The sequence below is a fragment of the Olivibacter sp. XZL3 genome, assembly GCF_004368405.1.
Lineage (GTDB): Bacteria > Bacteroidota > Bacteroidia > Sphingobacteriales > Sphingobacteriaceae > Olivibacter.
Window position 1 is genome coordinate 1 of the sequence record NZ_SBJH01000109.1, and the last position, 111,191, is coordinate 111,191.

At 43.2% G+C, this 111,191-nt stretch carries 82 protein-coding genes and 1 pseudogene; 47 read left to right on the forward strand and 36 right to left on the reverse strand.

Translation table 11 applies throughout. The features are described from left to right. Positions 1-229 precede the first annotated feature (229 nt). The 9 genes from argG (at position 230) to argH (ending at position 9,204) form a co-directional block, all read left to right on the forward strand. Complete coding sequence (argG, locus tag EPX21_RS19975) at positions 230-1,417, forward strand: argininosuccinate synthase (RefSeq protein WP_134091427.1); 1,188 nt, start codon at positions 230-232, stop codon at positions 1,415-1,417. 84 nt (positions 1,418-1,501) lie between these two features. Further along, positions 1,502-2,473, forward strand: coding sequence for an N-acetyl-gamma-glutamyl-phosphate reductase (gene argC / locus EPX21_RS19980; RefSeq protein ID WP_134091428.1), 972 nt, complete (start codon positions 1,502-1,504; stop codon positions 2,471-2,473). Between the two features lie 34 nt (positions 2,474-2,507). Next, on the forward strand, positions 2,508-2,873 hold the full coding sequence (locus EPX21_RS19985; RefSeq protein ID WP_134091429.1) for a four helix bundle protein: 366 nt from the start codon (positions 2,508-2,510) through the stop codon (positions 2,871-2,873). A gap of 28 nt (positions 2,874-2,901) precedes the next feature. Further along, positions 2,902-4,050 (forward strand): aspartate aminotransferase family protein, encoded by a 1,149-nt coding sequence (locus EPX21_RS19990; protein ID WP_134091430.1) that lies wholly within the window; start codon positions 2,902-2,904, stop codon positions 4,048-4,050. A gap of 81 nt (positions 4,051-4,131) precedes the next feature. Next, positions 4,132-5,094 carry an acetylornithine carbamoyltransferase gene (locus EPX21_RS19995; protein WP_134091431.1) on the forward strand — a complete coding sequence of 321 codons (963 nt, stop codon included), beginning with the start codon at positions 4,132-4,134 and terminating at the stop codon, positions 5,092-5,094. A gap of 16 nt (positions 5,095-5,110) precedes the next feature. Beyond that, a complete protein-coding gene (gene argB / locus EPX21_RS20000) occupies positions 5,111-5,893 on the forward strand; it encodes an acetylglutamate kinase (RefSeq protein WP_134091432.1) in 783 nt (260 codons plus the stop codon). 18 nt (positions 5,894-5,911) lie between these two features. Next, positions 5,912-6,715, forward strand: a complete 804-nt coding sequence (proC, locus tag EPX21_RS20005) for a pyrroline-5-carboxylate reductase (protein WP_134091433.1) — start codon at positions 5,912-5,914, stop codon at positions 6,713-6,715. 11 nt (positions 6,716-6,726) lie between these two features. Further along, entirely contained in the window at positions 6,727-7,794 is a 1,068-nt protein-coding gene (locus EPX21_RS20010; RefSeq protein ID WP_134091434.1) for a M20 family metallo-hydrolase, read from the forward strand. Positions 7,795-7,872: 78 nt separating this feature from the next. Next, positions 7,873-9,204 carry an argininosuccinate lyase gene (gene argH / locus EPX21_RS20015; RefSeq protein ID WP_134091435.1) on the forward strand — a complete coding sequence of 444 codons (1,332 nt, stop codon included), beginning with the start codon at positions 7,873-7,875 and terminating at the stop codon, positions 9,202-9,204. Positions 9,205-9,303: 99 nt separating this feature from the next. Here argH and pyrH read toward each other — a convergent pair whose 3' ends face one another. Then, positions 9,304-10,011: a UMP kinase gene (gene pyrH, locus EPX21_RS20020; protein WP_134091436.1), complete on the reverse strand. Its 708-nt coding sequence runs from the start codon at positions 10,009-10,011 to the stop codon at positions 9,304-9,306. A gap of 726 nt (positions 10,012-10,737) precedes the next feature. Between pyrH and EPX21_RS20025 the strand changes: the two genes are divergently transcribed. From EPX21_RS20025 to EPX21_RS20035, 3 genes are read left to right on the forward strand one after another with little or no spacing between them, the layout of a single operon-like run. After that, positions 10,738-11,325 (forward strand): cyclopropane-fatty-acyl-phospholipid synthase family protein, encoded by a 588-nt coding sequence (locus EPX21_RS20025; RefSeq protein ID WP_134091437.1) that lies wholly within the window; start codon positions 10,738-10,740, stop codon positions 11,323-11,325. A gap of 53 nt (positions 11,326-11,378) precedes the next feature. Next, entirely contained in the window at positions 11,379-12,530 is a 1,152-nt protein-coding gene (gene hemW, locus EPX21_RS20030; protein WP_134091438.1) for a radical SAM family heme chaperone HemW, read from the forward strand. Beyond that, positions 12,511-13,338: an SDR family oxidoreductase gene (locus tag EPX21_RS20035; RefSeq protein WP_134091439.1), complete on the forward strand. Its 828-nt coding sequence runs from the start codon at positions 12,511-12,513 to the stop codon at positions 13,336-13,338. The genes hemW and EPX21_RS20035 overlap by 20 nt, the downstream gene beginning before the upstream one ends. 66 nt (positions 13,339-13,404) lie before the next feature. Here the strand turns inward: EPX21_RS20035 and EPX21_RS20040 are convergent, their stop codons facing one another. After that, entirely contained in the window at positions 13,405-14,652 is a 1,248-nt protein-coding gene (locus tag EPX21_RS20040; protein ID WP_134091440.1) for a 3-deoxy-D-manno-octulosonic acid transferase, read from the reverse strand. 123 nt (positions 14,653-14,775) lie between these two features. Here EPX21_RS20040 and EPX21_RS20045 point away from each other — a divergent pair, with 123 nt between their 5' ends. The 5 genes and pseudogenes from EPX21_RS20045 to EPX21_RS20065 all read left to right on the forward strand — a co-directional run bounded on the left by EPX21_RS20045 (position 14,776) and on the right by EPX21_RS20065 (position 19,381). Continuing rightward, positions 14,776-15,759, forward strand: a complete 984-nt coding sequence (locus EPX21_RS20045; RefSeq protein ID WP_134091441.1) for a UDP-glucuronic acid decarboxylase family protein — start codon at positions 14,776-14,778, stop codon at positions 15,757-15,759. Positions 15,760-15,776: 17 nt separating this feature from the next. Next, a complete protein-coding gene (gene galE, locus EPX21_RS20050; RefSeq protein ID WP_134091442.1) occupies positions 15,777-16,820 on the forward strand; it encodes a UDP-glucose 4-epimerase GalE in 1,044 nt (347 codons plus the stop codon). A 27-nt stretch (positions 16,821-16,847) separates the two neighbouring features. Beyond that, the gene (gene rfbB, locus EPX21_RS20055; protein WP_134091443.1) at positions 16,848-17,894 is read left to right on the forward strand and encodes a dTDP-glucose 4,6-dehydratase; all 1,047 of its coding nucleotides are present in this window, start codon (positions 16,848-16,850) and stop codon (positions 17,892-17,894) included. A gap of 73 nt (positions 17,895-17,967) precedes the next feature. Next, positions 17,968-18,327, forward strand: a pseudogene (locus EPX21_RS20060) (four helix bundle protein). A 64-nt stretch (positions 18,328-18,391) separates the two neighbouring features. After that, positions 18,392-19,381, forward strand: coding sequence for a hypothetical protein (locus tag EPX21_RS20065; RefSeq protein ID WP_134091444.1), 990 nt, complete (start codon positions 18,392-18,394; stop codon positions 19,379-19,381). Here the strand turns inward: EPX21_RS20065 and EPX21_RS20070 are convergent. The 5 genes from EPX21_RS20070 to rsfS all read right to left on the reverse strand — a co-directional run bounded on the left by EPX21_RS20070 (position 19,378) and on the right by rsfS (position 24,570). Continuing rightward, a complete protein-coding gene (locus EPX21_RS20070) occupies positions 19,378-20,010 on the reverse strand; it encodes a rhomboid family intramembrane serine protease (protein ID WP_134091445.1) in 633 nt (210 codons plus the stop codon). The two genes, EPX21_RS20065 and EPX21_RS20070, sit on opposite strands and share 4 nt — an antisense overlap. Positions 20,011-20,055: 45 nt before the next feature. Further along, positions 20,056-21,126, reverse strand: a complete 1,071-nt coding sequence (locus EPX21_RS20075; protein ID WP_134091446.1) for a PA0069 family radical SAM protein — start codon at positions 21,124-21,126, stop codon at positions 20,056-20,058. Between the two features lie 111 nt (positions 21,127-21,237). Further along, a complete protein-coding gene (locus EPX21_RS20080) occupies positions 21,238-21,885 on the reverse strand; it encodes an LUD domain-containing protein (RefSeq protein ID WP_134091447.1) in 648 nt (215 codons plus the stop codon). 148 nt (positions 21,886-22,033) lie between these two features. Beyond that, positions 22,034-24,157 (reverse strand): ATP-dependent zinc metalloprotease FtsH, encoded by a 2,124-nt coding sequence (ftsH, locus tag EPX21_RS20085; RefSeq protein ID WP_134091448.1) that lies wholly within the window; start codon positions 24,155-24,157, stop codon positions 22,034-22,036. 38 nt (positions 24,158-24,195) lie between these two features. Continuing rightward, positions 24,196-24,570, reverse strand: coding sequence for a ribosome silencing factor (gene rsfS, locus EPX21_RS20090; protein WP_134091449.1), 375 nt, complete (start codon positions 24,568-24,570; stop codon positions 24,196-24,198). Positions 24,571-24,636: 66 nt separating this feature from the next. Here rsfS and EPX21_RS20095 point away from each other — a divergent pair, with 66 nt between their 5' ends. The 4 genes from EPX21_RS20095 (at position 24,637) to pfkA (ending at position 28,805) form a co-directional block, all read left to right on the forward strand. Next, positions 24,637-25,380: a biotin--[acetyl-CoA-carboxylase] ligase gene (locus tag EPX21_RS20095; protein ID WP_240768747.1), complete on the forward strand. Its 744-nt coding sequence runs from the start codon at positions 24,637-24,639 to the stop codon at positions 25,378-25,380. A gap of 194 nt (positions 25,381-25,574) precedes the next feature. Further along, entirely contained in the window at positions 25,575-26,024 is a 450-nt protein-coding gene (locus EPX21_RS20100; protein WP_134091451.1) for a protein-disulfide reductase DsbD N-terminal domain-containing protein, read from the forward strand. Positions 26,025-26,122: 98 nt separating this feature from the next. Beyond that, positions 26,123-27,796: a protein-disulfide reductase DsbD gene (locus EPX21_RS20105; RefSeq protein WP_134091452.1), complete on the forward strand. Its 1,674-nt coding sequence runs from the start codon at positions 26,123-26,125 to the stop codon at positions 27,794-27,796. Positions 27,797-27,830: 34 nt separating this feature from the next. Continuing rightward, the gene (gene pfkA, locus EPX21_RS20110) at positions 27,831-28,805 is read left to right on the forward strand and encodes a 6-phosphofructokinase (RefSeq protein WP_134091453.1); all 975 of its coding nucleotides are present in this window, start codon (positions 27,831-27,833) and stop codon (positions 28,803-28,805) included. 144 nt (positions 28,806-28,949) lie between these two features. On the opposite strand, the gene msrA is transcribed toward pfkA, so the two are convergent. From msrA to EPX21_RS20165, 11 genes are all read right to left on the reverse strand, one after another. Then, positions 28,950-29,609 (reverse strand): peptide-methionine (S)-S-oxide reductase MsrA, encoded by a 660-nt coding sequence (gene msrA / locus EPX21_RS20115; protein ID WP_134091454.1) that lies wholly within the window; start codon positions 29,607-29,609, stop codon positions 28,950-28,952. 13 nt (positions 29,610-29,622) lie between these two features. After that, positions 29,623-30,621, reverse strand: coding sequence for a zinc-binding dehydrogenase (locus EPX21_RS20120; RefSeq protein WP_134091455.1), 999 nt, complete (start codon positions 30,619-30,621; stop codon positions 29,623-29,625). 177 nt (positions 30,622-30,798) lie between these two features. Then, positions 30,799-31,410: a superoxide dismutase gene (locus tag EPX21_RS20125; RefSeq protein WP_134091505.1), complete on the reverse strand. Its 612-nt coding sequence runs from the start codon at positions 31,408-31,410 to the stop codon at positions 30,799-30,801. Between the two features lie 228 nt (positions 31,411-31,638). After that, a complete protein-coding gene (locus EPX21_RS20130) occupies positions 31,639-32,109 on the reverse strand; it encodes a nucleoside deaminase (RefSeq protein WP_134091456.1) in 471 nt (156 codons plus the stop codon). Between the two features lie 87 nt (positions 32,110-32,196). Beyond that, the gene (locus EPX21_RS20135) at positions 32,197-32,535 is read right to left on the reverse strand and encodes a tRNA-binding protein (protein ID WP_134091506.1); all 339 of its coding nucleotides are present in this window, start codon (positions 32,533-32,535) and stop codon (positions 32,197-32,199) included. Between the two features lie 160 nt (positions 32,536-32,695). Further along, complete coding sequence (locus tag EPX21_RS20140) at positions 32,696-33,943, reverse strand: ABC transporter permease (protein WP_134091457.1); 1,248 nt, start codon at positions 33,941-33,943, stop codon at positions 32,696-32,698. 63 nt (positions 33,944-34,006) lie between these two features. Next, complete coding sequence (locus EPX21_RS20145; protein WP_206106119.1) at positions 34,007-35,287, reverse strand: metallophosphoesterase; 1,281 nt, start codon at positions 35,285-35,287, stop codon at positions 34,007-34,009. A gap of 46 nt (positions 35,288-35,333) precedes the next feature. Continuing rightward, positions 35,334-36,404: a ferrochelatase gene (hemH, locus tag EPX21_RS20150; RefSeq protein ID WP_134091458.1), complete on the reverse strand. Its 1,071-nt coding sequence runs from the start codon at positions 36,402-36,404 to the stop codon at positions 35,334-35,336. 189 nt (positions 36,405-36,593) lie between these two features. After that, positions 36,594-37,442 carry a 4-hydroxy-3-methylbut-2-enyl diphosphate reductase gene (locus tag EPX21_RS20155; RefSeq protein WP_134091459.1) on the reverse strand — a complete coding sequence of 283 codons (849 nt, stop codon included), beginning with the start codon at positions 37,440-37,442 and terminating at the stop codon, positions 36,594-36,596. A 101-nt stretch (positions 37,443-37,543) separates the two neighbouring features. Continuing rightward, entirely contained in the window at positions 37,544-38,974 is a 1,431-nt protein-coding gene (gene dacB, locus EPX21_RS20160) for a D-alanyl-D-alanine carboxypeptidase/D-alanyl-D-alanine-endopeptidase (protein ID WP_134091460.1), read from the reverse strand. 200 nt (positions 38,975-39,174) lie between these two features. Continuing rightward, on the reverse strand, positions 39,175-40,164 hold the full coding sequence (locus EPX21_RS20165) for an aspartate-semialdehyde dehydrogenase (protein WP_134091461.1): 990 nt from the start codon (positions 40,162-40,164) through the stop codon (positions 39,175-39,177). Positions 40,165-40,462: 298 nt separating this feature from the next. Between EPX21_RS20165 and EPX21_RS20170 the strand changes: the two genes are divergently transcribed. From EPX21_RS20170 to EPX21_RS20180, 3 genes are all read left to right on the forward strand, one after another. Continuing rightward, positions 40,463-41,416 (forward strand): NAD-dependent epimerase/dehydratase family protein, encoded by a 954-nt coding sequence (locus tag EPX21_RS20170; RefSeq protein WP_134091462.1) that lies wholly within the window; start codon positions 40,463-40,465, stop codon positions 41,414-41,416. A gap of 13 nt (positions 41,417-41,429) precedes the next feature. Then, positions 41,430-42,155, forward strand: a complete 726-nt coding sequence (locus EPX21_RS20175; protein WP_134091463.1) for a YebC/PmpR family DNA-binding transcriptional regulator — start codon at positions 41,430-41,432, stop codon at positions 42,153-42,155. Positions 42,156-42,226: 71 nt separating this feature from the next. Next, positions 42,227-43,303 (forward strand): hypothetical protein, encoded by a 1,077-nt coding sequence (locus tag EPX21_RS20180; protein ID WP_134091464.1) that lies wholly within the window; start codon positions 42,227-42,229, stop codon positions 43,301-43,303. A gap of 1 nt (position 43,304) precedes the next feature. On the opposite strand, the gene EPX21_RS20185 is transcribed toward EPX21_RS20180, so the two are convergent. Then, positions 43,305-44,450, reverse strand: a complete 1,146-nt coding sequence (locus EPX21_RS20185; protein ID WP_134091465.1) for a dipeptidase — start codon at positions 44,448-44,450, stop codon at positions 43,305-43,307. Positions 44,451-44,520: 70 nt separating this feature from the next. Here EPX21_RS20185 and EPX21_RS20190 point away from each other — a divergent pair, with 70 nt between their 5' ends. Beyond that, positions 44,521-47,433: a DEAD/DEAH box helicase gene (locus EPX21_RS20190; protein ID WP_134091466.1), complete on the forward strand. Its 2,913-nt coding sequence runs from the start codon at positions 44,521-44,523 to the stop codon at positions 47,431-47,433. A 53-nt stretch (positions 47,434-47,486) separates the two neighbouring features. Here EPX21_RS20190 and EPX21_RS20195 read toward each other — a convergent pair whose 3' ends face one another. The 4 genes from EPX21_RS20195 to EPX21_RS20210 all read right to left on the reverse strand — a co-directional run bounded on the left by EPX21_RS20195 (position 47,487) and on the right by EPX21_RS20210 (position 53,388). Further along, entirely contained in the window at positions 47,487-49,751 is a 2,265-nt protein-coding gene (locus tag EPX21_RS20195; RefSeq protein WP_134091467.1) for a family 20 glycosylhydrolase, read from the reverse strand. A 130-nt stretch (positions 49,752-49,881) separates the two neighbouring features. Beyond that, positions 49,882-50,532, reverse strand: a complete 651-nt coding sequence (gene trmB / locus EPX21_RS20200; RefSeq protein ID WP_134091468.1) for a tRNA (guanosine(46)-N7)-methyltransferase TrmB — start codon at positions 50,530-50,532, stop codon at positions 49,882-49,884. Positions 50,533-50,615: 83 nt separating this feature from the next. Further along, positions 50,616-52,067, reverse strand: a complete 1,452-nt coding sequence (locus EPX21_RS20205) for a M20/M25/M40 family metallo-hydrolase (RefSeq protein WP_134091469.1) — start codon at positions 52,065-52,067, stop codon at positions 50,616-50,618. A gap of 136 nt (positions 52,068-52,203) precedes the next feature. Next, the gene (locus EPX21_RS20210) at positions 52,204-53,388 is read right to left on the reverse strand and encodes a class I SAM-dependent rRNA methyltransferase (RefSeq protein ID WP_134091470.1); all 1,185 of its coding nucleotides are present in this window, start codon (positions 53,386-53,388) and stop codon (positions 52,204-52,206) included. A gap of 345 nt (positions 53,389-53,733) precedes the next feature. Between EPX21_RS20210 and EPX21_RS20215 the strand changes: the two genes are divergently transcribed. From EPX21_RS20215 to EPX21_RS20230, 4 genes are all read left to right on the forward strand, one after another. Continuing rightward, positions 53,734-54,270, forward strand: a complete 537-nt coding sequence (locus EPX21_RS20215; RefSeq protein WP_134091471.1) for an RNA polymerase sigma factor — start codon at positions 53,734-53,736, stop codon at positions 54,268-54,270. Positions 54,271-54,354: 84 nt separating this feature from the next. Beyond that, entirely contained in the window at positions 54,355-54,900 is a 546-nt protein-coding gene (locus tag EPX21_RS20220; protein WP_134091472.1) for a hypothetical protein, read from the forward strand. Continuing rightward, entirely contained in the window at positions 54,887-56,101 is a 1,215-nt protein-coding gene (locus tag EPX21_RS20225; protein ID WP_134091473.1) for a hypothetical protein, read from the forward strand. The genes EPX21_RS20220 and EPX21_RS20225 overlap by 14 nt, the downstream gene beginning before the upstream one ends. Positions 56,102-56,215: 114 nt before the next feature. Continuing rightward, positions 56,216-59,026: a lantibiotic dehydratase gene (locus EPX21_RS20230; RefSeq protein ID WP_134091474.1), complete on the forward strand. Its 2,811-nt coding sequence runs from the start codon at positions 56,216-56,218 to the stop codon at positions 59,024-59,026. On the opposite strand, the gene EPX21_RS20235 is transcribed toward EPX21_RS20230, so the two are convergent. From EPX21_RS20235 to EPX21_RS20250, 4 genes are all read right to left on the reverse strand, one after another. Then, on the reverse strand, positions 58,962-60,089 hold the full coding sequence (locus EPX21_RS20235; protein WP_134091475.1) for a sensor histidine kinase: 1,128 nt from the start codon (positions 60,087-60,089) through the stop codon (positions 58,962-58,964). The two genes, EPX21_RS20230 and EPX21_RS20235, sit on opposite strands and share 65 nt — an antisense overlap. A 248-nt stretch (positions 60,090-60,337) precedes the next feature. After that, the gene (locus EPX21_RS20240; RefSeq protein WP_134091476.1) at positions 60,338-61,072 is read right to left on the reverse strand and encodes a LytTR family DNA-binding domain-containing protein; all 735 of its coding nucleotides are present in this window, start codon (positions 61,070-61,072) and stop codon (positions 60,338-60,340) included. A gap of 218 nt (positions 61,073-61,290) precedes the next feature. Next, positions 61,291-62,793, reverse strand: a complete 1,503-nt coding sequence (locus EPX21_RS20245) for a RagB/SusD family nutrient uptake outer membrane protein (protein ID WP_134091477.1) — start codon at positions 62,791-62,793, stop codon at positions 61,291-61,293. A gap of 18 nt (positions 62,794-62,811) precedes the next feature. After that, a complete protein-coding gene (locus tag EPX21_RS20250) occupies positions 62,812-66,030 on the reverse strand; it encodes a TonB-dependent receptor (protein WP_134091478.1) in 3,219 nt (1,072 codons plus the stop codon). Positions 66,031-66,910: 880 nt separating this feature from the next. Between EPX21_RS20250 and EPX21_RS20255 the strand changes: the two genes are divergently transcribed. After that, on the forward strand, positions 66,911-68,425 hold the full coding sequence (locus EPX21_RS20255; RefSeq protein ID WP_134091479.1) for a hypothetical protein: 1,515 nt from the start codon (positions 66,911-66,913) through the stop codon (positions 68,423-68,425). A 338-nt stretch (positions 68,426-68,763) separates the two neighbouring features. Here the strand turns inward: EPX21_RS20255 and EPX21_RS20260 are convergent, their stop codons facing one another. From EPX21_RS20260 to dapF, 5 genes are all read right to left on the reverse strand, one after another. Next, positions 68,764-70,221, reverse strand: coding sequence for a SusD/RagB family nutrient-binding outer membrane lipoprotein (locus tag EPX21_RS20260; RefSeq protein ID WP_134091480.1), 1,458 nt, complete (start codon positions 70,219-70,221; stop codon positions 68,764-68,766). A 12-nt stretch (positions 70,222-70,233) separates the two neighbouring features. Continuing rightward, positions 70,234-73,485, reverse strand: a complete 3,252-nt coding sequence (locus tag EPX21_RS20265) for a SusC/RagA family TonB-linked outer membrane protein (RefSeq protein WP_134091481.1) — start codon at positions 73,483-73,485, stop codon at positions 70,234-70,236. A 475-nt stretch (positions 73,486-73,960) separates the two neighbouring features. After that, the gene (locus EPX21_RS20270; RefSeq protein ID WP_134091482.1) at positions 73,961-75,388 is read right to left on the reverse strand and encodes a SusD/RagB family nutrient-binding outer membrane lipoprotein; all 1,428 of its coding nucleotides are present in this window, start codon (positions 75,386-75,388) and stop codon (positions 73,961-73,963) included. 23 nt (positions 75,389-75,411) lie between these two features. Next, positions 75,412-78,675 (reverse strand): SusC/RagA family TonB-linked outer membrane protein, encoded by a 3,264-nt coding sequence (locus EPX21_RS20275; RefSeq protein ID WP_134091483.1) that lies wholly within the window; start codon positions 78,673-78,675, stop codon positions 75,412-75,414. A 747-nt stretch (positions 78,676-79,422) separates the two neighbouring features. After that, entirely contained in the window at positions 79,423-80,208 is a 786-nt protein-coding gene (gene dapF / locus EPX21_RS20280) for a diaminopimelate epimerase (protein ID WP_166670836.1), read from the reverse strand. A gap of 154 nt (positions 80,209-80,362) precedes the next feature. On the opposite strand from dapF, the gene EPX21_RS20285 reads away from it, so the two are divergent. The 15 genes from EPX21_RS20285 (at position 80,363) to EPX21_RS20355 (ending at position 103,298) form a co-directional block, all read left to right on the forward strand. Then, the gene (locus EPX21_RS20285) at positions 80,363-81,376 is read left to right on the forward strand and encodes a ligase-associated DNA damage response exonuclease (RefSeq protein ID WP_134091485.1); all 1,014 of its coding nucleotides are present in this window, start codon (positions 80,363-80,365) and stop codon (positions 81,374-81,376) included. Further along, complete coding sequence (locus tag EPX21_RS20290) at positions 81,363-82,952, forward strand: ATP-dependent DNA ligase (RefSeq protein ID WP_134091486.1); 1,590 nt, start codon at positions 81,363-81,365, stop codon at positions 82,950-82,952. The genes EPX21_RS20285 and EPX21_RS20290 overlap by 14 nt, the downstream gene beginning before the upstream one ends. 64 nt (positions 82,953-83,016) lie before the next feature. Further along, complete coding sequence (locus tag EPX21_RS20295) at positions 83,017-85,431, forward strand: ligase-associated DNA damage response DEXH box helicase (protein ID WP_134091487.1); 2,415 nt, start codon at positions 83,017-83,019, stop codon at positions 85,429-85,431. Beyond that, positions 85,428-86,078, forward strand: a complete 651-nt coding sequence (gene pdeM / locus EPX21_RS20300; RefSeq protein WP_134091488.1) for a ligase-associated DNA damage response endonuclease PdeM — start codon at positions 85,428-85,430, stop codon at positions 86,076-86,078. The genes EPX21_RS20295 and pdeM overlap by 4 nt, the downstream gene beginning before the upstream one ends. Positions 86,079-86,223: 145 nt before the next feature. After that, the gene (locus tag EPX21_RS20305) at positions 86,224-86,550 is read left to right on the forward strand and encodes a hypothetical protein (RefSeq protein WP_134091489.1); all 327 of its coding nucleotides are present in this window, start codon (positions 86,224-86,226) and stop codon (positions 86,548-86,550) included. Positions 86,551-86,844: 294 nt separating this feature from the next. Beyond that, positions 86,845-87,954, forward strand: coding sequence for a hybrid sensor histidine kinase/response regulator (locus EPX21_RS20310; protein ID WP_134091490.1), 1,110 nt, complete (start codon positions 86,845-86,847; stop codon positions 87,952-87,954). Between the two features lie 77 nt (positions 87,955-88,031). Continuing rightward, positions 88,032-92,081, forward strand: a complete 4,050-nt coding sequence (locus EPX21_RS20315; protein WP_134091491.1) for a response regulator — start codon at positions 88,032-88,034, stop codon at positions 92,079-92,081. After that, positions 92,066-92,446, forward strand: a complete 381-nt coding sequence (locus tag EPX21_RS20320) for a response regulator (RefSeq protein ID WP_134091492.1) — start codon at positions 92,066-92,068, stop codon at positions 92,444-92,446. The genes EPX21_RS20315 and EPX21_RS20320 overlap by 16 nt, the downstream gene beginning before the upstream one ends. Before the next feature lie 5 nt (positions 92,447-92,451). Next, entirely contained in the window at positions 92,452-93,297 is an 846-nt protein-coding gene (locus EPX21_RS20325; protein ID WP_134091493.1) for a protein-glutamate O-methyltransferase CheR, read from the forward strand. Positions 93,298-93,474: 177 nt separating this feature from the next. Continuing rightward, positions 93,475-94,446, forward strand: coding sequence for a polyprenyl synthetase family protein (locus tag EPX21_RS20330; protein ID WP_134091494.1), 972 nt, complete (start codon positions 93,475-93,477; stop codon positions 94,444-94,446). 2 nt (positions 94,447-94,448) lie between these two features. Continuing rightward, complete coding sequence (locus EPX21_RS20335; protein ID WP_134091495.1) at positions 94,449-95,498, forward strand: TerC family protein; 1,050 nt, start codon at positions 94,449-94,451, stop codon at positions 95,496-95,498. 54 nt (positions 95,499-95,552) lie between these two features. Continuing rightward, complete coding sequence (gene radA / locus EPX21_RS20340) at positions 95,553-96,938, forward strand: DNA repair protein RadA (RefSeq protein ID WP_134091496.1); 1,386 nt, start codon at positions 95,553-95,555, stop codon at positions 96,936-96,938. Positions 96,939-97,034: 96 nt separating this feature from the next. Further along, the gene (locus EPX21_RS20345; RefSeq protein ID WP_134091497.1) at positions 97,035-97,409 is read left to right on the forward strand and encodes a hypothetical protein; all 375 of its coding nucleotides are present in this window, start codon (positions 97,035-97,037) and stop codon (positions 97,407-97,409) included. Between the two features lie 140 nt (positions 97,410-97,549). Beyond that, the gene (locus EPX21_RS20350; protein WP_134091498.1) at positions 97,550-98,692 is read left to right on the forward strand and encodes an efflux RND transporter periplasmic adaptor subunit; all 1,143 of its coding nucleotides are present in this window, start codon (positions 97,550-97,552) and stop codon (positions 98,690-98,692) included. Between the two features lie 31 nt (positions 98,693-98,723). Continuing rightward, a complete protein-coding gene (locus EPX21_RS20355) occupies positions 98,724-103,298 on the forward strand; it encodes an efflux RND transporter permease subunit (RefSeq protein WP_134091499.1) in 4,575 nt (1,524 codons plus the stop codon). 127 nt (positions 103,299-103,425) lie between these two features. On the opposite strand, the gene carB is transcribed toward EPX21_RS20355, so the two are convergent. Beyond that, positions 103,426-106,242 (reverse strand): carbamoyl-phosphate synthase large subunit, encoded by a 2,817-nt coding sequence (gene carB / locus EPX21_RS20360; protein WP_134091500.1) that lies wholly within the window; start codon positions 106,240-106,242, stop codon positions 103,426-103,428. A gap of 358 nt (positions 106,243-106,600) precedes the next feature. Here carB and pnuC point away from each other — a divergent pair, with 358 nt between their 5' ends. Both pnuC and EPX21_RS20370 read left to right on the forward strand, forming a co-directional pair. Then, positions 106,601-107,200 carry a nicotinamide riboside transporter PnuC gene (pnuC, locus tag EPX21_RS20365; protein WP_134091501.1) on the forward strand — a complete coding sequence of 200 codons (600 nt, stop codon included), beginning with the start codon at positions 106,601-106,603 and terminating at the stop codon, positions 107,198-107,200. Continuing rightward, positions 107,182-107,730, forward strand: coding sequence for an AAA family ATPase (locus EPX21_RS20370; RefSeq protein WP_134091502.1), 549 nt, complete (start codon positions 107,182-107,184; stop codon positions 107,728-107,730). Before pnuC ends, EPX21_RS20370 begins: the two co-directional genes overlap by 19 nt. Before the next feature lie 99 nt (positions 107,731-107,829). On the opposite strand, the gene EPX21_RS20375 is transcribed toward EPX21_RS20370, so the two are convergent. From EPX21_RS20375 to EPX21_RS20385, 3 genes are all read right to left on the reverse strand, one after another. Beyond that, complete coding sequence (locus EPX21_RS20375) at positions 107,830-109,383, reverse strand: Rne/Rng family ribonuclease (RefSeq protein WP_134091503.1); 1,554 nt, start codon at positions 109,381-109,383, stop codon at positions 107,830-107,832. 357 nt (positions 109,384-109,740) lie between these two features. Beyond that, positions 109,741-110,583 carry a tetratricopeptide repeat protein gene (locus EPX21_RS20380; protein WP_134091504.1) on the reverse strand — a complete coding sequence of 281 codons (843 nt, stop codon included), beginning with the start codon at positions 110,581-110,583 and terminating at the stop codon, positions 109,741-109,743. Positions 110,584-110,608: 25 nt separating this feature from the next. Further along, complete coding sequence (locus tag EPX21_RS20385) at positions 110,609-110,893, reverse strand: HU family DNA-binding protein (protein WP_013664426.1); 285 nt, start codon at positions 110,891-110,893, stop codon at positions 110,609-110,611. Between the last annotated feature and the right edge of the window lie 298 nt (positions 110,894-111,191).

The following is a 111,191-nucleotide window of genomic DNA, read 5'->3' on the forward strand; positions in this document are numbered from 1 at the left end:
GTCTTGATCCAAGAGAAAGAAATTTAACCGGCTCCGAAAAAAAGTAGCCCAAAAACTTGTAATTAATTAGAGTATATGAAACCATCATGATTGGTCATCAAACAATGGAAGTAATAAAACGAGCCCGCGAGTTCTTGAACAACTACTCAGTAAACAATCGTAAAAAATCATGATACCAACCTGTGTAGGCAGGCGTCATTATCTTTAAAAAGAACGAAAATATACACCAATGAAAAAGAAAGTAGTATTAGCATTTAGCGGAGGATTAGACACCTCATTCTGTGCCATTTACCTGTCGCAAGACATGGGCTTGGAAGTTCATTCAGTTATCGTAAATACGGGAGGATTTTCGGAAGAAGAACTAAAACAGATCGAAGCACGCGCATACGAGCTTGGTGTTGCTTCACATGCTACTATAGATGAAACGCAAAATTACTATAACGACAGTATTAAATACCTTATTTATGGTAACGTACTGAAAAATGCGACCTATCCCTTATCGGTAAGTGCGGAGCGTGTATGCCAAGCCACAGCTATTGCCAATTATGTAAAAAAAATCGATGCAAACTTTGTGGCACACGGAAGCACCGGGGCAGGTAACGATCAAGTGCGATTCGATATGATTTTCAATATCCTGATCCCAGAGGTCGAAATCATCACCCCCATTAGAGATTTGAAATTAAGTCGACAATCGGAAATAGACTACCTTCACAATCACGGGGTAACTTATAGCGCAGAAAAGGCAAAATACTCGATCAATAAAGGTATTTGGGGCACCTCGGTAGGAGGTCAGGAAACCCTCACCTCCCACGAGACTTTACCGGAGGAAGCTTGGCCCACGCAAGTGACGGCCAGTGGAAGCAGAAGAATTACGATTGAATTTGAAAAGGGCGAGCCCGTTGCACTTGATGGCGAGCGATTAGGACCGGTTAAAGTGATACAACGCCTGCAAGCCATTGCCCAGCCCTACGGAATAGGAAGAGATATCCACGTAGGTGATACGATTATCGGCATTAAAGGAAGAGTAGGCTTCGAGGCGGCTGCACCGGTTATTGTTATCAAAGCGCACCACACGCTCGAGAAACATACACTCACGAAATGGCAATTAAGCTGGAAAGACCAGTTAGCCTCTTTCTACGGGAACTGGATGCATGAAGGTCAGTTTCACGATCCGGTGATGCGTGATATCGAGGCGTTCCTGCAGCGTTCGCAAGAGACCGTTAGCGGCAAAGTTTTTGTCGAATTGAACCCCTATCGATTCAATGTAATTGGTGTAGAATCTGCGCACGACTTAATGTCTAGCAAATTTGGAAGCTACGGCGAAATGAATAATGCATGGACAGGTGAAGATGTGAAGGGTTTCTCGAAGATCTTCGGCAATCAGGTAATGATCTGGCATAAAGTTAATCAGAAATAGTGATCAAGTTATGAGTTGTGCGTTACGAGTTGCCAGCTTGGTTCCACTCGCAACCCGCAACTGACAACTGGTAACTCATAAAAAATGAACAAAATAAAAGTAGGAATTGTAGGTGGGGCTGGTTACACAGGCGGTGAGCTTTTGCGGATTCTCATCAATCATCCCCATGCCGACATTGTTTTTGTAAACAGCAATAGTAACGCCGGAAATCCCGTCTATTCTGTACATACCGATTTATTTGGAGAGACGGAACTGCAATTTACCGATAAACTATCCCGGCATATAGACGTATTATTCCTTTGTGTTGGCCACGGAGCGGCGCGTAAATTTTTAGAGGCGAACGATATTGATGAATCTATTCATATCATTGATTTAAGCCAGGATTATCGACTGAAGGCCAAAGCGGGGGATTTTGTATATGGTTTACCGGAACTTCAACGGGATAGGATAAAGAAAGCAAAACACATTGCAAACCCGGGTTGTTTTGCTACAGCAATTCAATTGGCGTTATTGCCCCTTGCCGCTCAAGGCTTACTTCATTCAGAAATACACATAAACGCCACCACCGGTTCAACGGGCGCCGGCCAGAGCTTGTCGCCGACATCCCATTTTAGCTGGAGAAATAACAATCTCTCGATTTATAAGGCCTTTGAACATCAACACTTACACGAAATCGGAGAAAGCCTTTTACAGTTGCAGCCCACATTCGATCAACCCATCAATTTTGTGCCGCAACGCGGTGCATTTACGCGGGGTATTTTGGCTTCGGCCTATATCGAATCGGCCTTATCTTTAGAGGAGGCGTATGATTTATACAATACTTATTATAAAGGCCATCCTTTTACACATGTAAGTCCACCGAATATTGATTTAAAACAGGTGGTGAATACCAATAAAGCACTGATTCATTTGGAAAAGCATGGCAATAAGCTGATGATCATCTCGATGATCGATAACCTGCTGAAAGGCGCCAGTGGACAGGCGGTACAAAACATGAATCTTTTGTTTGGGCTGGATGAAACCGCAGGCCTGCGGCTGAAGGCAACCGGATTTTGAGTTTTAAGTTAGAAGTAATACGTTATACGTTTAAATGCAGAATTATAAAGAATTGAATGTCTGGGCAAAGTCGCATCAAACCACCTTGAATATCTATAAAATAAGTGCGTCTTTTCCTAAAGAAGAACAATACGGCTTGACCAGTCAATTGCGTAGATCTACAGCGTCCATACCAGCAAATATTGCAGAAGGCTGTGGACGACCGTCTCAAAAAGATTTCGTTCACTTTCTGAGCATTTCTTTAGGATCGGCAAATGAAACAGAATATTTTTTATTGTTAGCAAATGACTTAGGCTATGTATCACAAAAGACTTATGAATTGCTGAAAGATGAAATTAATCAGATTAAAGCCATGCTGATTTCGCTTATAACAAAAATACGGAGTACGATAACTCCTTAAAACGTAAAACTTAACACTCATAACTTAAATGAAACTCTTCGACGTATATCCCATAAACCCAATTGAGATCGTAAAAGGAAAAGGTTCGTATGTTTATGACGCCAATGGACAGGAATATCTGGACTTGTATGGTGGTCATGCTGTGATTTCCATAGGTCATAGCCACCCGCATTATATCCATCGGATTACTGACCAGTTGAATAAATTGGGCTTTTACTCCAACTCCATCGAGATTCCTTTGCAATCGCAATTAGCTGAATTATTAGGGAAGATTTCTGATAAAAAGGATTATCAGCTCTTTTTATGCAACTCAGGAGCGGAGGCCAATGAGAACGCACTTAAACTGGCGTCCTTTTATAACGGACGCAAGAAAGTAATTGCATTCAAGGGTGCTTTTCACGGGCGGACTTCGCTGGCTGTCTCGGCAACGGACAACCCTAAGATCATTGCGCCGGTAAATGAAACGGACAACGTCATTTTCCTCCCTTTTAACGATGAAGAAGCGCTCGAAAAGACCTTTGCCGAACAAGGCGAATTGATTTCATCTGTTATTATTGAGGGCGTTCAAGGCGTTGGCGGCATTCGCGTAGCCACCCAAAGCTTTCTGCAAAAAATAAGGGAGCTAAGTACGCAGTACAATGCCATTTTTATTGCCGATTCGGTGCAGTGTGGCTACGGACGATCCGGAAAATTCTACTCACACGATTATGCCGAGGTAGATGCTGATATATATAGTATGGCCAAAGGTATGGGCAATGGCTTCCCGATCGGTGCCATTTCTATCTCCCCGAAAATAAAGCCTTGGTTTGGTGAATTGGGCACCACCTTCGGCGGCAATCACCTCGCTTGTGTGGCTGCTTTAGCTGTTTTAGAGACCATGGAAAAAGAACAGTTGATACAAAATGCCGCTGAGATTGGCGATTATTTAAAAACAGAACTTCAACGCTTTGATGAGATCAAAGAAGTGAGAGGAAATGGGCTCATGATCGGCATCGAACTTCCTGAGGAATTCAATCAGGTGAAAAAAGACCTGCTGTTTAAAAATCATATCTTTACAGGCGAAGCCAAACCGAATGTCATCCGGTTGCTCCCTGCTCTGAACATCGGACGAAAGGAAGCAGATAGGTTCTTGGAAGCATTATCGGAGAGGATAAGAAGTTATAAAGTTAAGTTGTAAGTGATGAGTGACGAGTTATACGTCGTAAGCTTAAAACGTATAACGTACAACTTAAAAACGTACAACTAAAAAACATATTCAATGAAGAAATTTTTTTCAGTAGCAGACGTAAACGATTTATCAAGTGTTGTCAAAGAGGCCTTGGCCCTTAAAGCCTCGCCGAACACCTACCGTAGCTTGGGACAAAACAAAATGCTGGGCCTTGTTTTTCTTAACCCGAGTTTGCGCACCAGGTTGAGTACGCAAAAAGCGGCTATAAACTTAGGAATGGATGTGATGGTGATGAATATGGATAAAGACGGCTGGGCATTGGAAACCCGCGATGGCGTTGTAATGGACGGTACGACCGTTGAACATATTAGAGAAGCAGCGGCCGTTATGGGCGAATATTGCGATATATTAGGCTTGCGGTCGTTCCCCGGACTAAAAGACCGCGAAGAAGATTACAGCGAAAATCTGTTTAACAAGTTTGCGGCCTATTGCAAGAAACCCGTGGTGAGCTTAGAGAGTGCTACACGCCACCCGCTTCAGAGCTTAACCGATTTGATCACCATCATAGAAAACTCCGAAGTTACTGCCAAACCGAAAGTGGTACTTACTTGGGCGCCCCACGTCAAAGCACTCCCTCAAGCAGTGCCGAACTCTTTCGCCGAATGGATGTGCAAAGCCCAAGAACAAGGCTTACTCGATTTTACGATTACGCATCCTGAGGGATACGAACTGGATGAAAGCTTTACAAGAGGCGCTACTATCATAACGAAGCAGGAGGAAGCGCTAAATGGAGCCGATTTCGTATATGTAAAGAACTGGTCGAGTTACCAAGAATATGGCAAAATACTGGTCACGGGAAGAGAGTGGATGCCTACGCCAGAGAAACTGAAAGTAACGAACCGAGCAAAAGTGATGCATTGCTTACCTGTCAGAAGGGATTTAGAGCTGGCTTCAGCGCTGCTGGACGGACCGGAATCCTTGGTTATCCAAGAAGCAGGTAATCGCGTATGGGCTGCGCAGGTAGTTTTGAAACGGATACTTGAAAATCTATAAAAGTAGATCGGCGGTAATGAGCACGGAAAAACTGAGTATCGTAAAAATAGGCGGCAATATCGTAGAGAATGAGACGGCCCTATCTGAATTCACAAAGGCCTTTGCTGAATTGGAAGGACGAAAAATTTTAGTACATGGGGGCGGTAAAATTGCCAGCAAACTGGCGGGTGACCTGGGTATTGAAGCGAAAATGATTAACGGAAGGCGGATCACCGACCTCGAAACGCTGAAGATCGTGACGATGGTTTACGCGGGATTAGCAAATAAGAGCATTGTCGCACTACTGCAAGCGAACGGCTGTGACGCTATCGGACTAAGTGGCGCCGATGCTAATACCATTCGTACGGTGAAGCGGCCGGTTAAGGAAATCGATTATGGCTTTGCAGGTGATATAACCGCCGGTTCGGTTCACGCCGACCGCATCCAAAGTTTACTTGAAATAGGCTTGTGTCCGGTTTTCTCGGCAATAACCCACAATGGCGAAGGCCAGTTATTAAACACGAATGCCGATACCATCGCCTCCGCATTGGCTGTCGGACTCGCCTCCAACTACGACATCTCACTTATTTATTGCTTTGAAAAGAAGGGTGTGCTAAGCGATATTAAGGATGAGCACTCCGTTATCGCAAAAATCGACTACCCTAAGTACGCCACGTTGAAGGTGCAGGGAATTATTGCGGATGGTATGATTCCGAAACTTGACAATGCCTTCGACGCAATTTCAAAGGGCGTAAAAAAAGTAATCATCAAACAGGCGGACGACTTGATTGATGAGCAAGCGGGAACAACAATTTTTTAACTCTCATAGCATACCGATATGCCAAAAATTACGATTATAGGAAGCGGGAACATTGGTCTCTCATTAGCAAAAGGCTTACTTGCCAAAACATACTGTGCAGCCGACGACATAACGCTCACTAGACGCAATATCAAAAATATGGCCCACGAGGCCAACCTTGGTTTTAAACTTTCCGATAAAAACGAGGAAGCGGTTGTCGACGCTAACATCATCGTTTTGGCGGTATTGCCGCAACAGTTAAATCAGGTGTTAGAACAGATCAATGGGATTATTGTACCGAATAAACAGCTTGTTGTTTCGGTAGTTTCAGGCGTCAGCTGTAAGGATATTCGCAATAAACTGGGCGACGATGTGCAAGTGATCCGTGCTATGCCGAACACGGCTATCGCTATCGGGCAATCCATGACCTGCATCGCCTCCGATCATGCACAGGAGCAGCACATGGACGAGGTAACGCGTTTATTTGAGACAGTAGGTGCCGTCGTTACTATCAATGAAGATTTGATGACCTCTGCAACGGCGCTTTGCGCCTGTGGGATAGCCTTCTTTTTAAGAAGCATCCGCGCTGCATCGCAGGGAGGGGTCGAAATAGGATTTCATGCACACGATGCCCTTAAAATGGCCGTTCAGACGGCGAAGGGCGCCGCAGATCTGTTACTGCAAATGCAAAGCCATCCGGAAAGTGAAATAGATAAAGTCACTTCCCCAAAAGGTTGCACCATTGCGGGCCTGAACGAGATGGAACATAACGGCTTCAGCTCGGCTTTTATTAAAGGAATCAAACTGTCTGCCTTGCGAGCCGGCGGTCTATATGAGGAATAACGACGCCTATCATGAAAGATTTAGTAACGGAGAGTATTGACTTGTTAAAAGAACTGATTCAGATTCCGTCTTTTAGTAAAGAGGAAGCAGGAACGGCGGATCTGATTGAAGGCTTTCTACAAAAGCGAAATATACACTGTTATAGAAAGGCGAACAATGTATGGGCTTTCAATAAACATTTCGACCAGAGGAAACCGACTATCTTATTAAATTCTCATCACGATACGGTAAAGCCTAATACGGGCTACACGCGAGACCCCTTTAAAGCAGATGTTGTCGACGGTAAGTTATACGGATTGGGAAGTAACGATGCGGGAGGGCCGCTGGTATCACTGTTAGCCACCTTTCTGCATTTTTATCAGGCAGAAGACCTAAGTTATAATTTATGTTTAGCGGCCACTGCCGAAGAGGAAATATCGGGCAAAAACGGCATTGAACTAATACTGCCCCTGTTGGGTCCTTTGGATTTTGCGATCGTAGGCGAGCCAACCGAAATGCACCTCGCCATCGCGGAGAAAGGCTTGATGGTACTCGATTGCACCGCCTACGGTTTATCGGGCCATGCTGCAAGGGAAGAAGGCGACAATGCTATTTATAAAGCCCTGCAAGATATTGAATGGTTCCGGACATTTAAATTTCCGAAAGAGTCCGCTGTTTTCGGACCTATTAAAATGAGCGTTACCGTCATTAATGCAGGTTCGCAACACAACGTTGTACCCGCTACCTGCATGTATGTAGTGGACGTAAGGACAACCGACGCCTACTCCAATGAAGAAGTATTGAGCATCATTCGTCAACACGTAACGAGCGATGTAGTCCCTCGATCTACCCGACTAAACCCATCTTCTATAGCAAAAGACCATCCTTTCGTGAAAGCGGGAATAGCCCGAGGCAGAAAGACCTATGGCTCGCCTACCATGAGCGATCAAGCGCTGATTCCGGTGCCGTCATTAAAAATGGGTCCCGGTGATTCCGCTCGTTCACACAGTGCGGATGAATTTATTTATCTTCGCGAAATCGAAGAGGGAATAGAACTTTATGTAGCTTTGCTAAGCAAGGTCTTAGTTATTAGCGATTAGCTTTCGGTTAACAGCAATCGGCGATGGGCTCTCGGCTAATGGCTTTTTTACTTTTTAATTTTGAATTTTTAATTTCTTATGAAACTTTGGCAAAAAGAAACAGTAGTAGAGCAATCTGTTGAGAAATTTACCGTAGGCAACGACAGAGATCTCGATATCTTTCTAGCTCCCTTCGATGTATTGGGATCACTGGCGCATACGCAAATGCTCGAAAGCATCGGTCTTTTAACAAAGAAAGAGCTGAGCATTATTCAAACGGAGCTAAAACAAATATACCGGGAAATTGAGGAAGGCAGTTTTGCCATTGAAGAACATGTAGAAGATATACATTCCCAGATCGAGCTGTTACTCACGCAGCGCATCGGTGAAGCTGGAAAAAAGATACACAGCGGCCGTTCGAGAAATGACCAGGTATTGGTTGACCTCAAGCTTTATTTTAGAAATGAAATAAAGCAAATAGTACACAATACGCAGCGATTGTTTGATCTGCTTATTCATTTAAGCAATGAATACAAAGATGTGTTAATGCCCGGCTATACCCACTTGCAAATAGCGATGCCTTCCTCATTTGGCTTATGGTTCGGTGCCTATGCGGAAAGTTTAGTGGACGACCTGGAGCTGATGCTTGCTGCCTGGAAAATCTGCAATAAAAACCCCTTGGGATCTGCCGCGGGCTATGGCTCGTCCTTTCCCTTAAACAGAACATTGACTACCGAGCTACTTGGTTTCGAAACGCTGAACTACAATGTGGTTTATGCGCAAATGGGACGAGGGAAAACGGAACGTATACTGGCACAGGGAATGAGTGCCATTGCTGCGTCCCTGGCTAAAATGTCGATGGATGCCTGTCTGTATATGAACCAGAATTTTGGGTTCATCAGCTTTCCCGATGAGCTTACAACAGGCTCGAGCATTATGCCTCATAAAAAAAACCCGGATGTTTTTGAGCTTATCCGATCGCGGTGTAATAAAATTCAGGCGCTGCCTAATGAAATTGCATTGATGACCACCAATTTACCGGTAGGGTATCATCGTGACTTACAGCTGCTCAAAGAAAATCTATTCCCAGCATTTCAGTCTATGAATGAGTGTTTGCAGATGATGCATTTAATGCTAAAAAACATCAAAATAAATACCCATATCCTGGACGATCCGAAGTATAACTATCTATTCAGTGTGGAAGTGGTGAACCAAGAAGTATTACAAGGCGTACCCTTTAGAGAAGCCTATAAGAATATCGGTTTATCAATAGAACAGGGCACTTTTAAACCCATTAAGGAGGTTAAGCATACACACGAAGGAAGTATAGGAAACCTTCAGAATAACGAAATCAAAAATATGTTCGAAAAGGTGATTGCTGAGTTCGGCTTCAACAAAGTAGACAAGGCGCTGAAAGAACTACTGCGGTAGAAGGTAGGGAGGTATAAGGTGTAGGGTATAGGTTGGCCCTTTAAAACCTTATACCTTACACCCATACACCTTTAAACCTTAGGCCTTATACCTTTAAATCTAGTCCTTTACCAAGGTGCCAATGGCCTCTCCTTTCGCCAGACGAACCAAATTACCGTTCTTATTCATGTCGAACACGATAATTGGCAGCTTATTCTCTTGGCATAAAGTGAAGGCTGTCATATCCATCACGTTCAATCCTTGATTATATACGTCTTGGAAGGTTATTTGGTCGAATTTAGTGGCATTCGGGTCTTTTTCGGGATCTGCCGTATAAATGCCATCCACGCGCGTACCTTTAAGAACTACATCGGCATTGATTTCTATCGCTCTTAATGAGGCCGCCGTGTCGGTAGTAAAATAAGGATTTCCAGTTCCTGCACCAAAGATAACGATGCGTCCTTTTTCAAGGTGCCTTACCGCTCTTCTACGGATAAAAGGTTCACAAATCTGTTCCATTTTTATCGCGGTCAAAAGACGTGTTTTCATACCGGCCTTTTCCAATGCATCTTGCAAAGCCATGCTATTGATAACCGTAGCCAACATGCCCATGTAGTCGGCCTGCACACGATCCATACCTGCCTTTTCTGCACTTAATCCCCTATAAATGTTTCCTCCTCCTATAACAATTGCAATTTCTACGCCCTCATCATAAACCGTTTTGATGTCCTGCGCGTATTGGGCTACGCGGTCTATATCGATACCATATTGCTTATTACCCATTAAAGCTTCACCGCTAAGTTTAAGTAGGATACGTTTGTATTTCATATGTAAATAATTATTGTTGAGTATTCGCGTTATTTTGCCTTAGCAAGCATCCGTTTTGCCATCGTGTATATTGAAGCCATAAAACTTTAAGGGGTATATCTGTCAGGGATAATTTACACGGGTTAAATAGGATATCTATCAAATTTATATTTGCTATGAATTGATGGACATTCATCCGAATCTTATTTAATTTTTAAAAAGATGTATAACATCTCCCTTCCACTAGCAACTTCACGCACGCTTTTTAGGGTATCAATGTTCATTTTTTGGATCTTACGTCACTTCAGAATGCACGCCTGACCGTAGTTTCAGACAGTTATCTGTAAATAATTCAATATACATTCATAGAGATGCCCTTATTAGTATCCATCAGGATCGTTGGGTTATCATTGACGATTGAAAAATAAGAACTGCCCGCCAAAGATATTAAAAAATCGCAATAATCCATTTACCTAAACAGGCCTTCTCAATAACAATTTCCAACACAAAAAACCACAGTCCCTTTTGGCCTTTGCATAAAGGCACATTCGTTCAAAGAGGTATAATGAGGGGTTAAGCAACGTCAGAGAGCATATCCCGGCCGGGAACAAGAAGCCCACACCGAACGTAGCACCTGTAGGACTCGATTTAGGGGCGCAGCAGCCGGCAGGCCGATCAACGCAAAGTAAGTTAGGTACGATTGTTGTGTATATAGAAAAAACTTTATCACTAACCTTACAACACGATATGGTTACCTATTTAAATCAGATTTTACGATATACGAAATTAGCATCGTCTGTTACTTTTATATTTTTGGGTGTGTCCCTCACCTTGGCATCTTGTACCTCAAAGAAAGCGATTACGGAACGACTGGATGTGCCTTATGTGGCGACAAAACCGGCAGTTGTCGAGGCGATGTTGCAAGTTGCACAAGTGAATAAAAACGATACGATATACGACCTAGGCTGCGGCGATGGACGGATTGTTATTACAGCCGCTAAAGAATATGGAGCTACCGGTGTCGGAGTCGACATCGACCCGAACAGAATCAAGGAGGCGAACAAAAACGCGCAGAAAGAAGGCGTCAGCGATAAAGTCCAATTTATCCAGCAAGATCTTTTTGAAGTGGATTTTAGTAAGGCAACCGTTGTTACCTTGTATCTATTGCCTTATGTGAACCTAAAGTTAAAACCGAAATTGCTCGCACAGTTAAAACCAGGCACACGTATCGTATCTAACGAATTCGATATGGGCGATTGGAAACCCGAAAAGGAGGTTAAAGTAGGCGGATCTACGATTTATTTTTGGACCATACCCGAACAGTCTAATCCATAAAGATGAGTTAGCCATGAGAAATAAATTGACACAATAGCCTTAACTTTGCCAGCATGGCTGGCATTTATTTTCATATTCCCTTTTGTAAACAGGCATGTCATTACTGTGACTTCCATTTCAGCACTTCGATTAAATATAAGGGAGAGCTATTGGAGGCCATGGCGAAAGAACTGCGATTACAATCGGCCTTTCTTAGCACGCGGGAGATCAACACCATCTATTTCGGAGGCGGCACGCCGTCGGTCTTAGAAGCCCACGAAATAAGCTACTTATTAGACGAAGCGAGTCGTTATTTCGATATCGAACAGGCAACAGAAATCACCTTGGAAGCGAATCCGGACGATTTGGACCAGAAAAAGGTGGAGGCTCTCCGGGAAACTCCTGTAAACAGGTTTAGCATTGGCATTCAGTCTTTTTTTGATGAAGACCTAAAGTGGATGAACCGGGCTCATACGGCACAGGAAGCCGACAGCGCAATAAAGCGCGTTCAGGATGCGGGATTCGAAGACGTGACAGCCGATTTAATTTACGGCTACCCTTTATTGAGCGACGAGAAATGGCTAAGCAACATACTGAAACTTACCGGTCTGCGCGTTCCACATATTTCGGCCTACAGTATGACGGTTGAGTCGAAGACGGCCTTAGCTCATTTTATTAAAGTAGGCGCACAGAAAAATATGGATGAAGAACAGGCGGCCGCACAGTTTCTTCAACTCATCGAAACCTTAAGTAGCTTTTCTTACGAGCATTATGAAATTTCGAATTTTGCTTTCCCAAACCGATATGCCAAACACAATACCAATTACTGGAAATCTGAGCCCTATTTAGGGATCGGGCCTTCGGCCCACTCTTATAATGGTTCCCAACGGCAATGGAATATCAGTAATAATATGCGCTATATGGACGAAATCGGCAAAAACAATGTTCCGGCAGAAATTGAATTGCTATCGCCTGTCGATCAGATCAACGAATACATCATGACCTCCTTGCGGACAATGTGGGGCTTGGATCTGAATCGCATTCAACAACTTTACGGAGCTGCTTGGTATGACCTTATTGTAAACAGCGCAAAACGCTTTGAAGAAGAAAATAAGTTGTTTCGAGAACACGAGCATCTAAAGCTCACAACCGCGGGCAAATTAATGGCAGATTTTATAGCTTCCGAGCTTTTTATTGAAGACGAAGATGAGTACAAAAAAGACTAATAAAAACATATTCCCCATTCATCATCAAGTCATATGGATTATCGGAGCTTCTTCCGGTATTGGAGAGGCCTTGGTAAAGTACTATGCGACGATGGGAGCAAAATTGATCATTTCGGCTCGTTCGAAAGACAAATTATATCAAGTCAAGTCGTCCTGCAAAGGAAATCCCATGAATGTGCATGTATTACCCTTAGACTTAGAGAACCCCCATACGCTTGCCGGGAAAGTACAGGAAGCGCTCCGCATCTTTGGACGTGTTGATACCTTGATTCATTCGGCCGGTGTAACCCAAAGAGCTTTGGCATTGGAAACGAATTTAGCGGTAGCACAAAAAATAATGAACATCAACTATTGGGGGCCAGTGGCCATTACACAAGAAGTAATACCAGCCATGCAACGCATGGGAAGGGGACACATCGTGGTGATGAGCAGCTTAATGGGAAAGATCGGAACCCGTTTCAGATCCTCCTATGCTGCTTCCAAGCACGCTTTGCATGGTTATTTTGAATCACTACGTCCTGAGATATATGACGACAACATACGCATCAGTATGGTCTGTCCAGGCTTTGTCGACACTTCGCTGGGAGAAAAAGCATTAAAAGGTGATGGAGAAAAGTACCTGAAGAAGGATGAAGTACACGCCAAAGCGATGACAGTAGACCAGTTTGTAAAGCGCTTGGTTCCCTATTTGGCTAAACAAAAAGAAGAAATCTTTATCGCAGGAAGTGAAATCAAAGTGATTTGGGCAAGCAAGTATTTGCCCGGCAAGCTTTTCAGGAAAAAAATCCGCGAAGCAAAGGTGCTTTAAATGATACGTTCTACGTTATAAGCTTTAGGTCATTGGCGGAGTGGCTTTTGGCTCATTCACCGATGCTCAAGGCTTTAATGACTGATGCGACAGGTAATCCAATATTTTATCTGTCGCGCCGGCCTGCTGCTGGACGTAGGCAAAAGCCCTCTTCCCTGCTTCTTGTCGTACTTCAACTTCTTGCAAGCGTTCAAACACTGCTACGAAGTCCTGTAAATTGTGCACACTGAAAGCCGCTTTGGTTGCAACTAGATCTTTTGCTTCCTGAAACTTATGATAGTGCGGACCAAAAATTACCGGCACGCCATAAGTTGCAGCTTCCAATATATTATGTATACCCACGCCGAACCCTCCTCCCACATAAGCGATGTCTGCATAGCTATATAAATAGGAAAGCATCCCTATATTGTCGATAATCAACACAAAAGCATCTGTGTCATTCGGTGGCCTCACACTGCTGTTTAATGTAGAATAACGGACACTATTTTTAAATCGGCTATCGATTTCGTCAAGGTGTGGCGCATCAATCATGTGGGGGGCAATAATGATTTTCCATTCCGGATAGATCTGCCGTAATGACATAATTAATTCTTCATCCGGCAACCAAGTGCTACCTGCTACCAGTACCTTGTGGCCGCCAACAAAACGTGAAACAACGTCGATCGTTCGTTTATGCCTTGATAGATGCGCTACGCGGTCGAAGCGAGTGTCACCCGTTAAGGAAACGTTTTCTAAGCCAATACGGTGCAGCAGGGAGACGGTTTCCTGATTTTGCGCAAAATAAAAAGTCACATAACGCAGGGTTGATCTAAAAAAGCGGCCATACCAGGTGAAATAGAATTGGTTCTTTCTAAATATGACAGACACTAAGTAAAGAGGAATCCCACGGCGGTGAAGCTGTTGAAAATAGTTATGCCAGAATTCATATTTTACAAAAAATGCCTCTTCGGGATTAATAAGGTCGATAAACTTACGGGCATTCCCTGGTGTATCGGCAGGAAGATAGAACACATAGTCGGCTTTGGCATAGTTGGCCCTTACTTCATAACCTGAAGGAGAGAAGAAAGTCACCACTACCGACTTCATCGGAAAGCGTTCCCTATAGGCCTCTAATACCGTACGTCCCTGCTCAAATTCGCCTAAAGAAGCGAAGTGAAACCAGGTATGTTTTTTGGATGGGTCGACTTTTGTGGCTATTAACTGGAATAATCCCTCCCTTCCCTTTTTCCATTTTCGTATTCTAGCATTAAATGGCGCGGCGATCAACACAAAGAGCTGCCCCAAAAAGATACCCAAATTATACAGAATCGACATGCTACCGGAAGATTATGATGCTACTGATATAGGACAAACGCCCCAGATAGTTCTCTTAAGAAACGGCAATTATATTCAATTTGTTTATCTTCGCCAAAGAATATTCTAAACATTTATAAAAGGATGGCAAGAAGACGTATACTCATCACAGGAGCGGCCGGTTTTCTCGGCTCACATCTCTGTGATAGATTTATTAGGGAAGACTTTCATGTGATTGGCATGGACAATCTCATCACAGGAGACCTACGAAATATACAGCATTTATTTAAGCTAGAAAATTTTGAGTTTTATAACCACGATGTTTCCAAATTTGTATACGTCCCTGGCCACTTAGATTATATCTTACATTTTGCATCGCCTGCCAGTCCTATTGATTACCTTAAGATACCGATACAGACTTTAAAAGTCGGCTCGCTGGGCACACACAATTTATTGGGCCTGGCGCGCGCTAAGCGTTCGCGTATTCTGGTTGCGTCTACATCTGAGATCTATGGCGACCCGACGGTAAGTCCGCAGTCGGAGGAATATTGGGGCAATGTGAACCCGGTGGGGCCACGCGGCGTTTACGACGAAGCAAAGCGCTTTCAGGAAGCGATTACCATGGCCTATCACACCTTTCATGGTTTAGACACCCGTATTGTTCGGATATTCAATACTTATGGCCCCCGCATGCGGCTGAACGATGGTCGGGTTTTACCTGCTTTTATCGGGCAAGCACTAAGGGGCGATGATTTAACCGTATTTGGCGACGGTTCGCAAACCCGCTCTTTCTGTTATGTAGACGATCAGGTGGAAGGTATTTATCGTCTGTTGATGAGCGATTACACCCAACCGCTAAACATTGGAAATCCGGATGAAATAACCATTAAGCAGTTTGGTGAGGAAATAATAAAATTGACCGGGACCAAGCAGAAGCTAGTATATCATGATCTACCTGTTGATGACCCTAAGCAACGCCGCCCTGATATAACAAAGGCAAAAGAAATCTTGGGATGGGAGCCAAGCGTTTCCAGAGCAGAGGGACTGCAAAGGACCTACGAATATTTTAAATCGCTTCCCGAAAAGGAAATAAAACATAAAGATTTTACGTATTATAACAAGCATTAATTAAAAGACCCTAATATATGAGCAAAATTTTGGTTACCGGCGGTACCGGATATATAGGATCCCATACCGTTGTAGAATTACAGGATGCTGGTTACACTCCTATTATTGTTGATAATTTATCAAATTCCAATAAAGGAGTCCTGAAACAGATCGCCGCTATTACAGGCAAGGTCCCAGCTTTCCATGAGTTTGATCTCTGCGACGAACCGAAGGTAATTGAATTTGTAAATAACAATCCGGATATTACCGGTGTCATTCATTTCGCTGCCAGCAAGGCAGTAGGAGAATCGGTACAGGAGCCTATTAAATACTATCGAAACAATTTCTTTTCCTTAGTTAACTTACTCAGTGCTTTCAAAGACCGGGACATTAACTTTGTATTTTCGTCAAGTTGCACCGTTTACGGCCAGCCGAAAGAACTACCGGTTACAGAAAATGCTCCGGTGCAGCAAGCCGAGTCGCCTTATGGTAACACCAAACAGGTGGCAGAAGAAATTTTAAGCGATACGGCTAAAGCATTCGCAAACTATCATATTATTGCGCTACGTTATTTCAACCCCGTGGGGGCACATGCCAGCGCTTTAATCGGCGAACTGCCCTTAGGCGTTCCTCAGAATCTGGTTCCTTTTATTACACAGACCGCGATTGGAAAAAGAGAGAAGATCACCGTTTTCGGAGACGACTATAACACACCCGATGGATCGGCTATCAGGGATTATATACACGTGGTGGACTTAGCAAAGGCGCATGTAGCGGCTATAAAACGATTGGAAGAGAAAAAAGCCACGGCCGACTATGAGGTATTCAATATCGGTACCGGCAAAGGTTTATCAGTTCTCGAGATTATCAAGGCTTTTGAATCCTCAACAGGTGTCAAGCTGAATTATGAAATCGGAGCCCGAAGAGCCGGAGATATCGAAAAAGTTTGGGGAGACGTGTCTAAATCTTCGGCCGAATTGGGATGGAAAGCCGAATTGGGCGTAGAAGAGATGATGCGCTCTGCTTGGGCCTGGGAAGTTTATTTAAAAGAAAAGAACCCCTTTGGAAGCGAATTAAAATAGCGTTATCAACATATTTAACAGAAAACAATGAATATCATCATAACGGGAGGTGCCGGGTTTATTGGATCACACGTGGTCAGACGATTTGTCAACAATTACCCACAATATAACATCATCAATCTTGATAAATTGACTTATGCCGGTAATTTAGCCAATCTAAAAGACATAGAGCACCATGCCAATTACCAGTTTGTTAAAGGAGACATCACCGACGCTGCTTTTATCGACAGCTTATTCGAGCGAACGAAACCCGACGCAGTGATCCACCTCGCTGCCGAATCACATGTGGATCGCTCCATTAGCAATCCGCTGGACTTCGTACTGACCAATGTCGTTGGCACCGTCAACCTCCTGAATGCAGCACGAAAATATTGGAAAGACGATGTAAGTAAGCGCTTTTATCATGTCAGCACCGACGAGGTATACGGGGCGTTGGGAGAAAGCGGTATGTTTACCGAAGAAACGAAATACGACCCACATTCACCTTATTCTGCCTCTAAAGCCGGTTCCGATCACTTTGTTAGGGCCTATCATGACACCTATGGGTTGAACACCGTTATTTCAAACTGTTCAAACAATTACGGCTCCCACCATTTTCCGGAAAAGTTGATTCCACTGGCCATCCACAACATAAAAAACAATAAACCAGTGCCTGTATACGGAAAAGGGGAAAATGTTCGCGATTGGCTCTGGGTTGAAGATCATGCCCGTGCTATTGACGTAATTTTCCATCAGGCCAAAGCTGGAGACACTTATAACATTGGTGGACACAATGAGTGGAAGAACATTGATCTCATTAAGCTGCTATGTGCCATTATGGACAAGAAACTAGGCCGTCCAGCAGGCGAATCCGAGAAATTGATCACTTTCGTAAAAGACCGGGCGGGACATGACCTAAGGTATGCCATCGATTCCACCAAGCTCCAGAAAGAACTAGGCTGGGTGCCCAGTCTCCAGTTTGAAGAGGGCCTTGAAAAAACCGTTGATTGGTATCTATCGAATGAAGAATGGCTAGCGAACGTAACATCCGGCGCGTATCAGGAGTATTATAGTAAACAGTATGAAAGGGAATAAGGCAGTAGGGTGTAAGGGTATAGTTAATAGAACCTGAGGGCTTCGAAACAGCTCTCTTGTAAATTAAAGAACATTGACGCATATTTCTTCACATAAAGACTTAAAAGTTTACCAGAAATCACTTGACTTTGTAGAGAAGATTTACCGGATCACCTATAATTTTCCTGAAAGCGAAAAATTCGGTTTGATTGCTCAATTACGAAGCGCGGCCATATCTGTTCCTTCCAATATAGCGGAAGGAGCAGCCCGATAATTCATAAAGGAATATATACATTTTTTGCATATAAGTCTCGGCCCAATGGCAGAAATCGAAACACAATTGGAAATTGCCAAACGATTAACTTTTTATACAGAAGACGTAGAGATAGATGAAGATATAATACATATAAAGCGTATGCTGATAAAGCTTATACAGGTATTGAAAACAAAATGATTAATAGTATCAATAATTAAAACACCTATTAACTATTTACAAACTCCCTATTCACTCTTTAACAATGTTATACAATCCCTTTCAGAAATTTACCTTCGATAATAAAACTTGCTTTTTAAGCGGGCAATCATTGACCTCTCCCGAGGAGCAAATACAAGTGTTCCCCTCTTGGTTGATGCAGCACTATCATCTAGAGGACAAGCCCTTTAAGCTACTTGATGAAAGTATCACTACCTACAAAAAGCTCAAAGTTCCTTGTTCTGTTGATACTTCCAATAAACTGGAAGCCTTTGAAGAGGAAATAAGGGCTGCATTTTTGGAGGGCTATCGGGCGGTTGCCAAGCTAGATAAGCAATTGTTGTTTCAATGGATTGGTAAGTTGCTTTATGGTATCGTCTTTAACGAGATACAGATAGGTATCAGCCAGCAGTTCATGAGCGGCGAGGCGATGAATTTTTCGCAGGTCCTGGCTAAGAAGTTCACGAATCTACATGTTATGTTGCAGTCGTTGATCAGGCCTATGGAATTCGAAAACAGTTTGCCCTTTAGTATCAATGTCTTTGAAATCGATACGCCCGAAGACACCTTCAATTATCGGGACGAAATTAACACCCTGGTTTTCTCTTTGCGCATGAAAGATTTCGGCATTGTAGCTTGCCTTCAAGATAATGGGGCCAATAACCGCTACCACGATGCTAAACTTCAGTTAGTAGCTGGAAAAAAATTACATCCTATACAATTTGAAGAAATCTGCGGCCTGTTCTTTTATTCTGCTTATCTATTCAATCGATTACCAGAATATGCTATAATGCCCACAGAAGAAGCCATCTATATAGACCCCATGCCACTGGCAGGTACAGATACCCGCCCCATTTTTGACACTTTCCAGGTAAAGACGTTCGGTCAGGTTCTTGAAAATTTTTGGAAGCCATGGGGCTATACCCTGTTTGAAATCATTAAGGATCCGGAACACCCGATGACATTTCTGACAGACCAAGACGGGAATTTCCGCCAAAGCGATACCATTGATTTGCCGAACAAATACGAAAATTAGCTGACGAGCTGCCCTACAGCGCTAAAGAAATGACCAATCACCTGCGGATACAATAGAACGGTCACGACGACACCGACAACCGCGCCATAAAAATGGGCATCGTGGTTAATGCTATCGCGGCTCGCCCGGGCTGCCCAAACACAGTAAATAAGGAATAAAGGGCCAAAGATTACTGCGGGAATTGGAATAAAAAATACACCTATGTAAGAGGTAGGCTGGAAAAGTATTGCACTGAAGAGGACGCCACATATAGCACCAGAGGCTCCAAGGCTATAGTAATGATAATTGTCTTTCTGCTTTAGAATGGTCGTTACATCACTGATAATCAAACTCAATAGATAAATCAATGCGAACTGTATGTGCCCCCAACTACTGATTGATGCCAATATTCTTTCTAGCTGAAAACCGAAAAAAGAAAAGGTGAACATATTAAAAAACAAGTGCATCCAATCTCGATGGATCATACCGCTTGTAAGTAAGGTGTATATCCGTCCTCCCCTACTTATACTATAAGGATGTAGCATAAACCGCTCAAGAACACCCTGATTTGAAAAAGCGTAGATACTAGTAATAAGCGTAAAAATAAAAATGAGACTGGCTACGGGCGTCTCGACAATATAACTCTCCATACGTTGAATAATAGGGTTGAAAGTACTAAAAAAAGCGCTATTAAGCTAGAATAATCCCAATTGTTTTCCTTTTGCCGGGACAAAAAGGTCTGTGCGTAATTCCGTTAATTTATTTTCGCCCATAAAGCGCAGTGCAGCGAGCTTAAATAATTGATGTAAGCTGTCGGCCAGCCGCCCCTCTCCTTTAATCCGTCGGCCGAATTGGCTGTCATTTAAATTGCCCCCATGGCAAGCGGCGATACCGTGCAGGATTTTCTCCGCCCTATCAGGATAAGCTTTATAAACCCAATCTTTAAACAGCTCAGCGATAGCTCCATTAAGTCTTACAATAGTGAAAGAAGCAGCTTTTGCGCCATGCTTTGCCGCCTGCTCGATGAGTGCAGGCATTTCATCGCTATTCAATCCCGGCACAATGGGCGCACACATTAACATCACCGGTATCCCAGCCTCACTCAGCTGCCTGATCACCTTTAACCTGCCAACAGCGGTAACGGTTCGAGGTTCCATCTTCTGTCTTAACTCTTCGTTCAAAGAGTTAATGGTGACGGCAACATGAACGAGCTGCAACTTTGCCAATTCACGCAAAATATCTAAATCTCTAAGTATTAAGTTGTTTTTGCTGATGATAGACACCGGATGCTTATACTTGAGAAAGACCTGAAGGAGCGATCGCGTGAGTTTAAGCTTCCGCTCGAGCGGCTGATAACAGTCGGTATTGCCCGAAAGCATAATTGTTGAAGGGACGTATCCCTTCTTATTAAATTCCTCTTCCAAAAGAACGGCACAATTCCGTTTAACAATAATTTTTCTTTCAAAATCCAGGCCCGCACTATATCCCCAATACTCGTGTGCATTCCGGGCATAACAGTAAATGCAGCCATGCTCGCATCCCTGATAGGGATTTATAGACCGCATAAAGCGCAAGTCAGGACTATCGCTCTCGCTAATAATTCGCTTAGGGCTCGATTCGATCACTTGCGTAGCCGTGTTCTCCAAAAAAGGTTCATCGAGACCTTCAATATGCTCACACACGTATTTGTTCTTGAAGAACTTATTATGTGTGTTAATCTGAGCCCCCCTACCCTTGAAATACTCCTCGTTTTGCATCGTATCCATAAAACAAATATAACTAATTTTATTAGTAATAATACTAATAAAATTAGTTGTACAGCATTCCTTTCTGAATAAATTGATGTCTATTATTGGAAACTGCTTCGCAGCGAAATGTTAGGCTCCGAGCGTATCGTCCAAGAGCAGCAGATATAGCTGCTTAGGTCCATGCGCACCTAACACCAAGGTCTTCTCGATGTCTGCGGTTCTGCTAGGGCCTGTAATGGTACTGATCATGGTTGGCAGCTCCTGGCCATACCTGCCCTTGATTACTTCAAATCCGTCTTTTAAATCCATTACCAATTGCGATGTATAGGCGATTACAACATGCACATGCGGATAAATACTAAGCCTTCGTCCAGCAAAGCTGGCGTTACTCACCATAATACTGCCCGACCGCGCAATGAGCGCTTCGCATTTGGTTATACCCATCTCGGCTTTTTGAAATTCGGCATCGCCCCTAAAGTAGGGAAACTCGTAACGATCCAGCATGGTCTGAATTTCATCTTCCCAAGCGTAAATCCGCTTTACATCCTCCGTTTCAGTAATAGCAAGTAAGCTTTCTATCAATTGAAGTTCATCTTCACAAAAAATAAAGTTCCCTGCGATTGCCGTAAAATTCTGTGCAAATACTATCTCGATCGGCTCGCTTGCTTCTTTATAAAGAGGCACCTCTTCTAAATTGGGATAGGGATTATCGCGCTTCAACAGCAATGCTTTCCGTATTTTCTTCAATAATCTTTCCTTCGCAGTAGCTTCTTGCATAATCGTTCTATTTACTGTGCAATTTATAAGTTTTTTATTAAAAGGCACTGTTCGAGTAAGCTTACCCTGGTTAAGCAAAGCTTAAAAAAAGAGGCGCTACCTTTACAAGCTGCGCCTCTGTTTATTTTCTTAAAAAACCTATTGGAAATTACTCAGCAGCATCAGCTGCACTTTTATCATCGGACGACTTACTTTTTTCAAAAGTTCCGGAATTGTCTCCCACGCCTTCATGCATAAGCCCTTCCGCAGCCTTCCTTTGATCTGAAGAACCCTCATCGCCGTTTACGAATTCATCATAAGTAGTACGATGGTCAAAAGGTCTCTTACCTAAAATTTCCTCCAAATCCGATTGGAACAAGATTTCCTTTTCCAGTAGCTTTTCAGCTAAAGCCTTCAAGCCCTCTGCTTTTTCGCTAAGCAATTGTCTTGTTTTTTCGTAGACGTCACTGATCAATTTGCGAACTTCTTCATCAATAAGTTCGGCAGTTTTTTCCGAGTAAGGCTTTTGAAACTGCGACTCCTGGCTATCGTTGAAAGATATGTTACCGACCTTACCGTTCATACCATATACGGCAACCATTGCATAAGCCAATTTGGTGATCCGCTCCAAGTCATTCTGTGCTCCTGTCGAAATTTTTCCGAAAGTGAGGTCTTCAGCCACCCGACCACCCATGGTCATACACATGCCGTCGATTAACTGTTCGGTGGTGTATAAGAATTGCTCTTTTGGTAAATATTGCGCGTAACCCAGCGCTGCCACACCTCTTGGAACAATGGACACCTTCACCAACGGATCCGCGTGTTCTAAAAACCAGCCAGCAATGGCATGCCCGGCCTCATGATAGGCAACAATGCGTTTTTCCTCCGGAGAGATGATTTTGTTCTTCTTCTCCAAGCCACCGATCACGCGGTCGATTGCGTCTTGGAAATCCTGCATATCAACCGACTCCTTATTCTTGCGGGCGGCTATAAGCGCGGCCTCATTACAGACATTGGCGATTTCAGCACCGGCAAATCCCGGAGTTTGGGCGGACAGCTTTTTGGCTTCGACATCCGCAGCCAACTTAATCGGCTTCAAATGCACCTTAAATATCTGTTCCCGTCCTACCAAGTCCGGCTTGTCTATCGAAATCTGTCTATCAAAACGTCCAGGCCTTAAGAGCGCCGAGTCCAACACATCCGGGCGGTTGGTAGCAGCCAATATAATGATACCTGAATCGGTTCCAAAGCCGTCCATCTCTACCAATAATTGGTTCAGCGTGTTTTCTCTTTCATCGTTTCCACCGACAATGTTGTTTTTTCCACGGGCCCGCCCGATAGCGTCAATTTCATCAATGAAGATAATACAAGGCGCTTTGTCTTTAGCCTGCTTAAATAAGTCACGCACCCGGGAAGCCCCAACCCCTACAAACATTTCAACAAAATCAGAACCGGATAAAGAGAAAAAAGGCACTTGCGCTTCTCCGGCTACCGCTTTTGCCAATAAGGTCTTACCTGTACCGGGAGAACCTACGAGCAAGGCACCTTTCGGTATCTTTCCGCCAAGGTTCGTATATTTCTTTGGATTTCTCAAGAAGTCTACAATTTCCATGACCTCTTGCTTCGCCTCTTCGAGCCCAGCGACATCATTAAAGGTAATATTCACTTGCGATTCTTTATCAAAGAGTTGCGCTTTCGACTTACCAATATTAAAAATCTGTCCACCAGCTCCGCCAGCACCACCGCCCATCCGGCGCATGATAAATACCCAGAACAAAATAACAAGTCCTAAAGGCAGAATAATGGAAAGCAACCAACCGGTCCACGGACTATTTCGCTCTTCCAGCGTAACACTTACGCGTTCGTTTTCAGGAACGCCCTGCTGTGCCGCATTTAACTTGCGCTCCAAGGCGTCAAAGGATCCATCTTGAAAAAAGTATTGAGGGCCAGCATTACCGGTAGAAAGGTTAAGGCCATTATTTTTGGCCCTTACATCTTTATACTTTTCCTCACTGAGCCTATCCTTCTTTATATAGACCTCAACGCCAATCAATTCATTTCGTTTATACGCTACCAGTTTTTCTACATCACCTTCCTTTAACATAGTTGATTCAAAGCGCTGATAGGTAATTTCTTTTGCACTCTCTCCTGTAAATACGTATTGGAGCGCAATAAAACCCAATATCATGGCGATCCATAGCCACATAATATTGAATTTCGGAGGTTTAGGGCTGATTTTCTTCCCCGGAACTTTCTTTATTTTCCCAGGTTGATTTGACATATTATCTTTCATAAATTGTTTATCCTCTTTGTTTATTTAGCGTGCGACACCTATGCACTTTGAAAATACTTAAGCTCTGCATCACCCCATAGGTCTTCAATCGCGTAAAATTGCCTTTTATCCGTCTTGAAGATATGTACAACTACATCTATATAATCTAACAAAATCCACTCAGCATGATCTATCCCTTCTTTTCGCCAAGGATCCTGCTTAATCGATTTATACACTTCCTCTTCCACACTCTTCGCTATTGCCCGCACTTGGGTCGTCGATTCGGCATGACATATTACAAAATAATCAGAAACAGAGCTATAAACATTCTGGAGGTCTAATCTAACTATTTCATTACCCTTCTTCTCTTGGATACCGTGTATTATAACTTCCGAGAGATGAGTGGATTCTTTAACCTTTTTACTTTTTACCATTAAAAAATTTTAGTTTTGAACAGTTTTTCATTTAATGCCACAAAGACTTTGCAAAGTAACACTTTTTTGGGACTTATTGTTGGAGAAAATATTATTACTCTACAACGGGTAAGTTCGACTAATGATTATCTTAAATCTAACCTGTCAAATTCTACGCCATATAGTGAAGGAACTGTAATAATGGCAGTAGAGCAATACGCCGGAAAAGGGCAGGCCGGCAATGTTTGGCGCAGCGAACCGGGAAAAAACTTAACTTGCAGCATCCTATTGAACCCTGGTTTTCTTTCACCAAAAGATCAATTCAACCTGAACATTGCAGTCAGCTTGGCGATAATTGATACGCTCAGACCGATACTTGGAGGAGACCTTCGTATAAAATGGCCTAACGACATTTACTTCCTGGACAAAAAAATCGGTGGGATCCTAATAGAAAACATACTCCGCGGAATGACTTGGAAACATGCCATTATCGGCTTAGCAATAAATGTCAACCAGACCGATTTTGATAATCACCACGCAAAGGCTTCCTCTCTTAAACAACTTTTAGGTCGGGACTTCGACATTAACGAACTGCTATCCTCCTTATGTCTGCAGCTAAGCATTGAGTACGAACTCCTTAAACATGGAAACGCGGAGCAAAGGCCTCGGTATAAACGCGATCTATATCGCTTAGGACAACGTGCCAACTTTATGGTAGGGGATCAATGTAAGAACGGCACCGTTCTTGACATCAGTAGAGAAGGGAAATTAGTAGTGGATTTTGACGGACAGCTGACAGAGTTCGGCATTAAGGAAATCGCCTTCCTTTGAACGTTCCTGACAACTATGCAGAAGAATGTATTAAAAGCTGACGGAGATGCCAAGGGATTTGATGCACTTCGCGTTGCATAATCCTTTCCTTTTCTATATGTTTGCAAGATTCTTAGCCAAATGACGACGACGCTGTTCACTATAGATTAAACCTTTTTGACAGTTGGCGTCTAAATAGTCAAATTAGTATTAGAATGAAAAAATTCACTGCATTTTTAGCAATCTTGATTTTCAGCACCTTGGCGGCATCCGCACAAATTAAGACCCCAGTAAAATGGGCTTACGCTGCGAAGAAAATAAACAATAACGAGGCGGTACTTCTTATAAAAGCGACCATCGACAAAGGATGGCACATTTACTCGCAGAACCTAAAGCCGGGAGGGCCCGTACCTACCAGTTTCACTTTTTCCAAATCTTCGGATTATACTCCGGTCGGTAAAACCGCTGAACCGAAAGGCATAAGCCATTTTGAGAAAGTGTTCGATATGGACGTTATATATTTCGAAAATGAGGTTGTTTTTCAACAGAAAATCAAGTTAAATAAAGCAACTACTTCTGTAAAAGGAACGGTAGAATTTATGGTTTGCAACGACAAGGAATGCTTGCCTCCTGACGAAGTGGACTTCACTATTCCGATAAAATAATAAGGAGCAACGCCCCGCGCTTTATTACAATAAGGAGACCCGGAAATTGACGGCGTGTCAAGAATAATTACTAATTTCACGCCTTCAAACTAAAACTGATGTATAGAAAATTCGTAATAATTCCATTAATAAGTATTTTCTTCAGCTTTTTTGCGAATAGTGCTTCTTCACGTACGCTACAGGTCGATACTATTTCCTTTGACGATATCGAATTTACTGACATTACCGAAGACACCAGCACAGCTACCGACACCGCTCAGCTCACCACTTCGATAAAGGCGCCATCCACCGCCGCTTCGACGATAGAAAGCGACGAAGCCACTGTGTCGCTTTGGCAAATATTCATTAACGGTCTGCTCTTTGGTTTCGCAGCTATTTTAATGCCCTGTATTTTTCCGATGCTCCCTTTAACGGTCAGCTTTTTCACCAAGCGGGCAGGCTCACGGGCGAAGGCGATTGGGCAAGCGATCGTATATGGTTTGTCTATTATCGTCATTTACGTCGGTTTAGGCATGTTGGTTACGATCTTTTTTGGTTCCGACGCATTAAATGCGCTTTCTACCAACGGTATTTTCAATTTCTTGTTTTTCCTCTTGCTAGTGGTGTTTGCCGCCTCCTTTTTAGGCGCATTCGAGATTACGCTTCCGAGTTCGTTTGTCAATAAAGTAGACGCCAAATCCGATCAGGGAGGCCTTATCGGAATTTTCTTTATGGCTTTTAGCTTAGCTTTGGTTTCGTTTTCCTGTACAGGCCCGCTAATTGGCACGCTGTTGGTTGATGCGGCATCCAAGGGCGAGCGTTTAGGACCGGCGATCGGTATGTTCGGATTTTCATTGGCTTTAGCGATTCCTTTTGCCCTATTTGCGCTGTTTCCGTCCTTATTGAAATCACTGCCAAAGTCGGGCGGCTGGTTAAACAGCGTCAAAGTAGTGCTGGGCTTTCTTGAACTGGCTTTTGCCTTAAAGTTCTTGTCGAATGTAGATTTGGCCTATCATTGGAATTGGCTGGATCGGGAAGTGTTTTTAGCCCTTTGGATCGTCATATTTGCTTTAATGGGCTTATATTTATTGGGAAAAATAAAATTCGCTCACGACAGCGAAGTGCAGCATTTGTCGGTGTTACGTACCTTTTTTGCTATCGCCGTGCTATCTTTTGTTGTGTATCTTATTCCCGGCATGTGGGGTGCACCCTTAAAATCAGTGAGTGCATTCTTGCCTCCTAGCGCCACACAAGATTTTGATTTAAGCGCCGGTGTAACGGTTTCTTCCAGCAATAGCGCGAGCAGTTCAGGCCCAAAGAAATATGCTGAAATCTTTCATGAACGCGGCACCCCAAAAGGCTTTGACCCCTATTACGATTACGAGCAGGCCTTACAAGTTTCTAAACAGCTAAACAAGCCCGTGTTAATTGACTTTACCGGATGGAACTGTGTTAACTGCCGGAAAATGGAGGCCAATGTCTGGACCGATCCGAAAGTAAAAAGCCTACTGAATAATGAATTCGTGATGGCAGAATTATTTGTGGACGATAAAACGGCTTTGTCGGAAAGTGAACAATATACTTCTGCTTACAGCAAGAAGAAAATCAATACGATTGGAAAAAAATGGAGTGATTTTCAAGCGTCAAAATTTAATAGCAACTCTCAGCCATTATACGTTATTGTGGATGGTGACGAAAATGTACTGGTTCCTCCACAGGGAGCCAATTATGATGTTCAAAATTATATCGAATTTTTGGAGTCTGGTATGAAAGCATACAAAGAGCGCCCATAGTTCCTAATAATGAATTAAGCTATACATTTACAATATGAGTACAATAAAAAATATTGCAGTATTTACTTCTGGTGGAGACTCGCCGGGCATGAACGCCGCCATACGGGCTGTTGTGCGGACGGGCCTACACTATAACCTAAATGTGTTTGGTATTCAGCGAGGGTATGACGGAATGGTAAACGGAGATATATTTCCAATGGATGCCAAATCTGTAGCCAACATCATCCAACGGGGTGGCACTATTTTAAAAACCGCACGAAGCAAAGAGTTTAGGGAAGTTGAGGGAAGGCAAAAAGCATATGAGCAGATCCGTAAGTTTCAAATCGATGGACTGGTTGCGATCGGAGGCGATGGAACCTTTACGGGCGCCGCGAAATTTATCGAAGAACACGATATCCCGGTGATGGGGCTCCCCGGCACGATAGACAATGATTTAGCGGGAACTGATTTTACCATTGGCTACGATACAGCCATCAATACGGTGATCAATGCGGTTGACAAAATAAGAGATACCGCAGAATCTCATGATCGCTTGTTTATTATTGAAGTGATGGGCCGCGACTCTGGGCTTATAGCCTTGCGCAGCGGAATAGGAACCGGAGCGGAAGCTATTCTTATCCCCGAAAGCGCGACAGACTCAAAAGCTTTATTGGAAAAGCTGGCTCATGGCAGAAAAGACAAATCCTCTAAAATTGTGCTGGTTGCTGAAGGCGATGAAGAAGGAGGTGCTTTTGTAATAGCCGAACTGGTAAAAAAACATTTCCCAAATTACGACACACGGGTTTCCATTCTGGGGCATATACAGCGTGGGGGCAGTCCGACTTGTATGGACCGCGTCTTGGCTAGTCGCTTAGGTGTGGCAGCCGTGGAAGCCTTATTAGCAGGGCGCCGTGGCGAAATGGCAGGCGTAATTAATGGGGACATCAGTTTTACACCTTTTGATAAGGCTATAAAACATATAGATTCGCTCACGCCAAGCTTACTTAAAATTGTAGATATCTTATCTTAAGTATTTCCTGAAATTGGAGGTGTCTGAAAAGGTTCGCTCGAATGACAAAAATCTAACCGTTTTTAGACATCTCCTATCAATTCGTCCCTGCTTTTTACCATTCAGCGGCATCACCACAGCCGGGCTAGCGCTATACCATATCCACTACTTATTTTTTAACTTCTTCTTGAACACTTTTTCGAATTTTTCTAACTTCGGTGCTATCACGAACTGGCAATAGCCCTCGCTCCGATTCAAATTGAAGTAGTTCTGATGGTAGTCTTCCGCCACATAAAAAGCGCCGTAAGGCTTTACCTCGGTTACGATCGGTTTCGCATAAGCTTTTTCAGCATCTAATCTCTTTATATAGTAGTTCGCTTTTTGCTGTTGCTGCAAATTATGGTAAAAGATCGCCGACCTGTATTGCGTACCTACATCATTCCCTTGTCGGTTTTTTTGCGTTGGATCATGCGCTATAAAAAAAGCCTCCACTAATTCATCGAAGCTTATTGTATCGGGGTCGAAGATAATATTTACCGCTTCAGCGTGTCCGGTATTACCGGTGCACACCTCTTTGTAGGTCGGGTTCTTTACATGTCCGCCGGTATAACCCGAAATCACCGTATCAACGCCATGAAGCTGTTGAAACTGAGCTTCCACGCACCAGAAGCAGCCCGCGGCAAAGGTGGCTGTATCCAGGTGCCCTGCACCTGCAGTTGGCTCAAACGCATTCTTTTCCTGCTCATGTTGCTTTTCATGCGCTCCTGCACAGCAGATAAACACACTTATAACCAAGGCCTGTACAATCAATCCTATTCTTTTCATCTGTCTGTTTAAATCAATCAACCCTTAGCACCAATTTACCAAATTGCTCTGAACGGTCCATCTTTCTTACGGCTTCTTCCGCATGGGCCAGCGGAAAAATCGAATCAATCACCGGCTTCACGCGATGTTCATTAACAAAAGAAAGCATGTTACTAAAATCGCTAGGCGAGCCCATGGTACTTCCTAAAATGCTCAATTGTTTCCAAAAAATCTTCCTTGCATTGAGTTCGGGCAAATTGCCAGATGCTGTAGCTCCGAAAAATACGATTCTTCCGCCCGGTTTGGCCAGTTCTATATAGTTGGCAAATCCGTCTCCGATCGCACTGTCGATGATCACATCAAAGCCCCCTTCTGGTTGGATCTTTTCCATCCAATTTTTGTCCGTATACAGTACCCCTGCTTTCGCTCCCATTTCCAAGGCCTTCCTGATCTTTTCTCTTTTGCCCGATGTAACATACACTTCCGCACCGGCAAACAGCGCCCATTGCAATGCGAAGCTAGCCACGCCGCCACCGACACCTGCAACTAGGACCCTTTCTCCTGCTTTTAATTGAGCTCTGCTAAACAGGGCCCGCCACGCCGTAAGGCCGCCAAGTGGAATCGCAGCAGCCTCTTCAAAAGTGAGATGCGAGGGCATGATGTGTAAGGCGTCAAGCGGTACCCGCACATACTCAGCCAACGTGCCGTCCTGTGGGAGCCCTAGGATATGGAATGCTGTTGATTGAGCGGCCTCACTTTCTCCCCACATTAAGGAAGGATTGATAAGCACCTCCTTGCCGATCCACTCATTTTCCGATTCACTACCCACCTCTGCGACAACACCGGCTCCGTCCGAACCCAAAATAATCGGAAATTTCAATCCTGCGTATTGCCCTTTCTGTATCCAATAATCGCGCCTGTTGAGTGCGGCCGCTTTAATCGCTACCAAGGCTTCATTCGCTTTTAATTTCGGTTTATTTACATATTTTATGGTTAAAGGCAGGTTGATACCTTCCAATACAATTGCTTTCATCTTCAAAGTAATTAGTTGATAATTTTTAACCCTCAATGGATCCGGACCCCTTAGCGGCTTATCCACCGCCTCAGCTACAGCGAGAAATTGTGGTAATTAAAAAAAAGCAGTGCTCACCTGGGCAAGCACTGCTTTCACATGTCTGTAAATTCTTCGTTCGGATTGCCGAACCGATCATTATTTCTTAGCTTCTGCGTAGCGTTCGCCAACTGCTTTCCAGCAAATTACATTAAAAATTGCATCAAGGTAAGCAGGTCGCTTATTCTGATATTTTAAATAATAAGCGTGTTCCCATACGTCGATTCCTAAAATCGGCGTTCCTTTAACCTCTGCTACGTCCATTAATGGGTTATCTTGATTTGGAGTTGAAGTAACTTGCAGTTTACCCGCTTCATCAACTACCAGCCAAGACCAGCCTGAACCGAAACGCGTTGCTCCTGCATCTTGAAGTTTCTTTTTAAGTTCTTCAAAAGAACCAAAGGTTTCATCAATAGCTGTTGCGAGCTCTCCGCTTGGCGTAGTTTGAGGTTCTTTAGCCAATATCGTCCAAAACAGGGTATGGTTATAGTGCCCTCCGCCGTTATTGCGAACCGCAGCTGGATATGCTGAAACATTCTTTATGATTTCTTCAATAGAAAGCGATTCAGCATCAGTTCCAGCAATTGCTTTATTCAGGTTATCAACGTATGCCTGATGGTGTTTACCATGATGAATTTCCATGGTTTCTTTATCAATATGGGGTTCTAATGCATCGGTTGCGTATGGTAACGCAGGAAGTGAAAAAGCCATAATTTTATGTTTTTTAATTTCTGATTTATGATACACAAATATAACGATATATGTCTTGAATTGTTCTTAAGCATTCAGTTTTTATAAGGAGATGACAATAGACAGAGATGTGAGCAAGGTAACATGTTAATAGGGACATGCCGTCGCGGTCTACTTATTCATTCGCTAGCGACTTTGTCTATTCCCTACAGCTGCTTCCATTAACTATTCCCTATTAACAGTCCAAATTTACCGCCTTTTTAACTGAAAAAACCGTTGCATCAGTTCGCGGCAGCTTTCTTCCATAATGCCGCTCACGACGGTGGTTTTAGGATGGATTATATTTCTTGAAACCACCGTATAACCCCTCTTTTCATCCGGTGCACCGAAAACGATTCGCTTGATTTGCGACCAGTAAGAAGCGCCGGCACACATTACGCAAGGCTCTATCGTTACATAGAGTGTGCAATCTTTTAAGTATTTACCCCCGATATAATTGGCAGCCGCCGTAAAAGCTTGCATTTCTGCGTGTGCTGTTACATCGTTTAGCGTTTCGGTAAGGTTGTGCCCGCGGGCAATAATTTTACCGTCGTGAACTATCACCGCACCGATGGGAACCTCCTCCGCTTCAAAAGCCTTCTCCGCCTCTCGCAGTGCTTCTTTCATAAAAAACTCATCCGATACGGTGTCGCTCGTATCTTCAAAATTTATATACTTCATTTATCCTTATTTGTGCAATAGGCTGTAAGCTTAAGCTATAGGCTACCGCCCTCCCGCAATTTATTGATTAAATCCTTCTCAATGCTGCTATATCAATTTGGCTCCGTTGGGCACTTTTGCTGCAACGGTAGACAATACGATATCGCCGTTTTCGTCTGCAAATCCGGTAACTAAGCATTCGGACATAAACGTCGCGATCTGCTTCTTCGGGAAGTTCACAACGCCGATAATCTGTTTACCTAACAAAGCCTCTTTCGTATAGTGTTTGGTTATCTGTGCGCTACTCTTTCGAACGCCTATTGCCGGCCCGAAGTCAATGGTCAGCCTATAAGCCGGCTTACGGGCTTCGGGAAAATCCTCCACTGTTAGGATCGTACCGACACGCAGCTCTACTTTTTCAAAGTCTTGCCAACTTATCTCTTCCATGGGATAAACATAGATAAACTTGCCTTTTTTTACAAGTATTATTTTGGGCAACCAGATCGAGGCATCAAAGAACCAAGCGGCAGATGATATGGAGCTTTGCCGCTTCGGATAAAAATCGGATAAAAATCGGATAAAAGGAAAGGAATTTAAAACACCGACTTTATTCGTAACGTAACGCTTCGATTGGATCAAGCTTTGACGCTTTAGAAGCGGGATAAAACCCAGAAACCATTCCAACGCCCACACAAACAACGATGCCCATGGTAATCCACTTCCAAGGAATGACGAAGCTTGTTCCTACTACGGCGGCCACCACGTTACCGATTAAAATGCCAAGCAAGATGCCGCCAATTCCGCCGAGTAGGCAAATAACGATCGCCTCCGTCAAAAACTGCATCCGAATGACTTGCGGCGTAGCACCTATCGCCTTTCGCACACCGATTTCCCTGGTGCGCTCTGTTACTGACACCAACATAATGTTCATTAAACCTATAGAAGCTCCGATTAAGGTGATGATACCGATAACGAAAGCGCCCACTGCCACGTAGGTCAGACTACTGACCAACACCTGCGCGACCGCATCGCTTTTGGTGATTTCAAAGTTATTTTCCTGCGTAACTCCCAGTCCACGGATATTTCTAAATAAGGCCGTCGCTTCACCAATTGTCGGTTCGATTCCCTGTGCACTACCGCTCGTCACGGTTATGGTATAAGAGGGCATTGCTCCCTGAACCACCGCGCGTGCGCGTAATAAAGGAATGATGCATGTTTTATCAGCCCCCATGCCTGCACTGGAACCCCGGTTTTCTAATATTCCGATAATAAGGTATTTCGAATTACCGATAACAAGCATTTTATTTAAAGGGTCTTCGTTTCTTTTGAATAAGCGACTTTTGATTTCGCTTCCGATAATGACCACGTTTGAACCCGTCTCCAGTTCACGCTGGGTAAAATTTCGTCCGCTTTCCAGTTTATAACCGCTGGTCTGTAAATACTGATCGTCGGCACCTAATATGGCAATGTTTGGGTTCGACTGTTCACTGCCATATTTAACAACCGCATAATTAGAAGCATAGGCGCTAATGGAAACGATCGCGCCATAATCGAAGCGCCTTTGAAAGGCTAAGGCTTCCCGATAGGAGATCTTCTCAAAAACTTTAGGCCGGGTACCGCTTCCGCCGATTTGTACATTAATTCCTCGGTTCCTTATATTAAAGGAATTTGCGCCCATCGCAGAAAAAGAATCCCTTAACGAATTTTGAATTGCATCGATTGATGTAAGAATACCCACCAAAGCGGTTATACCTATTGCAATAATCAAAGCCGTTAAAAAGGTACGCAGCTTATTACTTGCAATAGACTCCAGAGAGAGTCTGATATTTTCTCGGTAAGGCATCTTTACTGACATGATCGCAAACGATTTGCTATTAAGACCTGCGAAATCGGATTATGTTACAGTTTGAAGCGAGGTTTAGGCATTTGGAATAGAACGCTCTTCGCTTAACAGCTCAAAAATGGTGATCTCGGGTAAAATACCCACACGACCCGGGTATCCTAAAAAGCCATAGCCGACATTGACGTAGAGCTGTTGATTAGCCTCTGTATAAAGGCCGGCCCACTCGTTATAGACATATTTTGCAGGGCTCCATTGATAATGTTCGCCCCGAACACCAAATTGCATACCATGCGTATGGCCGGCAAACATCACGTCAATATCCTTATTATCCAATACTTGCGCTCGCCAATGTGAAGGATCGTGTGAGAGCAAAAGTTTAACGGGCAATTCATCCGTGTTCTTCTTTGCTAAGTCGATACGACCATATTTAGGGAACCTGCCAGTTCCCCAGTTTTCTACGCCCAATATGCCAATCTCTTCATTGTCGACCCGTAATCTTCTATGTTCATTCAGCAACAAATCCCAACCCATCACCTTATGAACGTCTTTTACCTGTTGTAAGTTTCTACGCTTTTCGGGGCTATCCTCCCTCCCGTAGAAATAATCTCCATAGTCGTGATTTCCTAAAGTTGAATACACGCCCAACGGCGCTTTTACTTTACTGAATAAATCCTGATAGTTCCGCATTTCGTCGGCCTTGTTATTAACCAAGTCGCCGGTAAAGAAAATCAGATCGGGATTTTCGCCAAGGAGCATATCTATCCCACCCTGCACCGCTTTCTTATTGTAGAAGCTACCGGAGTGAATATCTGATATCTGTCCGATTTTAATGCCATGAAAGGCTTTTGGTAAGTTCGGCAAATACAGTTTCTGTCTTCGGACGCGGTAGTCATACCCGCCCACAGCAATTCCCCAGCTCAAAGTGGCGAAAGGCACTGCGGCGACCAGGATACCGGCTCTGGTTAAAAATTGAGATCGGCTAATGCCAACCTCAGTGCTAGCTGCCGTCGATTCAACCTGTTGATCAGTTTGTGATACCACCTGTTTCCTGCGAAATAATTTTCTACCCATCCATATTCCGCCCCTTCGAAACTCATCCAAAAGCAACACCAGCACATAAAAAACTTTACTGGTAAAGGTTAAGAAAAAAGCTACCAGCACGATGGAACGAATGATTAAGGGAAGACTTAAGTAAAGACTTGCCAGAACACCGGCAAAGAGAATCAAACTATATGCCCACCACGTCGTTTTGAAAAATCGTGCCTTAGCCCATTGTATTGTACTCTTTTGCAGAGCATAATAAATATAAAAGTCGATTAATAGTAGTACAAAGGCATTAATGACAATCAATCTCATGTTAAAATCTGTTTCTAGCAGCAAACGGGACATGCCCGTTAACATCCTATTTATTTATAATTGCCTCTCCGAGCGGTGTGGCGGCTGGCATAGGTTGCCTGCCTAGTACCATCAGCTTTAAAGCCTCTATCCATTTTGAATGTGTATTTAGGCTAGGAACTAATTCGACATGCTCCCCACCCAACTTATTGAATTCTTGTCCGTATTCAACACTTATCTCATATAAGGTTTCAATGCAGTCTGCAACAAAAGCCGGACTAAACACAAGCAGTCTTTTTGCCCCCTCATGCGCGAGCTTCTCCAAGGTATCACTTGTATAAGGTTGAATCCAAGGCTCCTTTCCTAAGCGCGACTGGAAACATACGGTATATTTTTCCGGATTAATATCGAGTTTCTGCGCGATGAGCCGCGCAGTTGCATGGCATTGCGCCAAATAACAGAACTTATTAGCGGAAGTTATTTCCTGTCGGCAATTGGAGGCATTGCAATCGTGATTTCCTGAGCTGTCTACGTTCTTAAGCTGCCTAACGGGCAGGCCGTGAAAACTAAACAGTACATGATCAAAGGTTTCCGGCCTTTTTAATCGTCCGTTATCTGCAAAAGCTTCGATCATCAATTCGTTATCGTAAAACTGATTGACGATGGATATTTCCGGAAAGGCCGGCCAGCCACTCATTAGACGCATTACCTTCTCGATCACCGAACCGGTGGTAGCTGACGCATATTGGGGAAACAGCGGGATGATACGGACGCTATCTACCATTGCGACGCGCAACTTTTCAAGTGCTTGTTCAATCGAAGGGTTCTGATAACGCATCGCCAGTTCTATATGATATTCGTCTCCCAACTCCTCGCGCAATAGATCGACTTGCTCCTTGCTGATATAGAGCAGCGGCGATCCCTTTTCCTTATCCCAAATTTCATTGTACAGTTTAGCTGTTTTCGGACTTCTAAACGGCACGATAATCCCCCTCACTAAAAGGTTTCTTTGAATTACACCGATATCGATCACTCGGCCATCCATCAAAAATTCATCCAGATATCTTCGAACATCAGGCACTTTGGGACTATCGGGGGTTCCCAAATTTATCAATAACACGCCTTTTTTTGCTTTCATTATGTAACTAGTCTGATCAGTATCCACTCCCTTACAACACAACGCTGCTGCAAAACGTGAAATCGTTGGCAGCGAAGCATCTTGAGAATCCAGATTCCAAAATTACAAATTTGTCTGCGCTTTGGTTTTACCCAAAAATGAATGTGAGGTTTGTATGATAATGGAAAGCAAATACTAATCGAACTCAGGTTAAAAGCTTTCTAATTTTTCTTTCACTTTCTGCATCAACCACATGGGCGTTGAGGTAGCACCACATACACCAATCGTTTCATTCGGTTTAAACATTCCAGCGTCAAGCTCTGCAGGATCCGAAATAAATATGCTTTGTGGGTTATTTCTTAAACATACATCGTATAGCACTTTCCCGTTTGAAGATTTCCTGCCTGATACAAAAACGATCTTGTTAAACTGTTGGGCGAATTTAGCCAAGTCTTCGTAACGGTTTGATACCTGCCTACAGATGGTATCATTGGCCTTTACTTCATATCCCCGTTTTAGCAATTCGTCTTTAATTTGATAGAATTTATCGGTGCTTTTTGTAGTTTGGCTATATAAGGTAAATTTAGCCGGCAGCTCCAGCGTATCAAGTTCATCAATGTCCTGAAAAACCAACGCTTCGTTATTGGTTTGACCTTGGAGACCTATGACTTCGGCATGCCCGTGTTTTCCGAAGATGAGAATTTGCTCCTTTTCGTCAAAAGACGTTTTTATTCGATTCTGCAATTTCAGGACCACCGGGCAGGAGGCGTCTATCAACGTAATGTTATTCTCCAAAGCGATCCTATAGGTTTCAGGCGATTCGCCATGGGCCCTAATCAATACCTTTTCATTGTTCAGATGAGGTAAATCCTGGTGAGAAATAATGCGCAAACCCTTTGCTTTTAAGCGAGCGACCTCTTCATCGTTATGTACAATATCCCCTAAACAATAAAGGTAGCCTTCCTCTTCCAAAATCTCTTCCGCCATATCTATAGCATAGACTACGCCGAAACAAAAGCCGGAATCTTTATCAATCGAAACATGCAGCTGGTGACTCATTTAGCAAAGATAGCTATTTTTTATATTAGCAGCTATACGCAATATGCTGTAAGCTTTTGCCTTTAAGCTTACACCCTAACCTTAGGCCCTGAGCCCCACCGTTACTTCAGCGCATTCAGTAATTTAAACATTTGCTGCCGCATATTATAAGCCGTGCCTTCATAGTTATTTACGAGCAAACTGAATACAAGCTCTGTCCCGTTTGAGGCTTTTTGGTAACCCGTATAGCCCAATACACCGCCGATTGTCCCACTTTTCATCTTCATGCCATTATAAACAGGGATACTCTTATAATAAGCACTGAACCACGGCTCTCTTTTAATGGATGCCAAAATTTTCGCCATCGCCATGGTAGTCACCCGGTTTTCCGGGGACAATCCACTACCATCAAAAATCCGTATAGCGCCCTTTTCCAATCCCAACTTGGCTACCCAAAAGTCGCGCAACACATCCGCCGCTTCGTCCGTATCGAGCACTTTGCCTTTTTCCAGCGCCATTGTCTTAAGGAGCGCCTCGCCGTACAAATTGATACTTTTTTGGTTAAACCAATAAACGAGTTCTGCCAAGGCGGGCGATTGGTGCATGCTTAAATCTTTTCCTGTTTGCGGCACCTTCTTTCCCGACAGCTTTAGCAATTGGCCAGAAGTAGCGGGTTCCCGGACGCTGATGCCCTTACTCTCTAAACTTAGTTGCAATCGCAAGGCTGCATCGTAAGCCGCATCGGGGAGAGCAATCTGCACCGGCTTCTTTAGGTCAATACCATAGGTACCTCGTAGATATATGAGCGAAGAATAAGGAGCACTGTAAGGATACACTTTATCACCCGAACCATGACTGCCGGTAGTGGCTTCATTGACAATTTTCAGATAGGATACATTGGGAACAGTGGACTGCAAAGTAGTGGTCGCTCCGACTTGCTTACCGGGCAAAAGATGAATATCTACTAGATTTTCACGCCAGTTCAATGCCGAGATGCCTGCTCCGTAATAACTCCCCAGATCTTGCCAAATCCATCTTGGCCCGGCCTTTTGCCCACCGTACAACAAATCATCACCAATAACGCTTCCATTTATTTTTTTGATACCTGCATTCGCAATTGCCGTTGTCCATTGTGCGAGTAGAGCGGATTCTTTTGTTTGATCAAACCGACTGCTGCCCAAAGAAGGATCGCCACTTCCCTTAATGATGATATCACCTGTTAAGACTCCGTTTACAATTTCTCCGGTATAATATAGCCGCGTTTGGTAGCTATAATCTGCACCCAACAAATAAAAAGCAGCGGCAGCGGTAATCGTTTTTAAAGTCGAGGCTGTTGCCAGACCGGTGTTTCCGTTTTTAGTAAACAGAACGGCTCCGGTTTTAGCATCTAATACGGTGAGTGAGGCTATCCCGTGTTTTAAAGCAGGCAGACGTTCGAATTGCTGATAGGCATTGCTAATTTTGCCTTCTAGCGACTGCCCATAGGATTGGGCCACTAAAAAAACAACTAAAACCGCGTTAAAGCCCGCTTTTATAAAATAATTTAAAACCATAGTTCTTTTTGACCATCAAATTTAATACGCAGTTCTGTTACCCATCCCTTCCGTGCGAATAAGCCACGACTAAAAAAGTTGAAAGCAAAACGTAATGGATTGAAAGCTTGTATAAAACGCTGATGAATAGGCGCAGACTTTCAGAAAAAAAGGAAGACGATTTTTAAGCATCTTCCTTTTTATTTTATACCGACGAAGCACTAAACCATCCCTTGCTTCACAAGGTATTCGGCAATTTGTACAGCATTGGTTGCCGCACCTTTCCGCAAGTTATCAGCTACAACCCATAAGTTGAGCGCCTTATCTTGGCTTTCATCTCTACGAATGCGTCCAACGAACACCTCGTCTTTTCCATGCGCATCTTTCGGCATCGGATATTTTAGGTTCGTCGGATCGTCCACAACGACAACCCCTGTTTGCTTCTCGAGCAGTTCCCTCACCTCGCTTAGGTCGAAGTCGTTTTCAAATTCAATATTCACCGCTTCGGAGTGGCCACCGATAACCGGAATCCTGACCGTTGTAGCTGTCACTCGAATGTTATCATCTCCCATGATCTTATTTGTTTCTTTGATCATCTTCATTTCTTCTTTCGTGTAACCGTTCTCCTGGAACACATCGATCTGAGGAATTACATTGAGGTCGATTTGATAAGGGTACGCTTTTTCCCCTTCTTTGCCGGCGCGCTCATCATTCAGCTGCTGCACTGCTTTTACTCCCGTGCCGGTTACCGATTGATAGGTAGAAACGACGACCCTTTTAATTTTATATCGCTCGTGCAAAGGCTTTAAAACGACCACCATTTGAATCGTTGAGCAGTTGGGATTCGCTATAATCTTATCATCTGAAGAAAGAACGTGTGCGTTGACTTCAGGAACCACTAACTTTTTAGTGGGATCCATACGCCAGGCAGATGAATTGTCAATAACAGTAATTCCTGCAGCGGCAAATTGAGGTGCATAGTTTGTTGAAGTACCTCCTCCGGCGGAAAACAAAGCAATCTGCGGCTTCATGACTATTGCCTCGTCGGGTGTAACCACCTTATACTTCTTTCCCTTGAATTCAATTTCCTTACCCTTACTTTTTTCTGAGGCTACCGGAATTAATTCTGTAACTGGGAAATTGCGCTCTGCTAAAACTTTTAACATCTCCGACCCAACAAGGCCGGTAGCGCCAACGACTGCAATTTTCATCGACATAATTGTTTTAATTGTGTTTGAAGCCTGCATAAACCGTCCCAACGCTCGGTTGTTGTGGTCTACAGCGTCATGTGCTTCTTTTAATTTTTGTTGTAGTTATAAATTTTAATAAATCAATTTTGATTAACCTCCAAACATACAAATTTTAACGGTAAAACAGAAGATTTTTCTTTCGCCCCCTTTATTCATATGTAGTTTACGCGGGCATTGGCCCGTTTTTAGCGGGCATGAGACCTTAATTTGTTTCCAGCGGTATTCGTGAATTCCACGCATTTTATCTAAGTTTGTGGCGATGGAAGAAAGCATTATCATTATAGGATCTAACGGCCAGATTGGAACGGAATTAGCGACGGCCTTACGATTGAAATATGGAGAAAGCAGGGTAGTAACATCTGATATAAGACAACCCATTACTGCATCGCCGGGGCCATTTGAAATCGTGAACGTATTAGATAAAGAGGCCCTACAATCCTTGTTCGAAAAGTATCGGCCAACACAAGTTTATCTTCTGGCGGCCGTGCTCTCTGCGGTAGGGGAGCAGCAGCCTAAAATGGCTTGGGACTTAAACATGACCGGCTTGCTAAACGTTTTAGACCTATCGGTGGAGTATGGGGTCAACAAAGTATTCTGGCCAAGCTCCATTGCTGTTTTTGGTCCGCACTCGCCCAAAGAAGAGACGCCGCAATATTGCGTGATGGATCCCAATACCGTATATGGGCTAAGTAAACAGGCGGGAGAACGCTGGTGTGAATATTATTTCAACAAGTACGGCTTAGACGTGCGCAGCATACGTTATCCTGGCTTAATCAGCTGGAAAGCAGCTCCTGGCGGCGGGACTACCGATTATGCAATCCATATTTTTCATGAGGCCTTACGTAAGGGAAGTTATACCTGTTTCCTTTCTGCTGATACGCGACTGCCTATGCTTTATATGGAGGATGCCATTCGAGGTACGCTTCAGTTGATGGACGCTCCTTCGGAAAAGCTAACGATCCGAAGCAGTTACAACCTGACGGGACCTAGCTTTACACCCTCCGATTTGTCGGAAGCAATCAAGCAGCATATCCCTGAATTTTCCATCGACTACGCAGAGAACGATCCGCGCCAGGCAATTGCCGACGGATGGCCGTCATCCATCAATGACGAATATGCTCGAAATGATTGGGGCTGGAAACCGCAGTTCGATTTAGCGGCCCTGACAGCGGAAATGATCAGTAATCTGAAACAACATCTAGAAACCACTTAACAAAACATAGTACATGGGAAGAGCATTTGAGTTTAGAAAAGAAAGAAAATTTAAACGCTGGGCCAAAATGGCCGTACAATTTACGCGGCTAGGGAAAGAAATAGCAATAGCCGTTAAGGAAGGCGGACCACATCCAGAATCCAATTCGCGACTTCGTACCGCCATACAGAATGCCAAGGCGGTCAATATGCCAAAAGATCGGATAGAGGCCGCTATTAAACGTGCTTCGGAGAAAGACGCCAAAGGCTACGAAGAGCATGTTTATGAAGGCTATGGCCCGCATGGAGTACCTATTTTAATTGAAACAGCGACGGATAACACCAACAGGACGGTCGCCAATATCAGGAGCTATTTCACTAAAGCGGGCGGTTCTCTAGGAAAAACAGGCTCACTCGATTTTATTTTTCAACGCAAATCAGTTTTCCGCTTCGCAGCGACAGAGGAATTGGACCTGGAAGAATTGGAATTGGAGTTAATTGATGGTGGTTTAGAGGAACTTTATGTGGAGGCAGACGAGGAGGGGAATGACATCGTGGTGGTACAAACCTCCTTTGAGGATTTCGGCAATATGCAAAAACTGTTAGAAGAGAAGGGTATTAACATAAAAAGTGCTAAATTGGAACGCATCAACTTGTCGACCACCGAGGTTTCAGAAGAAGCTTCGGCCGAAGTACTAAAACTCATCGACAAGATTGAGGAAGACGATGATGTACAGGCGGTATATCATAACATGGTTTAACATGGGTTGTCGGTTTTTGGTGGTTAGTTTCGTGTAGGTCACTAACAACTGACAACTAAACAGCTAGCAAAATGACTTTTGAAGATTTCTTTATAAAAAAACGAATAGACCTTCGCCAGCTGGAGAAGGCGGAGCCTCAATTATATAAGGAATTCAAAAGTCATTTCGAGCTAATGGGCGAAAAAAGCTTTGATCATACGAAAAAGTTCTGGTTCAATCGTCTCCGTAAAAGCTTCCATCTAAAAGAAGACGTCGCTGTTCCTCAACCCGTTATTAGCACCTCACCTCTGGACGAGAACAAAGCAATTGCCGCAGCCGAATCTCCACAGGCGGTTAAACCGGTAGGCTTTAAACCGCGCTTTAAATCCGGACAAACTAACCGTATAAAAGAAGAAGGCGCGGAAGACAAATCGTTGAAAGATGATGACGGCTCGGCTGCTGCTGAGCAGGACACCCCGAAAGCGAAAAAACCTACAGGTTTTAAGCCCCGTTTCAAAGCGGGAACAACGAACAAAGAGACTACATCCGATCAACAGGAAAAGCCTTTACCTTCTCCGCAAGACAGCCAAGGAACGGAACAGGAAAACAATATAGAGCAGTCTACAACAACAGCATCCACGGGCGTTTCCAAGCCGACAGGTTTCAAACCGCGATTCAAAGCCGGCGTGACCGGAAAAACTACCACGGAATCACAAGCGCCGGAACAAACAGCTCCTCAGCAGCCAGAAAAAGGAGATAACGATAGCCCTAAAGCCTCCAAGCCTTCGGGCTTTAAACCACGGTTTAAGGCGGGTGCAACCAAGACGACACCTCCAACGGGTGAAGATGCGGGCAATAAAGAGCAGGACGTCCCAAAACAGAGTCCGGACACAGTTAAGCCATCACTTGAAGAGGAAGGTGAAACGAAAGAAGTCGCGAAGCCTTTAGGTTTCAAACCGCGGTTTAAGGCGGGTGCAACCAAGACGGCACCTCCAACGGGTGAAGATGGGGGCAATAAAGAGCAGGACGTCCCAAAACAGAGTCCGGACACAGTTAAGCCATCACTTGAAGAGGAAGGTGAAACGAAAGAAGTCACAAAGCCTTTGGGCTTTAAACCACGGTTCAAGCCGGGGATGAAGAAGGATAATGCTGCTGATAATAACGACTAAATCATTGGTTTTGTGCTTCAAGCACCCTTAGCACATTACCACCCAGTATTTTTCGAATCATTGCCTCCGTATAACCGCAGTCAATCAAAGCTTCAGTGAGAAGCGGGTAAGCACTTACATCACTTAAACCCTTGGGCGTTGCATCCATCCCATCGAAGTCCGCCCCTAGTCCAATGTGATCAATACCAGCTAGTTCTACAAGGTAGTTGATATGATCCACCACCAATGACAAGGGGGGTTCCAAAGAAAGCTTTACTTCTTTGGGAAGCAACTGGTACTTTTTGTCTATAGTAGTCGGCACGCTGTCCTTCTTTGTGACATGCCTGGCATATAAGCTGCTTACATTTTTCCGAAAAGTCGGATCCAAAAAATCGGCATAAAAATTCACGCCGATGACGCCACCATTTTTAGCAATAGCCTTGATTTGTTCATCTTTTAGGTTTCGATAATGTGGATTGATGGCGTAAACATCACTGTGGCTAACAAAAACGGGCTTTTTTGTAATCTCCAGCACATCGTAAAACGTTTGCTCCCCCACGTGTGATAAGTCGATTACCATGCCTAGGGCATTCATCCGCTGCACCACCTGCTTTCCAAAGGCGTTCAGGCCGGTGGATTGATCTTTCTTCTTTTGTTGTTCGTCGGCCGCCGAAGAAGCCCAACTTGTACTGTTATTCCAAGTGAGCGTCAAATACCGGACACCCCGACTATAAAGACTGTCGACATTTGCTAAGCGGTCTTCAATCATATGCCCGCCTTCGACACCTAGCATTGCGACTATTTTACCTTGTTGAACGCCCTTTCGAATTTCTTCTACATTCTTTGCAAGTACTATTTGGTCTGCGTTCCTATTCAACAGCTCATACAAAGCATCAATCTGTTTATTCGCATATTGAAATGGGTTTCTTTTTTTTTCATCACACCAAACCGAAAAAAACTGTACATCAACGCCCCCCTCCTTCAATCGAGGTAGGTCGGTATGTCCCTTATCTAATCGTTTTGCAATATTTTTTCCTTTGATAATTGACTCCGTTAATACGTCATTATGCAGATCAACTACAATGGCTTCTTTATGGAGCGCGTTTTTGTGCTGTGCATGAACCAAATTAGCTATCGGCAGACAGATGAAAAACAGAAAAAACTTCATGATCGGTAGGATAATAGTTCGCAATATATCATTAAAAACCCTATATTTAAAGCTTTTTTAATAACAGATAATGCTAAGAATAGATACGCATAAGCCATACACTTTAGTTTATTCTCTATGTCAACACGAATTTTTAGGTTATTTAATTGAGCCGCACATTGTGCAGCTAAATCCCAACGGCGAATTCTCGCTTACTTACCAACGCATTTTTAGCAATACCGCCAATGAATACATTGCCGCTTTAGAAGAAAGTGATCTAAAGATCATCAAGCTGCTAGATGAGCTGGATCAATCGGAGCTTATCAAGAAGATGCATAAAAAAACGATTCGTCCCCGTGAATTTTTCAGCAAAATTTTCGACAAGAAATTATACGATTATATCCGCCCTAAAATAGACAAGAAATTAGCCCACATATTAAAGCTGGTTGGCGATAAGCCTCTTTATTTGATGAGTAAGGAAGGCTGGCCCGTGGAAGAAAAGCTAACGATTGCGCAAGAACCTGCCTCCGTACTGTTTCATTTTCGCCGAACAGCCGACGAGACACGGTATTTTCCAACAATAAAATTTCGGGGCATGCGCATTGATTTTATGTTTAAGAATGCGCAGATAATCAGCAATGAGCCGGCATGGTTACTATTAGAAGGAACACTCTATTCTTTCGAGCAGGACTTGGACGGAAAAAAGCTATCGCCTTTTTTGAACAAACGCTACATCAGCATACCAAGAAATACGGAATATAATTACTTCGACAGATTTGTACGATCACTGATTACCAAGCATCATGTATATGCAGAGGGCTTCGACATCAGGACTTACCTGCATGAGGCCTCTCCTTTATTAAAAATCGTCAACACGAACAATGGCGATGCTTTCGCCCAGTTACAGTTTAAGTATGGCCCTTATATCTTTGATGCCGGTAGTGAGCACAAGGTGACCGTTCAAATGGACTACAAAGAATCGGAGGATCTGTATACTTTTCATCGCGTAAAGCGGTCCTTAAAATGGGAGGAAAATCACTTACAAGAACTTATAGACCTCGGATTGTATAAGCCTGATCCGCTTTTTAATAATCTAAGTATAAAGAACAACAAAGAGCTTAGCGACGGCGCATCCAACACACATTTGTTGATCAATTGGATAAATGTTAACCACGATTTTCTGGTTAATAAGGGTTACCAGATCGAACAAAAGGCCGAAAATCAACGAAAATATTTATTAGGCAACACAAAAATACAGCTAGAAGTAAAAGAAGAAAATGACTGGTTCGATGTACATGCCGTAGTGCGCTTTGGGCCCTATGAAATCCCTTTCATACAACTAAGGGACCATATTCTACATCAAAAAAGAGAGTTTATTTTACCTTCCGGAGAAACAGCAATCATTCCGGAAGCCTGGTTTGCTCAATTTAACAATCTTTTTTACTACTCGGCAAATAAAGGGAGCATTCAGCTTCAAAAACATCATATCGGACTCATCAACGACCTGAGCGAAAGCAATATTCAGGGACTGAGCATGGAGCGTAAATTACAACGTCTTCAGGAATTTGAACAGATCGAAGATGTTGCGCAACCAATGAATTTTAGAGGCTCCTTGAGAAGCTACCAAAAAGCAGGTTATAATTGGTTTCATTTCTTGAAGAGTTACCATTTTGGCGGATGCCTGGCAGACGATATGGGTTTGGGTAAGACGGTACAAACGCTTGCCCTGCTTCAAAAAGAACGCGAAGAATTACAAGAGCAAGGTTTTACAGGCACGTCCTTGATTATCATGCCAACCTCACTCATTTATAATTGGCAAAGTGAAGCCAAAAAATTCGCTCCCGCATTAAAATTATTGATTCATACGGGCACCAACAGGCCAAAGGCCAACGATCACTTCGGGAAGTTTGATGTGGTTATTACAACCTACGGTATAGCCCGCGTGGATGAAGAGCTGTTACAGGGATTTTATTTTCACTATATCATCTTGGACGAAAGTCAGAACATAAAAAACCCGAGCTCTAAATCATTTAAGGCCGTGAAAGCACTGCGAAGCAAATACCGGCTTACCTTGAGCGGCACACCGGTTGAAAACTCCGTGGCCGACCTCTGGTCGCAGATGTCTTTCTTAAATCCGGGGTTACTTGGCAGCCATGCTCATTTCCAATCGGACTTTGTGATTCCTATTGAAAAGAAGAAAGACGAAGAAAAAGCACGTAAGCTACAAGCGATTATTAAACCTTTCGTTTTGCGAAGGACAAAAGATCAGGTGGCGCAAGAACTTCCGCCAAAGTCTGAACAGGTTTTCTATTGTCAGATGAGCGATGAGCAGGCCGAGTACTATGAAAAAATAAAGTCAGAATATCGGAACGTACTTTTAGAGCAGTCGCTAGATGAGCTGATGGGTAAATCACAAATTCAGGTGCTTCAAGGTTTAACAAAACTCCGCCAATTAGCCAATCATCCCCGTATGGTGGATGAGACTTACAAGGGAGAATCCGGAAAATTTGAAAATGTGGTGCACACATTAGACAGCGTGCTGTCAAGAGGACATAAAGTTCTTATATTTTCGCAATTTGTGAAGCAGTTAGAGATTTTCCGCAACTATTTCGATAAGAAAAAGATCCGCTATGCTTATTTAGACGGCTCCACCAGAAACAGGGAAGATGTCGTCAACGCGTTTAGGACAAACGAAGAAGTGAAGCTATTTCTGATTTCCATTAAAGCAGGCGGGGTTGGCCTGAATCTGGTAGAGGCTGACTATGTGTTTATTTTAGATCCTTGGTGGAACCCAGCGGTAGAACAACAAGCTATTGATCGATCGCATCGCATTGGGCAAACGAAGAATGTGTTCATCTACAAGTTTATCACGAAAGACAGTGTAGAAGAAAAAATTCTGGCCTTACAAGATCGCAAGAAGGTCATAGCGAACCAACTGATCACCACAGAAGAAAGCTTCGTTAAGTCGTTAACGTCCGAGGACATTAAAGAGCTACTTACCTAAGTTCGATCTCAGGTTATTAGGGAATAGTGAATTAGTAATTTTTTACTCCAACTTTAATAGACCACGATTTCGTCTGTAAAAAGGAACCCTTTTCTATCGTTTTTGCCAATAACGCGGATATAGCGGGCCAATCGGCCCTGAAGGTCGAAGCTAAAGGTCTTAAACCTAAGCGACGAGTCGGTAGCGGGTACGTCATTATCCACCCTTTGCAGCTCACGGAAGTGCTTGCCGTCATCCGATGCAAGAATTTTCACGCTCGACGGCATGTAGACGCCCGGCCCGGTAAGCTGCATAAACCGCAGCTTTACTTGATGTAATTCTTCTCGCCGTTCGAAATCGAGCGTTACATCAAAATCGCCTAAAAATCCTTGCCATTCGCCATCTCCATAGCTTAATCCGCCGTATTGTCCATTCAGCAATGTGCTATCTGCATGTGCGGGATAGCTGTCGTTCCACTTGTTGTTATAAATGATTTTTTTTCCAATTCCCTTATGTATATCGACGGTAAATTCCTTCACGTTTCCGAACCGAACGGAGTCTTTAAACACGGCTGCCTTAACGGTTGTGGTATTGAGCAACGACAAGGGGCTCAAGTATAAGGTAGCGTTCCTGGTAGGTTCACTCCCATCCGTGGTATACCTGATTTCTGGGTCGTATTGTTCGGACGCGATCACTACAGTAGCCTTCTTCGTATTGGTGTCGTATTTACCTGTCATATCCACATCGTAGGAAGGTCTGTAGTAATTGACGTTTAATCGCTGTAAAAGCAGGTAGTGCTTCTGCAGGCGTTTTCGGAAATCCTGCCAGTTCCTTTTCTCCGTTGGCGTCCATGCAACTTCCGCCAGCGCAATAGCTCGAGGGAAAATCATGTATTCAACCTGCTCTTGCGTAGGCATATACTCAGTCCACACATTGGCCTGTACACCTAATATATGCGCTTGCTTATCTGCTGCAATATCCGGCGAAATAGGATGATAAGCGTAAACTTTCTCTAAGGTTAAAAGGCCTCCCATTGCCTCCGGCTGCCCAATCGGATTGCTTTGATAAGAATCGAAATACATATAGCTTCCAGGTGTCATGATGACATCATGTCCGGCATTTGCCGCCTCGACGCCCCCTTTTTCTCCTCGCCAGCTCATGACCGTTGCGTCCGGCGCTAAGCCACCTTCCAATATTTCATCCCACCCGATTAGCTTTCTTCCCTTCTCCTTCAAATAAGCGCCAACACGTTTGATCGCATAACTTTGCAGCCCTTCCTCATTTTCAAGATTTTCATTTCGTATCCGATCCTGGCATTTGGGACATCCCTTCCAGGCTTTCTTATCCACTTCATCGCCCCCGATGTGGATATAGGTAGAGGGGAAAATTTCCAGTACTTCATCCAACACGCCCGTGACAAACGAAAAGGTCTCTTCATTTCCGATACAGAACTCAGCATTTTTATAGGGCTCACCGGAACAGGACAAATGAGGAAAAGCGGCCAACACTTCTTCACTATGGCCGGGTATTTCGATCTCCGGAATGACGGTAATGCCCCGATCTGCCGCATAAGCCACTAGATCACGCGCTTCCGCTTGGGTATAATAGCCCCCTGAAGCGTTGGGATCCCCCATTTCAAGGTATCGGCCTCCCTGATTTCGCCAATCTTTCCATTGCGGGTAATTGCGCCACGCTGCTTTTTGTGTAAGCGCCGGATACTTTTTGATTTCAAGGCGCCATCCGGCTCCGTCTGTTAAATGCCAATGAAAAGTATTCAATTTATATAAAACCATCAGGTCGAGCATCCTTTTTAGAAAAGAGATCGGATAAAAATGACGCGAAACATCAAGCATTAATCCACGGTAGTTGAACTTGGGTTCATCCTTAATAGACGCGGCAGGCACTAAACGCCCGTCGGTTTGCGTATAAGCAATCTGCATGAGGGTTGCCAAAGCATGTATAACCGCCATCCGATTATGAGCAACGATCATTATTTTATCCGTGTCTACCTCCAACTGGTAAGCGCTTTCCGGCAAACGGTCTTCAGCCTCTGCTTGTAATAAAAAAATGCCTTTTTCCGGCAGCTTTTTCCGCGATTTCACCTTGTGCGCTGTTTCAAAATGAATATACGGGTGCGATCTGAGAAGCTCGGACTCTGCGGCGAAGTCTTGACTTACGTATACGTCTACCATTTCAGGATATTGAAAATATCCCGTCCTTTCTTGTATAAATGTAGGCGCCGGGATAATAGAGAGACTATCTTGAGCAAAGATTACGGCTGGGCAAAAGCAAAGAATAAGCCATAGAAATAGCCCGGTAGAGAACTTCTTCTTTTCCATTCGTTTGTTAATAAGATCTGACGCTGCAAACTTAGGGAAATTAGCGCGTATATCCAATGTACGAAGGATGACCGGGATATCAATTTAATGCTTTAATGATAACGCCACCGTGTGCGAACTGTAATTTCGACTAATTAAACGAAAATTTCAGGTAGTTGATATTCTTATTGTCGGCTAAGTATTTTTTTTCGTAGTAAGTCTTTATGGCAAGCATATCATTTACGAGTTCGGAACGATATAAATCTTCCGTTTTGCAATGGAGCGTCAGTTTAAGCTCTTCTATTTTACCGAAGGTGTAGGCGTGTAGACCGTCGTTATCCGTTTTTAAATTGACGCAGCCTCCCTCTTTCAGAACATGACGATAACGCGCTAAAAACTTATCGGACGTTAAGCGCTTCTTTTCGCGACTAATTTGAGGTTGCGGGTCGGGAAAAGTTATCCAAATTTCGTCTACCTCTCCTTCCTCAAAGAAGTCCAGTAGGGTTTCAATCTGTATCCTTAAAAAAGCGACATTATTTATCAGCTCCTCCCGTGCGGTTTTCGCGCCCCTCCAAATACGATTCCCTTTGTAATCTACACCAATGAAATTCTTTTCCGGAAAAAGCTTCGCCATATTTACGGCATACTCCCCTTTGCCGCAGGCGAGCTCCAGCACGACAGGGTTGTTGTTACCAAAATGTTGTGAGGCCCACTTCCCTTTCATCACTTTTCCCTCCTCCAACTGTAACACGTTATCAAAGGTTGCTATCTCAGCAAATTTTCTCAATTTATCTTTTCCCATTGCGGGTGCAAACTTAGATAAAAAGTTTTATACGCAAAATAGTTGTGAGTTGTCCGTTGCCGGTTGCGAGTGGCCTAGAACACCTACCAACGCCAATCGCCTGAAATGCGCAGTGGCTCTTCCAGTTTATTTTTAATCATGAGCGCCTTTACTTCTTCGTCGGAAAGCCTTTTGGCCTCAATCTCCGGGGCATCCGCTATGCCGTAGGCCAGCATCGCACTAAAGCGAACGGTATTGATGAGCCCCTGCTTGTCCACCAAGTTTATATGGTCACAATCGGCATGATAACAATTAAGAACGTCCTTACTTAGGTAAGTATCCCCGCCGCCACCGGTAGGTATCCCTTGCAGCATAAAGGGCTGATGATCGCTGTGTAAACCAGTTCTGCCCTGAAAGTTATTCTTAAACGCTGTGTCTACAGCCTGCACCTGTTTTCCGATGGTCTCAAACAAGGGTCTACTTTCTTCTACGCTTGCCTGAAAACTTTTTGGATTGTTGGTCATATCAAAATTCAGCATATAGCGAATATCATCGATACGCTTATCCTCTATAGCTCGTTGCACATAAGCTTTCGAACCAAGCAAACCTTCTTCTTCGCCCATAAAGAGCACGAATTCAATCGTTCGACGCGGTTTCAGGTTCAGTTTTTTAAGCGTCCGAGCCATATCGATTACTGCAAAAGCGCCTATACCGTTATCAATTGCCCCCGTAGCCAAATCCCAACTGTCTAAATGTCCGCCAACGACTATCTTTTCTTCCGGTAATGCAGTCCCTTTTATACGCGCGATAACGTTACGGGCGGTGATCGGGCCGGCATAGTTTGTCATTGCAATAGAAGCAATTACTTTTCCCTTGCTTGCCAACGAATCTTTTAGGGCCAAGCCGTCTTCCAAACCAATACATACAGCAGGAATTGAAATCAGGCTTCCTGTCACAGAAGCAGTTCCTGTGAGTAACACCCCGCCTGGAACCGTATTATAAAGCATAATTCCTTTTGCTCCATATTTAATAGCCAGCGCAGTTTTCTCCGATCGATGTAAGTTTTTTGCAAGTGGGTCAGCATCTGGCAACACACCTAAATAAGCCAAAACAATTTTCCCTTTCGCTTTGCCGGGATCTGCCAGGTAGTCGGTCTCCAACCCACTTCCCATATCCACCAATTCTGCAGTTAAATCGACCTTTTGTGGCGCATGGGCAAGCGCTACCGCTTTGATATCTTTCCTGTTATCTGTTATCTTGACTGAAAGGGTACCTCTGCTCCAGCCCTCTGCTTCAAATGCTTGAAAAGACACGTCCTCGAAACCATAGGACTTGAAGAGGTCGTAGGCAAATTGCTCTGCCTTAGCACCGTTCTCTGAGCCTGTTAATCGATGCCCGATGCGCTCGGTAGCTGTTGCTAGCGAGGTATAAGCTTCCGAATGATGGAGTACCTCATCGTTTATCGCCTTGAAAGTAGAAATCAATGTTTCGTTCGACTGACAAAAAGCGCTGGAAACGAGAAAAAAGAGCGTGAAGGATAGGAAGCATTTAAGCATATTATTCAAAATTAGTGACCAAATGATTAAGTGATATGCAATATTAACGATTTGCAGGTAAAAACAATTGTTGGCCGCATATTTTAACGTCTTTTTTCTACAACACTGCTTTGCCGAAAGCTATCGGAAACAATTATTAAACAACCCGACAAAGTAATCCCTTTAAATATTCCCCTTCAGGAAAAGAGGCTCTAATGGGGTGATCCTCGGGCTGGGTAAACTGATAAATAAACTGTATCTCTTTTCCGGCATCCAGCGCAGCCCAAGCCAAGACCTGTTTAAAGGTATCGATGTCCATAGCGCCAGAGCACGAAAAGGTAGCGAGGAGTCCCCCGCTTTGCAGCAAAGACAAACCTAGTCGATTCAGTTCCTTATACGCGCGGGAAGCTTTTTCTAAACTGCTTCTTGACGGCGCATATTTCGGAGGATCTAAAATAACGATATCGAATTTTTCGTTTTGTTCCTTAAATAGCTTCAGCTGCTTATTGACGTCACTTTGAATGGCTTTATGCCTGGCGCTATCGAGTCCGTTCTCGCTTATATTATGACCTAAGGTCTCCATGGCCAGGGCGGAGCTATCAACGCTATACACTTCTGCTGCCCCCATTTTTAAAGCATTTAAGCTAAAACCACCTGAATAGCAAAAACAGTCGAGCACCTTTTTACCATAAGCATATTGGGCTACAATTAATCGATTGACTCGCTGATCGCAGTAGAAGCCGGACTTTTGCCCGGCGGCTATATTCACCTTATAAGAGACGCCATTTTCGATTACGTCGACGAATTCTGGAGGGTGCTCACCAAAAAGGACGCCTCCTTCAGCCATTAAACCGTCATGGGCCCGCGCCGCCCCGTCTTCCCGTTGATAGATGCCTTTCGGTTGCAGCAATTGCCTCAATTCATCAATAACGATGGCTTTTACACGCTCGATACCGGCGGTTAATATCTGTAGGGATATAAAGTCGCCGAAGCGATCTGCTATCAATCCCGGTAAAAAATCGGCTTCGCTGAAAATAAGCCGTGCGGTATTGGTTTGGTTGGTAAAAAGACTGGCCCTTGCGCCGACTGCTTTCCGGATGCGCGCTCGCCACCAATCTTCATCGATCTGCTTTGCCGGATTCCATTCCAACAGGCGTATTGCTACACGCGACTCGCCGTTGTAATAACCATAGGCGATGAATTCACGATCGTCGTTATAAACACGTACTACATCGCCATTTGTCGGCTTTCCCCCCGTCGTTGCTATCGCTCCCGAAAACACCCATGGGTGTAATTGCCATGCCGCTTTATCTTTACCTTTTTTTAATATAATTTCTGCCATCTTTAGTGCCCTAACGCAGGCATCCAAAAAGTTGCCGTTTCCGAATCAACTCTTTAGATGCCTCTCTTAAACAAGGTCAAACTTAGATAAAATGGCTGGCATTCTCCACCATGGATGTGATAAAAAGCGGTAAAGCACCAGCATTAAGCTGTAAGCACTATACCTTAGGCCCTAAGGTATAAGGCCTAAGGTATAGGGATAAGCTACAGGAAATAAGGGATAAGGCAATAATGGACTGGCAACTAATAACTAATAACCAACAACTATTTCCCAAAAAAACAGCAACCGTATGCAACACCTTTCAACCTGCTGCGTCTATTAGACAAAGAACAATAAATAATTACATTGGAAGTCAGCTATAGCGACCCGCATGAAGATTTGATTGCCGACTGTAAGAAAGGCAACCGGCAAGCTCAATTTAAATTGTACAAGCTTTATTCGAAAGCCATGTATAATACAGCTTTGCGTATTGTGCTCGACGCGGAGGAAGCGGCTGATGTGCTGCAGGACGCATTTATTGACGCTTTTAAGCGGTTGGACAGCTTTCGGCAAGAAAGTACCTTCGGCTTATGGATGAAACAGATTGTTGTTAATAAATCGCTCTCGGCGCTAAGAAAGAGAACCGTCGTTTTTGAATCTATCAGCGATATAGACGATGTAGCGGATGAAGAGATCGAAGAAAGCAACTACAGCTTTCAATTAGAAAAGGTAAAAGAAGCGATCAATCAATTAGCAGCGGGTTATCGCCTGGTTTTAACGCTTTATCTATTGGAAGGCTACGACCACGAGGAGATCGCCCATATACTCAAAATCAGCGAAAACACTTCTCGTACGCAATTTTTAAGAGCAAAAAGAAAACTATTGGAGATACTTAAGAATTAAAATAATGTATCCATCAAAATGTGGGTTTGGAAAGTTAATAGAAGCCGCTCTTTGGCCAAAAGGAGCTTCGTAAAAAATTTAAGTATGGGAGATATTGAGAAATTCATTACCGACAACAGGAAAGCATTTGATGATGAATTACCACCTGATGGGATTTGGGAGAACATAACAGCGGTTTTCGAGGGGGAAGATTTAATAAAAAAGCGCGAGAAATCCTTACGTCTTAGGACTATGGTATCGGCAGCAGCCATGTTGGTGCTAATAGCTAGTGCGGCCATCTTATTTTACTATACACGTCCGTCTGCCCGTCTTGACTACAGTCAGATAGACCCGGTATTAGCGAAACAACAAGTAGAATACGCTTCGCTGATTAATGAGAAAAAAGATGCTTTATCGACTATGGCTATGAACGATCCACAGTTGTATCAGGAATTTACAGCGGTTATTGAAAAAATGCAGGCAAACTACAAACAACTCAAAACGGAACTCAATCAAAGTCCAAATAAAGAGTTAACCTTAGAAGCGATGATCAATAACCTAAAGGTACAGATTGAAGTTCTTAATCAACAGTTGGAAATTTTAAATTATATCCATAAACAAGAAAAAAAGACTCCTTATGAACAGATATAAAATCGCTGTCTATATAACTATAGCTCCCTTGCTTATACTGAGCCAGCTTACCTTGGCTCAAGACGAAAACGGAGGAAAGAAACTAGCCCATAGCCTTGAAGCGACCGCTGCAAAAATTGAAGGTATGACGAACAAGCTGACAAAGCAGCTGAAAGAGATCAACACCGATGAAATTGTGCAACGCGCCGAGCGAATCGCCCGTTTTTCTGAAGAGCAGGCAGAGAAAATAGTAAGCAAGACGGCAACTATCGATTGGGAAAATGAGCTTCCCCTGTTGGATCCAAAAAATGGGGGCGTAGAACAAACGAAGACGGTACAAAAAGTTTATATTATGTCCAGAAACACCCCACTGACTATTGACAACCGTTATGGCAAGGTGGAAGTAAAGACTTGGGCAAAGAATGAAATTAAAGTAGACATCGTCATCAGGGCCGTGGAAGCCTCGGGAAGCAAAGCCGAGGAAATCATCAACAGTGTTTCCATTGCCGAAACGAAGTCTCCGAATAATATTTCATTGGTTACGCAAATCAACAGGGGAAAATCAAGTTGGTGGAACAATGTTGTTAGCGGAAATAACCGAGGCGTACAGATCAATTACCTGGTGTACTTGCCAAAAACGAACTCGCTCACCATCAACAATAGATACGGTGCCGTCATTTTGCCCGATTTAGCAGGCAGTGTAGACTTGGACGTTTCCTACGGCAGTTTAAATGCCGGCAGATTGTCGGGCAGTAGTATCCGCGTTAATTCCAGCTACGGATCAGCAAAAATTGTGTCTGTAAAAGATGCCGTCTTAGATTTCAAATATGGCAGTATGGATTTAGGCGAAGCCGAAAATATACAGTTAAACATTGGATATTGTGGTGGCAGTCAAATAGGCGTTCTTAAAAGCTCAGGCGATGTTGCTATCAAATATTCCGGAGGCTTCAAGATTGGATTAGCCGAAACCATTCGGAAATTGAACCTAGATGCGGCATATTCGTCGAGCACTGTCCGAATTGATCCTGCCGCTCATTTCTCTTATCAAGTTGATGTTAGCTACGGCGGATTCGACAAAGGCCATGCTGTTATTACAAAAGAAGAGCCCGACCCTAGCGAACGTGGTCCGAAGCTTCATAAAACCTACCATGGCTATTTCGGAAAAAGTTCGGCTAACCAGGTACGAATCGACTCGAAATATGGTTCGATAACGTTTAAGTAGTTGCTGTAAGCTGTAAGCATTAGGCTTTAAGCTTATAACTTCGGTCCATTTTTACTTTTTAATTTAGATGTAACCAATAATTAAAAGTTGCGTCTTATATAAAACGTAATCTATATGGACCCTAAACTACTTCCTCATGTTATTTGCCGCACGCCTCTTTTTTCTTTTGAAGACACATTAAATGATAAATGGGACGAACTGAAAGAGGCCATTAAAATTTCGTCAAAAGACCTTTACGAACAAATAAAAGACACCACGAGCGAAGGCTATGATCAACTTCCACAAAAAGTGAAATTCTCCTGTTGGAAGTATTTCAATCGCGCTCGGTTCAGAGCCACCCCTTTTGGACTTTTCGGTTCCATCACGCTGCTGCCCATGAATAAATATGGGGCTAAAATTGTTCTTAAAAAAGAACCTAGCCTTCGCTCATTTACCAATTGGGTCCATAAAGACACGTTATTATCCAACACGGAGTCACTATATAAAAAAGCCAATCTCATTCGTGCCAACACCTCTGCTTATCCCTGCGGAGACCAACTACGCTATATAAGCACTTTAGAAGATGGAACTTTTGAGATTGCCTCCATTGAAAGGCAGCCGGTCATTGAAACGGTGTTAATGCTATGTAAGGATTCCATTGCCAAAGAAAAAATTGTAGAACACCTTACCCATAGGCAGAAGCTTCACCTATCAGTTGCAGAAGACCTATTGATGCAGCTCATTGAATTGCAATTGCTACTGACCGATCTGCATCCGAATATCATCGGCACCGATTATTTTAAGCGGGTCGGCTTGAAGTCAACAGCACCGCAAAGAGATCCTTATTTCATCTCGGCCCGGTCCTTACTGGAGGGCAGCGTCTCCAGCGGACAATTTAAAGTGATACCCGAAGCCATTAATTTCATAAAAGACTACCTGCCACAAACCTCTCATAAACCGCTTGAAAAATTTAAGCGCGCCTTTCAGTCGAAATTTGAATACCGGGAAGTGCGCTTATTAGAGGCACTCGATCCCGAAATAGGTGTAGGGTATAATGAGTTGGAATCGTCGCCCGGTACGGACGAATTGGTAGACCGCTTGGTGAACAATCGGTTAATGCAAAATAATGATCAAGTCCCCTACACACCATTCCATCAGTTTCTATTAAACGGCATACTTAAAGGAGAAAATATTCAGCTAGCAGACCTAGCCAAACATCAGCTGCCTCTGAGGAAAGCTACGCTACCGAACACGTTTGGCGCTATCGTCAAGCAAGTAGATGATCAATTGTATGTCGAACAAGCCGGAGGTTGTACGGCCAACTCTCTTTTAGGCCGATTTACATTGGAAGAACCAAACTTGACAGATTACTGCAAAACCTTAGTGGCGAAAGAAGAAGCTGCTAATCCAGAAGTGCTGTTTTTTGACATCGCTTATCAATCGGAAAAAAAAGTTGATAATGTAAACCGTCGGAACCGACTTTATAATTATGAAGTCACCCTTGTCGGTTGGAGTGATCAAGAGCATTCTTTACCACTGGACGACCTACTAATTAGTGTGAGAAACAATGAAGTTATACTCCGTTCAAATAGATTAGCCAAACGGCTGGTGCCTCGCTTAGCGAGCGCCTATAATTACTCGCGATCAGACCTGTCTGTTTATCGCCTCCTATGCGACATACAACATCAAGGCCTTCAAACGAATCTGGCCGTTAATCCCTCGAAGATATTTCCTAACCTTGATTACTATCCGCAAGTAACCTACAAGAATGTTGTGTTTTCGCCTCGCATGTGGAAGGTTCCAAAAAAAACCTTGTTTAGTGCCACTTCACCTGTTAAGGCATTAAAAAAGTGGCTGCGAGCAGAAGCGATACCCGCTAAATTCAAATGCTTCAGTAACGATCAGTTTCTTTTATTCGATTCAGCATCGGATGAGGATCTGGAGTTCTTCCTGCAATACACTAAAAATGGGGGTGAGCAGTATATTACGGAAGTAGCCTTACCGAAAAAGCCCTTGGTCGAAGACGAGCTTGGTCGTCCATATCTTTCGGAAATGAACCTTCAATTTTATTGCGAAACGAAGCCCTACACAGCTGTCTCAAGGGCCATCACCAAGAACAGCCATACCGACGCTCTTTCACTTATAGGGCAAAACTGGCTGTATTTTGAAATATACGCGCATTCATTACGTTCTGATGTCATATTGACCGAAACGATAACTGCCTACCTAAAATTGATAAAGCAACACGTGAGCAAGTGGTTCTTTATTCGTTATTCCGTTCCGTCACCACATATCCGCCTACGCCTGCACCTAAAGGAACCTAAGGCATCATTTCATAAAGCCGTTAGTGTTTTAACCGCTTTATTAGAAAAAGACATCCGTAGCGGTGTGGTGACAGATCTACAAATAAAAAATTATCATAGAGAAATAGAGCGTTATGGTTTGAGCAGGATGGATCGTGCAGAACGTTGCTTTTGGAAAGAAAGTAAATACACATTACTGCTTATCAACAGCAAGATCGATCGTCCAACGAGCTATCGATTCGTACTACGCTTAATAGACGATTTATTCAAAGGCTTGGATTTTAATTACAGCCAAGTAATGGCTTTTGCAAAAAAGGGGGCCGATGCCTTTGCCGATGAATTTAAAGCCGGCATAAAGGAGTTTAAAGCCATAAACGAAGCCTTTGAACCATTTAAGGAAGACGATCACAGTTTTTCGTCAACAAAAAAGATTGAACGTGCCTATCAGACCGCTTTGAAAGAAATAATAGATTTACTGAAACAAAGCGATGCAGACGATCGCCTGCAATTAATTAGCGATTTAGTCCACATGCATGTCAATAGGCTCTTTTCAAGCGACCAACGCGTTCATGAGTTTATTATTTACCAATTTTATCTGAAACAGCTAAGGAGCCGACAAAGCCGTTTAAAACAGACAGTTTAATCTGCACCTTGGTTTGAAAATAATTTTTCCCATCGCGGAAATAAGTAAATGTAGCCTGATCGCCATAGGTGTGCTCCAACCTCTTCGCGATGTTTTCCAGGCCTTTGCTTAAACCAGTGGTATTATGAATGGCATTAATTAAGTTTTTTGTCTCAATGAATACGCTGTCCTCATCTGTATATAATCTTAGGGTGGCAGGATGATTAGACAAGGATAAATTACCGTGCTTAAAAATGTTTTCCGTTAGCGTTATTAAAACTAAAGGGATCATCCAAATACTCCGGACTTTTTCCTCTACTTCTATATTGAAATAAATCTGATGGTTCTGACGCAGTCGGTGCAAGTGAATGAGATTATGCACCTGTTCAATTTCCTCTTCAATAGCGATATAGCCTTTATCTTCACTACTTTCTACCGCATAACGCATCATGGCCGACAGCGTCAAGATAGCATCCGCCGCTATAGGCGCAGATTTCCGCGTTTTGTTGTAGATAAAATTTAGCGTATTAAACAAAAAATGGGGATTGATCTGTGCCCGCAGATAAGCGTTCTGTGCGTTGGCCAATTCCTTTTCCATCTTCTGTTGTGCAATAATCTGGTGAAGCTGCCGTCTTTCCAAGCTGGCCGTTCGCTCTTTTTCTTTCAATAAGTTGATTAAGAAATAATATCCAGTTGAGAAACCAATGAAATATAACGTTCGCCAGGTAACCTTTATAAGATTAGCTCTTTCGAAGTTAATACGTTCGATGCCAAAAAAGTGAGGATAATACGAAGCGAAATTTGCGATAACATAATAAAACAGATAATACGCAATTACTTCAAGGACGATGCCTGCTGGCAATGTAAGAAAGGCGATTCCTCTTTTCAGGATTCTAGGCAAAACATAGTGCGCATGGAAATAGAACAAACCTATATAGATCGCATAATGTACAATGTAGGAAGGGGGCTTCCCAAATTTCCCTGAAACGATGCCTACGATCATCGTTTCGTAGAGCATAAATATTGTCCAAGTAATTATGTGAGCACGGTATTTCAGTAAAAAATTTAGAAACGTTTTACCCATAATTTTTCGGTTTCGTGTAAGCTAGAGCACATTCTGTGTAAAAATTTTGCACCGCAATATAATAACTCCCAATTTTAAAAGAAAAGCCATGAAAAAGATTGAAATTACAAAAAAAACAGTTTTCCTGTTTAAACAGGCTAAAAAAAATGGACAGGTAAAAAGTGAAACTAACACTACCGAACTTCTTACGTGGACTTTCACAAATTAAAAATTCAAACAGTTTTAGTTGGTTGGTTTTAAAGACTGGTTTAGTTATGACGGCCAGTCTTTATTGTATTCTTTAATAGGTAATCATAAAAGGCGTCTTTATAAAAGGTACCTATGGGGACAAGTATATTCTTTGGAAGTTTCACAAGACTCCCTTCCACTTTCTCGATGTAATTTTTCGAAATAATAAAGGAACGATGAATTTGGATAAAATCGTCCGTTTCATCAAAACGTTCCTTTATCTCTTTTAACGTTAGATAGGTCATAATTTCTTCCGAAAGCGTGTGGATTTTAATATAGTTCTTGACACTTTCGACAGCAATTACTTCATCAAATTTGACCCGTACAAAGCGATTCCTTTCCTCGGTTGTTTTAACGTAAAATTCCCTGGTACTCTCCTCCGCATGCGACTTAACATCCTCTTTGATTAATTTACTGATCGTTAAAGCAAATTTAGCAAAGGTAAAAGGCTTTAATAAATAGGCGTCAGCTTCCACCTCAAATGCTTCGAACGCGTATTTAGTATGAGCGGTGGTGAAAATCAACTTATCCGTCTTACTCCGCACCGCCCTGGAAAGATCTAAACCGGATATACGGGGCATATCGATATCCATGAATATAAAATCTACACCATCGCCTTGGCCAATTTCTGTCATTGCCTGAATCGGGTCAACATAACTGTGTAACAGTCTTAATTCAGGCATCTGTTGTATATAATCTGCGATAATCTCTATGGCATCGGGTTCATCGTCGATAACAATACAGGTATGGGTCATGTGAACTTGTTTACTTCAAACTTAACCAAACTTTTCGTCTTTCACAAGACTTAACTATCACCCTTACAAAATGAATTCGATTCGATACCATGCGCATTGAAAGTATTCATATAAATCAAGCGAGTAAAAAAAAGACCGCCCTATCTGAAGGAGGGCAGTCTTTTTTTGGTATACCAGCATTTTATTCGATATACCGACATTATGTTTCCATTACCTGATTAATCCGATGGGTTTTGATCGGAGGTACTTAATGCTTTATTTGCATTGATTTCATCCTGAGGTATAGCGAACAACCATCTGTTCGTGCTGGCTGGCAAATCGAACAAATTAGGATTAAAGTTATTTGCTGTTCCTCCGTTTAGGTTGGCACCGGCGTGATTACCTGGCCCAGTTGGTCTATTCAATCCGTTGCCTAAACGTTTAATATCCAATAATCCGAATCCCTCACCCCAAAGCTCTATCTTTCTCTGAAGCAATATCTCTTGTAAAAGCGCATTACCGCCAAGGTTCGAAGCCGAGTACGATGGATAACGCGTTACTACCAAGCTTTGTAGGGCGTCAATAGCAACTCCATCCTGCCCTAACCTTGCTGCTGCTTCAGCCTTAATCAAATACATTTCCGCTAATCGCATTAACAAATAGTCAGAAGCCCAATTACCCGACTGCCGAAGTTGGAATTTGACCTGCGAATAAATCGGCAGTTCAGCATCAGGGCTTCCCGCAAACATATTTTTACGCACATCTTCTTCCGGAATTTGATCATACAACGCTTTGGTAATTTTCTTCTGTGTACCCAAAGCAGCATACCCTCCGGTCGCCTGACGGTTATCCATATGCGAGTAGAACGATGCGAAGATGGTTGATTGCTCTACGTTCACTTCTAATCCCCACAACCATTCGGCAGAACTCAGCGTATTGAAACCCGCAGCCGTATATTGCCCTTGCGTAAACAAGGATGCATCACTATTTGCAATTGCTTGATCCGCGACTTGAAGCGCCGTATTATAGTCGCCATATTGAAGCGCTACACGCGCATGAATCCCTTGAGCAGTTGCCAGGTTAATATGCGATCGATGAACTCTAGATTTTCCCGCCAATAGACGCTCTGCCTCTGTTAGATCTGCAAAAATTTGGTTATACACCTCTTGTACCGTTCCCCGACCTTTGCCTTCCGTGGTTGGTTCCGTGTAAAGTGGCACTCCGGGGCTGTTCAAATCCGTTTTACAGAAAAAATTAACTAAATAATAATAGGAATGCGCACGCAATGCCAAAGATTGCCCTATAATGTGGTCTTTATCTTCTTGCGTACCTGTTGCATTAGGCACTTGAGCGATAATTCTGTTCACATTGTTAATAATACGATAATAGTAATACCAAGTCCGGTCGGGACGTTGATCCGGCTGTGCATTACTAGCTTGCGCATAGTTGTAGTCGGTGTTAAACCATCCGTATCCCTGGCTATGAACCACCATATCCTCGCCCATCAAGTCGGACACTAAATCATAGGCTTTTTGCCCAAAATTTCCGTGGTTGGTAAGCGAAGAATACATCGTTCTGATCGTTCCGTTCAGTGCAACCATCGCACCATCCGTTGTTTCAAACACGGTCTCCGCATCAACGTTATCGGTTGGGTTCGTTTCTAAATATTCCTTTTTACAGCTTGTCACTAGGAAGATACCAGCGAATGCGACAAGACTGATTCTTTTATATATCTTATTCATCACTTCTATTCAATTGTTTTATAGTCCAACAGTTACACCAAAGGTGAAATTCCGCATTAACGGATAAGTATAGTCAGCAGTTCCCGTAAAGGCTCTCTGCGGGTCCATCCCTTTTCTTGAAGTAAAGATGTGCGCATTGTCGATGTTGGTAAAGACGCGCAAATTAGATAGGCCAAGTTTACTGAGCGTACTTTTTTCAAACGTGTATCCCAAGGTAATATTCTTGATATTCAAATAAGATGCGTCGAATAAGAAACGTGACGAGACAGCATTTCCTGCATTTGCTCCCGCAATTTGGTTATGTAGTCGAGGTACATCGGTCACATCACCCGGATTTTTCCAGGCATTTAAAATATCGGTATGCCAGTGGCTACCATAACTTCCTTGATGCATCAAAGCCGCATAGTTGCTGTCATAAAATTTGCCTCCCAGTTGAAAGGTCAATAAGACTGATAAGTCAAATTGCTTATAACGGAAAGCGTTAGACAAGCCCCCTGTAACATCTGGAATCGCCGATCCATGATAGTAGAAGGTCGCTTGATTAATATTATTGGTAGTCGTTTTACCGACGACTTCTCCTGCCTCGTTAAGCTCATCGCGGTACCATAGCGCATCTCCGTTAGCAGGATCAACCCCCGCATAATCCCTTAACCAAAACTGATACAGGTCTTCGCCTTCCATTAGCTTTTTAGTACCACTGATAATACCATCTGCGCGGTTCTCTTCAGGCAACTTGGTAATCCTGTTTTTGTAATGGCTCAAATTCAGGTCGATCCGCCAATCGAAGTCTTCCGACCGAATAGCATTATAGCCGATCTGCAAATCGATTCCTCGGTTATACATCGTACCGACATTTCTCCAAATGGAACTAATTCCGGTTGAAGTTGGCAAGGGCACTTCAAAGAGAAGGTTGGACGATTCTCTGTTATACCATTCCACCGATCCTTCAATGCGATTATTAAACAATGCAAAGTCCAAACCAACATTGAACGCCTTATTTTTTTCCCAACCTAGATTAGGATTCGGTAAAGTCGAGATAATCGCCCCCGGATAATTCACGTTGTTTAGGCCCAGCTCATACAAGCTCTGCCAACCATAGAAGTTGTCAATATTCGTGTTAGTAGGATTCTCTGGATCCGTTTCGTCTGAACTACGTGTCTGAACAATTCCTTCATTACCTTGCTCTCCGTAACTTCCACGTAATTTAAGCTCGTTCACCCAGTCGACATTTTGCATGAAAGATTCCTGCGAGATACGCCATCCTGCGCCCACCGAATAGAAGTTACCCCATTGTGCATTGCCATAGTCATCGCCGCCAGGATAAAATCTAGATGTACCATCACGCCTAAAGCTCGCAGAAAGTAAGTAACGCTCTTTAAAGCTATAGTTTAACCTACTAAAATAACCCTCGATGCGGTGATACGCTTCATATGACGTTGCGCCTTCCAAAGTCGCTGCCGGTGCCAATTCAGTATTTCCGGGAAAGGGAAAGCCCGAACGCGTTGCGGTAAGGAAATTCCGCTCTAAACGGTAATTTTCATGTCCGGCTAATACATTCAGGTGATGATCAGGTGTAAGCGCCTTATCGTAAGTCAGTACCTGATTAAAGGTGTATGAAAGTTGGCGCAATTGAATCTTTGTTGAACGTCCGGAAACGTTGGCAGCGTCACCAAATTCGGAGTTCTGATAGGTAGTGGTATACCGGTTATAATAGTTTCCGCCTAAAGTCGTCTTAAATGTAAAATCCCTTAGAAAACGAGCTTCTATATAAGTATTGAAGTTCGCATTTCCAATTTTACCTGAGCGGTCGTCAAGAGCGAGCGAACCCACCAAATTTGAGTTACCGGCATAAGGCCGCGCTCCCATCTGCGAGTTTAATCCCCAATCTAATGCTCTTTCACCCGTTACAGGATCAATGACGAATCCACCTTGGTCATCTCTTTGCCAAACCGGATAAATCGGCCCCATAATACGACTGTAATAAAACGGGTTGGTAGTATATGTCCCGTTACCAAGTATATTATCTTGGTAGCCTAAAGATCCGTCCAAATTCAATCCTGCAGATAGCCATTCCTTAATTTTTGAATTGGCGTTCACGCGACCGTTGAAGCGTTCGTAACCAGTATGTCTAACTAAGCCCGGCTCATCCAGATAGCCCATTGAAACATAATAATTTCCTTTTTCCGTTCCTCCGGTAAAACTCAAATTATAGTTTTGACGAAAAGGTGTCGTGAAAAGTTCCTTTTGCCAATCGTCTTGATAAAGAATACTTGCATTCGGATTAAAAGTACCATTAGGCAAAACAACTTGATCATCTGGTTGATCAGTATTATTGTATACCAATCCTTCAATTAAGCTTGCGGACGCTGCACTATTGATTTCGTCTGTAATATTTGCGGGATTGCCTCCTGCTAAGCTGTTGCGGGTAGCGTGCCACATACCTTCATAGTATTGTGGAATACTCACGCGATCGTATTCAGGAATCCCGCGCTTCATAAATCCTGTGCGTGCTGTAAACGTTAATTTAGGTTCCGCCGTACGTCCACGTTTGGTGGTAATCATCACCACACCATTAGCTGCGCGGGCACCATATAGCGCGGTTGCGGCAGCATCTTTGAGAACGGTAGTGCTTTCGATGTCGTCTGTAGCAATAGAGACGTTTGATCCAGAATAAGGAACACCATCGATTACATACAAGGGTGATGAACTTGCATTGACTGATCCAATCCCGCGAATACGGATATCAGCACTTGTTCCAGGGGCTCCGCCACCATTGTTCGCTTGTACACCGGCCACAACGCCCTCGAGCGATCTGGTAAAAGAGGTTACCTGCTGATTTTCAAAGGTTTTAGAAGTAATTGTTGATTCCGAACCTGTAAAGGCCGTTTTACGGATAGCACCATAAGGAACTTGAACGACCACTTCTGCCAACTCTTCAACATCGGCATTGAGTGCAATATTCAATAGGTCTCCGGTACCGATACTTACAACTTGCCTTTGAAAACCTAAATAAAAGGCCGTTAAAGAAGTTGCCCCAGTTGGAACAAGGATTTCGTAATTACCATCCGATCCGGTTTGTGTCGATCGTGTGGTTCCTGCTACAGATACTGTGGCACCAGGTAAAGGTGTTCCATCATTGGCAGAAGTAACTTTTCCCCTAATCCTTCTCTCCTGCGCATATGCCGATCCGATTAATACGGCACATGAGAGGAAGAGACATAGTAGTTTTTGTTTCATGCGTGTGTTTTTTTGATTAAAATTAATTGATTAAAAAATATAAAATGATAGCATTTATATTCGAAACTGAAAATTGGTAAATCCCCTATTCGCCGGGCTTTATGATTAAGGCATATCCTTTCATATAGGCCCGCGTGGTCGTCCAATGAAGAATAAATAAAGGATTGTTTACCATAACAAACTTAGACCCGCGTTAGCGATAGATATAGAAATTACGGCTGTAGGCTAGAGACAATTCACCTGTTAAGAAATCTTCTTAGCTGTCTGATTATCCTAAAAAAGCTGGTGTAAATCTATTTCAATACGCTATACCTCAGGGTTAACATTAAACAATTTTAACAATTTTATCAGCAAAACTAGCATTTTGAAAATATTTCACAATATTTTTTAGCAATTACGTTAAAAAAGGAAACATAGCACCCATGAAAAACTGAATTCCTTAAAAACTTTTTTGGGCAAATCTGAAAGAAGAAAAACTCAAAAAAGAGGCAATATCGTGGTCAGAGGGGATATGGCTAAAAAGCGAAACCGCTCAGCACGGTATGCTATTTCGCTTCAATAAACTAGTAAAAAAGATTTGCCAACGCGTTACTTATACATTAAAACGAAATAAGAATTGTAACAGTTGCTTATCCAATTAATTTCAAGACACACAATATCGCAATTGGGGATGCAACAGTTAGGTCGATCATTTGCTCAGATATCATTCTATTCGTTACCTATTTCGAAACATTTACCAATAGATAAATGATTATACTTCTTCTATGTTAAATGGAAAAACGAGTTTGGTGTAAGAAAACCGGCAATTGGTGTAAACATTTACAGACACCAAACAATTTATAATAGATTCGTACTTTACTAAACAAAATTAATAAAACACATGAAACATTCCTCTACATTCATTATAGGGCTAGCTGTAGTATTAATGGCTAGTTCTTGTAAAAAAAATGAACCGATTAGTGACCAAGCATTAACAGCAAATAAAAAGCTAGCATCAAGTGCTAAGTTACTAGCAGTGCCGGTTCCAACGCCTCCGCTAGATTGGGAAAACATTGCTTTTATGCCGACCCCTCCGAATACAACCCAGATACCAGTTCCTTGGGCGTCTGGAGCCAGTCGGCAAATTACGCCTGAAGTGGTAAATGACTATAAGAAAAGCGACGGGTGGATCTTACTATTTAATACATTTGATACAAATACCATTTCTGATGAATTGTACTTCATTCTGTACAACAAATATAGAGGCCTAATAAAATTGTATTATTATATTCCTAATAATGCAAACTTCATTAATTCAACGAATATTGTGCATAAGCTAGGAATAGAAGGAAATTATCCATCTTCCTCAAACTCCCCTATCATGAAGTTTGCCGCATCAACATTTGTCGATTTTAACCAAAAAGTTAATATGGCATCAATGCTAGAGCAATGGCAAGTAGCAAAAAGTACTTGGTATGCATTTGAATACGAGCTAGCGTACGACCAAAACATGGCAGCTCAAAATTTTTCAACATGTAATTTTATTTGGCCAATATCCTCAAATCAGGTAACTAGCATAACAATTAATGGAACGCAAGACGGGACCGTCAAGGGTAGTATTGCTCTCCCAGGCTACGACCTTACAGTAAGCCCAAGCTTCAGTTCATCTTCAATTGGGGATGGCAATATAGTCATTAAGGGCAATAGCGATGTTGAGAAGATAAAGCCAAATATATCTACTCAGCTTTTTAACAGCTTAAAAGATCTCGTAACGAAGAATATTACAGGCGGAGTTGGCAGTGTCGTTAAGAATTTATTTAGCGGTATTTTCGGTGGCAAGTCGAATTCTTCAGAAGACAACGTTAACTTAAAAATAAAAGCTAACGTTAACCTTAGCGGATCACTAACCGGAAACTTCTTAATAACATCCAAAGCTTTAAGCGTTCCTGGGTACAATCAATCAAATACTACGGGATTTGTTCCTGCCTATAACGAGCCGCTTGGCGTCTTCTATATTTCTAGTAAGCCTAAAATCAAACGAACTGTAACTACTACAAGTAGTAATCAAGCTTATTTAGTACGTCAGACATATACTATAGTTGACAACTCTTACAGCCTAGTTATTAATCCAGCGGTTTCATCTATAGCAAACATCAGCAATATCACGCAAGAAATAGTATTAACTGGTATACCTACCAGCGCGAATGAAATATACGGACAACAAGAAATTATTAACGACAAAACTTACTACACCAGTTTTTCACATAGTGCCCCGTGGTTTTCAAGCATACTACCAAGGCCTAGGCCCGTCGATATTGGTAGTGTCTCTGTCAGAGTTTCGTTCGACGTAATTCCAAAAGATGGCAGCAAAAAGTCCAGAATAGTAAAAACCTTTCTTGCCGATTTGCAGCTATAAACGCTAGAAGAACAGCCTGACCTATATAAAGTTTAGGCTGATTCTATATTTGCAATGCGTACTAATCCGCGTTCAAACGAGGTTCCTGTACTATAAGCGGAAAATTAGGAAACCTTTCCCATTTTGTAGACGTAATAATGAGAGGAGGAATAGAAAAAACTAGCCAACCACGGTAACCTATCGATGGCCTTTGTTCTCAGAACTGAGCACTTTTTAACAACTTGGACTAAGCAAGCAAAATGGTAGCTCGAAAACCGCAAACAAAAACTCCGCTGAACAAGCGAGTAGCTTGTCCAACGGAGTAATGAGCAAAATCGCTCGGATAAAAATATCAAGTCTTATTTATCCCACCATACTGGTTCGTAAACGACAACCGTTCCTGGGAAATTTCCATTTGTATTCACTTCATTGCTAGGATAGATCAGTCTGAGCGGCATGCGATCGCCGCCAATCACTGACGCCGCTGATCTAACAAGAAAACTTGGGTAGCCTGTACGACGCCATTCCGTCCAAGCTTCAAAACCTTGAAATCCACACATTGCAAAATACTTTTGCGTGATTATTGCTTTAATTTGCCCCTCCATATCGGCGGGAAGCTGTGCATCTGCGCCGTTTGCAATATAGGTATCAGCCTCGCCCGCTAGGTTTACAGCGCTGAAGCTTTCCCTGATGCCTTGCTCAAATAAAGCCCTCGTGTCGCCAGAGGCCCATCCCCTTGCCACAGCCTCAGCCTGCAGGAAGTAACTTTCCGCGGCCGAAATAACCTTCACGGGTGCAGTTGCAGAAGCGGGATTATTTGCATGCCCTCCTACAAGTGCTGATGGAGGAGAAACTTGTTTTCCACTATTCGAACTATAACTTCCTTGCGGAATATAAGCGATGGTATCTTGACCGCTGAGAGGGCTGTAAAATGCAAACCGTCTTGCATCCCCGTTTCTCACAAACGCTGTCACAGCCGTACCACTCGCTACTAAGTTTTGTGTATAGCCTAAGTTGACCATCTCATTATACAAAGGGTTTTCGTTACCACCGGTTGTCGAGTAAGCAATAGATGCATCTTCTTCAAGAAATGTTGGATTACTGGCGTATAACGCTTCAATACCCGCTCTAGCTTTTTCTGCGTCTACTTGAGACAAGCGGAGATAGGCCTTTAACTTCAAGGTATTACCAAAAGCTTGCCATTTGCTTATGTCTCCTTGAAAGATCATATCTTGGCTACCAGGCGCTGCAGCGTTTCCTACGGCCAATAAAGCTTGGCCCTGGTCGATATACATAAATATACTGTCGTAAACGGTTTGTTGACTTTCGTACCGGGGGCTGCCATACTCGTTACCTCTCAATGCCTCACTCAACGGTATATCGCCAAAAGCATCTGTTGCCACCTGAAAAGTATATGCCTTTAACAAATAGGCGATACCTCTAAAGTGATCATTTGAGCTTTCTTGATTATTAATCATGATCTGCGCATTATTTAGCGCATTGCGGTAAATTGTTAACCACACGCGATCCGTTGCGCTATTTGTCTGGTTGTATTGATCGATAGCGCGGTATTGTGAAGATGAGGGATTTTGAGTCCAGTATTGGGCCCACATTCCTCCGTATACCTGAAAGGCATTACCTACAACTTGCCCTATGGACGCTTCTACTGTTGGCAACAACAAACTTGGCTCGGCAGTGTCTGGATTATTTGGATTTTCATTGACATCCAAAAAGTCTTTACAGCCGTTCAAACCTAAACTAGCAATCACAGCGAGTGCTAATAGGCCTTTTATATTAAATCTAAATTTCTTTTTCATTGTTAATTCGCTTTAGAAGGAAACTTTTACGTTAATACCATAATTTCTCAACGACGGTTGTGCAGTAAAATCGAATCCCTGAGTATTACCAGATCCAGCGGAGTTAATCTCTGGGTCCGCAAATTGATTTTCTTTAGGCGTCCAGATAAAGAGGTTGTTGCCGTAGAGGCCCACCGTCAAAGCGCCAAAAGGACTATTTTTCAACTGATCTTTTGTAAATTGATAAGAAAGCGTCAGGTTTCTTAATTTCACGAACGAGCCATCAAGCACGCTGACACCACTGGCCATTGCAGGATAGTAATCTTGTTTGTTATAAGTAACATCGGTATTGACGACGCTATTGCCGTTTTCGTCTAGATACACCGAATTCGGAAAAATAACATCAACACGATCACCGCCTGTTTCAGCAGATGTTCCAACGAATCCTAGAATATCCTTGGTTCTCGAAAAGAACATTCCTCCATGTTTTGTATCAAACAAAGCGTTAAGAGACCAGTTTTTATAACGAATATTGGTTCCTAAAGACGCTTGGTATTTCGGATTGTAGCTACCTAAATATTGCGCTTCGGCCGTATTTACCGGAAGGCCAGATTCTGCGTCAACGATAGTTCGTCCCTGATCGTCCGTAGCATTGGTCACCGCATAAAATTCACCGTATGAACGGCCCTTCGCGGCAACAATCGACATACCGCTAAAACCACCTAAAGTCACTTGATCAATGCCTTCCATCAGCTCAACGACCTTATTGTTATTTTTCGTATAGGTTCCGAACAGCTCCCAGGTAAACCCGCCCGCCGTGCGGATCGGTGTTCCTCGCAAAGCTAATTCAACCCCTCTGTTTTGAACTTCTCCTGCGTTGACAACGCTGAAGCCATATCCCGTCGAGTTTGGAATCGGAATACTTAAGATTTGATTTCTCGAGTTGTTATCATAATAAGAGAAATCAAGCGACATGCGGTTGTTGAAAAGTCCCAATTCTGCACCAACTTCAAAAGACCTAGTAATTTCAGGTTTTAGGTTAGCATTGCCTATTGTGGTACCAGACATCAAAGCAGCGACATTTCCAAAAGGAAAAGTAGTGCTACCAAAACTACCCGCAATAGTACCTCTGGAAAAAGTCGTAAGCAATTGATACGGATCCGTATCGTTACCTACCTTCGCCCAGCTTGACCGAAGTTTACCATAGCTGATGATGTTTCTGATATTCGACTCCTGATCAAATAGCTCGCTGAAGACGAATGAGCCACTAACACTCGGATAGAAAAAGGAATTATTGCCTTGTGGTAATGTTGAAGACCAGTCGTTTCTCGCTGTAGCCTCTAAGTAAAGAAAGTTTTTGTATGACAAGTTTAAATCGGCATAAACGCCTACAAGCCTTCTTTTACTCATATAATCTCTAATGATGTTTACCGGTCCGTTACTGTTGGATAAATTATACCAACCCGGTACCACTAAGCCGCCGCTTTCGTTCGTCGCTGTTTCGCTATCGGACGTATAGCGTTGCCTAATATTATTACCAACCATTAATGATGCACTGAAGTCGTCATTAAAATCATGGGTTGCAGTCACCATCAAATCATGAACAATTTCATTGACATTATATTGATCGATCTGATATTTTCCGTTGTTGTTTTGCAAATTGGCAGAAGCTGAGTAATTACCCGTTGTATTATCTGCAGGAATAAAGGAGTATTTTGGTGCTTGAAAACGCCTTCTATCGGTGTAGTTGTCCACACCAATGCGCTCTTTTATATCCAGCCAGCTAACAGGCTTATATCCCACGTTTACATTTCCAGTGATCCTGTTCACTTCGTTATAATTCTTAAAGTTCTCCAGAACCCAATATGGATTTAGCGTGTAAGCCCCATAATAACCATATTTATCATCTTGTGGCACGCCATTTTCATCCACGTAGCCATAGCCATAATATTTGTTATTTAAGTCCTTTAAATCTGTCAAAGGAATATCGCGCGGTGTCTGTAAAACGTTATTGTATACAGAGAAGTCGTCCTGGCCACCGCCTATGGTATTAGTGTTAATCCTATTGTAGTTTACCGAAATACCAGCATAAAACTTATTGCTAAATTCAGTCGTACCATTGAAGCGTACACCGTATTTGTTGTAAGTATCTTCACTTCCGGGATAAACGTTGTTGAAGTTCGTTGAATTTAGTCCGAGATAAAAGCTGGTTTTCTCACCACCTCCCGAAAAACTCAGGTTGTTGTCAGAGGTAAAGCCGTTTTTGAAGAAATCTTTTACATTATTTTCAACAGCGGAATATGGCTTCGTCAAACGTACACCGTCCACTGCCTGTCCCCATTCCTGCTCCACTCCTGTAAATGGTGCACCCCAGCTCCAGTTCTCCTTTGGGTCATTGGTATAAGTCGGATTCCCGTTCTCATCGTAGTCGTAATTAAAATAACCTTGTCCGTATTCATTTTGAAAATCAGGAAGCTTCAGAATGGACGACAAGGAATTGGTTGTTGTTAATGTGATTTCGGTCTTATCCGCACCTTTCTTTCCACTCTTCGTTGTAATAATCAATGCCCCATTTGACGCACGCGAACCATACAATGCCGCGGCAGCCGGACCTTTTAGAACAGTAATTGATGCAATGTCGTTGGGATTAATATCGTTACCTCTGTTTCCAAAGTCGACGCTGGACAAGCTTGATCCGCCGCCGATGACACTGCTGTTATCAATAGGTATCCCGTCAACAACGATAAGCGCTTGGTTATTTCCTGCAATAGAAGACCCTCCACGCAGAACAATGCGCGACGAACTACCCGGTGCATTGGCTGTAGTTGTAATATTTGCTCCAGCTACTTTTCCCACGAGCGCGTTCAAGGGACTTGTACTTCTACCTTCAACCAATTCCTCGTTGTTGATAGTCGGCGCAGAATATCCCAAAGTCCTTTTCTCTCTTACAATTGCATTAGCCGTAACGACCACTTCGCTTAGCTCAGAGGCTGACTCTTCCAATATTACGTTAATGGTAGTTTGAGATCCGATTTCAACGGTCTGGGGATTATAACCAATGTACCGGAAAACGAGGGTGGTTGCATTCGCTGGTACGGTTACGGAATAATTACCATTAGCGTCCGTTTGCGTTCCAGAGCTAGTGCCTGTAACGAGAACGGAGACGCCCGGAAAAGGCACGCCATCGCTGGAAGTGACTTTTCCGCTAACTCTTCTCTCCTGCGCATGCGCAATTCCTAATAGGAAGACGGAATACAGAAGAAAACTTAGTAGTTTCTGTTTCATGTGTGTTTGATTTTAGTTTAATATATATAAAAAGGGAATTTAAGCAACTGCGTAAGATAACCGGTGAGTAGGCCTTATTCACCTGGCTTAATAATGAGTACAAATGTCTTGTCTTGGGTAAAAATCTCCATAAATAAATACCATCTTTGTTCCATGTATCATCTTCAAAACTCAAGATAGCATGAACGCTTTTCTCGCCTATTCTCACCGACCTTAACATCCCCCCGATGTTAAAAAATGTTAAAATTTTAACGCAAATATTCTTTCTATTTTAAAATTTTCAAAAAAAATAATGAAATGTTACAAACAGTAGCGTTCAAACACATTAAAACAGCATTAGAGAAACTTATTGTAACAAATATTTCACGTTCATAATACGTGACTTTTGTCTGGAACAGCGGGCTAAGTGAAAACGAAAAGGCCCTCCCTATTGGGAAAGGCCTCTTCAAATTATACAAGATCTTCGTTTAAAAGACTAATTCACATCCCAAAAAATCTTGTGAGATACGTCATCCGCGCCTAGCTTCGAAACAGCGCCGTTGACATTCGTTTCGTTCAAGGTATACTCACTCGGCGGGTAGGTTAAGCGATAAGGAATGTTGGGCGTCACAGCTCCGCTGGCAGGCGACAATTGAGGATAATCGAGTCGTTTCCATTCAACCCAAGCGTCAAAGCCTCTATTGTATAATGCTATCCACTTCTGAATGCCTATTTTTTCCTTCCAATTATCGGACGCTGTTGCATAGGCGACCGACGGTTGCGCTAAATAAGCTGCCGCCTGGGATGAGGTTCCCCCCCAGTAAGTAATGGAAGCTTCGATCGCATTATTGTAATGCGTTGCAGCGGATCCCATCCCCCATCGCTCAGCCGCTTCAGCGAGTATGAATTCCACCTCGGAGTAGTCCATCAACAACGCTTCGAAATCGGGTGCGATAACTTTGTTACTGGGACTCGAAGTCAGCGCAAACTCATTGCTTGCTCCGATACCTCCACCTACATAGGCTCCATTAATGGTCGTGAAGAAGAATGGTCTCCTAGGATCATTTAGACTGTTTAATTCATCAATAAAGGGCTTTCCTCCTACATAATCCCTACGACTTGTAAAAGCAGGGTTCAGTGCATTTGATACCGGATTATTATTTGGAGTGGCCGTTTTGTAAGCAAAGCTTGCATTGTCGGCATTACTGGTGAAAGCAAGGCTTGCAGATGCTGAAATTATGGCTTGAGCCTCTGCCGGATTCACATCCGCTAAGGTAATAGCCATTCTTAACTTCAAACTATGGGCGAATTTCAGCCAGCCGGCCATATCGCCGTCATAGAGTAAATCCGCATCGCCAAAGCCAGCCTCTCCTGTATTGATCAAGGCAATAGCAGCGTCTAACCTACTCAATAGGTCGGCATAAATAGTTGCGGCATCGTCGTAGCTTGGCTGACCGTTTTCCTCTATATTCAAGGCTTGCGTATAGGGTAAGTCGCCCCAAGTATTTACCATGCCCGACCAAGCGTAAATGGCCGCAATTTCGGTACAAGCGATTTGGTTATTGCGAACGGCTTCCTCTACTTCTTCATCCTCTGTGGCTATTCGCTTGCTTTCTTGCAGATCCATCAGAACGTCCCGGTAGAATGCCCCCCAAAAGCTTTGCGGAATATTCCGGGTTACGAAATCATACTGCGGTTCGTCTTGATAAGTCGTCGCCGTCCACTGTTGAACCCAAAAGCGAAATACGTTTGTATTTACACTGGGTGTTGTGACATTATCCGACAATGCTTTAAGTGCATTACTGAACAGCGCTCCTGCCGGCACCACTGCCGGGTTCTTCTGATCGTAGTTATAGTCGTCCAGATTTTTTGCACATGATGCTAAAATAAGCAGCGGTGCTATATATAAAAATATCTTCTTCATTGTTAATATGTTTGACATAGATTTTAGAACCTCATTCTCACATTAAATCCAAAGTTGCGAACAGCTGGGTAAACCCCGCTCTGCACACCTTGGAAGTTTCCTGCACTAAGTCCTCCTTCTGGATCGGCATAAGGTACGTTGCTGTGAATCAACCAAAGGTTTCTTCCCACCAAAGACACGTCGATTCCTTTAAAGAAATTGGTGTTAGCCAACCACTTATTCGGCAAAGAATAGGTCAAAGCAACCTCACGTAATTTAACATAGCTGGCGTCATACACGAAACCCGCTTGCGGATTGTTTGAATAACCGTATGGCGTAACGGCATTGTCATACGCTTCAACGCGCGTTTCGTTGACACCGGTGGCATTTCCACTTTCATCCACATGATAGCCCGGCAAAACGACACCGCCACCTTGACTAATTGGCGAACGCTTTGGATTTCCCAAATCATTCAGCCCAGCGGTTTCTGGGTAAAGTCCGGTAGCCAATCCATAGTATTGATCTAATGAAAATAAGCTTCCGCCTTTTCTGATATCAATCAAGAAAGACAAAGAAAAATCCCGGTATTTGAAGTTATTCTGGATACCCCCCATCCAATCGGGTATTATATTGCCTAATACTTGATTGGGTGCTGATTGTAGATAGTAGCCATCCTCGCCCACTACGCGGTAATCCGGATCACCTTCATGACCATTTACATAAACATAGTCGACCCCTCTGATCGTTCCATAAGGCTGACCGACCGTTGCATTTAAGCTGACCCCACCTTGGAAAGTAGCTAATTGAAGGTTGGTATTTTTTTCATACAATTCGGTCATTTTGCTGTTGTTCTTCGCAAAATTTAAGTTTAAGGTCCAGGAGAAGTTTTCATTCCTTACCGGAATAACGAAGGCACTAACCTCCACTCCTTTATTCTCTAAGGTACCTGCATTCACCCACCGGCGTAAATAACCGGTTGTTGCCGTTACTTCCACCGGCATAATCTGATCGGTCGATTGGGTCGTATAATACGTTGCATCAAATCCGACACGCGCATTCCAGAAATTCACTTCGGCACCTACTTCAAAACTTTTGGTACGCTCGGGCCTCAAATTTGCATTGAGCAGCTCATCAGCTATTGAAGCCATAGCTCTGCCATCAAACAAAGTATTTGGATCATAAACTGGGTAGAGACTCAACGGATCAGCATCGTTACCTACTTCCGCATAATTTACCCGCACTTTACCGTAACTCAACCAATTGGAATCCTTCATTAAATTGGAGAATAGAAAACTTCCCGCTATGGAAGGATACCAATACACGTTGTTGTCTGGAGGTAAGGTGGTTGACACATCGCGCCTTAAACTACCTTCTAAAAAATAGGTTTCTTTGTAGCCAAAATTTGCGTTGGCAAAAATTCCGTCTACCGCTCGCCTGTTATAAATTTCTATCGGTGCTTCGATCGGGTTTACCGAGTTTGATAATGAATATAAATCGGGATAAATCAATCCGCCGTTAGTTGTTGCGCGGATAGAGTTCATAAAGTTTCTCCGTAAGTTGGTACCTAAGAGTCCCGTAAAGCTTAAATCTTCGGTGATGTTTTTGTTGAAATTCAACATCAAATCATAGTTCGTTTCGCTATACGTCTGATCGAATCGCGAGTATTCGGCGAGCCCTGTTCCGCCCTGCGCAAGTCGCTCTTCCTGAAACTCGTTTGCTCCGTCATAGGTCACACGTCCGATTACATTCAGCCAATCTAAAGGCTTCCACTCTAACACCACGTTACCAAAATAGCGGTTACGGGTATCATTCTGATAATTCTTATAGCGCTCCCAGTAAGGGTTATTGGCGTAAATTGGTCCTGTAGCATTGATATCCGACCAGTTCCAGGTGATGTTTTCACCATTTCTTTCGTAAGCTCTTTTTAAGTCCTGCATATCGACGTTGGTTTGAAACCATTGACGAAACGCCTGATTGGGATTTCTGCCGTCGTAACCCGTTCCGAACCTACCTAATCCGTCAACACGTGTCATATTCGCCGTCGCACCCACACTCAATTGATCGTTAATTTCGTGTTTTCCGGAGAAGTTGAACATGTTCTTCATAATCTTACTGTTCGGCAAAACGCCCGTTTCATCATTACGGGTATAACCTACTTTAAAAGTGGTTTTGTCTCCTCCTCCATCGATCGTAATGCTTTGCATGGAATTCACACCCGTTTTATAAAAGGTAGAAGGATCATTTTGCGCAGCAACCCAAGGCGTCGCTTGTCCATAAGTAGGGGAACTGGGATCGAAAGCATCCCATTGATAAACAAGTAAATTAGGATCGAAAGCGGCACCGTAAGAAGCGTCTTCAGTAAAAGGTGCAACCAATGAAGGCCCATTGCCGAAAACATCGTAATACCAGAAATTGCCATCAGGCGACGCGTAACCGCTCTCGCTATACTGGTTTACATAGCCGCCACCATACTCCTTCTGATAGGTAGGGAACGTACTTTTATCAATTTTTCCGATCGTTAAGCCACTGTTAACAGTAATGTTCGTACTGTTCTTTTTACCCTTCTTGGTAGTGATCATGATGACACCGTTGGCCGCGCGAGATCCGTATAAAGCCGATGCCGCAGCGCCCTTTAAAACGTTAATCGACTCGATATCGTCCGGATTTATATCCGCAGCCGCGTTACCATAGTCATAACCGCCCCGCCCGGTTTGCTGATTGCTGGTATTCGTATTATCATTATTGATCGGAGTACCATCGATAACAAATAGCGCTTGGTTATTTCCACGTACCGACTTGAAGCCCCGCATCACCACGTTCGTGGATCCGCCCATGGTGCCCGATTGCTTAATGTCGAGACCCGCAACCTTACCAGATAATGCACTGGTAAAGTTATTGTCCCGTGTACGCGTAATGTCTTCGCTCCTTACCTCCTGTGCAGCATAACCGAGTTCGTTTCGATTACGCTCTATACCTAGAGCCGTAACGACAACTTCGCTTAAGGCCTGCGCATCTTGCGATAATTCGACATCAACCACGCTTTGGCTCCCGATGGCAACCGTTTCCCTTTCAAAACCGATGTAGGAAAAAATTAATGCTTTGGCATTGGCCGGAATCGCAATGGAATAAGCGCCCTCCTCGTTGGTTGTTGTACCCGATGTCGTACCAGCAGCCATAACTGATACGCCCGGAAGCGGCTCTCCACTGTCTTTTGCAGTTACCTTCCCACGAATAGTTCTTTCTTGCGCATAGAGACTCCCAATAAGAGCGATGCCGACAAGAAAGAAACTGAGTAATTTCTGTTTCATGTGTTTGCTTGAATGGTTAAATGATTATTTGGATATATTAATTGCCTACCGTCCCCGTAAGCAGACTTAATGACACTTGCACGTAAATAAGCCTCCTTTATTCGGCAGGCTTAATTACTAAAACGAACTTACCGAGCTGAGCAGCTCTTTCAAAAATATTTTTCTCTCTAAAACACCTAAACGCGCGACCAAACCCCATAATTTCAAAAAATATTGCGACCCATATCAAAAAAGGTAGAACAAAAAAGCTTAAGCCACTTTAAATTCACATCTTATTTTAACAAATATTAACGTATTAACACTCGCATCCAAAAAAAATATAAAATTGTTACAAAAAAATCTTACAATACACATTTTTACGAAGTTTGCACACAAAAATATGCCCAATATCCCCAATTAATAGCAAATTAAACATAAAAAACACATTAAAATGGAAAAAGAATACGATAAATTAAAAAAACAGTCAACAGCCTCTTAAACAAAACCTGCAAACCGCAACATTTTAAGATTCATAGACGGCATAATGCGCAAATCCTAAAGGTAACAGCACAACAAGGCCCTGCCAAGAGCACTTGGCGTCGTTCCAACCCAAGTTTCATACAACAAAGATTACAGAAGTCTTATATTAGACACCTTCGCATTTATTTACAAATGCGCTCGGTAAACAATATAATTGGTTCTTATTAAGGATTAACAAACATTTGGGAACGTTTGTTGGAATGAATGGGAAAATTCTGGCTTTTCCTGCTAACTCAAAAAGCCTTCAAAGACCAATTTGGCCGGCCCTTCGAGGTAAATATCTTTAAACACGCCGTCACCAAGGTGAAAAAAGCGAATAGTAAGATCCCCGCCCATTGCCTTAACAGGTGTGTGCAATTCGCCCAGCTGATTATTATGCCAAGCCATTGCAATGGCAACGGCTGTTACACCCGTTCCACAAGCGAGGGTTTCATCTTCTACGCCCCGTTCATAAGTGCGCACCTGATAGCCGCCTTCAATAGCTTCCGCAAAATTGACATTAATACCTGCTTCCCGGTAAGAGTCGTTGTAACGAATGGCTCTTCCGGCGGTGAAAACGTCTAGCTCTTTTAGATTATTAACTATTTTAACATAATGGGGCGATCCGGTATTCAACACGAAATCCTCGCCATCCGTATTGACACCGTCTACATCGATCATTTTCAAGCTGACCCAGTCAGCAGCATCGTTTATAGTGGCTTCATGCTCCCCATCGACCGCTAAAAAGCGGGTTGATCGGTCGATGATACCTAGATGTTTAGCAAAGGAAACAATACAGCGCCCACCGTTTCCGCACATACTGCCGGGATTCCCGTCGGCATTATAATACACCATCTCAAAATCATAGCCCGCCCGCTGTTGCAGGAGCATGAGTCCGTCAGCACCAACACCGAACCGCCGGTCACATAACTGAGCCACCAAAGCGGTATCATTTGCATTAAACTGAAGGTCGCGATTGTCGATTAACACAAAATCGTTCCCGGCTCCTTGATATTTAAAAAATTTCACGTTAATGATCTATTGCCTTTTAAAGCATCAAACTTAGACAAAATGCTTGATATTGGCGAATGAATAAGACGGAAAAACCTTACGTATCTTCCACTGTTATAAACGGAAGCGTGGTTATTCCTTATTAGCGGAACAGGCCCCGCTTTGTTAAAGACGATTTATGTTAACTTTTAACGATAAGGGAATTTATTGTTCCCAAGCCTCCGTATATATCGACCCTTGGATGCCTGTTGAGAAGGCGATTGTTACACATGCGCATGCAGATCACGCTCGGCCGGGCAGCAAACACTATCTCTGTCATCGGGATAGTGCCAACTTATTAAAGTTGCGATTGGGATCCCAAACATCCATTCAATCTTTGGAATACGGAGAAGAAATTAACCTCAACGGGGTAAAAGTTTCTTTACATCCCGCAGGCCATATCATCGGCTCGGCCCAGATACGCCTTAGCTATAAGGGGCAAATATGGGTTGTCTCCGGCGACTATAAATTGAAGGCTGACGGTATTAGCATCCCCTTCGAACCGATAAAATGCCATCATTTTATTACGGAGTCGACTTTCGGGCTTCCGATCTATCGTTTTCCCGAGCTGGATGAGTTCAATAAAGACATCCTTCACTGGATTGATGAAAACAGGCACAACAATATCAATTCCATTTTGGTGGGGTACACCTTAGGAAAGGCACAACGGATCATTGAAACCGTCGGCATCTCAGGCCTGCCTATTTACGCACACGGCGCCATCGCCAATGTCCAGCAGCTGTTAATTGATGATGGGCATCCATTACGCTCAGTTGAACGGGCGTCGTTGGACATGAAAAAACTGGCCGCACCGTATATAGTCATAATGCCCCCAAGCGCCCTACATTCACCTTGGATGAAGAAATTTGCTCCCTACGAAGTGGCTTATTGCAGTGGATGGATGCAATTAAGGGGGGCAAGGAGGCGAAGGAATGTAAATCGTGGCTTCATTTTATCGGATCATGCAGACTGGTCGGAGCTGAATTTGGCAGTTACCGCTACGGAGGCCGAAAACATCTACGTAACGCACGGCTACAAATCTATTTATGCCAAGTGGCTTAGGGAGCATTACCACTTGAACGCCATCGAAGTGGACACACTGTATGAGGATGATCTTTTATTACAGGAGGATAGCGACAATGCAATTCAATGAATTATTTGAGGCCATAGACCGCACAACATCCACTAAAGCGAAAGTGGAGGCGCTCGTACGCTACTTTAGGTCCGCGCAGGATGAAGACTTATTATGGAGTATCTATTTACTGATGGGTAAGTCTTCCGGCCGTTTTATAAAAACAGCTGTACTTCGCCAGGCGGCTATTAGTCTGTCACGACTTCCTTCTTGGCTCTTTGAAGAATGTTATCATGTAGTTGGCGATTTGGCAGAAACGCTCTCCTTATGCTTACCGCCTCCATTACACACATCAAGCTTTACGCTTACTGAAACGATGGCATTCTTAAACCATTTAAAAACGCTGTCGGCTGATGAAAGCGAAATTGCAATTAGTGCCAAGTGGATGGAGACGCCAACTGATCAACGTTTTCTTTTCAATAAACTAATCACCGGAAATTTTCGGATGGGCGTATCCAAGCAACTGGTTATAAAAGCCTTAGCTGCAGCACACAAAAAGTCGGAAAACGAAATTGCACACCGGTTAATGGGCAACTGGCATCCATCCGATATCGGCTTGCAACAGCTACTTTTAGCGGAAATACCGCGTGAAGAACGAAGCTTCGAGCCCTATCCTTTTTACTTGGCTTATCAGCTAGATAAGGAACCAGAAGCCTTGGGCGAAGTGAACGAATGGTTTATTGAACGAAAATATGATGGCATTCGAGGCCAAATAATCGTTCGAAATAAACGTTTATATATTTGGAGCCGGGGAGAAGATCTACTGACGGATAAGTTCCCGGAATTTCACCTATTGGCCGACTTGCTACCGAACGGCACGGTGATTGACGGTGAAATACTCCCTTACAGCGAAGGCAGGGTGCTCCCCTTCGCTATTATGCAGACTCGGATTGGCCGCAAACAGTTAAGCAAAAAAATACTCTCTGAAGCCCCTTTGGTAATGATTTGCTACGACCTATTGGAATACAACGGAGAAGATATTCGTGATTTTCCCATGAAACAACGGCGGAGACTGCTCGAGGAATTATTGCAAGCACTCCCGGCGAACGTCCCTCTTTTAATCTCGAAAACCCTGGTTTGCGAAACATGGACAGACGTAGCAAAGGCTCGTGAAGAGGCCAGGCAATACCAATGTGAAGGCGTGATGCTTAAGAGGAAGCAAAGCACCTACGGAACGGGCCGCCGGAAAGGGAGTTGGTGGAAGTGGAAAATAGACCCTTACACCATAGACGGCGTTTTAATATATGGGCAACGCGGACATGGGAGACGGGCCAACTTATATACGGATTATACCTTTGCCGTATGGGACGGAGACGAGTTGGTGCCCTTTGCCAAAGCGTACTCCGGACTTAGCGACAAAGAGATTTTGGAGGTAGATACCTGGATCAAACGTCATACTGTTGATAAATTTGGTCCGGTAAGAAGCGTTACACCTACATTGGTTTTTGAACTTGCCTTCGAAGGCATAAGCGCCTCTCCTCGGCACAAATCGGGCATTGCACTGCGTTTTCCGAGGATTGCTCGATGGAGAAGAGATAAAGCAGCAAAGGAAGCGAACACAAAAGCCGATTTACTAGATTTGCTCAATACGCGTTGACCGCTGTCGGCCAGCTGCGGTGCAACACAACAACGAATAACCACAACAACTAGCAACAAATACGATGCTCGCGGAACAATGGTTTAAATCAAAAAAATGGACGCCGCATAAATTCCAGCGACAAACGTGGCAGGCTATAATGAAGGGCGACTCCGGTCTGTTGAACGCCCCTACTGGTTATGGCAAAACCTATGCAGTATGGTTTGGCATACTGGAAAAATTAATTGCGCTCCGGGAAAGTCAAAAAAAGGTGTCACGTGAAACATATTGTCTGTGGATAACGCCCTTGAGGTCGCTCTCGCAGGAAATGGTACTGGCCCTCAACCGCGTAAACGACGACTTGGGCTTAAAGCTTGACATCGCTCTCCGCACGGGCGATACCAGTCTCAAAGAACGTCAACGACAAACCAAAGAGAGCCCACAGGTTCTTGTCACCACGCCTGAAAGTATCCATCTGATGTTGGCACAAAAGGGCTATGCTTCCCGATTAAGAAGCATTCAGTTTGTAGTGGTTGACGAATGGCATGAACTCTTAGGCAGTAAACGCGGTGTATTGACCGAACTTGGATTAGCCAAGCTGAAACAGCTTAATCCACAAATACAGATTTGGGGAATTTCGGCCACCATTGGTAATTTGGAAGAAGCAAAACAGATTTTACTCGGTAAGGGAAAGGGAGTAACCGTTAAAGCCAATCTTCCCAAAGACATCCAGATAACTACCATTCTTCCCGACGTGCTGGAAAAATTTCCCTGGGGAGGCCATCTAGGCATCCACCTCGCTAACAAAGTGCTCGAGATTGTCAATCACAGCGATACTACCTTGATTTTTACGAATACCCGATCACAGGCCGAAATATGGTATCAGGAACTGCTAAAGCTACAGCCGGATCTGGCTGGTATACTTGCCTTACACCATGGCTCGTTGAGTGAAGAAATTCGACAGTGGGTGGAGCAGGCCTTACACACGGGATCGCTGAAAGCGGTGGTATGTACTAGCAGTTTAGATTTAGGGGTGGATTTCAGACCGGTAGATACCGTCATCCAAATAGGATCAGCGAAGGGAATTGCTCGCTTTTTACAGCGCGCAGGACGAAGTGGCCATCAACCCGGTGCAACCAGCAAGATCTGGTTTGTACCCACCCACTCGCTGGAAATCATGGAAGGGACTGCATTACGTTATGCAGAAAAGCACCAACTAATGGAAAACCGCATCCCCTATGTCCGTTCCTTTGATGTGCTAATCCAGTACCTGGTAACTTTAGCCGTGTCAGACGGCTTTAAGGCCGAGGAGGTCTTTGAGGAGATAAAAGACACGCATTGTTTTGCGTCGATTACCCATGAAGAATTTTTCCAATGCCTGTTGATGATCACGCAGGGCGGCAAGGTGTTGGACGCCTACGATGAATTTCATAAAGTCGTAGTGGAGGACGGCCTTTATAAAGTCATGAGCAAAAAAGTAGCGATGCGCCATCGCTTAAGCATCGGTGCTATTGTTAGCGACACCATGATGAGCGTTAAGTACCTTAGTGGAAAATATATCGGAAGCATTGAAGAATGGTTTATTTCCCGACTAAATATAGGCGATACCTTCTGGTTCGCCGGGAAGAACCTGGAATTGCTTCGCGTAAAAGACCTCCAGGCAATCGTAAAGACATCAACCAAAAAAAAGGGCTTGGTTCCCTCGTGGATGGGTGGCCGCCTTCCTCTTTCTACACACCTTGCCTTCGCCATTAGACATGTCTTGGATCAATGGCAGGACCTGTCGGCACAGGAACCGGAAATATCCTTTCTTAAACCGCTTTTTATCGAACAACAAAAGCGAAGCACACTGCCGAGTAACAAAAATTTGGTAATCGAGCTGACCGAGACGAAAGAAGGGCACCACCTCTTCTTCTTTCCTTTTGAAGGCAAATTTGTTCATGAAGGGATGGCCGCGCTGATAGCCCACCGGCTGGGTAAAAACCAACCCTATACTTTTTCGGTTGCGCTAAACGATTACGGTTTTGAACTGTTAAGCGATCAAGCGATTGACATTAAAGCAGCGATCGACCGTGGACTGTTTACGGTTAACAACCTAAACGAAGATATACAACAAAGCGTCAACATGACCGAACTGGCAAGAAAGCGCTTTCGCGATATAGCCGGAATTGCCGGTTTAGTTTTTCAAGGCTTCCCGGGAAGAAAAATTAAAACCAAACATTTACAAGCCAATTCGGGCTTATTTTTTAAAGTGTTTCAGGAATACGAAAGTGATAACCTGTTATTGAGAGAGGCTTACGATGAAGTGTTCGATTTCCAATTGGACTATGCCCGGTTACTGGCCGCACTGAACCGTATTGCAAACCAAACGATCGTTATCAATAAAACAGAGCGACTAACCCCATTTGCTTTTCCTATATTTGCAGAATCTTTTCGCGAACGCTTCAGCAATGAAGCACTGGAAGATAGGTTAAACAGAATTATAGCACAACTGGAATGAGCGATCGATTGCGGCTGCAGATAAAAAACGAAACGGTTTATCTGTTAGCAGAAAAGTGCATTTTTTTTCCGCAAAACAAAACCTTGGTCATTGCTGACATCCATCTCGGGAAAGCGGCACATTTTAGAAGAGCGGGCATCATCATACCACAGCAAGCAGGTACAGATCAAGACTTCAGCGTACTTCATCGTGTGCTTCAGAAATATGAAACCAAACGGATTATTTTTTTGGGCGACTTATTCCATGCTGAAGAAAATACTTCCTGGCAACACTTTCTTGATTTCACTAAAAAACATCCCTTTATCGAATTCATCCTTATAAAGGGCAATCATGATATACTGCCCGAAACCCGTTACCAACAGGGAAATTTGAAGGTATATCACGACACTTTACAGGAAGGTCTCCTTCTCTATTCGCACGCGCCACTGATAGGCGTACCGAAAGGGCTTTTGAACATCGCGGGCCACGTACACCCAGGGGCTATTTTAAAAGGAAAAGGAAAGCAAGAGATTAGGCTTCCTTGTTTCCACTTAGACTCCACGCTGCTTCTGTTACCCGCATTCGGCAGTTTAACCGGGACATTTACGCTGCGGAGAGGCAACGCACAACAGTTTGTTACCACCGGGGAAACCGTGCATGCTGTTTAAGCACCACCTTCTGGAAACGCCGAAGAAGCCCCTTCGAAATTTTTTTTCGAAATACTTAAAACAAATTATCACCTTTCGTTATTTATGAAAGTGCAATGATGTGCAAAGTTATTGCATATACTGTTTCACTTTAAAATCAATTTTTATGAAATCAAAAATCTATGCATTATTAACAGTTCTTATGCTAGCCTTCACTTTTAGCACCCCTATTACCGCCTTTGCTCACGACAAGCATGCTAAAAAAGTTGAACTCTCGGAAGAAGATGCCGCTCGAGAAATTAATGCCATGAAGCGCCGCGTAGCCGAAATCAAAGCCATGGATAAATCTGCGCTAACCAAAGCCGAACGCAAAGAGCTCCGTAAAGAGTTACGCGAAATGAATAAAAGAGCGCGCGCACTGGGTAGCGGTGGCGTCTATTTATCAGTAGGAGCTATTATTATCATCATTCTGGTACTTATACTGATTCTATAGGTAGAATAGCGAAGGAGGGAAATGGCAACAAATGCGCTATGCTCTTCTTCGCTACTCCCGATTTTACGACATAAATGTTGTTCTTGCTCAAAACTACCCGCTCCTTTCACGTTTACTATACGCGAATACATAAGCCATTGAGCAGTATGCTCTCCTTCATCTGGCCTAGCTACACGCATTCTACTTCACAGCTGAAGCCTTTTTCTTTTACCTATGGTAAAAAATTCCTAAACTTGTAGTTATAACATATATTAAAAAATAAGACGGCGAACAGCATCCTGCCAGCAAGTGAAAATGATACTAATTGTTGACGACAAGCAAGAGAACCTGATTTCTTTACAGAAATTCTTGGAAACCAATGCATTTAAGGTAGATACGGCATCATCTGGGGAAGAAGCGCTAAAAAAAGTTCTAAAAACTACATACGCTCTTATCATACTGGACGTACAAATGCCCGGAATGGATGGATTTGAAGTGGCAGAATTGATTTCCGGTTATAGTAAGACGGTCGATACACCCATCCTATTTTTGTCGGCCGTAAATACAGAAAAGAAATTCATTACGCAAGGATATGAAACCGGCGGTATCGATTATCTGACCAAGCCTTTTGATCCGGACATATTACTTTTGAAAGTAAAAACTTTCTATCGCTTGTTTGAACAAGCGCAAGCAATGCATGAAATGCAGGAAGCACTTAAGATGGAAATAGAACATAGAAAGATACTTGAAAATAAAAAGGATGAGTTTATCAGCATTGCGAGCCACGAACTGAAGACGCCATTAACCAGTGTTAGAGGTTATTTGCAATTATTGGAACGCTTACCGGAAGCAAAAAACAACGAAAAGCTTAAAAATTACCTGGAAAAAACCAGCACACAACTAAATAAATTAGGGGATTTAATCGATGACCTGCTCGATATCTCGAAAATTGAAAGCGGTAAGATGAAATTCAATTTTCAGTCTGTCTCCGTAGAAAAGCTTATCAATAACACGCTGGAAAATGTTAGTCAAATGTATCCCGAACACTCCTTTAAGCGTATCGGAAACGTGGACGCAACCATATTTGCAGACGAGATACGCTTAGAGCAGGTATTGATCAACTACCTAACTAATGCCATCAAATACTCCCCTAATTCCAAGGAAATTGTTTTGGAAACCACGCTCACCGCAGACAACAAAATCCAAATCGGAGTGCGCGATTTCGGAATCGGGATACCGCCTGATAAGTTGAATCATTTGTTTGACAAATTTTATAGAGTAGAAGAATCATCCTACAAATTTCAAGGGCTCGGCATGGGCCTTTATATCTGTAAAGAGATTGTCACCCGACACCAGGGAGAATATGGCGTAGAAAGCCGGCTAAATGAAGGCTCATTTTTTTATTTTCGATTGCCTCTATCTTGAATAATGGTTTTTCTTCCTACAAAACCAGCAGTCGAAAAAGCATGTTGATGTTAAAAAAATTCCAAACATAGGAACCGATGACAAAGAATCGTTTTAATCTTATACCTCTCAATTACAAACTGGCCATGCTAGGTTTCGTTCCGCTGATGTGCCTGTTGTTTTTCTTCTTTGTGGTAGAGAAAGAAAAAGCAGACCGCATAGAAGGGACCAATAACTTCATCACACGGATAAACCAAGCACTCAGTGCGGACAACCTCATTGAACAGCTACAGCAGGAAAGGCGACTCAGCTTGGATAAGATCTTTAAAAAGAAAGACGAAGGCGCATTGAGTGTGCAACAGCTGAAAACCGATGAGGCTATACAGCAGTTTAACACCTACATCGATAGCGGATTGAATGCCGACTATGCGGAATATACTTTTATTAACGAACTTCCCTCCTGGCGGTCGGATCTCGCGGCAGGAAAAATGGGATATGAACAAACGTTTAACAATTATCAGAAGATCACTGAACGGCTAAGCGTATTCAGTAAAGTATCTACCGACTATGCCAATCTGAACCAAAGTTTAGGCGGTAAAATTGAGCTTCGCGAAATTATGTCCCAAATGGTCAATTATGTGGCCATCTTACGCCTTAACATCTATTTTGCTTATGCCGACAATTCGATTAACACGTTGGATTCGACGAAATTCAACTTGAATTACGACCTTTTTCGGTCTTATGTGGAACAACTTAAAAGCCTCGACAAACGCTATAAGGAGCAAAATCTGGAGAAGCTAAAATCCAGCCAAGCCTTCAATACGACCTTGCAATTTTTCGAAACCGTGTATAAGGCCAATGAGCTGCCGGAACGTTTTACCTCAGAAGAATGGTGGAATATCTCTGCAACCGCCATGGACTTGTTAAAGTCACGCCTAAATTCAACCATTAAATCCATTGAAACAGGCGCAGCGACTGTATATGCGTCCGAAATATACGATCGGAATTTTACCCGATTGATGCTTTTCCTATGCGTAATCACGGCTATCGGTCTGATTTACCTGGTTATTAAGAACATCGCCAACCATCTATTTGAACTGCAGGAAGCGGCTCGCAAAATCGCCTTAGGCTATACCAATATTGCGCTGCCTACCTTTGCAAAAGACGATCTCGGCGCAGTAGCCCGCTCCATAAGAAAAATCGATCTGAGCAATCAAGAGCTTGCAAAAGCGGCCGATGAAATCGGTAAGGAGAATTATAGCGTCCAAATTCTTGCCAAAGGCCCTCATGACCTATTAGGCAACGCTTTGGCGAATATGAAGAATTCACTTGAAAGACACGCCAAAAAAGACAAAACTGAAATCTGGATACAATCGGGAGAAAGCACGATAAACAGCCTCCTCATAGGAAGATCCGAATTAAAAGAATTTGGTCTCGATGTGCTCAAAGCCTTAGTCGATTATCTGGAAGCCGCCATTGGCACCTATTATATTGGTCATCACGGCAAAACGTTTGAGTTGCTGAGCAGTATCGGTGTAGCCGATCGTGCGCAGCTTCCTCAAAAGATAAGCGCCGGCGAAACCCTGCTTGGGAAGGCCATACTGGAGCAAAAGAGTGTTTTATTAACCGATTTTCCATCCGATTACCTTCAAATTCGAACCAGTTTAGGTACCAGCCGACCCCAATGGGTATTGGTCATCCCTTTGATTCACGAAAATCAAGTGGAGGGCATCATAGAAATCGCTTCAATCAATCCAATGCCGGATGCCGCTATCACATTTGCCGACAGCATCGCCAAAAACGTTGGTGCCGCCATCCATGCTATCAAGAGCCGAATCCGTTTAAAAGAATTATTAGAAGAAACCCAAGCTCAGGCAGAAGAACTACAGGCGCAACAAACCGAACTGGAAAACCTGAACGTGGAACTGGAGGCACAAGCGAATAAGCTGCAGGCCTCGGAGGAGGAATTAAGAGTGCAACAAGAGGAACTGTTGGAAAGCAATCAGGAACTGGAAATTAAATCGCAAGCCCTTGAAGAAAAAAATCAAATGATCTTAGAGCGCAACCTCGAGATACAAAAAAAGGCAGAAGATCTTGCGATCAGTACGCAGTATAAATCAGAGTTCCTGGCGAATATGTCTCACGAACTACGGACTCCGCTGAACTCCATCCTGCTACTATCTAGACTGCTGAGCGAGAATAACGAGGGCAATTTATTAGAAGACCAGATTGAATACGCTAAAGTGATTCAAACATCCGGAAACGGCCTGTTGACCTTAATTGACGAAATCCTCGACTTGTCAAAGATAGAGTCGGGAAAGATGACCCTGTCTTATGAAGACGTGTCGCTTTCTGATATGCTAAATGACTTACAAAGTTTGTTCGGACCGATGGCTGCCGACAAAGGCTTGCAATTAAATTTCGAACATGATAAAGCGGCTGTAGATACGATTCAAACAGATAACCTCCGCTTACAACAAATATTAAGAAACCTGATTTCCAATGCCCTGAAATTCACTGCTAAAGGTTCTGTGACCTTACGCGTTTACCCAAGTAAAGAAAAAGAGGGCTATTTAAACTTTGCTGTTCGGGATACCGGAATCGGAATACCGACCGAAAAACATCAATTAGTTTTCGAAGCATTTCAACAAGCTGACGGCTCGACTCGTCGCAAATTTGGTGGCACAGGGCTCGGTTTGTCAATCAGCAGGGAACTTGCGAAGTTGTTAGGCGGTAGCCTATACATCAACAGCGAGGTAACGAAAGGAAGTGAGTTTATTGCCAGTATTCCTGTTGCCCAGCCCGTAGAAGAAAAGATAGAGGTTCCCGAAAGCTCGTCAACAGCGCAGCACGTGAAGACTGAGGTAAACAAAGAATCAACACCCAACAAAGTGCCTCATCGTCCTGCTCCGTTTATAAGCACGGTCATTCCGAACGAGCTAGAGGACGACCGTGAACACATCCAAGAAGGCGATAAGCTCTTGCTGATTATTGAAGATGACACCAAATTCGCCCGAGCATTAGTTGATTTTTCCCATAAGAACGATTACAAAGTGATTACGACAGTGAGGGGCGACTTAGGCGTTGAATTAGCAGAAAAGTATCTGCCGCAGGCCATCCTTTTAGATATTGAACTGCCGGTAAAAAATGGATGGCAAGTAATGGAAGAGATTAAGAACAATCCTGCAACCCGCCATATACCGGTGCACATTATGTCGTCCCATGAAGTAAAAAGAGAAAGCATCACCAAGGGAGCCATCGATTTTATTAGAAAGCCTATGGCGCTCGAGCAGATCGGTCAGATATTCAGCCGGGTGGAAAAAGCGTTGTCGGGCGGCCCAAGAAAAGTGCTGATTATTGAAGACAACCTCAAACATGCGCAGGCACTCGCACATTACCTGGAAAGCTTCGACGTTAAAACAGACATCAGCAAGGACATCCAATCGGGGGTCAACCGCCTGAAGAGTCATGAGGCCGACTGCGTCATTTTAGACATGGGTATTCCCGATGCACAAGCCTATAAAACGCTTGAAACGATTAAGTCGGATGCAGGAATGGATAACCTGCCCGTAATCATTTTTACCGGCAAGCAGCTTTCTCCATCGGAAGAGATAAAGATAAAACAATATGCTGATTCTATCGTCGTGAAAACGGCTCATTCCTATGAAAGGATCTTTGACGAAGTAGCGCTGTTTTTACATCTTGTGGAGGAGTCGAACGACAAGCCCAAGAAGGAAAAATCAAAGTTGAACAGTAGCCTTACCGAGGTGTTAAACCAAAAAACAGTACTTATCGCGGATGATGATATCCGAAACATATTTTCTTTGACCAAAGCTTTGGAGCGGTACAAAATAAATGTATTAGCCGCTGAAAACGGTAGAGAAGCTTTACAAGTTTTACAGAAAAACGCCGATAAAGTCGACATTGTATTGATGGATATGATGATGCCGGAAATGGATGGTTATGAAACCACGACCCGTATCAGGCAAGACAAGCAGTTTAAAAATCTACCTATCTTAGCCGTTACAGCGAAGGCGATGATGGGTGATCGGGAAAAGTGCATCGCCGCCGGAGCCTCCGATTATATTTCAAAACCCGTAGATATTGATCAATTAATTTCTTTGTTGAGAGTATGGCTTTACCAATAGACCCCCTCAAGATCCTCATTGTTGACGATGAGCCGCTAAACATTTTGGCCCTAAGCGCTGTTTTGAAATCGAGAGGCTACCTGACGATAACGGCCGGCAGTGCTGCAGAAGGATTAGCCTTTCTCAAAAAAGACAAAGAAATTAAACTGATACTCATGGATATGATGATGCCAGACATTGATGGATATGAGGCTACGTCAATGATAAAACACGACGATCTTACCAGCCATATTCCGGTCATAGCGGTGACCGCTCAGGCGATGAGCCACGACAAGGAAAAATGCCTCGCAGCCGGGGCGGATGACTACATATCAAAACCAATTAACGTCGATGAATTGACAGCGCTGATGGCCAAATATTTATAGTAGTTATGTGGCAACTTCCTGCTATTGAAGACGCAGAGCTAGAAACGCTGATCAACGACTTGTTAGAAGTACACGGATATGATTTCCGCAACTACAGCAGGGCATCGTTAAAACGTCAGGTTAACCGGCTCTTTACTAAGGACAAATTCCCGAGCTTTGCGGAAATGCGCTATCGGCTCAGGATTGATGAAACTTATTTAAAACGCTTTGTTGAGGGCATCACTGTCAATGTGACGGAGATGTTCCGTGATGCCGACTTTTATCACTTTCTGCGAAAACAAATTATACCAACGCTGGGCACTTATCCTTTTATTAGAATATGGGTGGCTGGTTGTTCAACCGGTGAAGAAGCTTATTCGATTGCGATCTTGTTGAAAGAGGCTAATCTGTTGCACAAAACGCTGATCTATGCCACCGACCTTAATCCTGCCGTATTGGAAGAAGCAAAACAGGGTATTTTCAATTTAAAAAGTATGAAGTTATACTCTGAAAACTACATACTTGCCGGCGGTGTTGAAGATTTCTCACATTATTATACCGCCAACTACCACCACGCCAAACTAAACAAGGAGCTATCAGAGCGCATCATTTTCAGTCAGCATAACCTCGTCTCGGATGGCTCTTTCAATGAATTTCAACTGATCTCTTGCCGTAACGTATTGATCTATTTTAATAGCTATCTTCAAAACAGGGTCTTTAATCTATTTGATGACAGTTTGGTGCGCCTGGGCTATCTTGCCTTAGGAACAAAGGAAACGATTCTGTTTTCCAGCATGGCCGGTCGCTATCAACAAGTGGCCACCGAAGTTAAAATTTGGCGCAAGCAGCAGGAAAGTGCCGACTCTCTGTAATAGTCCGACCTTAAGATACAGTAGCTCTCCTTTCAATTTCGCTTACGATAAAATATTTATGGTGATTTTTCAGTATGTTTGTCACGTTTCTGGAAAGGCCAAAAAATGATTCTTCTGGAAAGAAGAACGACAAAAACTTATCCACAGGAGTGGCAAGTTTTTCAAACGAATATTTACATGCTAAAACTTGAGGAAATTAAGAAACCGATTGCTACCGAGCTGGATGACTTTGAAGTGAAATTCAAAGAATCAATGCGAAGTTCGGTTCCGTTGCTTGATAGAATTACTCACTATATTGTAAAGAGAAAAGGCAAACAAATGCGGCCTATGTTTGTTTTTTTCGCAGCAGGCGCCTGTGGCGGAATTAATGAATCTACCCATCGGGGTGCCGCTTTGGTAGAACTGGTGCATACGGCTACTTTAGTGCATGACGATGTGGTGGACAACTCCTACCAGCGAAGGGGCTTCTTCTCTGTCAATGCGCTTTGGAAAAACAAAATAGCGGTTTTGGTGGGCGATTTCCTTTTAAGTAAAGGGCTTTCCTTATCCGTCCAAAATCAGGACTTTGAATTTCTTAGAATTTTAAACGAAGCAGTATCTGAAATGAGCGAGGGCGAATTATTACAAATGGAAAAGGCCCGTCGCCTTGATATTGATGAGGGCGTTTATTTCGAGGTCATCAGACAGAAAACGGCTTCGTTAATTGCCTCATGTTGTGCTTGCGGAGCAGCATCTACCAATGCACCCAATGAACTCGTAAAGAAAATGCACGATTTCGGTGAAAAAGTCGGTATCGCGTTTCAGATTAAAGACGACCTTTTTGACTTCGGCTTCGACGACGTAGGCAAACCACTCGGCATTGATATTAAAGAGAAAAAACTGACCTTGCCTTTAATTTACGCCTTGAATAATACAAGTAAAGAAAAAAAGAGAAGCATTATCAATCTAGTTAAAAATCATAACGAGGATCAAAAGAAGGTAATGGAGGTCATAGACTTTGTGCGAAATAGCGGTGGACTGGCATATGCAAAAGAAAAGATGCTGGGTTACCAAGCAGAAGCTTTCCGCATTTTAGAAACATTCCCTGAAAGTGAATATAAAACAGGATTGGAACAATTAGTACGATTTACAACCGAGAGAAATAAATAACCATGGCGAATGAACTGATATTTTTCTTTGGATTTTTAGTTTTTATCATACTCATGCTTGCTATTGACTTGGGCCTTTTTAACAAAAAGGATCATATAGTCTCTTTTAAAGAAGCCGCCATTATGAGTAGCGTTTGGGTCGCCTTCGCCCTCGCTTTCTATGTAATTCTTCGTTTCTGGGGTGATAAATTGCACGATATACAGGATTTTGGTCACCTTCAGGAAGTAACGAAGAGACATCTGCATAACATTAAACTGTTGCCGGAGGACTTTGCAGCTAGCCTCGAAATCTATAAAAAGAACCTCGCGCTCGAATACCTTACCGGCTATGTGGTTGAATATGCTCTCTCGGTCGATAATATCTTCGTCATGGTATTGATTTTCACTTCTTTCGGAGTTCCGCCTAAATTTTACCATCGCGTGCTGGTCTGGGGAATCGTCGGCGCTATCCTACTGCGCTTTCTATTTATATTCCTCGGAGCCTCTCTAATCAGTCGTTTCGAATGGATTTTGTACCTGTTCGGCGTCTTTTTGGTATACACTGGGATAACCATGTATCTTAACAGAAATGAGGAAGAAGAGATCGATCCTAAAAATCACAAGGTGGTGCGATTTGCCTCACGTTACTTCTCCGTTTACCCAGAGTTTGTTGGACACAATTTCTTTCATAGAGAAAACGGGAAAAAATTTATCACACCTCTCTTTTTGGTATTGTTGGTTATTGAATTTACGGATCTCATCTTTGCGGTAGATTCAATTCCTGCCATTTTTGCGGTTACAAAAGATCCCTACATTGTATTCTTTTCAAACATTTTTGCTATTCTTGGATTGCGCTCCATGTTTTTCCTGCTGGTGAACGTTATTCATAAGTTCCATTATTTGAAAGTCGGATTAGCATTTCTTTTAGTATTTATCGGCGTAAAGATGCTCGCTCATCATTGGCTGGAAGACTTGGGATTCACAACGGCTCATTCCTTGTATATCATTATAGGAATTTTAGCCGTGAGCGTCATTGCTTCGTTGCTATTCCCGAAGAAAGAGTTGAAAGCCTAATTGCTAAAATTTTAACACCTTTAATACGGCCCGCTTCAAGGCAGGCGCTCTTTTATGGCTAAAGCAAAAACAGTATATCTTTGTCAGAATTGCGGATACGAATCGGCAAAATGGCTCGGTAAATGCCCTTCATGTAACCAATGGAATACCTTCGTGGAAGAGCTTGTTGAAAAAGGAGGCGGCAAAGTGCCGGATTGGAGAAGTGGAACTTCATTTACCGCCAGTAAAACGGCCAATAAAGCGGCCGTTATCCATGAGATTGTATACGAGGAAGAACCACGGATCATAACACCTGACAATGAATTGAACCGCGTTTTGGGTGGCGGGATTGTTGCCGGATCACTGGTGCTGATTGGCGGAGAGCCGGGAATCGGGAAATCGACACTCATGCTACAGCTCGCGTTGAGCATACCAGGGATAAAAACACTATATGTTTCAGGAGAGGAGAGCGAACAACAACTTAAGATGCGGGCGGAGCGTTTACTTCAATCGGCTAAAGCAGATTGCTACATCCTCACGGAGACTTCTACACAAAATATTTTTAAGCAAATTGAATCGGTTGAACCCGACTTGGTCATCGTTGATTCTATTCAAACGCTGCATTCTTCCCAAATAGAATCGTCGCCTGGGAGTGTTTCGCAGGTGAGAGAATGTACTGCTGAATTGCTACGCTTTGCCAAAGAGTCGTCTACGCCCGTTTTCGTCGTTGGGCATATTACTAAAGACGGTTCTATCGCAGGACCGAAAGTACTGGAGCATATGGTGGATACCGTACTTCAGTTTGAAGGCGATAGACACCACATGTACCGCATATTGAGAGCAGTAAAGAACCGCTTTGGCTCTTCTTCGGAACTCGGCATTTATGAGATGTTTCATGCCGGATTAAGGGAGGTGTCGAATCCCTCTGAGATTTTATTATCCCAACGCGAGTCTCCCATTAGTGGTGTCACAATAGCAGCGATGTTGGAAGGCATAAGGCCCATGTTAATTGAAGTGCAGGCGTTGGTTAGCAATTCGGCCTACGGCACGCCACAGCGATCTTCAACCGGATTTGATACAAAAAGAATGAACATGCTGTTGGCGGTGCTGGAAAAACGATTTGGCTTCAGGCTGAGTGTCCAAGACGTATTTTTGAATATTGCTGGCGGCTTGCGTGTAGAAGATCCGGCTATTGACCTTGCGGTAATCGTTGCCATCCTCTCTTCTCAACAAGACATAGCAGTGCCTACTCATATTGCCTTTGCTGGCGAAGTAGGACTCTCCGGCGAAATTCGAGCTGTTAATCGTATTGAACAACGCATTGCTGAAGCTGAAAAGCTAGGCTTCGAACAGATCTACATTTCTAAATATAATAATAAAGGATTGGATGTTTCGAAATATAGCATCAAAATAAACTGGATGGCTAAAGTAGAGGAGATTTTTCAGGCGATCTTCGGCTAGTCTATGAGATTTTTACATAATATTTTGAGTGTAAATTTTACACATGGCTTAAAAATGCTATTTTTGCTTTGAATGAGTCTGTTTAAGATAATAAATATGATTGTTTTGTTGGGTTTCGTAAATACGATTACGTATTTTCCTACCTATGCGAACGATAATTTTTTTTATCAGAAGCAGGTCTTCCATGACAAGAAATTGCAGGACTTCGACGGCGACACACTGTTGGAATGCTTTTTTGATGATGTACTTGATATTCCCATGTCAGGCAAAGATGTAGAACCGACGATCTTTTATAAGAACTACAACTTCCTGACGATCATAATTTCCATATCGATTAAGATTTTGGACAGCTTGATATTGGCAATCAAGCCAGTTGCAACATCGCTGGTAAGCAGTGAAAGTTATTTTGTGTCCAAAAGCACCCCTCTTTTAGGCTATCATATATTCTTGTTTAGGCTAAAGCCCTTCTAATACTGTTTTATTAAGTACAACAATGCTTTATAAGCATGTTTTTATTGGGATACATCGCATCATTGCGATAAACCTCTACTTTCGCCTTTTTTGGGCATTTAAAACAGTCAACTAAAACAATACATTCTTAGAATATATTAATGAACAGATTTTATATAGGTTTATATGGTGTTGCTATGTCTGCGGTTATCGCGTGTACATCAAGCAAAAGAAATAGTGAGCAAACAGAAGAGAAGCGTTCGGTACCTTATACGCAATTAAAAGCGGTAGATACCACATTATACACGGATTATGTCGCGGACATTGAAGCGGTGAGGAATGTAGAAGTTCGTTCAAAAATACAGGGATTCCTAGATAAAATATTTGTAGATGAGGGGGCTTTAGTACAAGCCGGTCAGATTTTATTTAAGATTAATGATGACGAGCAGCGTGCGGACGTATCAAAAGCTCAGGCTCTTTTGAACAACGCAACCGCCGATGCGAAAACCGTAGCGCTCGAATTGGAACGCGTAAAAGCCCTAATTAAGAAAAACATTATAACCAAGACCGATCTTGACGTTGCGCAGGCCCAATTAAAAGCTGCTGAAGCGAGAGTACAGGAAGCTCGATCAGACTTACAGCGAGCGCAAACACTATTGGCATATACCAGCATACGGGCCCCCTTTACAGGAAGAATAGACAGAATCCCGTTAAAGGTAGGAAGCTTATTGAGTGAAGGAGCCTTATTGACCAGCGTTTCAGATCTCCATGAGGTTTATGCGTACTTTACAATATCCGAGACGGAGTATTTGCAAAACATCGCAAGAAAGTCGCCCGAGAATAGCATCCTGTCGAAGGAGGTACAGCTTACGTTAGCGGATGGTCAACACTATCCACACAAAGGGAAAATAGAACTGGCAGAGTCGGAATTTGAGGAGCAAACCGGAACAATTTCGCTTAGGGCTCGATTCCCTAACCCAGAGAGAATATTAAAACATGGCGCTACCGGTAAAATACAGTTACCGACAAAAATCACTGAGTCTATTATCGTTCCACAGAAATCCGTTTTTGAAATTCAAGACCGTGCCTACGTTTATGCACTTGACAGCGCGAACAAGGTCAAAATGACCAATATAGAACTAGGTACACGGTTCGGGCATTTTTACTTAATTCGCTCCGGACTTAAAGCAGGACAGAAGATTGTCTTTGAAGGAACACAAAGCCTTACAGACGGTGTGGCTATAGAGCCTCGCGAGGTTTCGTTGGATAGCTTGCTAGGCAGCCCGGGCCAAGGATTACAATAAACGCATTTTTTGTTGCTTTAAGATACTTATCATGTTTGAAATTTTCATAAAACGACCGGTACTCTCGCTGGTCATTTCTCTATTTATAACGTTACTAGGGCTGTTATCGCTCTTCACCTTACCAGTTACTCAATTTCCAGATATCGTCCCGCCGTCTGTGGTGGTGAACGCAAATTATACAGGCGCTAATGCGGAGGTAAGTACCAATGCGGTCGCAATTCCACTGGAGAAAGCTATTAATGGTGTTCCGGGAATGACATATATGTCTTCCGTCTCTACAAATAACGGCAACACGCTTATCCAAGTGTATTTTGAAGTAGGAACAGATCCGGATATTGCGGCGGTCAACGTGCAAAACCGTGTGACAACAGTTTTAGATGAACTGCCCGAGGAAGTAATCAAAGCTGGGGTTACAACCGAGAAGGAAGTCAACAGTATGTTGATGTACTTAAATATATATAGCGACGACGAAACAGCAGACGAGCGGTTTATATATAACTTCACCGATATTAATATTTTAAAAGAACTAAAGCGTATCCAGGGCGTAGGTCGAGCTGAAATTATGGGCTTTAAAGACTATGCGATGCGCGTATGGCTAAAACCGGATAGACTTACTGCATATCGGGTCTCAAGCGAAGATGTCATTAAAGCCATCCGGGCGCAAAATGTGGAGGCAGCCCCCGGTCAGACAGGGATTGGGTCAGACAAGAGCGTGAATATGCAGCAATATGTGCTTCGTTATCCCGGTAAATTCGACCGTCCTGAACAATATGAGAACATCCCTTTACGGGCGAATCCCGACGGATCTATCTTACGCTTAAGGGATGTAGCCGATGTGGAATTTGGATCCTTGGAATATGAGATGTCATCAAAGGCGGACGGTCGGCCTTCTGCCTCCATTATGATTAAACAATTGCCCGGTTCTAATGCCAGCGAGGTTATCGACCTAATTAAAGCGAAGATGGAGGAACTTAAAGGAACTACCTTCCCTCCGGGAATGAAATATACCATGGGCTACGATGTTTCTCGGTTCTTGGATGCTTCCATCAATGAGGTGCTCCATACACTTGTTGAGGCCTTTATATTGGTTTTCCTTGTTGTATTCATCTTTCTACAGGATTTTCGATCCACCTTGGTTCCCGCATTGGCCGTGCCTGTGTGCTTGATTGGCGCATTGTTCTGTATGCAAATGCTCGGATTTTCGATCAATTTATTGACGTTATTTGCCTTGGTCCTTGCGATTGGTATTGTGGTGGATAACGCCATTGTTGTGGTGGAGGCGGTATATGTAAAGATGGAAGAAGAGCATATGCAGCCAATGGAGGCCACACTGGCGGCTATGAAAGAAATTAGTGGAGCAATTATCGCTATTACGTTGGTGATGTCGGCCGTGTTTGTGCCAGTAGCGTTCCTATCAGGGCCAGTAGGAGTCTTTTATCGACAATTTTCTTTGACCTTAGCAGGATCCATTCTTATTTCCGGAATCAATGCGCTCACTTTAACGCCAGCCCTCTGCGCTATTATTTTACGATCACCACATAATAGGCCGGAACCCCGGGGTGTATTGGCAACTTTCTTCAAGAAATTCAATAAGGTCTACAATAAAATATCCGGAAAATATGCAGGTCTCATTGGGCGTATCGCAGGCCGGAGAGTAATCACATTGGCCATATTAGTACTTTCCTTCATTGCTACGTGGGGTATTTCTTCCATCCTGCCTTCCGGATTTATACCTACGGAAGATCAGGGAATGATTTACGTAAACGTAACGACGCCACCAGGTGCAACAGTTCAGCGGACGGAGGCTGTTCTGGATGAGATAGATGCTATTGCCCGCCAAATGGAATCAGTGGAAAGCGTCTCGACGCTTGCCGGCTATAGTTTGGTAAATGAAGTTACCGGTGCTTCGTATGGGATGGGAATGATCAATTTGAAACGCTGGGAAGAACGGAAGGAATCAGTAGGAAATATGGTTGAAAGGCTGAAAAAAGAAACAAGTAAGATTACAGATGCGGAAATTGAGTTCTTTCCGCCACCTACTGTACCAGGCTTCGGTAACTCAAGTGGTTTCGAGCTGCGGGTGTTAGATCGAAGTGGTAGCGACGACTTAAGCAAACTATCCGATGTGTTAAACACTTTTATGAATAGTTTGAAAAAAACACCTGAAATAGGAAGCGCTTTTACAAGTTTTGACCCTAACTTTCCGCAATATCTGATAAATGTGGATTACGATATAGCGGCGAAGAAGGGGATCAGTGTCGATAACGCCATGTCTACGCTGCAAACCTTAATGGGAAGTTTTTATACATCCAACTTCATCAAGTTCGGACAAATGTACAAGGTGATGGTACAGGCTGGTCCCGGATACCGTGAAAAACCAGAAGATGTTTTACGCTTGTTCGTGAAAAATGAAGCCGGAGAGATGGTCCCCTTTTCTAGCTTTATTAAGATGGAAAGAATATATGGACCGGAGCAATTGACGAGGTACAACATGTTCACCTCAGCGATGATCAATGGTGATGCAGCGCCCGGATATAGTAGTGGAGACGTAATTGCAGCGGTTGAAAGAGTAGCGGCCGAGAGCTTGCCCCGTGGATTTGAAATTGAATGGTCGGGGATGACGCGCGAGCAGATTTTATCAGGGAACCAGGCCATATACGTATTCGCCTTATGTCTTTTGTTTGTTTATCTTTTACTCTGTGCACAGTATGAGAGCTTCTTGTTGCCATTACCTGTGATTTTAAGTCTGCCCGCCGGCGTGTTCGGCGCTTTCTTGTTTTTGAAATTGCTCGGATTAGAAAATAACATCTATGCACAAGTCGCTTTGATTATGTTGATTGGTCTTTTAGGCAAAAATGCCATCCTCATTATCGAGTACGCTCTCTTAAAGCACAAGCAAGGCGCGTCAATTTTGGATGCAGCAATTGAAGGATCCGTTGCACGTTTACGCCCCATCTTAATGACTTCGTTTGCTTTTATAGCGGGGCTAATTCCATTGGCGATGGCCTCCGGTGCAGGCGCATTGGGAAATAGATCTATCGGCACAACGGCGATCGGAGGAATGATAATAGGTACCATAGCCGGTGTTATTATCATTCCAGGGCTGTATGTGCTGTTTGCCTCTATGAAGAAAAAAAAGAAAGTTAAGAAAGTGACCGGTGTTGCCGTTGCCATCGCGGGAATCCTATTATTCGCTTCCTGTGGTGTGCAAAAGGAAATAGAACCGATACACCGGAAAGTGCCTGAACATTACCGTGGTAAAAATCAGACAGACACCCTTGCGTCCGATACGGCGTCGATGGCGACGATATCTTGGAGAAGCTTCTTTCAGGACGAATATTTATTAAAGCTCATTGATACTGCTTTAGCAAATAACCCCGACATGAGACAAGCCTTGTATCGTGTCGAAATAGCGAGGGCTAATATGCGCTTGGGTAAGAATGCATTATTCCCATCGATTAATGCCGTTGCCGAGGCCGGTCTTCGAAAATATGGATTCTATACAATGGACGGAATCGGGAACTACGACACCAATTTTTCCGAAAATTTAAAGGATGACGAACGAGTTCCAGACCCCGTACCTGATTACTTTTTAGGCTTGCGTGCCTCTTGGGAAATCGATATCTGGGGAAAACTGAAGAATAGAAGGAAAGCGGCCTTTGCGCGATTTTTAGCTTCTTATGAAGGACAAAAGCTCGTGCAGACCCAATTGATCGCCGAAATTGCGTCCGCCTATTTTGAATTGCTCGCTTTAGACAATGAGTTGTATATCTTAGAAAAGAATATAGCCTTACAGCAGGAATCATACGAACTAGTACAAGTTCAAAAAGAAGGAGGAAGAGCGACAGAATTAGGCGTACAGCAGATGAGGGCGATCTTAATGAACTCGAAAAGCAGAAAGGAAATGGTCTTGCAGCAAATAAATTCCAAAGAGAATTACCTGAATTTCCTGTGTGGTCGGTTTTCATCGCCAATCGAGCGGAGACGCGAAGAACTCGAAGCCTATCCCTTAGCAAAAGCTGTTAAGGTTGGCTTGCCCGCTAAAATGTTGGCGCTTCGTCCCGACATAAGAGCTGCAGAACTGAATCTGTTGGCAGCAAAAGGGGACGTTAAAGCTGCCCGAGCGGCTTTCTTGCCGTCGTTGAGCTTTTCTCCCTATATCGGATTCCAATCATTTGATATGTCCAAATTATTCGTCACTTCGCCGAGTTCGGTTGCGTATGGACTGCTCGGCGGACTAACCGCTCCCCTTTTTAATCAACGGATGATTCGGTCTAACTACGAACAGGAGTTGGCCAATAAGGGAATAGAATACCAAGAATATGAAAAAACGGTGCTTAAAGCTTGGCAGGAAGTAGAGACGGAACTCAATGCGCAGCGGCATTTGAGAGCCAGACGCTCGTTTAACCAACATGAAGTAGATGCCCTCCGGTTATCGGTAGATGCTTCGTCAGAACTTTTTAAGGCGGGAAGAGCAAATTATTTGGATGTTATTACTTCCCAGCGAAATGTTTTGGATGCCGAAATCACCCTGAATAGCACCTATTTAGAATACCTTCAGTCGGTTGTCAACTTATATAAAGCATTAGGTGGAGGCTGGCAGTAATTTTAGCTATTAGAGATTAACTAACAGCATCGGTTTTCAGACAATAGCAGTCGGCTAAGCTGATTACCGAAAGCTTTGAGTAAATAATAAAAAAGAAGACCCCGGCGAATTGCCGGGGTCTTCTTTTTTATTTACTTAAATACATCGATTTCTCGGCGTATAGATGCCTAAAATAAGGATCATCCAAATTCTTAATAAAGCGGATTGCTTCTCCGGTAGAACGCATTTCCGGACCGAGCTGCTTGTCTACGTCAGGGAATTTATCAAAAGAGAACACCGGTTCTTTAATAGCGTAACCTTCGAGCTTACGTTCGATTTTGAAATCGCTCAGCTTATTTTCGCCCAGCATTACTTTAGTAGCAATATTGATATAAGGCACGTCGTAAGCTTTGGCAATAAAAGGAACGGTACGGGAAGCTCTCGGATTCGCTTCAATTACGTATACCTTTTCATTTTTTATTGCAAACTGTATGTTCAACAGCCCTTTGACGTTGAGCGCTTTTGCAATTTTTTTGGAGTATTCTTCCATTTTCTCCTGTACGGCCGCCGACAGACTAAAAGGAGGCAATACCGCACTTGAATCGCCCGAGTGTATACCGGCGGGCTCGATATGCTCCATCATCCCAATAATATGTACATCCTCACCATCGCATATCGAATCAGATTCCGCTTCTTCGGCGCGATCAAGGAAGTGGTCAATCAAAACTCTGTTTCCCGGCATATTCTTCATGATTTTGATGACGGCTTTTTCCAGCTCCTCATCATTAATCACAATACTCATGCCTTGCCCGCCTAATACATAACTTGGCCGAACCAACACGGGGTATCCCACTTCGTTGGCCACTTTTAAGGCTTCTTCTGCATTTTCAGCGACCCCGTATTTCGGATAAGGAATATCCAGCTCCTTTAACAGGTCGGAGAAACGTCCACGGTCTTCAGCCAAGTCCATATCCTCGAACGATGTCCCGATGATGCGAATGCCGGTTTCCTTCAATTTTTCAGCCATTTTAAGCGCTGTTTGACCTCCAAGCTGTACAATAACACCTTCAGGCTTTTCTAAGTCAATAATTTCCCTTACATGTTCCCAGAAAACAGGCTCGAAGTAAAGCTTATCGGCCATGTTGAAGTCCGTTGAAACTGTTTCGGGATTACAGTTGACCATAATCGCTTCGTATCCAGCTTCTTTAGACGCCAACAGTCCATGTACACAAGAGTAATCAAATTCAATGCCTTGCCCAATCCGGTTCGGACCGGAGCCCAGCACGATAATTTTCTTTTTGTCGCTAGGAACCGACTCGTTTTCCTCTTCAAAAGTAGAGTAATAGTAAGGTGTAGCTGCTTGAAACTCGGCTGCACAGGTGTCAACCATTTTGTATACTCGCTTAATACCCAAATCTCTCCTGCGGTTGTATACATCATCTTCGCTCACATTGCCTAGCAACCAGGCAATCTGGCCGTCAGAAAACCCTTTCTGTTTGAGGGTCAGGAAAAATTCCTTCGGTATATTGGAAAGCGAATACCGCTTTAATTCTGTTTCGAGTTCTACGAGCTCCTGGATCTGCACAAGGAACCACTTGTCGATCAAAGTAGCTTTTCTGATAGATTCCAAAGGTACTCCCATTTCGAAGGCGTCTTTAATATGGAAGAGGCGGCCACTGCTTGGGTGTTCCAAGCTGTGCATAATTTCCTCCAAGTTACGCAATTGTCGGCCGTCGGCACCTAATCCTAAGCGATTGGTTTCTAAACTCTGACAAGCTTTCTGTAAGGCCTCGATAAAGGTACGCCCAATAGCCATCACCTCGCCTACTGATTTCATCTGTAAGCCCAATTCCCGATTAGCACCTTTGAATTTGGCGAAGTTCCACCGAGGAGACTTGACGATTACATAGTCTAAAGTAGGCTCAAAATAGGCAGAGGTCGTTTTAGTTATTTGGTTTTCCAGTTCATCTAAGTTATACCCAATCGCCAATTTAGCTGCAATTTTTGCAATTGGATAGCCCGTTGCTTTTGAAGCCAAGGCCGATGAGCGGGAAACCCGAGGATTAATTTCAATGGCTATAATGTCTTCATTCTCCGGGTTTACGGAAAATTGAACGTTACATCCACCAGCGAAGTTACCAATAGCGCGCATCATCTTAATGGCTTGATTACGCATTTCCTGGTAACAAGTATCGCTCAGCGTCATGGCCGGAGCCACCGTTATGGAGTCACCGGTATGAATACCCATGGGGTCAAAGTTCTCAATGGAACAAATGATAATCACGTTATCTTTGTTATCACGTAGAAGTTCCAACTCATATTCCTTCCATCCTAAAACCGCTTGTTCCACAAGCACTTCATGCGTAGGAGATGCTTGTAGACCTCTACTTAAGGCCGCTTCAAATTCTTCCTTTTTGTGAACGAAGCCGCCTCCGGTTCCTCCTAATGTGTAACTCGGGCGTATAACAAGGGGGAAACCGATTTGTTGTGCTGCTTCTTTACCTTCTAAGAAAGAATTTGCTATCTTAGATTCTGCTACGCCGACACCGATATCGATCATCAACTGGCGGAATGCTTCCCGATTTTCTGTTTTTTCAATGGCGGCGACATCTACCCCAATTACTTTTACGCCATACTTTTCCCAAATACCGCGATTGGACGCTTCAATACAAAGGTTAAGCGCTGTTTGGCCACCCATAGTTGGCAATACAGCATCAATCTGACGCTCTTGAAGAATCTGTTCAATACTGTCAACGGTAAGGGGTAATAGATAGACGTGGTCGGCAATGACCTTATCGGTCATAATAGTCGCGGGGTTTGAATTAATAATGGAAACTTCAATACCTTCCTCTTTCAGTGAAAGAGCTGCTTGAGAACCCGAATAGTCAAACTCACAGGCCTGTCCGATAATAATTGGGCCCGAACCGATAATCAGCACCGAGCGAATGGAGGTGTTTTTTGGCATTTTATATGTTCAAAAAATATTAGTTATCAAAAAGAACGTCTTGATAAAACAGTGCGGGAAAGCTCTATGATTGAGAAGATATTCCGACTGCTTTGTCGGAGTGCAAAGATAGGACTTTTTTGATTTATAATTTAAAAAATCACAAAAAATAAGCGCGACTACAGTAGCTTGTATTGCAAGGCATTTTTCGTTAAGTTTGGGTATTCAATTTTATGTGATGACAAATCTCAGTATTACCAATAGGCTACAGTGCATAATATCGAAGCAAACGTCCTTGTTTTGTGAGATCAGACCCCATGAATACATACCTTTTATATTATTAGGATAGTAGACAAGAACCTTTTATTCCTGTTTAAGCTTGAATATTATTCAACACCTTTACTCACAAATCATTCAAACCTCCATACTGGAATGGTTTGCGGTTATCACTGCCTTTGTCTGTATCTATTTGGCAGCCAAGCAACACATTTTAAATTGGCCAATTAGCATATTAAGTGTGTTAGCCTATGCTTATCTATTTTATCAAGCGAAGTTATATGGAGAAATGGCTTTGCAGGGATATTATCTTTTTACCGCCATCTATGGCTGGTATTACTGGTTAAAGGTAAAGCAAGAAAACCAGCGTCCGGTAGTCCGTCTTTCCTCACGAGCGATGGGCCTAGCGGTATTAGCTGCGGCATGCTTATCTGCTTTATTGGGCTTGTTCTTACACCATTATACCGACAGTGATGTGGCGTTTATTGATGGCACCTTGGCTTCCATAAGTTTCATTGCTCAGTTCCTGATGACGAGAAAAGTATTGCAGAATTGGTTGATGTGGGTTATTGTGGACATTTTATATATTCCTCTTTTTGTCTATAAAGATTATCTGCTTACTGCAGTGCTTTATGCTATTTTAACGATTATTGCCTGGAAGGGCTATTTAGATTGGAAGCGTGTATGGAAGACAAACCAATAATGAAAATTGCCGTGGTAGGACCGGAATCTACCGGAAAATCAAACATATCGGCGTATCTGGCTAAGGCCTATGAAACTGTTTGTGTACCTGAATATTCACGCGAATATTGTCGGAATCTGAACAGAGCTTACACTTTGCAGGATGAACTAAACATATTTTACGGTCAAATCGCCCTGGAAAGCAGTTTAGTGCCTTTGGCCGCCAACCATCTATTAATTTGCGACACCACGTTCCTGACAGTAAAAGTTTGGTGCGACTATCTTTTTGGGGATACACCGCTAGAAGTAAAGCAGGCCTTAAACACGCATCCTTACGATTTCTATCTACTGATGGACATCGACTTGCCTTGGCAAGATGACCCGCTGCGCGATTTCCCCGAACCCGAACAACGCGCTCACTTTCTACAGGTTTGGAAAAATGAGTTGAGCGCGTTGAACGCGCGCTACCAGCTCGTTACAGGCCTAGGAGAAGAACGCTTTTTAAATGCTAAAAAGACTGTTGATAGTTTTTTGAAATCTGTTGGAATTTGAAAGGAGATTTGAAAACTTGATCGCAAGTAAAGGAGCGAGCAACGAATAATAAAAAAGCCCTGCTGGTATAAAACAGCAGGGCTTCTTCATGTGTGTTATTTACAATTTTATTTCTTCTTCCTTGGCGTTTAAGAAGTGAAATTCATTCATAAAGTATGATGAGATAGCCTTGACCTTGATCCATTTTCCGTATTGGAAAAACCATTTCATTCGCCTCGATATCAAGCCCTTTTTTATAAAGGCCTCAATATATGGATGAACGCAAAGTGTAATATGTTTTTCGTTCTGTTCATGTAAAACATAACTCAAATTGCTTTCGATGTCGTCCATCAGTACAATACTCGCACGAATTTCGCCGGTTCCTCCGCACGCGGGGCATTTCTCATTGGTTACGACCGTCATTTCGGGCCGAACCCGTTGCCTGGTTATCTGAACCAGTCCAAATTTACTAGGGGGAAGAATCGTATGTTTAGCCCGATCATTACCCATACACTCCTTCAAGTAGTCGTGCAGCTCCTTCCGATTGGTCGGCTTATGCATATCAATAAAGTCAACCACTACGATACCGCCCATATCGCGCAATCGAAGTTGACGAGCAATTTCTTTCGCAGCTTCTTTATTCACGAGGAGCGCATTATCTTCCTGATTTTCTTTGTTAGCCGTACGATTTCCGCTATTGACATCGACAACATGTAGCGCTTCGGTGTGTTCAATCACTAGATACGCTCCCCCCTGCAGGTTCACTATTTTTCCAAAAGCGGCCTTTATTTGTTTCTCTACACCGAAATGTTCGAAGATAGGATCTTTGTGTTTATACAACTTTACTATCTTTTCCAGATCGGGAGAAATTCCCTGAATGTAAGACTTCGTTTCCTCATAAATGATAGGATCATTAATATAAATATGAGAAAACTCGTCAGTCAATATATCACGCAAAATGGTAGATGTTCTATCCATTTCACCTAATATCTTTTTAGCCGGATCGGTGGAAGCCAGGCGCTTTGTAAAGGATTCCCATTTGGTGATTAAATCCCGAAGGTCCTTCTCTAACTCTGCTACCCCCTTGCCTTCTGATACTGTACGAATGATAACGCCAAAGTTTTGAGGTTTTATTGCCTCAACAATTTTTTTAAGCCGGTTTCTCTCGGTGTTACTTTTAATTTTCTTAGAGATAGAAACCGTGTCAGAAAAGGGCACCAAAACAACAAATCTTCCAGCAATAGATAAGTCGGAACTCAAACGCGGCCCTTTGGTTGAGATTGGCTCTTTAGCAATCTGTACCGGCAGCAACATATTTCGACTCAAAATCTCGGAAATTTTGCCCGATTTGTTGATGTCCTTTTCTAGCTTTAAACTATTGAGCAGTTTGTCTTTATAACTGCCATTCTTTACTAATTTGGTAAGCTTTATGAGCGATTGTACCTGTGGTCCTAGGTCCAGATAATGCAAAAATGCATCCTTCGCATAGCCCACATCTACAAAAGCGGCATTCAATCCGGGCATGATCTTCTTTATTCTGCCCAAATAAATGTCGCCAACAGCGTAATTATTATTTACCTGTTCCTTATTTAACTCAACAAGCTGTTTATCCTGTAGTAAAGCAATAGTTGTCCCCGCCTCTGGGGAAGAATCTACTATTAATTCCTTTACCAACAGCTACTTTCTTTAGAAAGACCGCAACGGATACAGGCAGTAAAAAATTATACCCATTCCGTCATGCCTCTTTCGGTTAAACCATAAGATTGTTCAATAAAAAAACAGACAACAACATAAACCAGCCTATAGGCGGTCCATGATAGGAAAAAACTTGCCAACAACCACAATAGCCTGCACCTCAGTTCGTGAGATGCAGGCTACCGGATAATGGCACGCCTGAAAATGCGCTTATTTTTTCTTATGTCTGTTTTTTCTTAAACGTTTCTTACGTTTGTGAGTAGCCATTTTATGTCTTTTTCTTTTTTTTCCGCTTGGCATAGCTTAAATTTTTAAATGTTTTATAAATTATTTTAATTACTTGTTCAATTCATCAATCTTGCGATCGATGAACTGGGATAAGCTTGGATCTGCTGCTATCGTTTTGCTTTGTTGAAAAGCTTTAATAGCCTCAGCCTTCAAGCCAATATTTTCATAACTTGTGGCTAAATAAAACCAAGCCTCTGCACTTGGTTGGATTTCAATAACTGTTTTGAACCGGTCTACGGCTTTATCGAACTGACGGGACCGCATTGAGAACATCCCCAAGCTTGTATTTGCCTTCAGGTTCTTGGGATCTTCTTTAACGACCTCCATCAATAGGGCGATCCCCTGCATAGGTGCGCCACCTATATTGACGATTGCCGTTCCTAAACCGGCCTTAGCGTCTAGACTTTTAGGATTTAAATCGAGTGCTTTTTGATATGCTTGTTGTGCATGCTGGGTTAGTGCGGGGGCCAACACGGTATCCTGTAAATTCTCATAGGCGGCAGTAAAAGCGTCTCCCGCTTTCAGCCAATTGTCATGCGAAGGCTCTAATTTAGCGATTTCTTCATAAGTGAAACCCAAGGGAGCAGGTTTCGCAACGTCATCCCAATGACCTGCTAATTTTTTAAGTAAGTTCAGTCGCTCCTCTCCACTACTGTTGGATAAAGCGGCCTCAACCTCCGCAATTTCTTTTGTCAAGTTGGCGTTTAGCCCTTGCTTTGCAATAGTAGAGACCGACGCTAAGTTAACAGCTTCGGTCTCCGTGTTTGTAGTAGCTTCCTGTTCTTGTTCGGTATTATCACGTTTAACCAAACCCTTAATAGGTTGCGCCATCAATACTCCCATCAGTACAACTACAAGCGCAATGACTATTATTTGTTTTGTTTTATGCATGATTAATATATCCGATTAAAGCAGATTATTTATTACCGTTTTTTACTTTCTCAACAAAAACCTTTGCTGGTTTAAAGCTAGGAACGAAGTGCTCCGGAATAATAATAGCTGTGTTTTTTGAAATGTTACGAGCAGTTTTTTTAGCCCTTTTTTTTACAACGAAGCTACCGAATCCTCTAACGTAAACATTCTCGCCGCCCACCATAGCTCCTTTTACTACTTTGAAAAATGCTTCAACAGTTTCCTGTACATCTACTTTTTCTAAACCTGTCTTGTTAGAAATCTCTGCGATAATTTCTGCTTTAGTCATGTTATATTCTTCTAATTGTTTTTTCGTTAACTACTGCCAGATCATTCGATTTGGGGATGCAAAAGTATTGCTTTTAAATGATTTACAAAAATAAAACCTCAATTTTTATGTAAAATAACTGTCTGCGAAGCCTTTAAGGCAAAAAATTAAACTATTCAGCTAATTTATAAGCCGTTAGCATATTGGTTATCGGTTACCGGTTGTTAGTTGCCGGCTACTGTCATGTCCTAAAAAAAGTAGACACTTTTATTGTTGTTGATTAAGATGTTGGAATGTGGGAAACTCCAGAGGAGTTTTC

Bases quoted from the DNA above. Each gene is read 5' to 3' on its own strand.
- argG (WP_134091427.1), top strand. From the start codon at position 230: ATGAAAAAGAAAGTAGTATTAGCATTTAGCGGAGGATTAGACACCTCA.
- argC (WP_134091428.1), top strand. From the start codon at position 1,502: ATGAACAAAATAAAAGTAGGAATTGTAGGTGGGGCTGGTTACACAGGC.
- EPX21_RS19985 (WP_134091429.1), top strand. From the start codon at position 2,508: ATGCAGAATTATAAAGAATTGAATGTCTGGGCAAAGTCGCATCAAACC.
- EPX21_RS19990 (WP_134091430.1), top strand. From the start codon at position 2,902: ATGAAACTCTTCGACGTATATCCCATAAACCCAATTGAGATCGTAAAA.
- EPX21_RS19995 (WP_134091431.1), top strand. From the start codon at position 4,132: ATGAAGAAATTTTTTTCAGTAGCAGACGTAAACGATTTATCAAGTGTT.
- argB (WP_134091432.1), top strand. From the start codon at position 5,111: ATGAGCACGGAAAAACTGAGTATCGTAAAAATAGGCGGCAATATCGTA.
- proC (WP_134091433.1), top strand. From the start codon at position 5,912: ATGCCAAAAATTACGATTATAGGAAGCGGGAACATTGGTCTCTCATTA.
- EPX21_RS20010 (WP_134091434.1), top strand. From the start codon at position 6,727: ATGAAAGATTTAGTAACGGAGAGTATTGACTTGTTAAAAGAACTGATT.
- argH (WP_134091435.1), top strand. From the start codon at position 7,873: ATGAAACTTTGGCAAAAAGAAACAGTAGTAGAGCAATCTGTTGAGAAA.
- pyrH (WP_134091436.1), bottom strand. From the start codon at position 10,011: ATGAAATACAAACGTATCCTACTTAAACTTAGCGGTGAAGCTTTAATG.
- EPX21_RS20025 (WP_134091437.1), top strand. From the start codon at position 10,738: ATGGTTACCTATTTAAATCAGATTTTACGATATACGAAATTAGCATCG.
- hemW (WP_134091438.1), top strand. From the start codon at position 11,379: ATGGCTGGCATTTATTTTCATATTCCCTTTTGTAAACAGGCATGTCAT.
- EPX21_RS20035 (WP_134091439.1), top strand. From the start codon at position 12,511: ATGAGTACAAAAAAGACTAATAAAAACATATTCCCCATTCATCATCAA.
- EPX21_RS20040 (WP_134091440.1), bottom strand. From the start codon at position 14,652: ATGTCGATTCTGTATAATTTGGGTATCTTTTTGGGGCAGCTCTTTGTG.
- EPX21_RS20045 (WP_134091441.1), top strand. From the start codon at position 14,776: ATGGCAAGAAGACGTATACTCATCACAGGAGCGGCCGGTTTTCTCGGC.
- galE (WP_134091442.1), top strand. From the start codon at position 15,777: ATGAGCAAAATTTTGGTTACCGGCGGTACCGGATATATAGGATCCCAT.
- rfbB (WP_134091443.1), top strand. From the start codon at position 16,848: ATGAATATCATCATAACGGGAGGTGCCGGGTTTATTGGATCACACGTG.
- EPX21_RS20065 (WP_134091444.1), top strand. From the start codon at position 18,392: ATGTTATACAATCCCTTTCAGAAATTTACCTTCGATAATAAAACTTGC.
- EPX21_RS20070 (WP_134091445.1), bottom strand. From the start codon at position 20,010: ATGGAGAGTTATATTGTCGAGACGCCCGTAGCCAGTCTCATTTTTATT.
- EPX21_RS20075 (WP_134091446.1), bottom strand. From the start codon at position 21,126: ATGGATACGATGCAAAACGAGGAGTATTTCAAGGGTAGGGGGGCTCAG.
- EPX21_RS20080 (WP_134091447.1), bottom strand. From the start codon at position 21,885: ATGCAAGAAGCTACTGCGAAGGAAAGATTATTGAAGAAAATACGGAAA.
- ftsH (WP_134091448.1), bottom strand. From the start codon at position 24,157: ATGAAAGATAATATGTCAAATCAACCTGGGAAAATAAAGAAAGTTCCG.
- rsfS (WP_134091449.1), bottom strand. From the start codon at position 24,570: ATGGTAAAAAGTAAAAAGGTTAAAGAATCCACTCATCTCTCGGAAGTT.
- EPX21_RS20100 (WP_134091451.1), top strand. From the start codon at position 25,575: ATGAAAAAATTCACTGCATTTTTAGCAATCTTGATTTTCAGCACCTTG.
- EPX21_RS20105 (WP_134091452.1), top strand. From the start codon at position 26,123: ATGTATAGAAAATTCGTAATAATTCCATTAATAAGTATTTTCTTCAGC.
- pfkA (WP_134091453.1), top strand. From the start codon at position 27,831: ATGAGTACAATAAAAAATATTGCAGTATTTACTTCTGGTGGAGACTCG.
- msrA (WP_134091454.1), bottom strand. From the start codon at position 29,609: ATGAAAAGAATAGGATTGATTGTACAGGCCTTGGTTATAAGTGTGTTT.
- EPX21_RS20120 (WP_134091455.1), bottom strand. From the start codon at position 30,621: ATGAAAGCAATTGTATTGGAAGGTATCAACCTGCCTTTAACCATAAAA.
- EPX21_RS20125 (WP_134091505.1), bottom strand. From the start codon at position 31,410: ATGGCTTTTTCACTTCCTGCGTTACCATACGCAACCGATGCATTAGAA.
- EPX21_RS20130 (WP_134091456.1), bottom strand. From the start codon at position 32,109: ATGAAGTATATAAATTTTGAAGATACGAGCGACACCGTATCGGATGAG.
- EPX21_RS20135 (WP_134091506.1), bottom strand. From the start codon at position 32,535: ATGGAAGAGATAAGTTGGCAAGACTTTGAAAAAGTAGAGCTGCGTGTC.
- EPX21_RS20140 (WP_134091457.1), bottom strand. From the start codon at position 33,943: ATGTCAGTAAAGATGCCTTACCGAGAAAATATCAGACTCTCTCTGGAG.
- EPX21_RS20145 (WP_206106119.1), bottom strand. From the start codon at position 35,287: ATGAGATTGATTGTCATTAATGCCTTTGTACTACTATTAATCGACTTT.
- hemH (WP_134091458.1), bottom strand. From the start codon at position 36,404: ATGAAAGCAAAAAAAGGCGTGTTATTGATAAATTTGGGAACCCCCGAT.
- EPX21_RS20155 (WP_134091459.1), bottom strand. From the start codon at position 37,442: ATGAGTCACCAGCTGCATGTTTCGATTGATAAAGATTCCGGCTTTTGT.
- dacB (WP_134091460.1), bottom strand. From the start codon at position 38,974: ATGGTTTTAAATTATTTTATAAAAGCGGGCTTTAACGCGGTTTTAGTT.
- EPX21_RS20165 (WP_134091461.1), bottom strand. From the start codon at position 40,164: ATGAAAATTGCAGTCGTTGGCGCTACCGGCCTTGTTGGGTCGGAGATG.
- EPX21_RS20170 (WP_134091462.1), top strand. From the start codon at position 40,463: ATGGAAGAAAGCATTATCATTATAGGATCTAACGGCCAGATTGGAACG.
- EPX21_RS20175 (WP_134091463.1), top strand. From the start codon at position 41,430: ATGGGAAGAGCATTTGAGTTTAGAAAAGAAAGAAAATTTAAACGCTGG.
- EPX21_RS20180 (WP_134091464.1), top strand. From the start codon at position 42,227: ATGACTTTTGAAGATTTCTTTATAAAAAAACGAATAGACCTTCGCCAG.
- EPX21_RS20185 (WP_134091465.1), bottom strand. From the start codon at position 44,450: ATGAAGTTTTTTCTGTTTTTCATCTGTCTGCCGATAGCTAATTTGGTT.
- EPX21_RS20190 (WP_134091466.1), top strand. From the start codon at position 44,521: ATGCTAAGAATAGATACGCATAAGCCATACACTTTAGTTTATTCTCTA.
- EPX21_RS20195 (WP_134091467.1), bottom strand. From the start codon at position 49,751: ATGGAAAAGAAGAAGTTCTCTACCGGGCTATTTCTATGGCTTATTCTT.
- trmB (WP_134091468.1), bottom strand. From the start codon at position 50,532: ATGGGAAAAGATAAATTGAGAAAATTTGCTGAGATAGCAACCTTTGAT.
- EPX21_RS20205 (WP_134091469.1), bottom strand. From the start codon at position 52,067: ATGCTTAAATGCTTCCTATCCTTCACGCTCTTTTTTCTCGTTTCCAGC.
- EPX21_RS20210 (WP_134091470.1), bottom strand. From the start codon at position 53,388: ATGGCAGAAATTATATTAAAAAAAGGTAAAGATAAAGCGGCATGGCAA.
- EPX21_RS20220 (WP_134091472.1), top strand. From the start codon at position 54,355: ATGGGAGATATTGAGAAATTCATTACCGACAACAGGAAAGCATTTGAT.
- EPX21_RS20225 (WP_134091473.1), top strand. From the start codon at position 54,887: ATGAACAGATATAAAATCGCTGTCTATATAACTATAGCTCCCTTGCTT.
- EPX21_RS20230 (WP_134091474.1), top strand. From the start codon at position 56,216: ATGGACCCTAAACTACTTCCTCATGTTATTTGCCGCACGCCTCTTTTT.
- EPX21_RS20235 (WP_134091475.1), bottom strand. From the start codon at position 60,089: ATGGGTAAAACGTTTCTAAATTTTTTACTGAAATACCGTGCTCACATA.
- EPX21_RS20240 (WP_134091476.1), bottom strand. From the start codon at position 61,072: ATGACCCATACCTGTATTGTTATCGACGATGAACCCGATGCCATAGAG.
- EPX21_RS20245 (WP_134091477.1), bottom strand. From the start codon at position 62,793: ATGAATAAGATATATAAAAGAATCAGTCTTGTCGCATTCGCTGGTATC.
- EPX21_RS20250 (WP_134091478.1), bottom strand. From the start codon at position 66,030: ATGAAACAAAAACTACTATGTCTCTTCCTCTCATGTGCCGTATTAATC.
- EPX21_RS20255 (WP_134091479.1), top strand. From the start codon at position 66,911: ATGAAACATTCCTCTACATTCATTATAGGGCTAGCTGTAGTATTAATG.
- EPX21_RS20260 (WP_134091480.1), bottom strand. From the start codon at position 70,221: ATGAAAAAGAAATTTAGATTTAATATAAAAGGCCTATTAGCACTCGCT.
- EPX21_RS20265 (WP_134091481.1), bottom strand. From the start codon at position 73,485: ATGAAACAGAAACTACTAAGTTTTCTTCTGTATTCCGTCTTCCTATTA.
- EPX21_RS20270 (WP_134091482.1), bottom strand. From the start codon at position 75,388: ATGAAGAAGATATTTTTATATATAGCACCGCTGCTTATTTTAGCATCA.
- EPX21_RS20275 (WP_134091483.1), bottom strand. From the start codon at position 78,675: ATGAAACAGAAATTACTCAGTTTCTTTCTTGTCGGCATCGCTCTTATT.
- EPX21_RS20285 (WP_134091485.1), top strand. From the start codon at position 80,363: ATGTTAACTTTTAACGATAAGGGAATTTATTGTTCCCAAGCCTCCGTA.
- EPX21_RS20290 (WP_134091486.1), top strand. From the start codon at position 81,363: ATGCAATTCAATGAATTATTTGAGGCCATAGACCGCACAACATCCACT.
- EPX21_RS20295 (WP_134091487.1), top strand. From the start codon at position 83,017: ATGCTCGCGGAACAATGGTTTAAATCAAAAAAATGGACGCCGCATAAA.
- pdeM (WP_134091488.1), top strand. From the start codon at position 85,428: ATGAGCGATCGATTGCGGCTGCAGATAAAAAACGAAACGGTTTATCTG.
- EPX21_RS20305 (WP_134091489.1), top strand. From the start codon at position 86,224: ATGAAATCAAAAATCTATGCATTATTAACAGTTCTTATGCTAGCCTTC.
- EPX21_RS20310 (WP_134091490.1), top strand. From the start codon at position 86,845: ATGATACTAATTGTTGACGACAAGCAAGAGAACCTGATTTCTTTACAG.
- EPX21_RS20315 (WP_134091491.1), top strand. From the start codon at position 88,032: ATGACAAAGAATCGTTTTAATCTTATACCTCTCAATTACAAACTGGCC.
- EPX21_RS20320 (WP_134091492.1), top strand. From the start codon at position 92,066: ATGGCTTTACCAATAGACCCCCTCAAGATCCTCATTGTTGACGATGAG.
- EPX21_RS20325 (WP_134091493.1), top strand. From the start codon at position 92,452: ATGTGGCAACTTCCTGCTATTGAAGACGCAGAGCTAGAAACGCTGATC.
- EPX21_RS20330 (WP_134091494.1), top strand. From the start codon at position 93,475: ATGCTAAAACTTGAGGAAATTAAGAAACCGATTGCTACCGAGCTGGAT.
- EPX21_RS20335 (WP_134091495.1), top strand. From the start codon at position 94,449: ATGGCGAATGAACTGATATTTTTCTTTGGATTTTTAGTTTTTATCATA.
- radA (WP_134091496.1), top strand. From the start codon at position 95,553: ATGGCTAAAGCAAAAACAGTATATCTTTGTCAGAATTGCGGATACGAA.
- EPX21_RS20345 (WP_134091497.1), top strand. From the start codon at position 97,035: ATGATTGTTTTGTTGGGTTTCGTAAATACGATTACGTATTTTCCTACC.
- EPX21_RS20350 (WP_134091498.1), top strand. From the start codon at position 97,550: ATGAACAGATTTTATATAGGTTTATATGGTGTTGCTATGTCTGCGGTT.
- EPX21_RS20355 (WP_134091499.1), top strand. From the start codon at position 98,724: ATGTTTGAAATTTTCATAAAACGACCGGTACTCTCGCTGGTCATTTCT.
- carB (WP_134091500.1), bottom strand. From the start codon at position 106,242: ATGCCAAAAAACACCTCCATTCGCTCGGTGCTGATTATCGGTTCGGGC.
- EPX21_RS20370 (WP_134091502.1), top strand. From the start codon at position 107,182: ATGGAAGACAAACCAATAATGAAAATTGCCGTGGTAGGACCGGAATCT.
- EPX21_RS20380 (WP_134091504.1), bottom strand. From the start codon at position 110,583: ATGCATAAAACAAAACAAATAATAGTCATTGCGCTTGTAGTTGTACTG.
- EPX21_RS20385 (WP_013664426.1), bottom strand. From the start codon at position 110,893: ATGACTAAAGCAGAAATTATCGCAGAGATTTCTAACAAGACAGGTTTA.